98 protein-coding genes (1 of these 98 running past the window's edge) are annotated in these 115,343 nt (G+C 62.1%); 49 read left to right on the top strand and 49 right to left on the bottom strand.

All coding sequences use genetic code 11. The features are described from left to right. Both CH302_RS29350 and CH302_RS29345 read left to right on the top strand, forming a co-directional pair. Positions 1-215 carry the 3' portion of a lipocalin-like domain-containing protein gene (locus CH302_RS29350; RefSeq protein ID WP_037189064.1) on the top strand. The gene continues 244 nt to the left of window position 1, outside the view, so the window shows 215 of its 459 coding nt (coding positions 245-459); its start codon lies off the left edge, out of view; the stop codon is at positions 213-215. A gap of 206 nt (positions 216-421) precedes the next feature. Beyond that, a complete protein-coding gene (locus CH302_RS29345) occupies positions 422-778 on the top strand; it encodes a cyclophilin-like fold protein (RefSeq protein ID WP_230596189.1) in 357 nt (118 codons plus the stop codon). Positions 779-952: 174 nt separating this feature from the next. Here CH302_RS29345 and CH302_RS29340 read toward each other — a convergent pair whose 3' ends face one another. Continuing rightward, positions 953-1,828, bottom strand: a complete 876-nt coding sequence (locus CH302_RS29340) for a helix-turn-helix transcriptional regulator (RefSeq protein ID WP_037189065.1) — start codon at positions 1,826-1,828, stop codon at positions 953-955. Positions 1,829-2,116: 288 nt separating this feature from the next. Here CH302_RS29340 and CH302_RS29335 point away from each other — a divergent pair, with 288 nt between their 5' ends. From CH302_RS29335 to CH302_RS29325, 3 genes are all read left to right on the top strand, one after another. Beyond that, positions 2,117-2,773 carry a DedA family protein gene (locus CH302_RS29335; protein ID WP_037189066.1) on the top strand — a complete coding sequence of 219 codons (657 nt, stop codon included), beginning with the start codon at positions 2,117-2,119 and terminating at the stop codon, positions 2,771-2,773. Between the two features lie 358 nt (positions 2,774-3,131). Continuing rightward, positions 3,132-4,526, top strand: a complete 1,395-nt coding sequence (locus tag CH302_RS29330) for an MFS transporter (protein ID WP_037189067.1) — start codon at positions 3,132-3,134, stop codon at positions 4,524-4,526. Positions 4,527-4,539: 13 nt separating this feature from the next. Then, positions 4,540-5,943, top strand: a complete 1,404-nt coding sequence (locus CH302_RS29325) for an MFS transporter (protein WP_037189068.1) — start codon at positions 4,540-4,542, stop codon at positions 5,941-5,943. 4 nt (positions 5,944-5,947) lie between these two features. On the opposite strand, the gene CH302_RS29320 is transcribed toward CH302_RS29325, so the two are convergent. Beyond that, complete coding sequence (locus CH302_RS29320) at positions 5,948-7,375, bottom strand: aldehyde dehydrogenase family protein (protein ID WP_037189069.1); 1,428 nt, start codon at positions 7,373-7,375, stop codon at positions 5,948-5,950. 204 nt (positions 7,376-7,579) lie between these two features. Here CH302_RS29320 and CH302_RS29315 point away from each other — a divergent pair, with 204 nt between their 5' ends. Further along, entirely contained in the window at positions 7,580-8,323 is a 744-nt protein-coding gene (locus CH302_RS29315; RefSeq protein ID WP_037189070.1) for an SDR family oxidoreductase, read from the top strand. 55 nt (positions 8,324-8,378) lie between these two features. Then, on the top strand, positions 8,379-8,801 hold the full coding sequence (locus CH302_RS29310) for a universal stress protein (protein WP_037189071.1): 423 nt from the start codon (positions 8,379-8,381) through the stop codon (positions 8,799-8,801). Between the two features lie 115 nt (positions 8,802-8,916). Here CH302_RS29310 and CH302_RS29305 read toward each other — a convergent pair whose 3' ends face one another. Then, entirely contained in the window at positions 8,917-10,107 is a 1,191-nt protein-coding gene (locus CH302_RS29305) for an acyl-CoA dehydrogenase family protein (protein ID WP_037189072.1), read from the bottom strand. A gap of 62 nt (positions 10,108-10,169) precedes the next feature. Here CH302_RS29305 and CH302_RS29300 point away from each other — a divergent pair, with 62 nt between their 5' ends. The 8 genes from CH302_RS29300 to CH302_RS29265 all read left to right on the top strand — a co-directional run bounded on the left by CH302_RS29300 (position 10,170) and on the right by CH302_RS29265 (position 17,437). Continuing rightward, positions 10,170-10,913, top strand: coding sequence for an SDR family NAD(P)-dependent oxidoreductase (locus tag CH302_RS29300; protein WP_037189073.1), 744 nt, complete (start codon positions 10,170-10,172; stop codon positions 10,911-10,913). Positions 10,914-10,931: 18 nt separating this feature from the next. After that, on the top strand, positions 10,932-12,143 hold the full coding sequence (locus tag CH302_RS29295) for an acetyl-CoA C-acetyltransferase (protein WP_037189074.1): 1,212 nt from the start codon (positions 10,932-10,934) through the stop codon (positions 12,141-12,143). Position 12,144: 1 nt separating this feature from the next. Further along, positions 12,145-12,987: an aspartate/glutamate racemase family protein gene (locus tag CH302_RS29290; protein ID WP_230596190.1), complete on the top strand. Its 843-nt coding sequence runs from the start codon at positions 12,145-12,147 to the stop codon at positions 12,985-12,987. Between the two features lie 5 nt (positions 12,988-12,992). Beyond that, complete coding sequence (locus CH302_RS29285; RefSeq protein ID WP_037189158.1) at positions 12,993-13,334, top strand: carboxymuconolactone decarboxylase family protein; 342 nt, start codon at positions 12,993-12,995, stop codon at positions 13,332-13,334. Positions 13,335-13,432: 98 nt separating this feature from the next. Further along, entirely contained in the window at positions 13,433-14,200 is a 768-nt protein-coding gene (locus CH302_RS29280; RefSeq protein ID WP_037189075.1) for an SDR family NAD(P)-dependent oxidoreductase, read from the top strand. Between the two features lie 63 nt (positions 14,201-14,263). Next, positions 14,264-15,037, top strand: coding sequence for an SDR family oxidoreductase (locus tag CH302_RS29275; protein WP_037189076.1), 774 nt, complete (start codon positions 14,264-14,266; stop codon positions 15,035-15,037). Between the two features lie 2 nt (positions 15,038-15,039). After that, complete coding sequence (locus CH302_RS29270; RefSeq protein WP_230596191.1) at positions 15,040-16,650, top strand: class I adenylate-forming enzyme family protein; 1,611 nt, start codon at positions 15,040-15,042, stop codon at positions 16,648-16,650. A gap of 1 nt (position 16,651) precedes the next feature. Continuing rightward, complete coding sequence (locus tag CH302_RS29265) at positions 16,652-17,437, top strand: enoyl-CoA hydratase/isomerase family protein (protein ID WP_037189078.1); 786 nt, start codon at positions 16,652-16,654, stop codon at positions 17,435-17,437. On the opposite strand, the gene CH302_RS29260 is transcribed toward CH302_RS29265, so the two are convergent. The 4 genes from CH302_RS29260 to CH302_RS29245 all read right to left on the bottom strand — a co-directional run bounded on the left by CH302_RS29260 (position 17,425) and on the right by CH302_RS29245 (position 22,279). After that, positions 17,425-18,480, bottom strand: a complete 1,056-nt coding sequence (locus tag CH302_RS29260) for a hypothetical protein (protein ID WP_052047449.1) — start codon at positions 18,478-18,480, stop codon at positions 17,425-17,427. The two genes, CH302_RS29265 and CH302_RS29260, sit on opposite strands and share 13 nt — an antisense overlap. A 40-nt stretch (positions 18,481-18,520) precedes the next feature. Then, positions 18,521-19,711, bottom strand: coding sequence for a serine hydrolase domain-containing protein (locus CH302_RS29255; RefSeq protein WP_037189079.1), 1,191 nt, complete (start codon positions 19,709-19,711; stop codon positions 18,521-18,523). 34 nt (positions 19,712-19,745) lie between these two features. Next, a complete protein-coding gene (locus CH302_RS29250) occupies positions 19,746-20,726 on the bottom strand; it encodes an alpha/beta hydrolase (RefSeq protein ID WP_082323554.1) in 981 nt (326 codons plus the stop codon). A gap of 89 nt (positions 20,727-20,815) precedes the next feature. Continuing rightward, on the bottom strand, positions 20,816-22,279 hold the full coding sequence (locus CH302_RS29245; protein WP_037189081.1) for a 3-hydroxyacyl-CoA dehydrogenase NAD-binding domain-containing protein: 1,464 nt from the start codon (positions 22,277-22,279) through the stop codon (positions 20,816-20,818). Between the two features lie 150 nt (positions 22,280-22,429). On the opposite strand from CH302_RS29245, the gene CH302_RS29240 reads away from it, so the two are divergent. Genes CH302_RS29240 through CH302_RS29205 form a run of 8 tightly spaced genes read left to right on the top strand, consistent with a single transcriptional unit; the run spans position 22,430 to position 31,113 of the window. Then, complete coding sequence (locus CH302_RS29240) at positions 22,430-23,200, top strand: enoyl-CoA hydratase-related protein (RefSeq protein ID WP_037189083.1); 771 nt, start codon at positions 22,430-22,432, stop codon at positions 23,198-23,200. Next, entirely contained in the window at positions 23,197-24,123 is a 927-nt protein-coding gene (locus CH302_RS29235; RefSeq protein WP_037189084.1) for an acyl-CoA dehydrogenase family protein, read from the top strand. Before CH302_RS29240 ends, CH302_RS29235 begins: the two co-directional genes overlap by 4 nt. Positions 24,124-24,170: 47 nt before the next feature. Next, entirely contained in the window at positions 24,171-25,376 is a 1,206-nt protein-coding gene (locus tag CH302_RS29230) for a CaiB/BaiF CoA transferase family protein (protein ID WP_037189160.1), read from the top strand. Continuing rightward, entirely contained in the window at positions 25,364-26,143 is a 780-nt protein-coding gene (locus CH302_RS29225) for an enoyl-CoA hydratase/isomerase family protein (RefSeq protein ID WP_037189086.1), read from the top strand. Before CH302_RS29230 ends, CH302_RS29225 begins: the two co-directional genes overlap by 13 nt. Beyond that, complete coding sequence (locus tag CH302_RS29220; RefSeq protein ID WP_037189087.1) at positions 26,140-27,309, top strand: acyl-CoA dehydrogenase family protein; 1,170 nt, start codon at positions 26,140-26,142, stop codon at positions 27,307-27,309. The genes CH302_RS29225 and CH302_RS29220 overlap by 4 nt, the downstream gene beginning before the upstream one ends. A gap of 28 nt (positions 27,310-27,337) precedes the next feature. Next, a complete protein-coding gene (locus tag CH302_RS29215; RefSeq protein ID WP_037189162.1) occupies positions 27,338-28,828 on the top strand; it encodes an aldehyde dehydrogenase in 1,491 nt (496 codons plus the stop codon). 8 nt (positions 28,829-28,836) lie between these two features. Then, positions 28,837-30,036, top strand: coding sequence for a CoA transferase (locus tag CH302_RS29210; protein ID WP_230596192.1), 1,200 nt, complete (start codon positions 28,837-28,839; stop codon positions 30,034-30,036). A 54-nt stretch (positions 30,037-30,090) separates the two neighbouring features. Continuing rightward, the gene (locus tag CH302_RS29205) at positions 30,091-31,113 is read left to right on the top strand and encodes a zinc-dependent alcohol dehydrogenase family protein (protein ID WP_037189090.1); all 1,023 of its coding nucleotides are present in this window, start codon (positions 30,091-30,093) and stop codon (positions 31,111-31,113) included. An 82-nt stretch (positions 31,114-31,195) separates the two neighbouring features. Here the strand turns inward: CH302_RS29205 and CH302_RS29200 are convergent, their stop codons facing one another. Continuing rightward, on the bottom strand, positions 31,196-32,164 hold the full coding sequence (locus tag CH302_RS29200) for an NAD-dependent epimerase/dehydratase family protein (protein ID WP_037189091.1): 969 nt from the start codon (positions 32,162-32,164) through the stop codon (positions 31,196-31,198). Between the two features lie 107 nt (positions 32,165-32,271). Beyond that, positions 32,272-33,105, bottom strand: a complete 834-nt coding sequence (locus tag CH302_RS29195; RefSeq protein ID WP_230596193.1) for a FadR/GntR family transcriptional regulator — start codon at positions 33,103-33,105, stop codon at positions 32,272-32,274. Positions 33,106-33,213: 108 nt separating this feature from the next. Between CH302_RS29195 and CH302_RS29190 the strand changes: the two genes are divergently transcribed. The 10 genes from CH302_RS29190 to CH302_RS29145 all read left to right on the top strand — a co-directional run bounded on the left by CH302_RS29190 (position 33,214) and on the right by CH302_RS29145 (position 48,494). Beyond that, a complete protein-coding gene (locus tag CH302_RS29190; RefSeq protein ID WP_052047450.1) occupies positions 33,214-34,215 on the top strand; it encodes a MaoC family dehydratase in 1,002 nt (333 codons plus the stop codon). After that, positions 34,212-35,063: an HpcH/HpaI aldolase/citrate lyase family protein gene (locus tag CH302_RS29185; protein ID WP_037189165.1), complete on the top strand. Its 852-nt coding sequence runs from the start codon at positions 34,212-34,214 to the stop codon at positions 35,061-35,063. Before CH302_RS29190 ends, CH302_RS29185 begins: the two co-directional genes overlap by 4 nt. A 212-nt stretch (positions 35,064-35,275) precedes the next feature. Beyond that, a complete protein-coding gene (locus CH302_RS29180) occupies positions 35,276-36,328 on the top strand; it encodes an ABC transporter permease (RefSeq protein ID WP_094670038.1) in 1,053 nt (350 codons plus the stop codon). Between the two features lie 50 nt (positions 36,329-36,378). Continuing rightward, positions 36,379-37,629, top strand: coding sequence for a substrate-binding domain-containing protein (locus CH302_RS29175; protein WP_037189096.1), 1,251 nt, complete (start codon positions 36,379-36,381; stop codon positions 37,627-37,629). A 35-nt stretch (positions 37,630-37,664) separates the two neighbouring features. Then, on the top strand, positions 37,665-40,199 hold the full coding sequence (locus CH302_RS29170; protein WP_176460811.1) for an ATP-binding cassette domain-containing protein: 2,535 nt from the start codon (positions 37,665-37,667) through the stop codon (positions 40,197-40,199). Between the two features lie 68 nt (positions 40,200-40,267). Beyond that, on the top strand, positions 40,268-41,119 hold the full coding sequence (locus tag CH302_RS29165; protein ID WP_037189167.1) for an SMP-30/gluconolactonase/LRE family protein: 852 nt from the start codon (positions 40,268-40,270) through the stop codon (positions 41,117-41,119). Positions 41,120-41,124: 5 nt separating this feature from the next. Then, positions 41,125-42,774, top strand: coding sequence for an AMP-binding protein (locus CH302_RS29160; RefSeq protein WP_230596195.1), 1,650 nt, complete (start codon positions 41,125-41,127; stop codon positions 42,772-42,774). Positions 42,775-42,782: 8 nt separating this feature from the next. Continuing rightward, positions 42,783-44,102, top strand: coding sequence for an MFS transporter (locus CH302_RS29155; protein ID WP_052047453.1), 1,320 nt, complete (start codon positions 42,783-42,785; stop codon positions 44,100-44,102). A 59-nt stretch (positions 44,103-44,161) separates the two neighbouring features. Then, positions 44,162-45,031, top strand: a complete 870-nt coding sequence (locus CH302_RS29150) for an NAD(P)-dependent oxidoreductase (protein WP_037189099.1) — start codon at positions 44,162-44,164, stop codon at positions 45,029-45,031. A gap of 55 nt (positions 45,032-45,086) precedes the next feature. Next, complete coding sequence (locus tag CH302_RS29145) at positions 45,087-48,494, top strand: pyruvate carboxylase (RefSeq protein WP_037189102.1); 3,408 nt, start codon at positions 45,087-45,089, stop codon at positions 48,492-48,494. 76 nt (positions 48,495-48,570) lie between these two features. On the opposite strand, the gene CH302_RS29140 is transcribed toward CH302_RS29145, so the two are convergent. Genes CH302_RS29140 through CH302_RS29130 form a run of 3 tightly spaced genes read right to left on the bottom strand, consistent with a single transcriptional unit; the run spans position 48,571 to position 52,349 of the window. Continuing rightward, the gene (locus tag CH302_RS29140) at positions 48,571-50,736 is read right to left on the bottom strand and encodes a xanthine dehydrogenase family protein molybdopterin-binding subunit (RefSeq protein WP_037189103.1); all 2,166 of its coding nucleotides are present in this window, start codon (positions 50,734-50,736) and stop codon (positions 48,571-48,573) included. Beyond that, on the bottom strand, positions 50,733-51,710 hold the full coding sequence (locus CH302_RS29135; protein WP_037189104.1) for an FAD binding domain-containing protein: 978 nt from the start codon (positions 51,708-51,710) through the stop codon (positions 50,733-50,735). The genes CH302_RS29140 and CH302_RS29135 overlap by 4 nt, the downstream gene beginning before the upstream one ends. A 3-nt stretch (positions 51,711-51,713) precedes the next feature. Beyond that, positions 51,714-52,349 carry a (2Fe-2S)-binding protein gene (locus tag CH302_RS29130; RefSeq protein WP_230596196.1) on the bottom strand — a complete coding sequence of 212 codons (636 nt, stop codon included), beginning with the start codon at positions 52,347-52,349 and terminating at the stop codon, positions 51,714-51,716. A gap of 280 nt (positions 52,350-52,629) precedes the next feature. On the opposite strand from CH302_RS29130, the gene CH302_RS29125 reads away from it, so the two are divergent. Further along, complete coding sequence (locus tag CH302_RS29125; RefSeq protein WP_052047454.1) at positions 52,630-53,751, top strand: XdhC family protein; 1,122 nt, start codon at positions 52,630-52,632, stop codon at positions 53,749-53,751. A gap of 68 nt (positions 53,752-53,819) precedes the next feature. On the opposite strand, the gene CH302_RS29120 is transcribed toward CH302_RS29125, so the two are convergent. The 4 genes from CH302_RS29120 to CH302_RS29105 form a co-directional block, all read right to left on the bottom strand. Next, on the bottom strand, positions 53,820-54,089 hold the full coding sequence (locus tag CH302_RS29120) for a hypothetical protein (RefSeq protein WP_037189173.1): 270 nt from the start codon (positions 54,087-54,089) through the stop codon (positions 53,820-53,822). Between the two features lie 18 nt (positions 54,090-54,107). Next, positions 54,108-55,445, bottom strand: a complete 1,338-nt coding sequence (locus CH302_RS29115) for a TRAP transporter large permease subunit (protein ID WP_037189105.1) — start codon at positions 55,443-55,445, stop codon at positions 54,108-54,110. Beyond that, positions 55,442-56,905 carry an MmgE/PrpD family protein gene (locus tag CH302_RS29110; protein WP_052047455.1) on the bottom strand — a complete coding sequence of 488 codons (1,464 nt, stop codon included), beginning with the start codon at positions 56,903-56,905 and terminating at the stop codon, positions 55,442-55,444. Before CH302_RS29110 ends, CH302_RS29115 begins: the two co-directional genes overlap by 4 nt. Positions 56,906-57,087: 182 nt before the next feature. Beyond that, positions 57,088-57,981: a LysR family transcriptional regulator gene (locus tag CH302_RS29105; RefSeq protein ID WP_037189106.1), complete on the bottom strand. Its 894-nt coding sequence runs from the start codon at positions 57,979-57,981 to the stop codon at positions 57,088-57,090. A gap of 157 nt (positions 57,982-58,138) precedes the next feature. Here CH302_RS29105 and CH302_RS29100 point away from each other — a divergent pair, with 157 nt between their 5' ends. Together CH302_RS29100 and CH302_RS29095 are read left to right on the top strand one after the other, a co-directional pair. Then, on the top strand, positions 58,139-59,257 hold the full coding sequence (locus CH302_RS29100) for a tartrate dehydrogenase (protein WP_371828424.1): 1,119 nt from the start codon (positions 58,139-58,141) through the stop codon (positions 59,255-59,257). Between the two features lie 240 nt (positions 59,258-59,497). Beyond that, on the top strand, positions 59,498-60,997 hold the full coding sequence (locus CH302_RS29095; RefSeq protein WP_094650314.1) for an aldehyde dehydrogenase family protein: 1,500 nt from the start codon (positions 59,498-59,500) through the stop codon (positions 60,995-60,997). Positions 60,998-61,081: 84 nt separating this feature from the next. On the opposite strand, the gene CH302_RS29090 is transcribed toward CH302_RS29095, so the two are convergent. Continuing rightward, positions 61,082-62,476 carry an MFS transporter gene (locus CH302_RS29090; RefSeq protein ID WP_037189108.1) on the bottom strand — a complete coding sequence of 465 codons (1,395 nt, stop codon included), beginning with the start codon at positions 62,474-62,476 and terminating at the stop codon, positions 61,082-61,084. After that, entirely contained in the window at positions 62,473-62,931 is a 459-nt protein-coding gene (locus tag CH302_RS29085; RefSeq protein ID WP_052047456.1) for a MarR family winged helix-turn-helix transcriptional regulator, read from the bottom strand. Before CH302_RS29085 ends, CH302_RS29090 begins: the two co-directional genes overlap by 4 nt. 208 nt (positions 62,932-63,139) lie before the next feature. On the opposite strand from CH302_RS29085, the gene CH302_RS29080 reads away from it, so the two are divergent. Further along, entirely contained in the window at positions 63,140-63,991 is an 852-nt protein-coding gene (locus tag CH302_RS29080; protein WP_176460810.1) for an IclR family transcriptional regulator, read from the top strand. 89 nt (positions 63,992-64,080) lie between these two features. On the opposite strand, the gene CH302_RS29075 is transcribed toward CH302_RS29080, so the two are convergent. The 8 genes from CH302_RS29075 to CH302_RS29040 all read right to left on the bottom strand — a co-directional run bounded on the left by CH302_RS29075 (position 64,081) and on the right by CH302_RS29040 (position 71,943). Beyond that, the gene (locus CH302_RS29075; protein ID WP_037189109.1) at positions 64,081-64,848 is read right to left on the bottom strand and encodes a glucose 1-dehydrogenase; all 768 of its coding nucleotides are present in this window, start codon (positions 64,846-64,848) and stop codon (positions 64,081-64,083) included. Between the two features lie 54 nt (positions 64,849-64,902). Then, complete coding sequence (locus CH302_RS29070) at positions 64,903-66,339, bottom strand: sugar porter family MFS transporter (RefSeq protein WP_230596198.1); 1,437 nt, start codon at positions 66,337-66,339, stop codon at positions 64,903-64,905. Positions 66,340-66,795: 456 nt separating this feature from the next. After that, positions 66,796-67,128: a cupin domain-containing protein gene (locus CH302_RS29740; RefSeq protein WP_141216753.1), complete on the bottom strand. Its 333-nt coding sequence runs from the start codon at positions 67,126-67,128 to the stop codon at positions 66,796-66,798. 194 nt (positions 67,129-67,322) lie between these two features. Next, positions 67,323-67,745 carry a nuclear transport factor 2 family protein gene (locus tag CH302_RS29060; RefSeq protein ID WP_037189110.1) on the bottom strand — a complete coding sequence of 141 codons (423 nt, stop codon included), beginning with the start codon at positions 67,743-67,745 and terminating at the stop codon, positions 67,323-67,325. A 45-nt stretch (positions 67,746-67,790) separates the two neighbouring features. Continuing rightward, positions 67,791-68,780: a ketopantoate reductase family protein gene (locus CH302_RS29055; RefSeq protein ID WP_037189111.1), complete on the bottom strand. Its 990-nt coding sequence runs from the start codon at positions 68,778-68,780 to the stop codon at positions 67,791-67,793. A 23-nt stretch (positions 68,781-68,803) separates the two neighbouring features. Continuing rightward, the gene (locus CH302_RS29050) at positions 68,804-69,595 is read right to left on the bottom strand and encodes an HpcH/HpaI aldolase family protein (protein WP_037189112.1); all 792 of its coding nucleotides are present in this window, start codon (positions 69,593-69,595) and stop codon (positions 68,804-68,806) included. A gap of 32 nt (positions 69,596-69,627) precedes the next feature. Beyond that, positions 69,628-71,082 carry an aldehyde dehydrogenase family protein gene (locus CH302_RS29045; RefSeq protein ID WP_037189113.1) on the bottom strand — a complete coding sequence of 485 codons (1,455 nt, stop codon included), beginning with the start codon at positions 71,080-71,082 and terminating at the stop codon, positions 69,628-69,630. A 39-nt stretch (positions 71,083-71,121) separates the two neighbouring features. After that, positions 71,122-71,943 carry an SDR family NAD(P)-dependent oxidoreductase gene (locus tag CH302_RS29040; protein WP_037189114.1) on the bottom strand — a complete coding sequence of 274 codons (822 nt, stop codon included), beginning with the start codon at positions 71,941-71,943 and terminating at the stop codon, positions 71,122-71,124. A gap of 147 nt (positions 71,944-72,090) precedes the next feature. On the opposite strand from CH302_RS29040, the gene CH302_RS29035 reads away from it, so the two are divergent. Next, a complete protein-coding gene (locus tag CH302_RS29035) occupies positions 72,091-72,930 on the top strand; it encodes a hypothetical protein (RefSeq protein WP_037189180.1) in 840 nt (279 codons plus the stop codon). Positions 72,931-73,012: 82 nt separating this feature from the next. Then, entirely contained in the window at positions 73,013-74,503 is a 1,491-nt protein-coding gene (locus CH302_RS29030; protein WP_037189115.1) for an NAD-dependent succinate-semialdehyde dehydrogenase, read from the top strand. A gap of 126 nt (positions 74,504-74,629) precedes the next feature. Here CH302_RS29030 and CH302_RS29025 read toward each other — a convergent pair whose 3' ends face one another. Together CH302_RS29025 and CH302_RS29020 are read right to left on the bottom strand one after the other, a co-directional pair. Then, positions 74,630-75,676, bottom strand: coding sequence for an NAD(P)-dependent alcohol dehydrogenase (locus CH302_RS29025; RefSeq protein WP_037189181.1), 1,047 nt, complete (start codon positions 75,674-75,676; stop codon positions 74,630-74,632). A gap of 98 nt (positions 75,677-75,774) precedes the next feature. Next, positions 75,775-76,437, bottom strand: coding sequence for an SDR family NAD(P)-dependent oxidoreductase (locus tag CH302_RS29020; protein WP_037189116.1), 663 nt, complete (start codon positions 76,435-76,437; stop codon positions 75,775-75,777). A 497-nt stretch (positions 76,438-76,934) separates the two neighbouring features. On the opposite strand from CH302_RS29020, the gene CH302_RS29015 reads away from it, so the two are divergent. Beyond that, on the top strand, positions 76,935-77,639 hold the full coding sequence (locus CH302_RS29015) for a serine hydrolase (RefSeq protein ID WP_176460809.1): 705 nt from the start codon (positions 76,935-76,937) through the stop codon (positions 77,637-77,639). 592 nt (positions 77,640-78,231) lie between these two features. Here CH302_RS29015 and CH302_RS29010 read toward each other — a convergent pair. Further along, on the bottom strand, positions 78,232-79,467 hold the full coding sequence (locus CH302_RS29010) for an MFS transporter (protein WP_230596199.1): 1,236 nt from the start codon (positions 79,465-79,467) through the stop codon (positions 78,232-78,234). 766 nt (positions 79,468-80,233) lie between these two features. Beyond that, positions 80,234-81,319, bottom strand: a complete 1,086-nt coding sequence (locus tag CH302_RS29000; RefSeq protein ID WP_082323560.1) for a PQQ-dependent sugar dehydrogenase — start codon at positions 81,317-81,319, stop codon at positions 80,234-80,236. A 588-nt stretch (positions 81,320-81,907) separates the two neighbouring features. On the opposite strand from CH302_RS29000, the gene CH302_RS28995 reads away from it, so the two are divergent. The 3 genes from CH302_RS28995 to CH302_RS28985 all read left to right on the top strand — a co-directional run bounded on the left by CH302_RS28995 (position 81,908) and on the right by CH302_RS28985 (position 86,051). Beyond that, complete coding sequence (locus CH302_RS28995) at positions 81,908-82,111, top strand: hypothetical protein (protein WP_037189118.1); 204 nt, start codon at positions 81,908-81,910, stop codon at positions 82,109-82,111. Between the two features lie 213 nt (positions 82,112-82,324). Continuing rightward, complete coding sequence (locus CH302_RS28990) at positions 82,325-83,350, top strand: zinc-dependent alcohol dehydrogenase family protein (RefSeq protein ID WP_037189120.1); 1,026 nt, start codon at positions 82,325-82,327, stop codon at positions 83,348-83,350. A gap of 604 nt (positions 83,351-83,954) precedes the next feature. After that, a complete protein-coding gene (locus CH302_RS28985) occupies positions 83,955-86,051 on the top strand; it encodes a transglycosylase domain-containing protein (RefSeq protein WP_176460808.1) in 2,097 nt (698 codons plus the stop codon). A 738-nt stretch (positions 86,052-86,789) separates the two neighbouring features. Here the strand turns inward: CH302_RS28985 and CH302_RS28975 are convergent. After that, positions 86,790-87,731 (bottom strand): GlxA family transcriptional regulator, encoded by a 942-nt coding sequence (locus CH302_RS28975; protein WP_037189121.1) that lies wholly within the window; start codon positions 87,729-87,731, stop codon positions 86,790-86,792. Between the two features lie 108 nt (positions 87,732-87,839). On the opposite strand from CH302_RS28975, the gene CH302_RS28970 reads away from it, so the two are divergent. Then, a complete protein-coding gene (locus CH302_RS28970) occupies positions 87,840-88,151 on the top strand; it encodes a putative quinol monooxygenase (protein ID WP_037189122.1) in 312 nt (103 codons plus the stop codon). A gap of 989 nt (positions 88,152-89,140) precedes the next feature. Here CH302_RS28970 and CH302_RS28965 read toward each other — a convergent pair. The 8 genes from CH302_RS28965 to CH302_RS28930 all read right to left on the bottom strand — a co-directional run bounded on the left by CH302_RS28965 (position 89,141) and on the right by CH302_RS28930 (position 98,418). Continuing rightward, on the bottom strand, positions 89,141-90,250 hold the full coding sequence (locus tag CH302_RS28965; RefSeq protein ID WP_037189124.1) for a GGDEF domain-containing protein: 1,110 nt from the start codon (positions 90,248-90,250) through the stop codon (positions 89,141-89,143). Positions 90,251-90,869: 619 nt separating this feature from the next. Further along, positions 90,870-91,511, bottom strand: coding sequence for an NAD(P)H-binding protein (locus CH302_RS28960; protein WP_037189125.1), 642 nt, complete (start codon positions 91,509-91,511; stop codon positions 90,870-90,872). A gap of 93 nt (positions 91,512-91,604) precedes the next feature. Next, positions 91,605-92,375 (bottom strand): SDR family NAD(P)-dependent oxidoreductase, encoded by a 771-nt coding sequence (locus CH302_RS28955; RefSeq protein ID WP_037189126.1) that lies wholly within the window; start codon positions 92,373-92,375, stop codon positions 91,605-91,607. Between the two features lie 109 nt (positions 92,376-92,484). Then, positions 92,485-93,435 carry an aldo/keto reductase gene (locus tag CH302_RS28950; protein ID WP_037189127.1) on the bottom strand — a complete coding sequence of 317 codons (951 nt, stop codon included), beginning with the start codon at positions 93,433-93,435 and terminating at the stop codon, positions 92,485-92,487. Positions 93,436-93,826: 391 nt separating this feature from the next. Next, the gene (locus tag CH302_RS28945) at positions 93,827-94,621 is read right to left on the bottom strand and encodes an MBL fold metallo-hydrolase (RefSeq protein WP_037189128.1); all 795 of its coding nucleotides are present in this window, start codon (positions 94,619-94,621) and stop codon (positions 93,827-93,829) included. Between the two features lie 116 nt (positions 94,622-94,737). After that, entirely contained in the window at positions 94,738-95,766 is a 1,029-nt protein-coding gene (locus CH302_RS28940; protein WP_176460807.1) for an ABC transporter permease, read from the bottom strand. A 10-nt stretch (positions 95,767-95,776) separates the two neighbouring features. Further along, the gene (locus tag CH302_RS28935; RefSeq protein WP_141216751.1) at positions 95,777-97,288 is read right to left on the bottom strand and encodes an ATP-binding cassette domain-containing protein; all 1,512 of its coding nucleotides are present in this window, start codon (positions 97,286-97,288) and stop codon (positions 95,777-95,779) included. After that, complete coding sequence (locus tag CH302_RS28930) at positions 97,285-98,418, bottom strand: sugar ABC transporter substrate-binding protein (protein WP_037189132.1); 1,134 nt, start codon at positions 98,416-98,418, stop codon at positions 97,285-97,287. The genes CH302_RS28935 and CH302_RS28930 overlap by 4 nt, the downstream gene beginning before the upstream one ends. Before the next feature lie 659 nt (positions 98,419-99,077). On the opposite strand from CH302_RS28930, the gene CH302_RS28925 reads away from it, so the two are divergent. Next, positions 99,078-99,944, top strand: coding sequence for a crotonase/enoyl-CoA hydratase family protein (locus CH302_RS28925; protein WP_037189134.1), 867 nt, complete (start codon positions 99,078-99,080; stop codon positions 99,942-99,944). 27 nt (positions 99,945-99,971) lie between these two features. Here CH302_RS28925 and CH302_RS28920 read toward each other — a convergent pair whose 3' ends face one another. The 4 genes from CH302_RS28920 to CH302_RS28905 form a co-directional block, all read right to left on the bottom strand. Beyond that, complete coding sequence (locus tag CH302_RS28920) at positions 99,972-100,643, bottom strand: TetR/AcrR family transcriptional regulator (RefSeq protein ID WP_037189135.1); 672 nt, start codon at positions 100,641-100,643, stop codon at positions 99,972-99,974. Positions 100,644-100,771: 128 nt separating this feature from the next. Further along, positions 100,772-101,548, bottom strand: coding sequence for an enoyl-CoA hydratase-related protein (locus CH302_RS28915; RefSeq protein ID WP_037189137.1), 777 nt, complete (start codon positions 101,546-101,548; stop codon positions 100,772-100,774). Between the two features lie 2 nt (positions 101,549-101,550). Continuing rightward, positions 101,551-102,057 (bottom strand): nuclear transport factor 2 family protein, encoded by a 507-nt coding sequence (locus tag CH302_RS28910; RefSeq protein ID WP_037189139.1) that lies wholly within the window; start codon positions 102,055-102,057, stop codon positions 101,551-101,553. A 57-nt stretch (positions 102,058-102,114) separates the two neighbouring features. After that, on the bottom strand, positions 102,115-103,005 hold the full coding sequence (locus CH302_RS28905; protein WP_230596201.1) for an enoyl-CoA hydratase-related protein: 891 nt from the start codon (positions 103,003-103,005) through the stop codon (positions 102,115-102,117). A gap of 157 nt (positions 103,006-103,162) precedes the next feature. Between CH302_RS28905 and CH302_RS28900 the strand changes: the two genes are divergently transcribed. Beyond that, positions 103,163-103,810, top strand: coding sequence for a carboxymuconolactone decarboxylase family protein (locus CH302_RS28900; RefSeq protein WP_037189140.1), 648 nt, complete (start codon positions 103,163-103,165; stop codon positions 103,808-103,810). 23 nt (positions 103,811-103,833) lie between these two features. On the opposite strand, the gene CH302_RS28895 is transcribed toward CH302_RS28900, so the two are convergent. From CH302_RS28895 to CH302_RS28875, 5 genes are all read right to left on the bottom strand, one after another. Beyond that, positions 103,834-104,814, bottom strand: coding sequence for an NAD(P)H-dependent flavin oxidoreductase (locus CH302_RS28895; protein ID WP_037189142.1), 981 nt, complete (start codon positions 104,812-104,814; stop codon positions 103,834-103,836). Then, on the bottom strand, positions 104,811-105,701 hold the full coding sequence (locus CH302_RS28890) for an SDR family NAD(P)-dependent oxidoreductase (protein ID WP_141215362.1): 891 nt from the start codon (positions 105,699-105,701) through the stop codon (positions 104,811-104,813). Before CH302_RS28890 ends, CH302_RS28895 begins: the two co-directional genes overlap by 4 nt. A gap of 14 nt (positions 105,702-105,715) precedes the next feature. After that, positions 105,716-106,510, bottom strand: coding sequence for an SDR family NAD(P)-dependent oxidoreductase (locus CH302_RS28885; RefSeq protein WP_230596202.1), 795 nt, complete (start codon positions 106,508-106,510; stop codon positions 105,716-105,718). Continuing rightward, the gene (gene hisD, locus CH302_RS28880) at positions 106,474-107,802 is read right to left on the bottom strand and encodes a histidinol dehydrogenase (protein ID WP_037189144.1); all 1,329 of its coding nucleotides are present in this window, start codon (positions 107,800-107,802) and stop codon (positions 106,474-106,476) included. Before hisD ends, CH302_RS28885 begins: the two co-directional genes overlap by 37 nt. Before the next feature lie 61 nt (positions 107,803-107,863). After that, on the bottom strand, positions 107,864-109,840 hold the full coding sequence (locus CH302_RS28875) for a flavin-containing monooxygenase (protein WP_052047463.1): 1,977 nt from the start codon (positions 109,838-109,840) through the stop codon (positions 107,864-107,866). Between the two features lie 212 nt (positions 109,841-110,052). Between CH302_RS28875 and CH302_RS28870 the strand changes: the two genes are divergently transcribed. Together CH302_RS28870 and CH302_RS28865 are read left to right on the top strand one after the other, a co-directional pair. Continuing rightward, positions 110,053-111,699 carry a class I adenylate-forming enzyme family protein gene (locus CH302_RS28870; protein WP_037189146.1) on the top strand — a complete coding sequence of 549 codons (1,647 nt, stop codon included), beginning with the start codon at positions 110,053-110,055 and terminating at the stop codon, positions 111,697-111,699. 119 nt (positions 111,700-111,818) lie between these two features. Next, positions 111,819-113,213 carry an MFS transporter gene (locus CH302_RS28865; RefSeq protein WP_052047464.1) on the top strand — a complete coding sequence of 465 codons (1,395 nt, stop codon included), beginning with the start codon at positions 111,819-111,821 and terminating at the stop codon, positions 113,211-113,213. Between the two features lie 150 nt (positions 113,214-113,363). Here the strand turns inward: CH302_RS28865 and CH302_RS28860 are convergent, their stop codons facing one another. Next, entirely contained in the window at positions 113,364-114,155 is a 792-nt protein-coding gene (locus CH302_RS28860) for a carboxymuconolactone decarboxylase family protein (protein ID WP_037189148.1), read from the bottom strand. Between the two features lie 687 nt (positions 114,156-114,842). Here CH302_RS28860 and CH302_RS30405 point away from each other — a divergent pair. Beyond that, entirely contained in the window at positions 114,843-114,989 is a 147-nt protein-coding gene (locus CH302_RS30405; RefSeq protein ID WP_176460805.1) for a hypothetical protein, read from the top strand. Positions 114,990-115,343: the final 354 nt, after the last annotated feature.

Below are 115,343 nucleotides of genomic sequence, written 5' to 3'. Positions count from 1 at the left end.
TGACGGTGCAGGGATACGAGGCGTTCTACGGCGACCTGACCATAGATTCGGATGCCGGAACATTCACCATCACAGTCGAATCGGCGTTGGCGCGCGATTTGATCGGGCAGTCACTCGATCGAAACTTCGAGGTCGATGGCGACACGTTGGTCCTGACGCCGAGTGATCCGGCCGACGGGTTTCGTGTGACCTACGAACGTCACTCCAGCTCGTGAGGGAGGCGGGCACGACAACCGGGGACCGATCCAGAATGCGCGGGGTGTCGTCCGCGGTCGGACTGATGTGCGTCCTTGCACTTGCGTCCTGCTCCGGGGGAACCGATGCCACTGACGTTGCACCGTCGGGAGCTTCTGACCGGTCACGGACCGCGGATGCTGCGACGACCAGCGAGGAGAGCGTCACGACAGAGAATGGAGAATCCATGCGCGTCGAAATTCAGGTAGGCGACAGAACGGTGAGTGGAACGCTGAACGGCAGCGCGTCGAGCCGCGACCTGCTGGCTCAGCTTCCTTTGACAATCCCCATGGCCGATCACGGTTCTGTGGAAAAGACCGGGCCGCTGCCTGCCGAATTGACAACCGAGGGTTCACCTTCGGGGGCGGACCCGAATCCGGGTGACATCGGGTACTATGCCCCGGGGAACGATTTCGTGCTCTACTACGGTGACCAGAGCTACTTCCCAGGGATTGTCATCCTGGGGAGCATGGACGAGACCGGACCCGACATTGTCGGCGCGATCGATGGCAGCGTGACGGTGACCGTTACTCGATCGGACTGAATCGCCCACTGACGTTACGAGATCTGTCGGTGCACCCGTCCTACAGTCGCAGGGCGGGTGCACGACGCGGTTCTCTACGATAGGTCGCCGAGTGGCCAAGGGAACAACTGTACCGATCCGATTTCGTTGCGGCAAAGCTGGATACGAATTCAGGCAGCGTCTAGACAAGCTACCTCAGGACTGACCACTGCTCGGGCTGTGTTCGGCGGCCCAAGAGCCGAGGAGGTGCAGTCGTTCGGCGCTCGGAGAACCTGGTTCCGCTGTGTAGACCATCAGGATGGAACCGGGATCAGCGGTGATGACGAGTTCCTCGTAGGCGAGATGAACCTCGCCGACGATGGGGTGATTGAAGCGCTTCTTACCAGCGCCGTGCGAGCGAACGTTGTGTGCGCCCCATAATGTTCGGAACGTCTCGTCTCGTGTCGAGAGTTCTCCCACCAGATCTTGCAGCCCCTTATCGTGTGGATCGCGCCCGGCTTCGGCTCGCATGATCGACACGCACATCTGAGCAAATGCATCCCAATCGGGGTAGAACTCGCGGGATACCGGGTCCAAGAACTGGAAACGTGCAAGATTTGGAACTCGCCCACCGTCTCCGATGATCGGCGCGTAGAACGCTTTGCCCAGATTGTTCGTGGCGAGAAGATCCTGTCGCTGATTGCGTACGAAAGCAACGCCGTCGGTAATCGAATCCAGTGCCCACTGGAGGCTTATCCGAGGGGCAGCGGCGCGCACGGTCTTTCGGCGTGGGCGTCCGGACGTGGGGACGCCATCCGCAGCACGCGCAAGGTCGAGAAGGTGTGCGTGCTCGGTATCGTCGAGTCGCAATGCGCGCGATAGCGCGTCGAGTACGGAGGACGACGCGCCGCCGATCGCGCCGCGCTCGATGCGGGCATAGTACTCGACGGACAAACCGGCGAGAGCAGCAACTTCGCTACGTCGCAGACCGGCCACACGCCTGTTCCCACCGCCTGTTATGCCCGCATCGTCCGGCGAGACCTTTGCTCGGCGGGTCATCAAGAACTCGCGTACCTCCGCTTTGTTGTCCATGAGCTGAGCGTAGAGCCAGTTGCGGCAATGAACGATGCCCTATCTGTACACCTTTCGCGGGGGCGCCGTCGCAACGTCGCATATTTGGGGTTCGCGTGCAATGCTGGTCCTGTCACGAATTCGACGGGTTCAGCTCGCGCATCGTGGATTGATTGGTCTTCGAAATCCGCCGTCCATGCTGAGCGCTCCGACTGGCCAGTGCGGTGACGTCTATAACCGGCAGCACTGCGAGGTAGCGCTCGATGCCTCGTACTCCGCTACTCGTACGCAACTGGAAGGTTGGGGCCCGTGCCCGATATCGGACTTGTTCTCGCCTGCCTGGCCGGAGTCTGTGCGCCGTATCTTCTCGGTGCAGCCGGGGTTGTCCTGTTAGCGGAGTCTGCGCTGCTGGTGGGTCTCGTCCTTCCCGGAACCAGCACCGTGCTCATCGTCGGGTCGGTCGTCGGGCTCGGCCGCGTGGATCCGATCGTTGCGGCAGTAGTGATGGTAGTGGCGTCGTCCGGGGGTGCGCAGACAGCCTTCTTGCTACGCCGCCGTCGTGGTGGCGCGAGTTCGATGCCCCTTCCCCCGAACAGTATGTCTTCATCGAAGTTTGTCAGGCGGGCACAGAGTGGTTTCGATCGCCATGCCACTGTCGCCTCCATTGCGAGTCATCTGTTCGGTGGCACCAGAACCTTCGGTCCGCGGTTGGCGGCGGCCTCCCCGATGTCGTTCCGAACTTTCGCGCTGTGCAATTTTGCCGCCGCGGCGTTGTGGGTGACCATTTTGCTGGTGGTGGGTAGCACCGTCGGTGCCAATCCGAACGTCGCGCCGTATTTCATCGCTGCCGGTGTCGGCCTGATGTCCATCACGTACGGCGTGGGACTCGTACGGCGCCGGGCACGCACACCCTCTGCAGGGCCGATGGATTCGGCACCGACCTTCGATGTAGCGGCATCCCCGTAAAGGGTGTTCTCACGACTGCGATGCCGGCAGTTCAGTGGACGGAAGCCCAGTGCCGATCGTCGAATCGCAGCCGCGTCGAATTGCGGTCCGTGTCCGACCGGTTTCACCCCACCTGCTCGCCCAGTATTCGATCGAATATCGGGTGACCACGGGCTTTTCTGTACCCCGCCTGCTGTGCCTCATACCCTTGATGGCAAAACGTATGACAATTACCTAACGTCCTTATTGACATACAGATCCTTGTGATACAGCATGTATCTGGATGTGCCGTCCGTTGCATCACGCGAACCCATCTGTGCCGCAATCAAAGAGGCCCTGAGCCGGCAGGGGTTCTCGTCGCAGAACAAAAGGAGAGCGAATGACCGAGTCGCACAAAGACAGTGACCGTCGAAAGAAGCTCGGCGGGGCGATAGGTGAGATCGGTACGCAGTTCGATTACTCGGTGTACGCGCTGATGGCACCGACCATCGCGATTCACTTCTTCCCGGCAGGAAACCCAGCGGCTGCGATCCTGGGAACCTTTGCCGTGTATGCACTTTCATTCGTTGCGAGGCCGTTCGGCGGCGCACTCTTCGGGTACGTAGGTGACAAGTTCGGCCGCCTTGCCGTCTTGTCCTGGACCGTCGTGCTGATGGGTGTCGGAACGATGCTCATCGGAATGATTCCCACCTACGAGTCCATCGGCCTGGCCGCGACACTCATTCTGATCTTGTGTCGATTGCTGCAGGGACTGTCGATCGGAGGCGAGACGACAGGCGTCGAGAGCTACATCGTGGAGTCGGCTCCCGCGACGAAACGAGCGTCCTGGATGGGGACGGTGAAGTCGTTCTCGTATTGGCCTGTGGCCGCGGTGGCTGCGATCATCTTCGGCCTTCGGTCGGCGTTGGGAGAAGAAGCATTCGAAGCGTGGGGATGGCGAATCCCCTTCATCCTCGGTGGAGTCGTGGCCGTCGTAGGTTACGTGCTGCGCCGGACGTTGGAGGATCCCGACGAGTTCGTCGAGGCCGCAGCGGAGTACGAGAAGATGAACACTCCGGAGAACGCGGGGACGGTGTCCGGCGCGATGCGGGGAGCCTTCGGCACGCGCAAGTCCATGCTTCTGGTCATCTTGTTGCAGCCGCCGTACGCGATCGGCGCTTATCTGCTCAGCGGCTACATGTACACCTTCGTGGTCAGCCATGGAGGTATACCGGCCACGAGTGCGTTGCTCTCGAACATGGCGGCCATCATGGTTCTCGCGGCACTACTTCCCGTCATGGGAAAGCTGTGCGATCGGCTCGGACGCAAACCGATGTACTACGCCGGAGCGATCTGGCTCTTCGTCGCCGCGTATCCCGCGTTCGCACTTGCCGGGTCAGGAACGGTAGCCGGCGCATTCGTCGGACAGGCACTTCTCTCGATAGGCCTGTCGATGTACGGAGCGGCGATGTTCACCGGAATGGTCGAAATCTTTCCGACGGCGCTTCGGTGCCGTGGCCATGGAATCTCGTACAACCTCTCCGTGGCTCTCTTCGGTGGCACCACGCCGCTCATCGCAGCAGCACTGATCAGCGCTACCGGAAATCCGGTCGCTCCTGCCTTCTACGCGATGGCGGGAATCGGCCTCATCGGACTGGTTGGCGTGTGGCTTGTGCCGGAAACGAAGAACACCGATCTGCGGTTGTCAGTCTACGGTCTGCCCAGTTCCGCGGTGCCGGGGCGTACCGACGAGACCGACGCATCCGATTCGGCGAAGGTCGTACATCGAGCGTGAGTTGCTTCGCTCGATGAGTTCTACAGAGAGAGCCCTCGGGGCGGCGGTACCGGCGAAGGTCAGTATCTCCGCGTCCTCGGCGAGCGTGCTACAGCCGCTGAACTCGTCGATGATCGCGGTGGCGATGGTCGCTATCGTCACGCACTTCGGTTCGCCGGCGGGAGCATCCTGGTTGATCTCCGGGATGTATATCGCCACAGCGGTTTCCGCTCCGATCGGCGGAAAGCTCGGCACGATCTTCGGAGCGCGGAGGATCTATTTGATGGGTCTGGGGATCGTCGGCGTCGCGACGGTCGTAGGGTCCTTCGCGCCCGATATCAACTGGCTCATCGCCGCAAATGTACTGCTCGGAATCGGGATGGCCACCCACTTTCCGAACGCGATGACGATCATTCGCGACTACGCCGATCGTCACCGGAGCGATCCGAAATCGGCGTTGTTGACGCTCGTCCTGTGCAGTCAATCCGTTGCGGCCCTCGGTCCCACTGTGGGCGGACTGCTGGTCGGAACGTTCGGCTGGCAATCGATCCTATGGATCAACCTGCCGGTCATAGCCCTCAGCGGAGCTGCAGTACTTCGCTACGTCGCTCCGGATTCGACAGCACGACAGAGTGATTCGCGACGCAGCCTGGTTCGTTCGCTGGATCTGCTCGGAGTCGGCCTGTTCGTCGTGCTCACATCCACCACCATGATGTTCCTGCTTTCGGCCGGGGGATCGCCGCCGTGGTTCCTGCTCGCTGTTCCGGCGATCGCCCTGGTCCTTTTCGTCGTCCGAGAATGGCATACCGATGAGCCCTTCATCGATGTGCGGGCGCTGGCCCACAATCGTTCGTTGAGCGCCACGTTGGTCCGAACATTGCTCACCTACGTCGCGTTCTATTCGGTGTTCTTCTCGGTTCCCCAGTGGTTGCAATACCAACGTGGCATGAGCGCGACTCAGACCGGCCTCACGATGTTGCCGGTCGCCGCGGTGGGAATCTTGTCGACGTACGTCGCCTCGAAAGTGTTACGGCGGTGCGGTCCTCGAATCACGCTCACGGTCGGGTCAGTCGCGTTGACCGCAGGGGGACTGCTCCTGGCGATCGTGGAACGGACGACGGCACCCATCGTCGTGGTGCTGCTGGTCGCCGCAGTCCTCGGCGTTCCGAGCGGGTTCAACAACCTGAGCAACCAGAACATGGTCAACTCCGCGACTTCCCTCGAGGAAGTCGGAACCGCCATGGGTATGTATCGCACGGTGCAATTCCTGGGAGCGAACCTGGCCGCCGTGGTTCTGCAGTTCACCGCGGGCCCCAGCGTGGGGGACGACGGCATTCGTCACACCGGTTGGGTGGTCGTCGCGATCTCGCTCGTACTTCTCTTCGGTGTTGCGGTCACCAGGAGCCTCACTCGCGGGGAACGCATTCCCCGCGAGTGAGGTGTCATTCTCCGTCGAAGCCGTAGATGGACTTGACCTCGAGGTACTCCTCGAGACCGTACTCGCCCATCGACCTACCGATACCGGACTGCTTGTAGCCGCCCATGGGCGTCACCGAATTGGTGTTCGCGCCGTTGAACGACACCCGTCCCGCACGGATTCCACAGGCGAATTCGTAACCGCGGTCGCGGTTCTCGCTGAAGACGTAGCCGCCGAGGCCGAAGATCGAATCGTTCGCGATGTCGAGTGCCTCCGCTTCGGTTCGGTACGGCATGACGACGAGCACCGGGCCGAAGATTTCTTCCTTGGCAAGGGTCATCTCGCGATCCACGTCCGCGAGAACGGTTGGCTTGCAGAAAAATCCACGATCGAAGCCGTCTGCTCTGCCCAAGCCGCCGGCGACCAGACTTCCGCCCTCGTTCAGGCCTGTCTCGATGTGGTTCTGCACGCTGTTGTATTGCTGGGCGTGCACGAGCGGACCGTGGGTCGTGGCAGGGTCTCGGGGGTCGCCGAGGCGCATCCGACCGATCTCGTCCGTGATGAACGGGATGATGTCCTTCACCTGCGACTCGTGCACGAGAAGCCGGCTCGGTGCGTGGCATGACTGGCCGCTGTTGGAGAAGCCCCGCTGTACGTTCCACCGCGCAGCCTTCTCCAGGTCGCCGTCGGTTAGGACGATGTTCGCCGATTTGCCGCCGAGTTCGAGGCAGACGCGCTTGATGGTGCGAGCCGCCGACTCGCCGACCTTGACGCCGGCGCCGGTCGAACCGGTGAACGAGACCATGTCGACATCGGGGTGGCGCGAAAGGGCATCGCCCACGACGCTTCCTCGACCGACGATCAGGTTGAAAACACCGGGAGGCGTTTCGGCCTCGTGCATGATCTCGGCCAGCGCGACACCGGACGCGGGAGAGGCGTCCGACGGCTTCAGCACCATCGTGCAGCCGGCGGCGATTCCGTAGATCACTTTGATGACCGACGTCTGGATAGGCCAGTTCCACGGTGAGATCAGAGCGCAGACACCGATGGCCTCGCGCCTGACGAGGGTGTCGGCCAACTCGTGCTGGAACGAGTAGCCGCGGATGAGGTCGCGAGCAACCTTCATGTGCCCCGCGGGCCCGGTCACCTGCGCCTTGAAGGAGACCGGAACACCCACCTCCTGGGCGATCAGCTGAGCGAGTTGTGGCTCGCGGCGCTCGTACGCGGCGATGATTCGATCGATCAATGCGATGCGTTCGTCGACGGTGGTCTTGGAGAAGCTCGCGAACGCGCGTTTCGCTTCTGCCACGGCGTGATCGACATCGGCAACCCCACCTCCGGAGGCCACGGTGGCCCACGGTTCCTCGGACGTCGGATCGACCAGAGTGCGGGTGCCGTCACCGCTGGGTGCGATCCATTGACCACCGACGTAGAGCTGTCCGAAATGTTCCACTTCAAGCCTCCGTGCGTGTGCCAAAATCGAAACTGGACGTCAAATGTAAGACCGTAACCTATCCTGTATTTGAACGCCAAGATCGGCGGGCGGCGGCGCGCTTATTGACGTAGGTATAACTGTCTGACATTATACATCATGACCACCCGGACGCCGACCTCACTGATCGGCGGCTTCGGGCACAGAACGACGTAAGGAAGAATCGTGGGTTCACTGACAGGCAAGAACGTCTTGATCACGGGCGCTCTGGGCACCATCGGCCAGGCTCTTGTGGGCCGGTATGTCGAGGAGGGGGCCACCGTCATCGCGTTGGATCGTCCCGACGCACCCGATGCGCAGAAGACGCTCGACGGTATCGGCGAGGGCATCCGCTACTTCGGGTGCGATCTCGCTGACCTGGCCGGCATCGAGACCTCGGTCAAGGCCCTGGCCGACGAGATCGGCGGGGTCGACGTACTGGTCAACAACGCCGCGCTGGTGATCTTCAAGCCGCACGCCGAGTTCACCATCAAGGAGTACGAGGATCAGGTGAGGGTCAACTCCTCGGCTGTATTCGTGTTGTCGCGCGTGTGCTCTGAGCACATGAAGGCCAAGAATTACGGCAAGATCGTCAACATCACGTCCCTCACCCTCACGGGTCGGTGGACCGGCTACGTGCCGTATATCGCGTCCAAGGGTGCAATGTACGGACTCATCAAGGGCATGGCCCGCGAACTGGGTGATTACCTCATCAACGTGAACGGCATCTCGCCGGGTGCCGTCCTCTCGGATGCCGAATACCGCGACCGTGGCGACAAGCAGCAGGAATACCACGACTGGGTGATCGAGAACCAGAGCATGAAACGTCGGATCGCTGCGGTCGACATCGCCAACCTCGCCGTCTTCCTGTCCACACCGCAGGCCGACATGATCACCGGCCAGGACATCGCGGTCGACGGCGGAATGTAACCGCTGCAACACCTTTCATCAATCGACCTTTAGCTGGTCAGAATCAGGAGCGACCGTGGTAAGCATCATCGTTGTCGGAGTGGACGGTGGCGACGCCTCGATGCGAGCGGCCCGCCGAGCGGCCGAGATCGCACACAGCCTAGGAGCGAGACTTCATCTCGTGAACGCCGTCGACAGCGGCGCTGTGAAGGAATTCCCCGACAGGCCCGGATCGTCGCTCGTGACGTCGGGTGAATTCGCGGAGGCGATCGTCGGTGACGCAGCCGTCGCGCTTCGAGTCATTGCCCCGCGTGTGACGACGTCCGTGGTGCAGGGCCGTCCCGCGGTTGCACTGGTCGACGAGGCCACCCGGCTCGACGCCGAATTGATCGTCGTGGGAAATCGACGAACTCAGGGTCTGGCACGGGTCCTCGGCAGTGTCGCCAGTGCCGTTGCCGCGCATGCCCCCTGTGACGTGTACATCGCGAAGACCGTCTGACGCGGCACCGCATTCGAGCAGAACTGGACGTGACCCGCGAGGGCCACGTCCAGTTCTGCATGTGCTCACCCAGCCGCACGGCGGAACGATCACAATCGTTCCGCCGCGACCGGCGTCAGATCTTGTACTCGGCGAGCATCGCGCGCCCGATGATGATCTTCTGGATGTCCGTCGTGCCCTCACCGATTAACATGAAAGCCGCTTCGCGGTAGAGCCTTTCGATCTCGTACTCCTTCGAGTATCCGTAGCCACCGTGAATGCGGAACGAGGCCTGAACGACCTCATTGCAGTATTCGCTGGCCACCATCTTCGCCATTCCTGCTTCGACGTCCATCCGCTCTCCGGCATCTTTCAGTCGAGCCGCACGCACCACCATCGAGTGTGCGGTCTCGACCTTGGTGGCCATCTCGGCGATGCGGAACAAGATCGCCTGGTGTTGGGCGATCGGTTTGCCGAAGGTCTCGCGCTGCTGGGCGTATTTGACGCCCAACTCGAACGCGCGATTGGCGATTCCCACTGCGCGCGCGCCCACATTGACGCGTCCCACCTCGACGCCGTCCATCATCTGATAGAAGCCCTTCCCGGTGTCGCCGCCCAGCACCTGAGTTTCGTCCACCCGATGGTGATCGAGGATCATCTCGGTGGTGTCGATGCCCTTGTAGCCCATCTTGTCGATCTTGCCGGGGATGGTCACGCCCTGTGCGGTCTCGCCGAATCCGGGTTCCTTCTCCACCAGGAACGTCGTCATGTTCCTGTAGACCGAGTCGGAGCCGTCTTCCGTCTTGCACAGCACGGCAACGAGATTCGAAGAGCCGCCGTTGGTCAGCCACATCTTCTGCCCGGTGATCTCGTATCCCTCGGCCGTCCGCTTGGCCTTGGTGGAGATGGCCGCCACGTCCGAACCGAGCCCGGGCTCGGACATCGAGAACGCGCCGCGAACCTCGCCGGTGGCCATCCGCGGCAGGTAGCGCTGCTTCTGTTCCTCGGTGCCGTGCTGAGTCAACATGTACGCCACGATGAAGTGGGTGTTGATGACACCTGACACGCTCATCCAGCCACGGGCAATCTCTTCGACCACCAGTGCATAGGTCAGCAGTGACTCGCCGAGGCCGCCGTACTCCTCCGGGATCATGAGTCCGAAAATTCCCAAGTCCTTGAGTCCCTCGACGATTTCCGTCGGATACTCGTCTGCATGTTCCAACTCGGTTGCGACGGGAATGATCTTCTTCTCGACGAAGCGTCGAACGACATCGAGTATCTCGTCCTGCTCTGCAGTCAGTCCCGTTGTTCGCGCGAGTCGGCTCATGATCTGTATCTCCTCTGTGAATCCATTTGACTAAGGTACTAGATGTCAGACATATTACATGCATGTCTAATTCGGTAGTAGTCGTTACTGGTGCTGGGCGAGGGCTCGGTGAGGCGATAGCGCTGGAGGTTGCGCGTCAGGGCTCCCCGGTTGTCCTCGCCGGAAGATCGATCGAGCCGCTGGAAAGCGTGAAGTCCACCATCGAAGCGCAGGGCGGTCGCGCCCTGGTGCGCGTGACGGATGTGACCGATTCCGACTCCGTGGCGGGACTGTTCGAGGACGCAGAGAGAGTCTTCGGCCGGATCGACGTGCTGGTGAACAACGCGGGTATCGCCAACCGCGTCAATCTTGTCGATCTCGACGAGGCCGAATGGGACCGCATCTTCGACACCAACGTCCGCGGCATGTTCCTGTGCAGTCGTGAGGCCGGACGACGTTTCGCTCTGGCTGGCTCCGGTCGCGCGGTGAACGTAGCTTCGGTGTTCGGGTTGCTTGGCCGGCCTGGATATTCCGCGTACTGCGCGTCCAAAGGTGCCGTCATCAACTTCACCCGGTCCGTCGCTGCGGAATGGGCGCGGTTCGGTGCGCAGATGAATGCCGTTGCGCCTGGCTACTTCGCAACCGATATCAATGCCGAACTCCGCGCCGACGACGCAGCCATGGCCAAGGTCATGCGCCGCATTCCGGCCTACCGCATGGGCACGCCGGACGAACTCGCCAACGTCGTGGCGTACCTGGCGCTCACGGCACCGAATTTTCTGACCGGGCAGACCATCGCGGTTGACGGCGGAGAAGCGAGCGTCTGAACAGTGAAAGGAACAAGCATGACCGATGCAGTGATCTGCGAGCCGATCCGTACGCCGGTGGGCCGCTACGGAGGCATCTTCAAGGACGTCCCGGTGACGTCCCTCGCATCGACGGTGATGAAAGGTCTGGTCGATCGCACTGGTCTGACTGCCAAGGATATCGACGATGTCATCTTCGGCCAGGGCTACCCGAACGGCGAGGCAGCCGCCATCGGCAGGATTGCAGCACTCGACGCCGGTCTCGATGTGTCAGTGCCAGGTCTACAGATAGACCGGCGCTGCGGGTCCGGTCTCCAGGCTGTGCTGTACGCATGCATGCAGGTCGCTACCGGGGGCTCTGATCTGGTGCTGGCCGGCGGTGCCGAGAGTATGAGTCAAGCGGAGTACTACATGCCGAATGCCCGATGGAACTCAGGCGGTCTGCCCGATCTCCGTGATCGGCTCGCGAGCCCGCGTAGCAATTCTGGAGGGCGGCGGTACCCAGTTCGGGGCGGAATGATCGAGACCGCCGAGAACGTTGCAGCGAAGTACTTTGTCACGCGCGAACAGCAGGACGAGTGGGCGTTGCGGTCGCAGCAGCGCGCTGCTGCGGCCATCGACGCCGGGCTGTTCGAGGACGAGATGATCCCTGTAGTCGTTCCGGGTCGGAAAGGTGAGCCACTCACCGTCTCCCAAGACGAGCATCCGCGCCCGGACACCACAATCGAGTCACTCTCGCGGCTGAAACCGATAATGGGAGCGACCCTGCCCGGCGCGTCGGTCACGGCCGGCAACTCCAGCGGTCAGAACGACGCGGCCGCAATAGCGATCGTGACGACGCCAGGGAAGGCCGAGCAGCTCGGGTTGCGTCCGTTGGCGCGGCTCGTGAGCTGGTCCCTGGCCGGCGTTGAGCCCGAGCTGATGGGTATCGGCCCTGTTCCGGCGGCACGTCGGGCCCTCGAGCGGGCGTCGTTGTCCTGGAAAGACATCGATCTAATCGAATTGAACGAGGCTTTTGCTGCTCAAGTGATCGGTTGCTTCCGCGGATGGGAATTGAGCAACGCCGATTTGGACCGCGTCAATGTCAACGGCTCCGGCATCTCGCTCGGCCACCCAATCGGAGCGACGGGAGGTCGTATTCTCGCGAACCTGTTGCGGGAGATGGATCGACGTGAGTCGCGATACGGGATGGAGACCATGTGCATGGGCGGCGGTCAAGGACTGGCTGCGATCTTCGAGCGGGTGGTCTGACGTGGCAAAGATCCTGTATCTGAGCATGTCTCGGGAGAAATACTCACCCAACTACTTTCCGTATCTGCGGACCTATATCGACGGGGTGAAGTCACCGGACGTCGAGTTCGAGCTCCGAGGCACGCGGGTCGGTCGCATCGACAGCTTTCGGTTCTTCGAAGTACTCGACTGGGTGTCGATCCTCGACTCCGTCGTGGCTGCGGAACAGGACGGCTTCGACGCGGTGGCGATCGGCAACATCCTCGATCCGGCGCTTCGCGAGGCACGGTCGATGGTCGATATCCCGGTGCTGGGTCTCGGGGAGACCTCGATGTTGACGGCCTGCATGATGGGCAGTCAGTTCTCGCTCGTAGGAGTCAATCCCTACTTCGGCGGTCGCTTCGAGGAGAACGTCGCCAGATACGGATTGCGCGACCGGCTCGCGAGCATCGAATGCATGGGCCTGACTCCGCACGAACTCGATGCGTGCTTCTCCGATGACAGCAAGCGCCAGAAAGCGATCGACTCCTTCGTCGCGGCGGCGCGAGCGTCCCTCGACAAAGGGGCAGAGGTGGTCATCCCCGCGGGTGGTCGCCTGACCGCGTTCCTCAATGCAGTGGGGATCCGCGACGTCGACGGTGCACCGCTCCTCGACGGAACCGTCTCGCTCGTGACCGCAGTCGAGTCGGCTGTCCGAATACACCGGCAGGCAGGCACTTTCGTCAGTCGCCGCAGGCTGTACGCGCGGGCACCCCAAGCGTCGATCCAGGAATCTGCCGCCGAATACGCCGATGGCTACAACGTGCCTGCCCTGAAGCGATCGATCGACCGTTCCGACCCCGCCACACAACGAACAGAGGAGTGAATTCGATGGACGTGCGTTACCCGTTGAGCAAGCAGGATGTGTTCGTCTCCAATCTGGACCGTCTTCGCGAAACCGCGCCGGACGTTGCCGATGCCTTCCGTGGTCTGCGCGTGGCCGCCGACGCGTACGGCACTCTCGAACCGAAACAGCGGGAGTTCAGTCTGCTGGTGGGCTTTGCTGTCACGCGGAACGAGGGAGGCTTCCGCGTGCATTGCACGCGCGCGAAGGATGCAGGCGCGACGCTGGAGGAGATAGAACAGATCGTCATCCTCCAACTCGGCACGAGCCTCGGCCTCGTACCTGTGGTGGAGGCCCTGTCGTGGGCGCACGACGAACTCGCTGATTAACAGCAATAGTATTGTCAGACAATACGCATCATGATATTTTTGCGTGTGACCGCGACCACGACCGACCAGCGTATTCGAGTTCTACAGGAGAATCGTCGATGACAGAACGTAATGGCACCCGCACCGCGCTGGTGATGGGAGCGGGATCCGGAATCGGACGCGCGAGCGCCATCGAATTGGCGGGCGCGGGAGTTCGCGTCGTCGCGGCGGATCTCAATGCGCAGTCGGTGGCAGCACTCGCCGCCGAAGTGGACGGGATCATCGACCTGGGACAGTCGTGGAACGCGACCGACCCGGAGGCCTGCGACGCACTGGTCGCGGCCGCCGTCGAGGCCGTCGGGCATCTGGATACTGTCGTCTCCACCGTCGGGTGGACGGCGATCACGAAGTTCCTCGACGAGTCTCCGGACTACTGGCGTCGCATCATCGACGTGAACCTGATGTCGGCGATCTACCTGTCGGCGGCCGCGGGTCGCGTGATGAAGGACAGCGGCGGAAGCATCGTGCTGACCTCGTCCGAAGCAGGCACGGTCGGCACCTCCGGCGAAGCCGTCTACTCGGCGGCCAAAGCCGGCATCATCGCGTTGGTCAAGTCGCTCGCTCGTGAGTGGGCCCGCTTCGGGATCCGCGTCAACGCAGTGGCACCGGGTATCACCGCCACCCCCCTGCTCGAGGAGCAAGGTCTGGTATCCGGTGACGGCGCGGACGGTGGGGTGCTGGGCAGCATTCTGAGGGGCGTGCCGATGCGTCGAGCGGGTGAGCCGTCCGAAATCGCCGCTGCGATCGCATATCTCGCGGGCGACGGTGCCAGCTACGTCACCGGGCAGACCCTGTGCGTCGGCGGAGGATTGACGATGGGCTCATGACGCGCCGCCTTGCCATTCCGATCACGAGTTTCTCCAATCCGACACCGAGAGGTCGTTCACCCCATGCGTGACAAAACGGTCCTGATCACCGGCGGTTCCCGCGGAATGGGGCAGCAACTCGCGTTGCGTCTCGCCGGTGAAGGCGCAAACATCGTCGTCAACTACCGCCGCGACACCGAGGCCGCGAGCCAGACCGTCGATGCCATCGAAGCGGCGGGAGGAAAGGCACTCGCTGTGCAGGCGGACGTGTCCGACACTGCCGCCGTCGAGGCCATGATCGGACACGCGGTCGACCGCTTCGGCTCCCTCGACGTCGTCGTGGCCAACGCCGCAGCCAGCGCGTTCAAGCCGCTGATGGACATTCACGGACGTCACATCGAGAAGACCATGGGCATCACGGTGCAGGGCTTCCTCGACCTGGTTCGACTGGCTCTGCCACACATGAACCGTGGCGGTCGCGTCATGGCTGTCAGCGGTTGGGACAGCTTCCGCGTCCTCCCGGGACACGGCCTCCTCGGCGCGGCCAAGGCTGCGATGGAGACGATCGTGAAGTACCTTGCGGTCGAGTTGGCCGCCAACGGGGTGAGCACGATCGGAGTCTGCCCAGGACCGATCGACACCGACTCCTTCCGTTACTACGCAGGCGACGCGTGGGACGATTACGCGAAGCAGTGGCTCGCGCAGACCCCGTCGGGTGCGTACCCGACACCGGCCGAGGTCGCCGAGGTCATGGCGTTCCTGTGCTCTCCCCAGAGCGCTGTCATCAACGGCCAGACCATCGTGGTCGACGGCGGGCTGTCACTGGCGACCATGCCAATCGGCTTCGGCCAAGGTTGATGATGAGTGCGCAGTCACCGGCGGTCGCCCAGACCGTCGTCCAGTTGATGAGTCAGATCCAACGTCGCCCCGGGCACGAGGTGGCTGCGGAAGACATTGCCGGACAGCATCGGTTGACCATCGCCGAACTAGTGCTCTCGTCGAACCGCTTGGCCAACGCCTTTATAGGCCTCGGCCTGACGCCGGGCAGTCGCGTCGCATACGTGGCGCAGAACCACGTCGAGTACGTGGTGCTCGAATTCGCTTTGCTCAAAGCAGGACTCGTCAAAGTTCCCCTCAATCATCGGTTCGCTCCGAACGAGCTCCGTCGGTGCATCGAATTGGCGGACGTTCGTCTTGTCGTGGCCGACGACGCATCGTCTGCCGTACTCGACGAGGTTCTCGACGGCGCCGACATCCTGCGAGTGCACATCGGGCCACGGGACGGATGGCTGATGTTCGCCGGGATCGTCGCAGGCGGCGCACCGACATCCGTACAGGCCGCGACCGGTCCCGACGACCTTTATCACATTCGCTTCAGCTCCGGCTCCACCGGAAAACCCAAGGGGATAGCCATCTCTCATCGAGGTGCTCGTGCGGCGATCCTCGGGAACACCTGGGTGATGAGCAGCAGTGGACCGGTCGACAGGCCGCGAACGCTGCAAGTTGCGCCGCTGGTGTACGCCGGTGGCTGGAGCGTTCTGCCCACCCTGCTCTGCGGCGGCACCAACGTGTTCATGGACCGCTTCGATGCGGAGCAGATGCTCGATGTGATCGTCGGGCGAGGGATCACCTGGATGTTCGCGGTCCCGACGATGCTGCGACGCATGAGCACGCTCGCAGGACTGGCCGCACTGCGAGGGTCGTCGCTCAGTTGCCTCATGCTCGCTGGTGAGCCGGCGGCTCTGCCCGCGCTCGAGGTGGTGGGGGAACACACCGACGCGTTGATTCAGTGCTGGGGCCAGACGGAAGCGCCCGCATCGACGACGCTGCTGTCGCGGACCGACATGAAGCAGCGCGAACTCTGGGCGTCGATCGGGCGGCCGGTTCCCGGTGTGGAGTTCTCCGTCTACACCGACGGCGTGGTCCTCGACAGTCCTGAACCGGGTGTCGACGGCGAACTGGTGATCAGGACACCGAGCGTCGCGAGCACACTGCTCGGCTCCGAGGACGAGCACGCCGAACGGTTGCTTCCCGACGGGTGGTGGCGCACTTCCGATCTCGGTCACCTCGACGAGTCGGGGCGCATCTACATCGTCGGTCGCGCGAGCGAAACGATCATCACCGGTGGTACGAACATTCAACCGGTGGAGATCGAGCGGGCTTTCGAGAAGCACGCAGCCGTCCGCGAAGCCGTGGTGGTCGGTGTTCCCGACGCGAAGTGGGGGGAGACTCCGGCGGCATACGTGCACCTGTCCGAGCCCTGGGAGTCCGTCGGCGCCGACCTCGACGCGTGGCTGAAGAACAACCTCGCCGGATTCAAGCGGCCTGGTCACATATTCGTGTCACCGGATCCCATTCCACGCGCCTCGGGAGAGTCGAAGATCGCGCGAGGCGACATCAAGAAGATCGTGCAGTCGTGGGTTGCGGACCCGAGCGGTGTGCCGGCCAACGTGACCAGAGTGGAGAAATGACGTGACGGACATCGTCGTATCGGTGGCAGAAGAAATCGGAACTGTCCGACTGAACCGGCCGGACAGAGGAAATTCGGTGACCCCGGACGTCGTGCGACGCATGGGCGAAGCGGTGGCAGAACTCGCGGAGTCCGACTCGGTGTCTGCGGTGGTGCTCACTGGTACCGGCAAGGTCTTCTGCGCTGGCGCTGACGTTCGAGAGATGTACGACGTCTACAACGCCGACGGTCCGGATGGGTTGATGGAGTACCTCGCCGCAACCTGGATGCCTGCCGTGCAGCACACCGTTCGATTGCTTTGGGGTGCAGCGGTTCCGGTAGTCGCTGCATACAACGGGGCCGCAACTGCAGGAGGTCTGGACTTCGGGCTCGCCTGTGACGTGCGGCTTGCGTCGTCGAGGGCGCGATTTGCCGAGAGCTACGTCAATCTCGGTATGGTTCCGGTAGCGGGCGGTGCGTACCTCCTACCGTCTCTCATCGGTCCGGCCGCCGCGCTGCGCATGCTTGCGACGGGCGAGTTCATCACTGCCGACCGGGCTCTCGCACTGGGCATGGTCAGTGAGGTATGCGAACCCGACGCTCTGTCCGACCGAGCCATCGAGGTGGCCCGAGAGATGACGAAAGGGCCGTCGGCTACGTACGCGAGTGTCAAGAAGATCGTTCGTACGAGGTCCACGGTCGAGCTCGACACGGCCCTTCGCGCAAGCCTGGCGGCAAATATCTCGCTGATCGCCCGCCCCGATGTCCGGGCCGGAATTCTGGCGGTCATGGAGCGTTACACGGCCTGATCATCCGCCCGAGTGATGTATCGGTGGCGGCAGCTCGAGGACATGTGATGTGGCCAGTCGGTACTGCAAATACCCAAGTCCAAGACGAATTCCGCCGTAACCGGACATCGGATCGAAGGACATGATGTCCTGCACGCAATCGACCCGAGACTGCATGGTGCTGTGATGGACCCCGGCAAGGCGGGCAGCCTGACGGATCGACGGCGCGTCGAGGAGAGCGTCGACCGCGCCCACGGGTGGTTCATCACGTCCGCGATCGCGCGCACGTCGGGTCCCGCTCGGCGTTCGGAGGAATCGGCGAGCAACTCCACGATCCCGGTGTATCGATCCGCGTCGACGAACGGTTCTTTGTCCCCGTCACACAGTTGGAGAGCGACCATCGCCGTGCGTAGCGAGAAGTCCAGATCGTCGATCCCCACCGCGATTCCAGCACCCGAAGGGCGAACGTCGAGGCGGTCGGCGTGCGCGTCGACGACCACGATGTGGATCGCGCCGTACGCGGTGTTGACCACGTCGCCGGCCCCGGACGGATGGGATTGCCACACCGCGAACAGCGGCGCAGCCACGATGCGGTAGGACTGTCCTGTTCTCAGGCCAAGTCGTTCTGCTGCTGCTCGACGCTCCATTGGGTCTCGCGGCGCGTCCAGGGCGGTCCCCAGGTCTCGACGGGGTTCGAGGTCGCGGCGCTCCATGCCCAGCCTGACACCGATGGACAGAGCCAAACGCTCGACGATGATGGCGTCGTTCGGGTGGGGCGCGCCCTGCCGTTCCAGCCACACCTCGGCGTTACCGGGAAGCTCGTAGGAAAGCACCGTGCCGGGTCCCGGACCGTCGAGCTCTTCACCGCCGGGTGTCATGCGCATCGTTCGTGCAGGGTCGTCCACCTGCAGCCCTGCGGGGCATCCTGCGAGCGACGCTGCGGTGCTGAGCAGCGCACGACTGTTGACGTTTCCTCTGATGAGCTCGTCGAAACAGGCGATCACACGAATTCCGAGGCTCGCGTCGGGGTCGAGTGCCGAGATCTTGCCGAGTAGCTCCTGCATTCGGCCCCTTCCGCCGCTCTCTATCGTGTTCTACCCATTGTCAGCCATGGAGAGCGCTGTAGGTGGCCTTCTCGAAATCGAGATACCCGCCGACGGATCCCGCATCGGCGAACGGGAAGATTTGGGTGGCCCAGTACCCGCCGATTCCGTTGCGCCGATCGATCCAGTAGTACAGGTTCGCAAGTCCCGCCCAGGCGTTGCTTCCGGCTGGTCGGCCCGTGGGTGCGTCTTCGTCGTTGATCATGAACGTGTAGCTCCAGGACTTGGGCATGCCGGGGAAGAATTCGGCATTGTTGCTGAGCGACGGGATAACCCCGGGAAGCATCTTGACTTTCAGATCACCGAGGTGATTCTGCAGTGCGAAATCAACCGTCTCGGGCCGCAGGATCTGCTCGCCCGAGGCGGACGCCCCGTCGTTCAGCCACATCCTGATGAACGAAAGATAGTCACCGACAGTCGAATACAGGCCATGTCCACCCATATCCACCTCGGGGTCGGGGAGCGCAAAGTCCGTGGGGGTCAGTGCACCGTCGGCTTCCCGCTGGTGCATGGTCGCCACGCGATCGCGGGTGCGGTCCGACAGGGTGAACGCGGTGTCGTTCATGCCGAGCGGCGCCAGGATGCGTTCCTGCATCACCTGGCCGAGCCTCTTGCCGGTGATCCCCTCGATCACTTGCCCCGCCCAGTCGATGTTGCTGCCGTACTCCCACTGCTCGCCGGGATCGAACAGCAACGGAGTCTGCAGGGCCTTACGGCTCGAGGTGACGATGCTGGGCTGGCCGTGCTCGACCGCGAGGCGGTTGTATTTCTCGTTGAAGAAGTCGTACCCGAACCCGGCGGTGTGCAGGAGCAGATGCTTCGTCGTGATGTCACGCTTGGGTGCACGGAGTACGGGTCGGCCCTCGTCGTCGAACCCGTCCAACACTTGCACCTCGCCCAGTGCCGGCGCATATTCCTTTGCGGGCGCGTCGAAGTCGAGCAGTCCCTGCTCTCGCAGCTGCAACGCGGCAACTCCGGTCAACGCCTTCGTGGTCGAGAAGATCGCGAAGACACTGTCGGTGGTCATCTCGCTCTTCGCACCGACGTCTCGGTACCCGGAAGCCTTCAGATACAACGTCTCGTTCCTGTCGGTGACGCCGGCGACGACGCCCGGTACCGATGCGGGAGCGTTGTTCAGAACAGGGTCGATTGCGGATTCGAAGGTCGAGCGGTCGACCTGTGATGCGGTCATGCTGATTCTCCTTTTCTCGGGGATGAGCGAAAAATCAATCGGCGAGGCGGTTCTCGACCCACGCGTTGCGGGTGCGGATCATGCCCTGGGCGAGAGTCGTGTGCGGAGCGAAGATGTCGAAGGCGTGGAACCCGCCGTTCCACACATGCAGCTCTGCGTCGGTTCCTGCGTGCCAAAGGGAGGTCGCATAGTCGACGGCCTCGTCCCGGAAGATCTCGGCCGATCCGACGTCGATGTACGCAGGTGGAAGGCCGGCGAGGTCCGTTGCGCGGGCCGGGGCGATGTAGGGCGAGACGTCGTCTGTCCGGTACTGCTCGCCGAGCACCGCGCGCCATCCGGTCTCGTTGCTCACTCGGTCCCAGACGCCCACGGCATCGAATTGCTTTGTCGATACGGCAGTTCCGCGGTCGTCGAGCATGGGGTAGATCAGCAACTGACCGCACAGGCGTGGTCCGCCGCGGTCGCGCGCAGCAAGAGCGAGTCCAGCCGCGAGGCCGCCGCCGGCGCTGGCTCCGGCAACCATGATGCGCGAGGTGTCCACCCCAAGGGGCGATGCGTTGTCTACGATCCACCGCAGTGTCGAGAACAGGTCTTCGCGTGCGTACGGGTCCGGAAACTCCGGTGCCAACCGGTATTCCGGCGACACGAGGACTGCACCGAGGCGTTCGACCCAGTCGAGGTTCAGTGCCAGCGCGTTGAATCTGTCGCCGAACATGAGCCCTCCCGAATGGGCGTATAGGATCACCGGCCGCGGGCCGCCGTGGCGGGGGGAGCGAAATACCGATACGACGATCTCGTCGCCGAGGTGGCCGCGGACCACGTGCTCGAGGTGGTCCACGAGGTGCCCCTGCAGGATGTCGGGGAGGGGCGGCGACGCGTACGACCGCCGCATGAAGGCGATGAGGTCAGGAGTGATCGTCGGCGGGAAGACTCCACCCACGATGGCGAGCCCAGCCCGGAGTTCGGCGTCGATCTCGGGTCGGGGAAGCCGCGACGCTCCGCTCGACTGTGTCATGGATCATAGTATCGTCTGGAAATCGCCTCCCGTGAACCGCCGGGGCGACGCAAACCTCGCAATCGAGACCGCCGAATGTCGGGTTCCCGTCAATCGCGTAGTAGGCGGTTGGCTCGGTACCGGGTGTCGTGGTAGCTCGACCACAGCGCGTCGAGCAGTTCCAGTACTGCGGCCCGCGACCAGTCGCGCGTCCATTCGAACGGGCCGGCAGGGTAGTTCGTGCCGAGCATCATGGCGACATCGATGTCGTCGGGGGTAGCCACTCCGTGCATGGTGGTCTCCCACGCTTCGTTCGCCACGACTGCCAAAGTTCGAGCCAGCACGAGTCCCGGCACATCGGACACGGGGTGGGCGGCGATGCCTGCACGTTCGAGCATCGCCGCAACGGTCGAGAGCACCTCGGGGTGCGAGGATGCGATCGCGATACCGGTGGCGGACGCCACCGAGATGCAGCGGTCGAGCACGACGACGGGTACGCCGCCTCGCTCGGCCGACTCGGAACGCGCGGTTCGGCCACGCGTGATCACGACTACGGTTCCGTCGAGTACCAGTTCGCCCCGCGCGCTCAGTGCCGTTTCCTCGCGTGTGACCGCGACGCGCGCTCGCTCCACCAGAGTGTCGAGTTCGGGGCTGTCGCCTCGTCGAATCGACTCACCGGGCAGTGCCCCGGCCACCACCTGCGCGGGGGCGTCCGCGGTGGCACCGTCGGCATAGGAGTAGAAGCCGTGGCCACGCTTGCGTCCGTAGCGGCCCGCCGCAACGAGCTCGTCCTGGATGCGCGACGGTTCGAAGCGGGGGTCGAAATTGAAGGCCGTCCACACGGTCCTCGTCACGGCGGCATTGACGTCGTTGCCGATGAGATCCATGAGCTCGAACGGGCCCATCCTGAATTGGCCAGCGCCGCGGATGATCGCGTCGAGTGTGGCGGGAGAGGCCACGGATTCCTGCAGAAGCCGAAGAGGTTCGCCGTAGAAGCCGCGCGCGACCCGGTTGACGATGAAGCCAGGTGCGTTGGTGACCCGCGCGACCGTCTTGCCCCACGCAACCGCCAGCGTGTCGATGTCGTCCGCAACCTGCTGGTCGGTCTGCAGCCCGGTGACGACCTCGACCAGCTTCATCACCGGCACCGGATTGAAGAAGTGCATGCCGACGACTCGGCTGGGGAGTGGGGAGCGGGCGGCGATTTCGGAGACGGACAGCGACGAGGTGTTCGTCGCGAGGATGCACTGAGGGCCGAAGTGGTCGGCAGCCGCGGTGAAGACCGCGGCCTTGACGTCGAGCGACTCGAGGACGGCCTCGATGACCACCGTGTTCGGATGCTGGGGAGCGAGGTCCATCGACGTGCAGGTGTTCAGCAGACTGTCCAGGGAAGCCGCGATGGCAGGCTGCCGCTTCGCCAACCGGGTCCCGATGTCGTCGGTCGCGGCCTTCAGCTGTGCTTCCTGCGGATCCACAAGTGTTACCGAGTGGCCCGCGGAGAGCGCGGTCTGCGCGATCCCACGCCCCATCGTTCCTGCGCCCACAACGCAGATCGGGGTGGATGCTGTGGTCATGTGTGTCTCCCGGAAGTTGTTGGCGGGGCCGCGCGCCGGACAAATCTTGTTGCTTCTATCTGTATGACAATGTACGTTGCTGTAAAGAAAGTATCAGACTAAATGTCTTACAAAGCGATATTCTGGACCGGAACAGAAAGTGGTACCGCTATGACCTACGAAGACATTGTCGTCTCCGTCGACGAGGGGGTGGCAACCATTGCGATCAACCGCCCCGAGAACGCGAACAAGCTGCGTTTCACCACCGCACGCGAGTTGCTCGACGCGTTCCGCATGGTGCGAGAGACGCCCACCATCGATGCGGCAGTGCTGACCGGGACCGGCGACAAGTTCTTCTGCATCGGCGGTGAGCACGAAGAGCTCAGCTCACTCGACTACTCGAGCGTGATGCCGGTGATCGACCTGTACGAGTTCATCGACACGATGCCCAAGCCCGTGATAGCGGCTGTCAACGGCTTCGCCGTCGGTGGCGGCAACGTCCTTCAGGTCGTCTGCGATCTGACCGTCGCTGCGCCGCATTCGATCTTTCGTCAGGTCGGGCCGATGGTCGGAAGCTTCGACGCCGGATACGGCACGTGGTACCTGGAACAAACGATCGGGCGTCGGCGCGCAAAGGAAATGTGGTACCTGAACCGCAAGTACTCCGCTGAGCAGGCGCTGGACATGGGTTTGATCAACGACATCGCCGACGATCCGGTCGCACATGCACACGAGCTGGCGCAGACGCTTCGCCGTCGTGGCCCCTTCGCGTTGAGCGCACTCAAGGCTGCATTCTCCGGACGGCACACCGGTGTGGTCGGGCAGGCACGCATGGCTCACGACCTCCTGCTCACTGCATATCGCAGCACTCAGGAGGCCACCGAGATGTCGGAGTCCTTCGAAGAGCGCCGTGAGCCCGACCGATCGAAGTTCAACCGATGACCGCCCTGAGCCCCGAGTTGGAGGCGTTCATGACGACCGCGACGAAGGTTGCGTCGTCCGTGGCTGACTCGTCCGACTCGGTGAGCGCCTCACGCGGAGCGTTGGACAGCACCGGACTCCTCGATCTCGCGCGCGATGTCGCGGACGAGGCGGACGGCGTGCACTGGCTTGCTCATACCGTCCGCGTGGTCGCGCAGACATCTCCGTCACTCGCCTTCGTGCTCGCCGGCCGATACGCCGCCGACCACGTCGGCCGCGACGCAGGACCGGACGGCTCGTCGTTCGGACTGGCCTTTGCCGGCTCCGCGACCGTCGTGTCGGCAGCACTCGAACCGCAGCGAGCAGTGGTGTGGGACGCAGAGTCCGGATCGGTGTTCGCAGCGCCTTTCGATTCGGTCGGAACAATTGGCAGCGAGCGATCCGGTCTGGCGCAGGCAGATTTGGTCTCGGTGACCTTTCCCTCCGGCTCTGTCGTCGCCGACGCCGACGCCTCCGAGCTCGTCTCGCGGTGGGACCTGTTCACCGGGGCCGCGCTGGTCGGAACGGCACGCCGAGCCGTGCTCGAGTCGCAGGCCTATGTCATGGGTCGTCACCAGTTCGGCGTCCCCATCGGGTCTTTCGTCGGCCTGCGTGCCCTGGTCGCCGACATGGATCTTCGAGTCAGGGAGACCGAAGCACTGCTGGTGCTGGCCCTCGACGGCGCCGCTTCGTCACCTGTGTCGGCCGTCGCCGGCCGCGCCGCTGTCGCAGTATGCATCGATGCCGTTCAGGCGCACGGTGGGTACGGGTACATCGACGAGTACCCCATCGCCGGATTGTTGCGCGATGCCATCGGTATCGCGTCGAGGGCAGGTGGGCGACGCTTCCACATCGCACGAGTCGCCCAACTCGGCTTGGGCCCTCGAGCAGCCGTGCTGCCATGACTGCTGCCTCCTGTGACAGCGACACAGACACAGAACCGGAGAAGAACATGAACGCAGCGAGTGGACCGTTGGCCGGTGTTCGGGTAGTCGACATCTCGTCGTCCTACGCTGCACCGACGACCTCGATGTACCTCGCCGACATGGGTGCGGACGTCATCAAGATCGAACCGACACGCGGAGACGACGCGCGTGGATGGGGCCCTCCCTTCCTCAACGGTGAGGCCGCCTGGTTCCTGTCGGTGAACCGAAACAAGCGAAGCATGTGCCTCGACATCCGTGGACAGGCCGGCCGCGACGTCCTGTTCAAGCTGCTCGAGACCGCCGACGTCTTCATCGAGAATATCAATCCTGTCAAACTCGAGAAGCACGGCTTGAGTCCAGACACTCTGCGAAAGGCTTTCCCGCAGTTGATTATCTGTGCATTCTCCGGTTTCGGTCTCACCGGACCCGATTCCGCATTGCCGGGCTACGACCTGATAGCACAGGCCCGATCGGGAATCATGAGCGTGACGGGCGCGGACGGCGTACCGCAACGCGTCAGCACAGCCCTGTCCGACGTCGCGGCGGGAACGGTCGCTGCGTTCGCTGTGTCGTCGGCCCTGGTAAAGCAGCAACGCACCGGGGAGGGCGAGATCGTCGACATCGCTTTGCTCGAAGCCGATTTGGCATTCATGTCACCGCGTATCGCGAGCTACCTCGCCGGCGAGCCGGAGCCGTCACCGTGCTCTGGGCGCGACTCGGTCGTGGCCATCTACCAGTCCATGAAGACAGCCGACCGTCCCATCGTGGTCGCCATCGGCAACGACGGTCACTGGCGTCGTGCGTGCGCGGCGCTCGGGTTGGACGAATTGGGACGACGAGAAGATCTGCGTACCAACGCCGATCGACGCGCCAAGAGGGACGAGGTGGTAGGACATTTTCAAGCTCGACTCGAGACCATGCCGTCCGAGGCCGCGCTGAAGACACTGCAGGCCGTCGGTGTTCCGTGCTCGCAGATCAACTCATTGTCGGAGGTGGTCTCCGACCCACAGGTCGAAGCGCGCAGGGCCATCGTCTCCTACGAGCACCCGGTGGCCGGTACGTTTCGCGGCGTGGGTACGCCATGGCGGCTTGCGTCCGACCCGGAGGATCGGCAGTCTCGTATTCCGGCACCTCTGCGCGGGGAACACGGCCGGGCTGTGCTGAGCGAGATCGGACTCGACGATGCGGCGATCGCACAGTTGGCGAACGAGGAGGTCGTATGGGTTCCGTGATCGACACCATGCGTTCCGGACGCGTGCTGACCATCGAGATCACCCGTCCGGGCCAACTGAACGCACTCAACTCCACCGTCCTAGGGGAGATTCTCGGCGTAGTCACCGACGCACAACACGATAATTCCCTCGGTGCCATCATCATTCGTGGCAGTGGGGACAGAGCCTTCAGCGCCGGTGCCGATCTCGACGAGATCCGCGGGCTCGATGTCGAAGCTGCGCACGCGTTCATTCGAGCCGGTCAACGAACCATGAAAGCCATTGCCGACTCGGTGATCCCGGTCATAGCCGACGTCGACGGATTCGCGCTCGGTGGCGGTTTCGAGTTGATGTTGTCCTGCCACCTGGTAGTGGCGTCCGATCGGAGTCGATTCGGCCTCCCCGAGGCGCGCATCGGGTGCATCCCGGGTTTCGGCGGCACCCAGCGGCTCGCCATGTCCGTGAGCAAACCGGCGGCGCTTCTCATGATGCTCGGGGGGGAGCGTGTCGACGCGGATCGTGCCTGGCAGATCGGTCTGCTCTCGGTACCTCCGTCGCCGCCGGAGCATTCGACCGCTGAGGCCCGACGCCTGGCCGAGCTGATCGCGTCGGGAAGCAGAACCGGGGTCGCGAACATTCTCGATGCGGCGCGGTCGGCGTTCAGTGCTGCAGCGCTCGATCATGAGGCGGCCCTCGCTGCCATCTCCATTGCTGCGCGCGACGGGCAGGAAGGGATCACATCCTTCGCAGAGCGTCGCGCACCCGTCTTCCACCAGGAGAACACATGAGTACACCGTGGGCCAGCATCGACTACGACATCATCGACATCGTCGATTCGGTCATCGCGCGCACCATCGCTCCCGAAGCACAGACGATCGACGCGACGGGGACATTCCCCGCCGCCGCGATCTCCGAGTTGGCAGAAGCGGGCCTGGGCATTCTGCAGATGCAGAAGTCGCTTGGTGGCGCGGGAGCGAGCACCTCCACCTACGCCGAAGCGCTGCTGCGTATTTCGGCAGCGTGCGGAGCGACATCAACCGTCTACATGACGCAGATGCACGCCGCTCACCCGATTCATCTGCAGGGCACACGGGAGCAGAGTGAGCGCTGGGTCCCGGCACTGTGCGCAGCGACTGCGATTGGATCCATCGCACTCACAGAACCCGGCGCGGGATCCGATGTCAGTTCGATGCGTACGGTTGCGCGTCGAGACGGGGACAGCTACGTAGTCAACGGCGAGAAGACGTTCATTTCCAACGGTGACCGCGCCGACGTGATCGTTCTGTTCGCCACGGTGAACACAGCCCTCGGAAAGTCGGGTATCACAGCGTTTCTGCTCGACACGGCGACTCTCGACGGCTTCGTGCCGGGTCCGCCCATGAAGAAGCTCGGTCAGAAGGGCGCGTCGACGGTGACGTTGTCGTTCCAGGACTGCCGAATCCCGGTCTCGGCTCGAATGGGCGAGGAAGGCGACGGCTATCCGCTGTTGCTGCGCTCCGTCGTTCGATCGCGGATCAGCGCAGCGGCGCAGGGCGTGGGGTTCGCGCAGGGAGCGTTCGACGCAGTGGTGTCCTGGGCTGCGGATCGAGATCTGCTGTCGTCGAAGACGTTGCATGCGCAGGACCTGCAGTTCGAGCTCGCCCGGTTGCGCGGCGACATCACGGCGGCGCGGGCGATGCTGCTGTCCGTGTGCGCTCAGGTGGACTCGAGCGTCGACGAGCCCGTCGCCGAAGTGTCGTTGGTCAAGATGCACTGCACGACATTGGGAACGACGGTCGCCGCGCGATGCGTCGAGCTTCTGGGGCCGGACGGCGACCTGGTCTCGCTCGGTGTCGAGCGGCTACTGCGCGATGCGAAGATCGCCGAGATCTACGACGGCACCAATCAGGTTCAGAGCATGCTTGTCGCGCGGGACATCCGTCTCACCGCGACACGTGCAACCGCGGACGCGTGAGGCATTCGATATGCAGAAGTTGAAGGACATGCAGAAGTCAACGTACGAAACGATTTTCGTCGACGGAGAGTGGATCGCCCCTGCGTCGTCCGAAATGACCGAACTCATCTCGCCGACAACCGGCGAGGTCTACGGGACAGTACCCGCAGGATCCGTCGACGACATGGATACCGCTGTTCGTGCTGCGCGCCGTGCTTTCGACGACGGTAAGTGGCGCGGCACCACGCTGCAGGACCGCCTCGAGATTCTGCAGCGGCTGAGGCAGCTGTTCCTGGACAACGCAGAGGACCTCGCCACGACGATCACTACCGAGATGGGTTGTCCCATCACCCAATCTCGGTCCATTCAGGCGGCCAACCCGGTCAAGGTCATCGACGCGTCCCTCGACATCGCAGCGGAGTTCCCGTGGCGTTCGCTGCGACGTTCCGAGCTGGCGAACGCTCTCGTCACTCGCAGCCCTGTCGGCGTCGTTGCTGCCGTGTCTCCGTGGAACATGCCGCTCTCGATCAACGTGCAGAAACTCGTGCCCGCGCTCATCGCCGGCTGCACGATGGTGCTCAAGCCGTCGCCGGAAACGCCGTTGGATGCGTATCTGTTGGCCGAGTTGGCAACCGAAGCCGGTCTGCCACCCGGAGTGCTGAACGTCGTGCCGGCAGGCCGAGAGGCGAGTGCGTATCTCGTCGGGCATCCGCTGGTGGACAAGGTGACGTTCACCGGATCCCCGGCAGCGGGGCGAAGCATCGCTGCGCGCTGCGGCGAGGACCTGCGCCGCGTCACTCTCGAACTCGGTGGCAAGTCGGCCGCAGTGGTGCTTCCCGACGCGGACCTGGACCAGGCTGTCGAAGCGCTCCGCATGGGATCGTTCCGCAACAGCGGCCAGGTGTGCTCGCTCAAGACTCGCATTCTCGTGCACGAGTCGCAGCAGGAGGAGTTCACCGACCGTCTCGTAGCGATGGTGTCGGCGATGCCCGTCGGTGACCCGATGGACCCCGAGACCCAGATCGGACCCCTGGTCTCCGAGCGTCAGCGCGCGGTCGTGGAGGGCTACATCGCCGCCGGGCGGGCCGAGGGTGCGCGTTGCGTGCTCGGCGGTGGTCGGCCGAAGGACCTCGATCGCGGGTGGTTCGTCGAGCCGACCATCTTCGTCGATGCCACTCCCGACATGAAGATCGTGCGGGAAGAGATCTTCGGGCCCGTGGTGTCGGTGCTGTCGTACCGCGACGAGGCGCACGCCATCGAGTTGGCCAACGACTCGGACTACGGACTCAACGGTGCGGTGTTCACCGGGGACGTTCAGCGCGGCCTGCGTGTCGCCGGGCGCATGCATACCGGCACGGTCGAGGTGAACGGCAGTCCGGCCGGTTTCTCCGCACCGATGGGCGGGATCAAGCTCAGTGGATTGGGTCGGGAGAACGGGCCGGAGGGACTCGAAGCATATGTCGAGCTCAAGGCTGTAGGTGTGTCGGCGGCGGTTGCCGACACACTCGTCGCGGCTGACCCGGCACTGGCGAGAACGTGATCGGTGAGGTGACGGGGCCGCTTGCAGGCGTTCGCGTCATCGAAGCGTCCTCGTTCGTGGCCGGTCCGTCCGCCGGGCTTGCACTCTCCCAGCTCGGGGCGGATGTCATCAGAGTGGATCCGCCGGCCGGCGGTAGTGACGCCGGGCGGTGGCCGCTCTCTCGTACCGGATCGAGCTTGTTCTGGGCGAACCTCAACCGTGGCAAGCGATCCGTGACCATCGACCATCGGACTCCCGAGGGTCGCGAACTCCTCGTCGGACTGGTGACCGCGCCCGGTCCCGGAAGCGGAATTCTGGTCGACAACATGGTGGGCCGCAGCAGGATTCGTTACGAGCAGCTTGCCGAGCACCGTGCCGACGCTATCCATGTCCACATCGAAGGACGCAGGGGCGGATTGCCTGCGGTCGATTATTCGATCAATGCCGAGATCGGTGTGCCGATGATGACGGGTCCGAGCCACTCTGTGGGACCTGTCAATCACGTGCTTCCCGCATGGGATCTCGTGACGGGGATGATCGCCGCGACATCTGTGTCAGCGGCGCTGGTCCATCGCGATCGGACGGGGAACGGGTCCAAGGTGGACGTGGCGTTGTCCGACGTGGCTCTCGCCGGTGTGGCGGACATGGGGTGGTTGGCGGAGGCGCACGAATCCGGTAGTGCCAGAGCACGACTGGGCAATCACATGTTCGGGACCTTCGGTGTCGATTTCGAGACCTCGGACGGTCGTCGCGTCATGGTCGTCGCGCTGACGACGGGTCAGTGGCATGCCGTGCAGCGGGCCACGGGCACCGAGACAGTGTTCTCGGCGTTGGCGGAGACGTTCGGTGCGGACCTCGACGACGAAGGCGAGCGGTTCCGCTTTCGAGAAACGATCGAATCCGTTCTCCGACCCTGGTTCATGGCGCGCGATTTCTCCGAAATAGAGCAGGCACTCGACGCGGCAAGAGCGCTGTGGAGTCCGTACCGCGATATGAGCGAGGTAGTGCAGCTCGCGCTCGCGGATTCGGTCGGCATCGTGCACGAGATCGATCAACCGGGCGTCGGCACCATGCTCAGCGCTGCGGCACCGTGGCGGTGGGGTGACGTGCATGCGACATCTGCTGCAGCACCAGGCTTGTCGGCGAACACGGACGAAGTCCTTGCCGACACACTTGGCCTGTCGGGTGCCGAGTTGGCCGGCCTGCACCAGCGCGGTGTCATCGGATAGCCCGCTCGGATCGATGAACGAAGTTGAGACAATGGCGAACGACAGGAGTACGTGATGCAAGGAGCGGTATACCTCGGCGACAGGAAGGTCGAACTGCGTGACTTTCCGGAACCCACACCGGGTGAGGGCGAAGTCGTCGTGGCCACCAAGGCGTCGGGACTGTGCGGTAGCGACCTCAACTACTACCGGGCCGAGCCCACCGATGGCGAAGGACGCTGCATCGCCGGACACGAGCCCGCGGGTGTGGTGCACGCGGTGGGCGAGGGTGTCTCGGACACCGTCGCGAAGGTCGGCGACCGGGTGATGATCCATCACTACATCGGCTGTGGGGCCTGCTCGGACTGCCGGTCAGGGTGGTCTCAGATGTGTATCGTCGCACCGATCGTCGTGCTCGGTAGCGACGACCATGGCGGTCACGCGCCGTACATCAAGGTGCCTGCGTCTACCCTGGTTCCACTCGATGACACGTTGAGTTTCGAGGCAGGCGCGGCGATTTCGTGTGGAACGGGTACCGCGTGGGGTGCTCTCGACCGGGTGGGTGACGTCGGCGGACGAACGGTGGTCGTCTTCGGGCAGGGGCCGGTCGGGTTGTCCGCAACGATGCTCGCGACGGCCATGGGTGCGCGCGTCATCGCGGTCGACCTCAGTGCCGCCAGGCGGGAGCAGGCACTGAGCTTCGGCGCTGTGGCTGCGATCGATCCGGCGGCCGGGCCGGTACCGGAGGCGGTCCGGAAGGTGGCAGGTGCCGACGGAGTGCCACTGGGGATCGAGACGTCCGGGTCGTCCATCGCCGCTGCCGACCTCGTCGACAGCTTGGCGCGATGGGGCCGTGCATGTTTCGTGGGTGTCGGCGCCGAGATCCGGATCGGCGTGCTGCCGTATCTGCGACGTCAGTTGACGGTCATGACCTCGTGGTCGATGTCCTGGGTGGGGCAGAAGGAGTGCGCGGACTTCATTGTCGCGCAAAACCTTCCGGTCGACGCGCTGTTCACTCATAGGTGGAAGCTCGACGAGGTGTCCGAGGCGTATACCGAGTTCGACAAGCAACGCGCGGGCAAGGGCGTAATCCTGTTCTGACGGCAGCCGAGCGAACGACGTATGACGTACGACGTACGACGTACGACGTACGACCGTCACACGGTCGGCGTCGCATCTCGTTTCACACGAGTGTCGTGTCGAACCACTCGATCACGCTGCGCAGGCCGTCCTTCAGTTCGACCTCCGGCGTGAAGCCCAGCACATCCTTCATCCGACGTTGGCTCACCAGCTGGTGCCGAGTCCGGTTCTCGTCGAAAACTATTGCGGTGGGATCACTTCCAGCCATTTCGGCCAGGGCTCCGTAGATCTCCGCGGACGTGCGCGGGATGCCGGAGACATTGACCGCCATGCCCGTCGCGTCGGAAAAAATTGCGCGGCGGACGGCTTCTGCGACATCCGCAACATGAATCAACCCGTGCTGAGCGGTCGAGGCCCACGGAATGGTCGGTGTCCGGCCGTCGCGAACGGCCGCGAGGAGATCGGTCATCAGCGACCCGTTCGAGCCCGGACTGGTGCGCGGGCCGTAGATCGTGCCCAGCCGTAGCGCCAGATAGTCGGGCCCACCCGCCGATGCGAACGCCTCGCAATAGGCCTCGCCCGCGAGTTTGGTGGCCGCGTACATGTTGACCCCGGAACAGGGCCACGGCTCGTCTTCTGCGAACGGGGCACGGTGGGCATCGGGAAACGAGCCGTAGACGGTGTGCGAAGACCCGAAAACGAACCTTCGCGCGCTGGAGTCGCTCGCCGCGGTCAGCAGGTCGTAGGTGGATCCGACGTTGACCTCGTGCGCGTCACGGGTGTTCGAGGACGATGCCTTCGTCCGGACAGCTGCGAGATGGACGATCACGTCGACGTCGCGGACCATCGAGGTGATCGAGGACGGATCTCGAAGATCTGCCGAATACGCAGTCACACCGTCCAGTCTGTCCAATTCCTTCAGCATGGCCTCGCCGCCCGCGTCGGTAGCGATCACGGTTGTGTCCGAATCGGCAGCCAGAAGCTCCACTACATGAGACCCGACGAAGCCCGCTGCTCCGGTGACCAGAATTCTCAGTGGCTCGCCGTCCGGCTGTAATGCAGTGTTCGTCATGGGTGATCTCCAGCCGCAGGATGTAGTCCAGAAAGGAAGTGTCCACCAAAACTAGCAGTCAGTTTAATGTCTGACAATAAGGATGGGCATGCGGCTCGGCTTGTTCGTCAGCAGGGGAGCGAGTACTGCAGCACGAAGTCCAGGTGTTCTCTCATGGCCGCTCCGGCCTTCTCCGGGTCGCGAGCCTCGATCGCTGCCTCGATGGCGATGTGCTGACGAACCGTCTTTTTCGCGACCTCGGGCGTCACGTCCAGGAACTGGGCGGGGTGGGTGGCGTCGTGCACCGACGAAATGAAGGCCGCGAGCAGCCGATTTCCCGATGCATAGCCGATCGCGGTGTGGAAGCGAAGGTCGTACTCCGGGATCTCCGGATCGTCGATCGTGATGTTCTTCTGCAGGTCGATGACACTTCGAATCTTCACTATGTCTTCGTCTGTTCGGTTGCGCGCGGCCCACTCTGCGGCGGGGATCTCGAGGAGCCGCCGCACCTCGGTGATCTCGGCGATGTCCAGCGCGCCGATGCGGACAATGGTGTCCATGGATTCGCTGAGCATCTGACTCAGCGAATGTGGTGTCACCGTATTCACGAAGCTGCCGCCGGCAACTCCGGGGATCTTCCGGATGAGCCCTGAACTGACGAGTGCGCCGAGTGCTTCTCGGACGGTCGGGCGGCTGACTCCGAACAGCTGGGCGAGCTCTGTCTCGGGTGGGAGCTTGGCACCCTGTTTGAAGCGCCCGTCGAGGATTGCCTCGCGTAACTGCTCTTCCACCTGATCGCGGGGGCGAGTTACCTGACGCGCTTTGAAAGAACTGGTTGGGGTGGAAGGCATGTGATCTCCAGTCGGCGTTGAATAAGTGCTCGCGTTGACGGCTGACACATCAATGGTCTTACAGTCTCCCACGCTGTCGACCGAATGAGTTTCTGGGCGCTCGACGCTCACTTGTGCGACTGCGCACTTTCGGTCCAGTGATCAAGGATGTTCAACGCGATAAATATCTGACAGTATTCTAGCTGTTCACGTTGTCGATATGTGAAGGTTGAGTAACCGATGTCAGTGGTAGGTGAGCGTCTCACGACCGAGCGCAGTCCATTTTTCGATGAATTGACGGTCGGGCAAGTGTTCGACACGGCGCCGGCCGTCACCCTCACCGAGGGCATGGCAGCCGTCCATCAGTCCATCGTCGGCAATCGATTCGCGCTTTCGCTCGATCGACAACGAGCGCGGACTGTGACCGGTGGCCCTCTGGCGAGCCCTGCACTCGTGTGGGATGTCTCGATCGGCCAGTCCACGCCGGCGACCCAGCACGTGCGGGCGAACTTGTTCTACCGTGGATTGTTCTTCTACCGACTTCCCGCCATCGGCGACACTCTGCGGACCAAGGCTGTGGTGGAAGCCCTGAGAGAAAATGCACGAAAGGCTCCGCGGACCCCTACCGGACTGGCAGTTCTGCGCATCACGACGGTCGACCAACGCGGACGCACAGTCCTGGACTATCGACGGTGCGCCATGTTGCTCCTGTCGCCCGGAGCCCCGCCGACGGACAAGGCCGACGACATCGCGACGGTGAACGACCTCCCTGTGGAGACCGATATGTTCGCCTCGATCACCGACTGGGACATAGCCGGCATTCCCCGGTCGACCGGTATGCCGTCGAAGATCGGAACAGAACTGCGCGTTCTCGGTGGCGACGTCGTCTCCAGCGCACCCGAACTCGCTCGTCTGACAGGAAACGTCGCGCGCGTGCATCACGACAGTGCGGCCGGCGGTGGTTCACGACTCGTATACGGCGGACACACCATCGGGCTCGCATTCCATCATGTGTGTCAGGCCCTACCGGGGATCGTCGCCGTCGCGGGATGGCACGGGTGCGACCACCTCGCTGCGGTTCACGAGGGCGACGTTCTGGCGTCGACGGTGGCCATCGAAAGTGTGACCTCGCACGCTTCCGGAGTCGATGCACTCGGACTGAAGGTGACCACCTCCCGCAGGCATGTTGATGGCAAACTCGACGAAGTTCTCGCGTGGCGTCCGATCGTGCTCGTGCGATGAGGGCCGCAGATGCAGTCGGTGCGGCGCGAACGTTCCTGTTCGTCCCCGCCTCTCGGCCGGAACTGTTCCGCAAAGCTCACGCGGCCGGCGCTGATGTAGTGATTCTCGATCTCGAGGACGCGGTGGCACCTTCCGACAAGGGCGAGGCTCTACGTGCGGTAGAAGAATGGTTGACCAGAGCCGACGCAGGTGTCGACGGTGCGCTGACGATGGTTCGCATCAACGCCCACGGAACACGGTGGCACGGCACCGAGGTCCGCGCGATGCGCGGTGGCGGTGCAGCGATCATGGTGCCCAAAGCGGACTCTGCGTCCAGGCTTGCGTCGCTTCACCGTGAGTTGTCCGCACCTTTGGTACCGCTAATCGAGACGCCGAGGGGTGTGGTGAACTCCGAGTCCATCGCCGCAGCGGACGGAGTATCTCGTCTCGCTCTCGGCCATATGGATCTTGCTGTGGCGCTCGGCGTCGATCCGGACTGCCGAGACGCTTTCCGGCACACGCGTTCGCAGTTGGTGCTTGCCAGCGCGGCTTCGGGACTCGCGTCACCCGTGGATGGCGTCACCGCGAGTATCGACGACACCGCGCAGCTCGCGGACGATGTCGCTCATGCTCTCGCTCTGGGCCTCGGTGCGAAGCTGTGCATACATCCGCGCCAGATCGGTGCCGTACACGACGCTCTTCGGCCGTCACCCGACGAATCAGCATGGGCGACAAAGGTACTCGAGATGATCGAGGCGCAAGGCGTTGATGACGACGGAGGAGCTGTGGCCTTGGACGGTAAGATGATCGACCCGCCAGTCATTGCTCGTGCCCGCGCAATCGTTGCCCGGGTGTACGGGACTGTCTGATCGTTCGACCGCCGGCTGATGTCCTGACCTGAACACTGATCGACCCGACCGCTGATCGTGCGGTCGGGTCTTCGGCGTGCATCCGCCTCGGCGTGACACGACCAGATTTCGGCGAGCTTCGATCAATCGTTGACGAAGAGCCAGACATGAGTAATAGTATGACTTCGATCACTCGGTCACACTTTTGACCGACTGTAAAGAAAGTGTGGCAGATGTCAACGATCATTCAGGGTGGTAGGCCTGCGGAGGCGTCCCGCAGTAGCAGGCAGCGCGTGCTCACCGATCTCAAGTACCGGTACCCGGGCCGCTACCTCGCAGCATGGGGCGCGCTGGGGCTTCTTATCGTCGTCGCCCTCTTCGCCACCCCGCGGGCACTGTCGGGCGACTCCATCTGGGTGGTCACAGCACTCACCGGGGTGTTGGCACTAGCTGCTCTCGGCCAGATGTTGATTATCATGTTGGGCGCGATCGACCTGTCCGTACCCGCGATCATCGCGGCAGTCGCCGGCATCGTGGTCCATTTCGGTGGTGAAGGAGCGAACGTCACGCTCGTCATTTTCGCGGCGATCCTGACGGCCATCGCCATCAGTGTCGTCAACGGCATCCTGATCTCCGCTCTCGGGCTGAACTCGCTGATCGTCACCCTGGCCACGTTCGGCATCGTGAGCGGTCTGATCAGTTACCTGACCGGCGTCTCGTTCTCGCTGTCCGGTCTTGCGCCGCAGGTCTTGCAGGACTTCACTCAGACGTCGATCCTCCGAGTGAACGCATGCTTCCTCGTCGCAGTCGTGGTGGCCCTGCTCGTCGCGGGAACTCTGCACCTCACGCGCGCCGGTCGCCGAGTCGCCGAGGTGGGGTCCAACCCACGGGCAGCGCGGGCGCTGGGAGTGCGGGTCACCACCGTTCGCGTGTCAGCCTTCGCCGCTGCAGGACTGCTCTACGGCATCGCCGGTGTACTCGTGTCCGGCTTCGTCGGTACCCCCGACGTGAGCATCGGAATGCCCTATCAGCTGGCAACGGTCACCGCAGTCGGCATTGCGGGCGGGATCTTCGCAGGCGGACCGGCAAGTGTCCTCAGCGTCGTCGTGGCCAGCCTGTTCCTTCAGCTGCTGGATCAAGTACTCGCGATCCTCGGCCTGTCGGCGGGTGCCCGAACGATGGTGCAGGGCATTGCATTGGTCACTGCGGTGGCAGCGATCACGCTCGCGACGTTCGGTGCCAGCGGCTTGCGCCGCATCACCGGGGCCGTGCGGGTGAAGAAATGACCGATCAGGCTGGACGTTCCCACCCGCATTCACGAAATCCGGAGAGTTCGATGATCACTGCGCGACTGCGTAGACCCCGTTGGCTGTACCTGGCGGCCCTCGTACCGTTACTGGTGTTCGGTGCCGGTTGTTCCAGCACGACCTCCGCCGTGGTCGAACGCGGTGTGGTCGAGCCCGTTTCGGCCGATGTGGCCGATCCGGCTGCTCTGCAGGCCACCATCGACAAGGCGTTCCTACAGAACATCCCCGCCGATTCCCTGAACCCGGTCATCCGCAACACGATGGCCGTCGCCTCGGTTCCGTTCACCCCCGAACTGGACGCCGTCTACGCCGACTGCCTCGACAACAACACCTGCGAGACGGGTCGAGGATCGATGACCGTCGCGTTCGCCAACGACAACGTCAACCCGTGGCGAAGCATCTTCCGCGCCGAGATCACCGCTCAGGCCATCGCGTCACCGCAGGTCAGCAGATTCATCTACAACACCTCGACCGACGTAGCCGGATTCCTCGCGAACTTCCGCAGCCTGGTCGTTCAGCAGGTCGACGTCATCGTGATCAACTCGATCTACGGCGGCGCGATCGGGCCGGTGCTCGAGCAGGCCAAGAATGCCGGGATCCTGGTGGTGGAGGCGCAGACTCCGCTCCCCGCCGACCTTGCCGCCACGGTGTCGGCCCAGGTCGTTCCTGATCTGTGCCAGACCTACGCCGAGGCCGGCGACATGATCGCTGCCGCCGGGTCATCATCCGAAACCTACGCGCTCTACACGGGAATCCCGGGCAATGGCAACGCAGCGGTCTGGCAGCCGTGCCTCGATCAGTCGATGGCCGACAACGGCTGGGAGAAATCCGTGGAGGGATTCACCCAGTGGACTCCGCAGGGCACATCGCAAGCGGCCAATGCGCTTCTCGCCTCCGGTGAGAACCCGGGCGCTGTCGTCTACGACTACACCCCCGAGGATCTCGTGCGTCCGTTCATCGACCGAGGTGTGACTCCGCCGGTCACGATGTCCGACGTGGTCAACCAGTCCTGGTTGACAGCGTTCTCGGAGGCGCGAGACGCGGGGCTCGAGCCCGTCGGGTTCGTCACCAACAGTCAAGTCTGGTCAGGCCGCATCGCGGTGACGGCCGGAATCATGCTCAGGGCCGGGCAGGACGTCGACCAACAAATGATCTCACCGAATCCTGTTGTTCCGGTGGGCGACATTCTCGATCAGATGGACAGCTCGATCCCCGCGAGCACACCGGTGCCGAGCCTGCTGACCCCCGAACAAATTCGACTCGCATTGTCGGCGTCATGATGCCCGCGGCCATCAATCCGGAAGAAGAAACTGGCATGAACAACAACAATCGTGACACCTCGGTTCGCACCCGCGAGAAGCTGACGCAGGACTCGGACCGGACCCCCGCGCTGGTGATGCGCAACGTCACGAAGACGTATCCGGGAGTTCGCGCGTTGGACGCTGTGTCGTTCGATGTGCTCCCCGGTGAAGTACACGCCCTGGTGGGCGAAAACGGTTCGGGGAAGTCGACACTCATCAAGTCGGCGTCAGGAGTGGTCGTGCCCGATCAGGGCACCGTGATCATCGGCGGCGAGGAGCTGGGTGGCCGCGGGGTGCGCCAGGCGCGCATGTTGGGACTGATGGTCGCGTACCAGGACACCTCTCTGATCGCGAACATGACGGTCGAGCAGAACATCGCACTGTCCTTCCACTCGATCGGCGAGGCACCGCCGGAGAATCTGACCGGGCTGCTGGCGAAGTACGATCTTCCGTTCAAGCCGTCCGATTCGGTGGTCGCACTGGGTCCCGGTGCACGCCAGCTTCTGGAAGTCGCGAAAGCGATGTGCCACAACCCATTGGTGCTGATGCTCGACGAACCGACGGCAGCACTCGACATGCGCTACGCAGAGCACCTCGAGGGACTGGTTCGTCAGTCACGTGAGGACGGCACGGCCATCGTGTACGTCAGCCATCGCCTCCACGAAGTGCGACGCCTCGCCGATCGGATCACGGTCATCCGCGACGGCATCGGGCAGGGCACCTTCGATTCGGGGGAGTGGGAGGTCGACGACATCGTCGAACTCATGGTCGGTGCGCCGACCGCCCTCGAGTTCCCGGAACGCAAGCGCGTGGATTCCGCTGCTGCCGAACGGCTTCGGGTCACCGGGCTGTCGGGTCCCGGGTACGGACCCATCGACTTCAGTGTGCGCGCGGGCGAGATCGTCGGCGTCGCAGGCGCAGAAGGTAACGGCCAGCGGGCTGCTCTGCGCGGAATGATCGGTATCGGTCAGACCGGCGGCTCGGTGTCGATCGACGGCAAGAACATCTCGCGGTTGTCGCCTCCATCCGCGCTCGACGCGGGAATCAGCTTCCAAAGCGGTGACAGGGCCGCAGAATCGGTGTTCCTTCCGCTGTCGGTGATGTCCAACGCCACCACCCAGCTCGGATCGGACGCCGGACCCTTCGGCTTGGCTCTGCCCGGGCGACTACGCTCGAGCTTCGAGGACGTCAAAGCCAGTCTGGGAATCGTGACGGTGTCCCCTTACCAGCCCATTGGCGGGCTCTCGGGCGGCAATGCGCAAAAGTCCGTCCTGGCGCGCGCGGCCATGAAGCAGGTCAAAGTCCTCATGGTCGACGAGCCGACACAGGGCGTCGATGCCAAGGCGCGCTTGGACATCTATCGGCTCTTGGCGAATGCGGCCGAGTCCGGTGTAGCCGTCGTGGTGAATTCCTCGGACTCGTCGGAACTCGCAGGCCTGTGCGATCGGGTGGTAGTCATGTCCAAGGGTGCGGTGATAGAGGAAATCAGTTGCCCCACAACCGAATCCGCGATCGTCAGCTCGTTCGTGGGCGCAGTGGACGTCGACGAGGAGGTGTCCTCGCTTCCGATCGGTCCCAGTTGGCTCGGCCGATTACTGGCCAAGGCCCCGGCGTACGTGCCCGTCACCATGCTGCTCGTCCTTCTGGCGTTGGTCTCGATCTACACGGGAACGCAGTCGGATGTCTTCTGGACACCGCAGAACTGGGCCAACTTGATGTTGCTGACGTTGCCACTCGCATTCGTCGCCCTGGGACAGCAGTACACGATGATCTCGGGCAGTCTCGACATCTCGGTCGGATCGACCATGAGCCTGACGGTGGTGATCGCCTCCCTTGTGCTACCGGATCTGTCCGTGGGCACCCTGATCGTGGCGATACCGCTACTCCTGCTCACCGCGCTGGCGGTCGGTGGTCTCAATGCGCTGCTGATCGAAAAGCTGAAGATCAACCCGATCGTGGCGACCGTGGCGACCATGGCGATCATCGCCGGATTGGCGATCGTTCTGCGACCCACCCCCGAAGGTGTCATCGCGCCACAGTTGTACGACTTGTTCGCTCTCGGTGTCGGATTCGTCCCCACCGCCTTCATCGTTCTCGTTCTCGTCGCACTGGCAGGCGAATGGTGGCTGTACCGCCGCGCGGCCGGTCTCGCACTTCGCGCGACGGGCTTCGACATCGAGTCCAGCCGACGTGTCGGCCAGCCGGTCGCTCGTGTGCGAACCATCGGATTGCTCGTCTGCGCATTCGGTGCTGTCGTCGCCGGCGTGTTCCTGGCGTCGCAGACCGGTATCGGATCGAACTCGGTCGGCTCGGGATACACGTTGACCTGTTTCGCGGCGGTGTTCCTCGGTGGCGCGGTACTCACCGGCGGCCGCGGCTCGTTCATCGGCGCGATGTTGGGAGCCTTGTTCCTCTCGCTTCTGAACAACGTCACGCCGTTGCTGAACATCCCGGATTCGTCGCGGCAGGCAATCTACGGATTCATTCTGCTGATCGCAGTTGGCACCTACGCCTACGCACAACGCGGACGGAGGCGCGCCGAAGCATGAGCATTCGGACAGAAACCACCACTGAGGAGTCCACTGTGTCCGAAAAATTCGAGACCATTGTTCCCGGAATGACGTTCACAGAAGGGCCGCGCTGGCACGACGGCCGTATCTGGTTCTCCGATTTGTACACCCACAAGGTTCAGTCGGCACGCGAGGACGGCTCGGACCTGAGAGAGGAAGCGACGGTGCCCAATCAACCGTCGGGTCTCGGGTGGCTGCCCGACGGTCGTTTGCTGATCGTGTCGATGATGGACAAGACGCTGCTCCGGCGGGAACCGGACGGGACCGTCGTCGTGCACGCGGATCTGTCCGATCATGTCGGCGGATTCCTCGGTGACATCATCGTCGACACTCAGGGGCGAGCGTACCTGGGCGACTTCGGGTTCGACCTCTATGCAGGCGAGGACATGCGATGCGGCTGCATTCACCGAGTCGATCCGGACGGGACAATCACTCGCGTCGCCGACGACCTGTGGTTCCCGAACGGCTGTGTGATCACCGACGACAACGTCATGCTCGTCAACGAGACGTTCGGCAATCGCATCACGGCGTTCGACTTGACCGACTCGGGAATGCTCGTCAACCGACGGGTGTGGGCGACCTTCGGTCCGCTGCCCACGTCGCGGTCCGCGGATGACGCGATGAAGGAGTTGACGGTCTCCCCTGATGGGTCGTGCATAGATTCCGAGGGCGGTGTGTGGCTTGCCGACATCCGACAGGATCGGCTGCTTCGCCTGGTCGACGGTGAAATCGTCGAGAACGTCGACCCGGGCTCCTGTGTCTTCGCGTGCGCACTCGGTGGCGAGGACGGTCGCACGCTGTTCTTCTGTGCGACACCGGATTTCGATGTCGAGGCCCGAAAGTCGGCACGCGACAGCAGCATCGTCACGATGCGAGTCGGCGTCCCGGCAGCACGATGAACACTATGACCAGAGGGTTGCCCGACGGTTCGGTCGTCACGTACGAGGAAGCGCTCCGCCGGTTGGACGAGGGGGAGTGGCGGCCGGAGTCGTTGTGGGCTTTCCTCGACGACGCGGTCGCCCGCCATCCCGACAGGGTAGCGGCGGTCAGCGTCGACCACACCGGGCGAATCGTCGGCGAGTCGACATATGCCGAGCTGGACACGATGAGCCGACGGGTCGCAGCCGGTCTGCAGGCCAACGGTGTGAAACCACGCGACGTGGTGACCGTGATGATGACGAATTCGGCGGAGTTCCTTGGCGTCGTCTACGGCGTGCTGAGGGCGGGAGCGACATATTCGGGCATTCCGATCACATATGGCTCGCACGAAGTGGAGTCGATGACCGCTGCGACCGGAACGAAGATGCTCGTCGTCTCTCGTTTCCACGGGACCACCGACGTCGTGACCACTGCCCTGTCGGAGAAGATCCGTCTGAACGACGATCTGACGATCGTGGTCGTCGGGGAGCCAGTCGAGGGGACCGTGTCGCTCGACGCGCTCCTTGGGGAAGCGGAGGCATTCGTCGAGGTGCCGGCCGATCCCCTCGGCGTTGCTCAGCTCGCCTTCACTTCGGGGACGACGAGCGAACCCAAGGCCGTGATGAACCTGCACGCCACCCTCGATGTCGTGGTTCGTGGGTGGGCTGTTCACGTTGGTCCCGAGTCGCTCGGTCGACCGTTCAGAAATCTCGTCATGTCACCGGTAGGGCACTCGACTGGGTTCTTCTGGGGAGCGCTGTTCACTGTTCACCTCGCCGGAACCGCTGTCTTCATGGAGAAGTGGAGTTCAGACGTCGGCGCTCGCGTCATCGAATCGCAGCGCATCACAACGATGGTGGGCTCTCCGACGTTCTTGATCGACCTGCTGCGTACGTCCGAGCTTTGTCGCGAGAACGCTCCTGATCTCGCCCTGATCGCAGTGGCGGGCGCACCCATCCCGCGCCCGCTGATGCGCGAGGCGGAAGAGGCGCTCGGATGTTCCGTGATCCCTGCGTGGGGAATGACCGAGTTCGGTATCGCTGTGTCCGGCAAGCCGGGTCTCGACGACATCAATCGCACCACCGACGGTCTACCGCTCGCGAGTGCTGAGGTCGTCGTTCGTACCGCCGAAGGCGACGACGCGGTCGACGGTGAGGTGGGCGATCTCTGGCTGCGCGGTACGGGCATGTTCGTCGGCTATCACAATCGTCCCGAGGCAACTGAGGAAGCGTTCGACGACAACGGTTGGTTCGCCACCGGTGACACGGCGGTCCACGACCCGGACGGTTCGGTGACGATCACGGGCCGGACCAAGGACATCATCATTCGCGGCGGCGAGAACATTCCCGTCGGATCCGTGGAGAGTCAGATCTTCCGCCATCCGGCCGTGACCGATGTGGCTGTGGTCGGGTACGCCGACGACAGGCTGGGCGAGCGAGCGTGCGCCTTCGTGCGGTGCCGACCTGGCTCCGCGGTGACAGTGGAATCGTTGCGGGACTTCTTGATCGAGTCCGGCTTGGCCAAGCGTTACTGCCCCGAACGCGTGATCGTGGTCGACGACTTGCCGAAGACCATGAGCGGAAAGATTCGCAAGGTCGAGTTGCGCGAGCGCCTCGCAAGCGACCATCGGAATTGAGGTACACCGTGTCCAGGACACCTTCCAAGAATGACGTCAGACGGGTGGGCATCGCCAGCTTGATGGGCACCACCATCGAGTACTACGACTTCTTCATCTACGGAACCGCTGCCGCGCTGGTGTTCGGCACGGTGTTCTTCCCCAATTCCGATCCGGTGACAGGCACGCTGTTGTCGCTCGCGACCTTCGGCGTCGCATTCGTGGCTCGGCCACTGGGTGGAGTCGTCTTCGGTCATTTCGGGGATCGGGTGGGTCGCAAGGTGACTCTGGTGACGACTCTGGTGATGATGGGCGCCGCGACTGTCGCCACCGGGCTGATTCCGTCATACGGCACCATCGGGATCGCCGCCCCCATCCTGCTGGTTGTTCTCCGCTTCATCCAAGGTATTGCGCTGGGCGGCGAATACGGCGGTGCCGTGCTGATGACTGTCGAACACAGCCCCAAGGGCAAGCGGGGTTTCTACAGTTCGTGGGTTCAGACGGGTGCCCAGTGCGGCCTGATCGTGGCGAACATCGTGTTCCTGGTGGTCGGCGCGGCGATGGGCGACGACGCCTTCCTCAGCTGGGGGTGGCGCGTTCCGTTCTGGATCAGCAGTCTGCTCGTCATCCTCGGGTTGATCATTCGGTTGCGTCTGGAGGAGAGCCCCGAGTTCGAGGCCCTGCGCAAGTCTCATGTCGTCTCGCCGGCCCCCGCGCTGGTCGTTCTTCGTCGACACAAGATGGCTGTTCTTTTGATAGCCGGTGCAGCCGTGGGCAACTCGGTGACCTTCTACTCTGCGACCGTCTTCGGTCTGTCGTACGGCTCCAATCACGGTTTCACCCGAATCCAGATGCTCGTGATCATCATCGCGGCGGCCGTGTGGGTGATCGCGGCCAGTATTTTCTTCGGTGCGCTGAGCGACCGCGTCGGTCGGAAGCAGATCTTCATCACGGGCAATCTGGCTATCGCGGTGACCGCGTACGGATGGATGCGGGCCTTCGACACGGAGAACCAGGCCGTCGTTCTCGTTGCGTACCTGGTCATGTTGACCGGCTACTCGATGACGTGGGGAACCATCGGCGTGTTCTTCGCCGAGGCGTTCGACGGCGCGGTCCGGTACACGGGTCTGTCGATCGGGTTCACCCTGGGAGTCGTTCTGGGCGGTGCGGTTACGCCGTTGGTGCTGACGAAGTTGGTGGCGGACATGGACTCCGGGCTGCCGGTCGTGCTCTGGATCGCGGCATCGACCGTCACCTCGGCCCTGTGTGCCCTGTCTGTACGGCAGATCGATGCTCCATCTCGGCGGTCCGGTGCCGATCACGTCGCCAGGAACGCTTCTCTGCATTGACAATTGGGCCACTGGATAGCAGCATGTGAATTGTCAGACTGATTGAGGAGAGCGGACTTTTGTCGCAGAGTATTGGATTCGTCGGCATCGGAGCGATGGGGTCGGCCATCGCGTCTCGACTCGTCGACACGAACACGTTGTTGGTCAACGACTTGAACCCCGCCCTCGCACTTCCCTTGGAGGAACGGGGAGCGAGGTTCGCACCACTCGACGAGATCGCGACATGCGACGTCGTGTTCCTGTCTCTTCCCGGCCCCGACAACGTCCTGAAGCTTCTGCTCGGCGACGGCGGCCTGGCCGAGAAGATGGGTCCGGGTTCACTCGTCATCGACACCACGAGCAGCACGCCCATCGTCGACGAGGGACTCGTCCGCGACCTCGCCGTGAAATCGATCTCCTACATCGACGCACCGATCGCCGGCGGGGTTCGACGCGCCTACGACGGTCTGGCCACCCTCATGGTCGGCGCAACCGACGAGGATTTCGCCCGCGCCGAGCCGCTGCTGAACACGATCACCTCCAACGTGTTTCACCTGGGGCCGGTCGGTGCCGGACATGCCGCCAAACTGGTCAACAACCTCCTGAACCACTGCAACCGGTTCGCGACGGTCGAAATGATCACGCTCGCCGAGCGGTACGGAATCCCGCCCGATGTCATGATCGACGTCCTCAACGTATCGTCCGGGCGCAGTTACGTCACCGACTACACGTATCCCGAGATCGTCTTCCCCAACTTGAAGCAGGGCTTCACGCTCGAATTGATGCGTAAGGACGCGCATCTCGCCGGGGCATTGGCAGACCACGTCGGGCAGAAACTGCGAGTCGGATCGTTGGTCGCCGAGATGATGGACGAGGCGGTCGAACGACTCGGGGGCTCCGCCGATCAGACCGACCTCATGCAGAAATGGTACCCACCTGTGACCGACTGAAGTTCTGCACGACTCAACAGTCCGATTCCAGCTCGTCGAGGGGTTTGCTGTCCATATGTTTTCCAAGGTATTGGTCGCCAACCGTGGCGAGATCGCAATTCGAGCATTCCGTGCTGCCTACGAGCTCGGAGCGGGCACCGTTGCGGTGTTCCCGTTCGAGGACCGAAATTCGGTGCACCGCACCAAAGCCGATGAGGCGTACGAGATCGGCGAGCCCGGACATCCGGTGCGCAATTATCTGTCGGTGACGAAGATCGTCGATGCTGCGGTCCGCGCCGGCGCAGATGCGATCTATCCGGGGTACGGGTTCTTGTCGGAGAACCCGGATCTGGCGGCGGCGTGCGTGGAGGCTGGAATCACCTTCGTCGGCCCGTCTGCCGATGTGTTGGAGCTGACGGGGAACAAGGCTCGTGCCATAGCAGCGGCGAAGGCCGCGGGTCTGCCCGTGCTCTCGTCCTCTGAACCGTCTTCGGACGTCGACGAGTTGATGGCGGCAGCCGAGACCATGACCTTTCCGGTGTTCGTCAAAGCGGTCGCGGGCGGTGGCGGCCGCGGCATGCGTCGGGTGGTAGAGATCGCAGGTCTGCGCGACGCGATCGAAGCTGCTGCGCGAGAGGCTGAGTCGGCGTTCGGCGATGCGACGGTATTCCTCGAGCAAGCAGTGATCGAGCCCCGGCACATCGAAGTACAGATCCTTGCAGACACCTACGGCAACGTCATCCATCTCTTCGAGCGAGACTGCTCGGTGCAGCGTCGCCACCAGAAGGTGGTCGAGATTGCACCGGCCCCCAACATCACCGAGGCGTTGCGGTCTCGGTTGTGCGAAGACGCGGTCGCCTTCGCGAAGAAGATCGGTTATTCGTGCGCTGGGACCGTGGAGTTCTTGGTCGATCGCGACGGACACCATGTGTTCATCGAGATGAATCCGCGTATTCAGGTCGAGCACACTGTCACCGAGGAGATCACCGATATCGATCTGGTGCAGTCGCAGTTGCGGATCGCGTCGGGTGAGTCGTTGGCGGATCTGGGGCTTCGACAGGAGGACATCACGATTCGTGGGGCGGCGTTGCAGTGTCGTATCACCACGGAGGATCCGGCGAACGGGTTCCGCCCCGATACCGGGCGGATCACCGCGTACCGGACGCCTGGTGGGGCCGGTGTGCGTCTGGACGGTGGCACCACCACCGGTGCGGAGGTCTCCGCCTATTTCGATTCGATGCTGGTCAAACTCACCTGCCGTGGCCGCACCTTCGATGACGCGGTCGCCCGCGCGCGGCGGGGAATCGCAGAGTTCCGCATTCGTGGCGTGGCCACGAACATCCCGTTCCTGCAGAGCGTTCTGGCAGATCCCGACTTCCGAGCCGGACACATCACGACCTCGTTCATCGAGGAGCGGCCCGGTCTGCTGACGTCGTTCGCCTCCGGTGACAGAGGTACAAAGATTCTCAGCTACCTCGCGGACATCACGGTGAACATGCCGCACGGCCGTCGCCCGACAGTGGTCTACGCGAGAGACAAACTGCCGGGACTGGACATGACGGTTCCCCCGCAGGACGGTAGTCGTCAACGTCTCCAGAAGCTGGGTCCCGAAGGCTTCGCTCGCGCACTGCGTGAGCAGAAAGCGCTTGCGGTCACCGACACGACGTTCCGAGACGCGCATCAGTCGTTGTTGGCGACGCGTGTACGGACGACTGGTTTGATGGCGGTAGCTCCCTACGTGGCGAGAGCGACACCGGAGCTGCTCTCGATCGAAGCATGGGGCGGCGCGACATACGATGTGGCGCTGCGGTTCCTGCACGAAGATCCGTGGGAGCGGCTGGCTTCCCTTCGCGTGGGCGTGCCCAACATCTGTCTCCAGATGTTGCTGCGAGGTCGCAACACTGTGGGGTACACCCCGTATCCGCAGAAGGTGACGTCCGCGTTCGTGGCGGAGGCCGCGCAGACCGGCGTCGACATCTTCCGTATCTTCGACGCGCTCAACAACGTCGACCAGATGCGACCGGCCATCGACGCCGTGCACGAAACTGGTTCTGCCGTAGCGGAAGTGGCGCTGAGTTACACCGGTGACCTGTCGAACCCTGGAGAGGACCTCTACACCCTCGACTACTATCTGAGGCTTGCCGAGCAGATCGTCGACGCCGGCGCGCACGTGTTGGCGATCAAGGACATGGCGGGTCTGTTGCGGGCACCGGCGGCGACCACTTTGGTGAGCGCGCTGCGCAAGAACTTCGACCTTCCGGTGCACTTGCACACTCACGACACACCCGGTGGGCAGCTGGCGACGTACCTCGCTGCATGGACGGCCGGGGCGGACGCCGTCGACGGTGCGTCCTCTCCGATGGCGGGCACGACGTCTCAGCCGGCGTTGTCGGCCATCGTGGCGGCTGCGGCGAACACCGAACGCGATACCGGTTTGAGCCTGCAGAGCGTGTGCGATCTAGAGCCGTACTGGGAGGCTCTGCGAAAGGTGTACGCGCCGTTCGAGTCCGGGCTGCCCTCGCCGACCGGGCGGGTGTACCGGCACGAAATTCCTGGCGGCCAGCTGTCGAACCTGCGCCAGCAAGCCATCGCGCTCGGACTCGGAGATCGATTCGAGCTGGTGGAGCGGGCCTACGCCGACGCGGATCGGCTGCTGGGTCGACTGATCAAGGTGACACCGAGTTCGAAGGTGGTCGGTGATCTCGCACTGCACCTGGTGGGTGCGCAGGTGAGCGTGGACGACTTCGCAGCGGACCCAGGAAAGTACGACATCCCCGATTCGGTGATCGGCTTTCTGCGCGGCGACCTCGGGACACCGGCCGGTGGATGGCCGGAGCCGTTCCGAGAACGGGCGCTCGCCGGACGAACCGGGGCACGCCCTGACGCACCCCTGACACCCGACGACGAGACAGCCCTCGACACAGCCGGACCGGTCCGTCGAGAAGCGTTGAACCGGTTGCTGTTCCCCGGCCCCGCCAAGGAACTGGCCGAACACCGCGAGAAGTACGGCGACACCTCGTCGTTGTCGGCAAACCAGTTCTTCTACGGTCTACGACAGGGTGACGAGCACCGGGTGAAGCTCGAAAAGGGTGTGGAGCTGCTGATCGGGCTCGAGGCCATTTCGGAGCCCGACGACGCCGGAATGCGGACGGTGATGTGCATCCTCAACGGGCAGTTGCGCCCGGTGTCGGTGCGCGACCGGTCGATTGCGGCGGATGCCCCGGCGTCGGAGAAAGCGGACCGAAACGATCCGTCTCACGTGGCGGTACCGTTCGCTGGAGTCGTGACGATGGTTGCGGCGGAGGGGGATTCGGTCTCGGTCGGGGACACGTTGGCCACCATCGAGGCCATGAAGATGGAAGCCACAATAAGCGCACCACGCGGCGGACGGATCACCCGCCTCGCGATCACCGGTGTCGCGCAGGTCGAAGGTGGAGACCTCATCGCCGTCATCAGTGTCGGGGATCCGACCGATCCGTCGTAAGTGGGACAGTCCGAGACCGCGAAGCAGGTGCGGCCGGTAGCGCGCGCTACCGGCCGCACCTGCTTCGTGCCGTGGTCTAGAGCATGCTCTCGATTGTGATGGGAAGATCGTTCACCCTGCGCCCCGTCGCGTTGTACACAGCGTTGGCAATTGCTGCGGGAACTCCCACCATGACAACTTCACCCAGGCCTTTGACACCGATCGGATCTGCAATGTCGTCGCGGGCGTCGAGATACGCAGCGTCCAGAACGGGGACGTCGGCGTTGACCGGCACGAGGTAGTCGGAAAGGTTCGCGTTGACCAGACGTCCGTCGCGGTAGTCGACTTCTGCGGACTCGAGCAGAGCCATGCCGATGCCTTGTGTCATTCCGCCGAGGGCTTGGCTGTGCGCCATCCTTGGGTTGATGATTCGGCCGGCGTCGTACACGGCGTACATTCGCCGCACCCGCACGGTTCCTAGCAGCTCGTCCACGGCCACCTCGGCGAACACGGCTCCATATGCATGCATGGAGAACCGGGCACTTACGTCCTCGGGAGTGTAGGTCTCGGACGCTTCGATGCTCGGTTCGCCGCGGCGGCGCAACATGTCCCGATAGGTCTCTGCTCGGCCCGAGTCGCCACGTACCTGCATCTGCCCGTCGACGATGTCGATCTCGTCCGGCCGAGCCCCGTTCAGGGGGGATGCGGGATCGAGTACGGCGGTTCTGATGATGCGATCACGCAACATGTTCGCGGTGATCTCGATGCTCGAACCGATGCTGGCCATTCCCTGTGACCCGTATTGAGTTGCGGCCTGCGGATAGTTGCTGTCGCCGAGGGAGAATGTGACCCTGTCGAGTGGCAAACCCAGCGCGTCGGCAGCCAGCTGAGTCATCGCAGTGTAGGTACCTGGCCCGATATCACTTGCGGCGGCGAAGATCTCGGCTCTGCCATCGGAGTTGATCCGAGCCATCGCCGAGGACGGTGAGCGAAGTGTGTGGTAGAGCGCCGAAGCGGTACCCATGCCGATGAGCTGGTCGCCGTCACGTACGGCGCCGGGGGTCGCGTTGCGTCGAGACCACCCGAACGCATCGGCACCTCGGCGGAAGCACTCGGTAAGTCTGCGCGTGGAGAACGGGGTGCCATTGGTCTGGTCGACGGTAGGCTCGTTCCTGAACCGAATCTCCATCGGATCGAGCCGAAGCTGCTCTGCGACCTCGTCGATGGCGCACTCGAGGGCGAACGCGCCGGTGACGGCTCCCGGTCCTCGCATGTATGTCGACTCGCTGGTATCGAGGGGAACGACGGTGGCGGCCGACCGGTATGCCGGCGACGTGTACATCAGTCTCGTCCCCTCCGTGGGGGAGTCCTCGTAGCCTCCGTAACGGGACACCTCGACTTCGCTCTCGTGCACGGTGGCGAGAAATCTCCCGTCACGATCGGCACCGAGGGCCAGACGCTGACGGCTCGCGGGGCGATACCCGATTGCGGCGTACATCTGGGGTCGCGTCAGTGACAGCTTCACAGGACGACGCAGCTGGCGCGAGATCTCTGCTGCGAGGAACTGATGCGGCCAGGTTTCGCCGGCGCTTCCGAACGCGCCACCTACGAAGGGGGATATGACGCGAATGTTCTCGGCAGGAATCCCGAGAGCGCCGCTGTATGCGGCCCTGCTGTAGTGAATTCCTTGCACCTTGTCCCACACCGTCAGACGGTCGCCGTCCCACGACGCGATAGTCGCGGGGATCTCCATCGGGTTGTGATAATTGCGTGCAATGGAGTACTCGCGGTCGACGACGACAGGTGCGGTGCGGAGTGCTGTGTCGGCGTCTCCGCGGGCGTACGGGGCACCCATTCTGCTGGGTTCGCGGCCCATTTCTGCTGCGTCGTCGAGATTGGTGCTCTGCGGTTCCTCGTTGTACCGAATGGACACCAGAGCCGCACCGTGCGTCGCGGCCTCGAAAGTATTCGCGACGACAACCGCAAGCGGTTGGCCGAAGAAGTTGACCCGCGAGATGTCGTAGGGGAGTTCGATACCAGGGAAGTGTGTGATCACATTGACCACGTCGGGATGATCTCTGGCGGCGTCGGTATCGATCGATGCGACGGTTGCCCGAGAAACCCTGCTGCACACAAGGACTGCGTGCAGGTGGTCCGGTACTGGGTTGTCGGCAGCGTAAAGCGCAGCTCCGGTGACCTTGAGGCGTCCGTCGACGCGGGTGAGGGGTTGACCGGTCAGTACGCCGCTCAGTGGGGTGGTCACGACAGGGCCGCCATTCTGGAGAGCTGACGTCGGACGGTGCGTTGGAGCAATATCACCTTGAATCCGTTCTCGGACAGGGGTTGCGCGCCTTCCGCCGCAGCGTCTGCTGCGGTGGTCCACAACTCGGGGCTCGGCCTCTGGCCGACGAGTCGTTCCTCGACGCCGGTCAGGCGCCACGGGACCGTGCCGACTCCGCCGGCAGCGACCCTCGCCGACCGGACGGTACCGCCGCTGATGTCGAGCGCGACGGCAGCCGAACACAGCGCGAACTCGTAGGACGAGCGGTCACGGACCTTGAGGTACCCGGATCTTCTTGTGTCAGGGCGGACCGGGATCTCGACGGCGGTGATGAGTGCTCCGGGTGCGAGGTTGTTCTCGCGGTCAGGTGTGTCTGCGGGCAACCTGAAGAAGTCTGCGATCGGGATTGTCCGCTCTCCGTCTCGGTCTCGGGTGACTATCGTGGCGTCCAGTGCGGTCAGCGCGACGGCAAGATCGGATGGGTGTGTTGCCACGCACTCCGTGCTGGTTCCTAAGATCGCCAATGTGCGGTTGCGGCCATCGATTGCTGCGCAACCGGATCCAGGCTCGCGACGATTGCAGTTGGCATTGACGTCGCGAAAGTACAGGCAACGTGGCCGCTGCAGCAGATTTCCGCCGATGGAAGCCATATTGCGTAGCTGCGCCGAGGCGCTGAGATCTAGTGCCTGGGTGAGCATCGGAAACTGCTCCTGGACTTGTTCATCGGCCGAAACCTCGGACATGCGAGCGAGGGCACCGATGCGCAGGCGGTTCGAGTCGAGTTCTATGTCGCGGTAGGGCAGCGCGTTGATATCGACGACTCGGGTGGGCCGTTCGACGGTCTGACGCATCAGGTCGACGAGGGTGGTCCCTCCGGCAAGATAACGGGCACCGCCGTCGGCTGCGTCCAGCGCTGCTGCCTCATCGGCAGCCGTGTCATATTGAAAAGGAAACATGGTTCACGCACCTCCCTGTTCGGCCACGCGGGAGATGGCGGTGACGATGTTGGTGTATGCACCACATCGACAGATGTTGCCGCTCATGGATTCTCGAATCTCTTCGGGAGAGCCGGCGTGACCTTCACGGATACAGCCGATTCCCGAGAGAATCTGGCCGGAGGTGCAGAATCCGCACTGGAAGCCGTCTTCGTCGATGAATGCTTGCTGTAGCGGATGCAATTGGCCATCGGTCTCGAGACCTTCGATGGTTGTGATGTCGGATCCGTTCGCTTGAACGGCAAGCGTCAGGCAGGACAACACCCGCTGACCGTCCGACAGGACGGTGCAGGCACCACACGCGCCCTGGTCGCAGCCCTTCTTCGTTCCGGTCAGCTCCGTGTGTTCCCGCAACATGTCGAGCAGAGACGTGCGATTGTCAACGGCGAGTTCGCGTTCGGCACCGTTCACCGTCAATCGCACCGGCGACGTTTCGGATGGGGTGACCGGGGCGGCGGGGTCGCTGGAGCAGCCGTTCAACAAGGAAGCGGCCGCGATCGCTCCACCGGCGGCAACCGAGGTGCCGACGAAGGTGCGGCGCGTTATGGTGCGTCGAACATGGGTTGTTGCGGGCGAATCGACGTCGTGCTGTGGGGCCACTGCAGTCTCCTTGGCACTCTTCGAATGTGAGAACACGAATGTGAGCACCATGATTACCAGCGTCTCGCAGAATCGGACAGGCACTGGTTGGGCACGTACTGACAGGGAACCCCTATCCGGGTAAGTCTCATGGCAGGGGCCGTCATCGAGGCGTACCGTCGAACCATCGCCTGGTCGTTCGTGCTCGACACAGCGGCATCAGCGAGTTCGCCATTTTACGTCGCACGCGGTCTCGAATGCCGAGAGCCCAATCGCGCCGCGATCCGGGAAGGGCCCTTGAATGTACGAATTGCTCGACGACATCAGTAGTCTCCTGGAAACCTCTCCCGTCGCGTTGGCACGGGTGGTGGCCACGTCCGGGGCGGGACCGCGCGCAGTCGGAGCCAGCATGGTCGTGACCGCAGACGGGGAACCGTTGGGTTCGTTGTCGGCAGGCTGCGTCGAATCAGTTGTGATTCATACAGCGCTCGAGGTCATCAGAACCGGGACATCCGCGTGCGAGCTGTTCGGCTATTCCGATCCCGACGCAATCGAGGTCGGACTCCCGTGCGGTGGCGAGATCGAAGTGTTCATCGAGCGAATCGACCCCTCGCACAAACAATTGATCGATCGGTTGATTGCGGCTCGTGACCAGGATCGCCGGTTCGCTCTGGTCACGGTGCTCGACGATGAGCCGCGGCGTTTCGTGACGGGCGACCCGGAGGTGCCAGGAGGCAACCGGTCGGCGTGCGCACTCCATACCGGTGCGCTCACCCTGCACGAGTCGGGATCGACCGGCATCGTCGAAGTATCGGGTGACGGTGCCCGCGCGTTCGTCCATACTTTCCTCCCTCCGCCGCGGATGGTCTTGGCCGGCGCGAACGATTTCGTCCGAGCATTGGGTGCATCTGCCACGCTGCTCGGGTACCGGGTGACCGTCGTCGACGCCAGGCCTGTCTTCGCGACCACCGAACGTTTCCCGAACGTGCACGAGGTAGTGGTCGACTGGCCGCACCGATATTTGAAAGCCGAACACGCTGCCGGCAGACTCGACGCTCGCACGGTCGTATGCGTAATGACACACGACAGCAAGTTCGATGTCCCGATGTTGGTGGCGGCATTGGAGCTGGACGAGCTCGCCTTCGTGGGTGCGCTCGGTTCACGGCGGACGCATTTCGAGCGACTAGGACGATTACGGGCTACAGGGCTTTCCGAGCATGTGCTTGCGCGTGTGAACTCACCCCTCGGACTCGACCTCGATGCGCGGTCCCCTGAGGAAACGGCAATCTCGATTCTGGCCCAACTAATAGCTGACCGAAGTGGCGCTTCGGGACAGCGGTTGCGCCAGTTGGACGGACCTATACATCGACAGCACGAGATGGTCAGCGTCGACGCGCGCGTGTCGATGAATGCGGTTGTCTAAGAGGACAATTGCGACCTAACCGGTGGGTGCCGCCTCTTGTCGGCAGGCCACATTCGTTGCCGTGTGGTCTATGCACCATCCGGTGCCGCGTGACGAACGCTGGGGTCGATCACGGCGTCTTCCTCGGGATCTTCGAGATATGACATCACGAACGCAAGCAGCCCCGCTACCCCCGCGCTGCCGAATACGTAAGGGCTCATCAAGGCGAAAGTCTGGGTAACGAATTCCCCGCTGCCGAGGATCAGTCCGGCCGCCTGGCAGAGGACGATGACCAGCCCTCCGACCAAAAAGACAACGGTGCTGAGGCGGAAAAGTGTCGACACGGCCGTGCGGAACATGAAAGATGTCCTATCCATTCAGACGGGGAGAATGCCGAGCGCGATCAGCACACCGATGGCGAGAATTGGAATGCAGTAGTACTTGAGCAGCGGCACAAAGATTTTCGACGGATCGATTCTTGCTATTCCTGCGGCGATGTAGATCGGCGCGCCGGACGGTGGTGACGCTCCCTCGGTTGACGCGAAGACCAGCACCGCGGCGGCCGCAATCGGTACAGGGACGCCGGCACCGGCCAATGCTGCGACAGCCACCGGTCCGACGGTTGCAACGGTGGCCGATGCCGTCAGGGGGATCGCGATGACGACGATGATGATCCCGACAAGGATTGCCATCAGCCACGTCGGAGCGGCCAATGACTCGAGCATCGAGGTCAGCTGCTCGGGCAGCCTCAGCTGGCCGAGAACGGCGGACGCGGAGAACGCCGCGACGAGCGTCGTGCCGATGATTCCGAACTGAGGTGCCGATTCGCCGAGTATTTTCCACCAGCCTTTGCCGTCCCTGGGCAGGTGTCGACGTCCAAGGAAGAGAACGAGCAGAATCATCAGCACGGGGATCCAGGTGATGATGCTGATCGCTCTCGACATCACCAAGTCGGTGTATCGACCGAGTGCGTTCGCGATCGGCCCCTGGGTGAGGAACAAGGGGACGAGAAGCGGAATGAGTAGAAGGCCCGAGGTCCACCCAGCACGAAGACTGCGTCGGGCAGGGATTCGGTCCTCGACAGCGATCGGCTGCAGGCCGTTCTTGCGAATCAGATAGAAATTGAGCACAAGTCGGTAGACGAGACACCACACGCCGGCGATGGCGAGGGGGACGATGATTTCGTCCGCATCCATCATGCCACTGACAGTGGACGATCCGACCAAGATGAACATCGTGGCACTGAATGGAAACGTCAAACCCATACCTGCTGAACCGGCTACGACGGTGGCAGATAACTCTCCGCTGACGCCGGAACGTTTCATCCATGGAACCGTCACCGACCCCACGACTGCGGCCATGGATGCGCCGACGTGGGCGACCGCACCGAAAATCGCTCCGGCCAGCGTCGTGGTATAGATCGGTCCTCCCTTCATTCGCCCGAGGAATGAGTTGAGAATATCGATGAGCCGATCGAGCACCGGTGTCTTCGCCAGAATGAAACTCATGAAGATGAACGCCAGAGCAGCAAAAGTAATTTCGGCCTGAATCGCCTGGACGAAGCCGTTCGCCATATATCTCGGCGCATCTCGGCCGGCGAATGCGCCGACTACGACGAAGCCGACGAGCATTGCCTCGCCGATGTTGCGTTTGAGTAGCGCATTCCACACCACGATCGTGCCGATGAATGCCACGAGCGCCCAGATGGCGATCACAATCGTGCCTCGGTTCTCGTCGAAGTCGACTGCGAAGATGTTTCGTACTTCAGTGAACAACTATTGCTTGCAGCAGGACTGAGGGTTTCCAGTACCACCGTGACGTCCTCGACTGATTCCAAGTTCTTGATCAAGTCCACGACCTCGTCCAGACTGTCGTCCGAATACCTGGTAACGGCGACCGCCGCACAATCGATGAATTTGTCGACCAAATCGACCCAGGAGAGCGGCGCATCGTCGTTTCCTGGTACCCCGGTACCGATCTTCTCGTATCGCCGACCGTCCCGGGTGACGATCTCGACTCGTCCCGGAGGTAACTCGAGAGTCCAGTCCAGGGACGCATCGCTTATCGGGACTATTCTCTGGGCAACGGCCAGGACGGATGTGTCCTTCAACGACTTGCTGGTGAAATGCGAGATCTTGATGGTTCCGTGAACAGCGCCGACCGCGACGAGAAACGGGAGGCTGAACTTTGCGTCGACCAGCGTCGTCGGAGTTCGGCGTGCTTCGAGTGGACGGCACATGAGATCGTGGTAGTCGCCGACGAATACGCGAATCTCGCTGAGGTCATCGGCAATCAGGCGATTTTCTTTCAGTAGTTCGATGGTCGCGTGAATGTGACTGTGGGCGGTACCGACAGCCGGCCACTTCTTGTAGAGAGTTCCGCTGCCGAGGTAATCGGTTCCCAGACCCTCGAGGATCTTTTCGCGGTTGTATACGCCTCTGAAGTATGTTTTCAGGAAACCGTGTTCGCCCTCGAATAGGGTGTCGACGCCCGTGGTGCCTTTCTCCGCCAAAAGAACGGCCGTTACCGCGCCTCTGGCAGAAAAGCCCGCGTACATACCACGCAGGTCGCTTCCGGTTCCAGCCACAACTTCCATGACACCACTCGATTGCATGCTTGCGATGCCCAGTGCATGGGCGATCTGACTGGCGGTAAGGCCGATTACACGGCCCGCTGCTGCGGTGGCGGCGAACACCCCTACCACCGTCGACAGGTTCCAGTCCTTACGCCAACCGACGTTGCACCGAAGTCGGGCGAACAGGTCCTGACCCGCCGCGACCGCCGCGATGAGGTCCTGGCCGGTCACTCCGCCCTTGCGCTCCGCGACTGCGAAAACGGCGGGAACGATGGAACTGGAAGCATGTTGACCCCAAGGGGTCTGATCGTCGTAGTCGAGGCAGTGGGCCAAGGCACCGTTGGCGAACGCTGCCGCGATGGCCGGGACTTTGCCTCCGAAAGCCACGAGGGACGCCTCGGGGGTACCACCACCCTCTTGGACCAGGTCGATAGCTGCGCGTACTGCGGGTTCGACGCCACTGGCGGCGAGGACTACCCCGAGAGTGTCCAAGACGCTTTTCTTGGCGGCGTCGATCGCCTCCGGCGACAGTGTCTCGAACGTCGTATTGGCCGCTGCGTAGGCCAGGTGATGTACCAGATCGTCGGTTTCGGTCGGCATATAAAACCCCTATCGCGATTACCTCGAATGACATCGTCCGCTTCTGGACACGCGTTGTCGCTTGGGTCACAGTTCGAGTCGATCTATTAAGGGGTTACGCAGCCTCAAATGTCCAATACGTTTTACCAAACGCGGTTATCGATTACGCCGATGCTCGGATTTGCAAAGAATCTCGGTGATGCTCAGTTCGGCACTTCTCCGGCATACTTCTGGGCTTCGTCCATCAGCACTCGTGCCGGGGGAGTCATGTGTGTCAGTCGGCACACGGCGGCGATGTGCAGGTACGACTCCGGGACGATGCGGCGAACTTTGGCACCTGCCTGCTCCGCCGACGCCGCCCAGGCAGAGGGAGTGACTGCGTGGCCGAAGCCGCTGAGCACCATGGGGAGGATGGACGTGCGATGCGCGACCTCAGCGGCGATTGTGGCAGGGATCCCGCTGGCGAGAATGTCGTCCACCAGCGATCGCATCAATGACCCCTGCTGAGAAGCGATCAACCTCAGCCCGGCCAGCTCCGACCGCTGGATCTCAGGCCGGTCGGGTAGATCCGCGTCGGGGCTCGACAGCAGTAAAAGAGGCTGGCTCTTGAACGTCACCACCCGCAGGTCCGGTGCCTGAACGGCCTTGGGTGAGCCGAGAATACCGATCTCGCTGACGCCGGTGCGAACCGCTCGGAGGACCTCTTCAGGGGTGAATGCGGCTTGGGCATTCACGGTTACGGCCGGAAACATACGACCGAACGCGGTGAGGATAGTGGTGAGGGGCTCAATTCCGGGTGATGGCATCGTGATCAGGTCGAGGCGTCCGCCCCGAAGTCCTTTCAAGCCATGCACAGCTGCTTCCGCGTCGTCCAGATCGCGCAACACCACTCGAGCCGGCCCTACCAAGGTTTCGCCGGCGTCGCTCAGTACGAGTCGCCGACCGATGCGATGGAACAACGGCACTCCCAGTTCGCGCTCCAGTCCGGCGATGGCCTGAGAGAGAGTGGGTTGGGCGATGAGCAACACTTCGGACGCGCGATTGATGCTTCCTTCATCGACGATGGCCAGGAAATACTTCAGCTTTCGTGCATCCACTCGAACCTGCCTCCTTGTTGTGCGGGTCGTGAGTTCGATGCAGTCTAGCTGCGGTCGAACCCTTCCCATTGGTCGAGCCTATGAGCGGCATCGAAACTTGGTATTGGACGGGGGGTAGCTTGCGCCGTCTTAATTAGTGGGATTAAGCGTGATCTGTCTGACATCGGAGGTAGTAGTGGGCTCGCAGTCGACCACGTATCGGATCGCGTCGATCCCCGCCGACGGTGTCGGCTCAGAAGTGGTGGACGCGGGCAGAACCGTGCTGGACGCCGTGGCTGGGCAATCCGGCGGTGCGTTCGCCTTCGACTGGGACGAGTTTCCCTGGGGTAGCGAATATTACGCGAGGACAGGCAAAATGATGGCCGACGACGGGCTCGAGATATTGAGAACCTACGACGCCATTTATTTCGGTGCCGTGGGGTGGGGGAACGTCCCGGACCACATCAGTTTGTGGGGTCTGCGCCTGAACATCACACAGAACTTCGATCAGTGGGCGAATGTGCGACCGGTGAAGTTTCTGCCCGGAGTGCAATCCCCGTTACGCAAGGCTGACGACACAGAACTCGACTGGGTCGTTGTCAGGGAGAACAGTGAGGGCGAATACGCGGGCCTCGGTGGACGCAACCTTGGCGGGCGCGGTCCTGGTAACGAGGTGGCACTGCAGACGTCACTGTTCACCGACAAGGGCTGCGAGCGGATCATACGTTTCGCATTCGATCTGGCGCGGACTCGCACTGTCGCAAAAGTCTCGTCTGTCACCAAGTCCAACGCCCAGCAGTACGGCATGGTGCTGTGGGACGAGGTCTTCCGTCGAGTTGCAGTGGACTATCCCGATGTTGCCACGGAGAGCGTTCTGGTCGACGCGATGAGCGCGAAGTTCATCCTCCACCCTGAGGAACTGTCCGTCGTCGTCGCGTCGAACCTCAACGCCGACATTCTCTCCGACCTTGGATCCGCACTCGCCGGCAGCCTCGGCATCGCAGCGAGCGCCAACCTCAACCCCGAGCGCCGCTACCCCAGCATGTTCGAACCCGTCCACGGATCGGCACCCGACATTGCAGGCAAAGGCATCAGCAACCCTATCGGCGCGATTGCCAGTGCAGCCCTCATGCTCGATCACTTCGGACGTCACGCCGAGGCCAGACAGGTCGAAGCCGCCATCGAAGCCACCACCGCTGGGGGAGTTCTCACTCGCGACATCGGCGGCACAGCAGACACCAAGGCCGTCACCGATGCCATCGTGAGCGCGCTACGGACCGCACTCACCCCATTGTGACCCGGTGCATCAGACCCCGGTCGGCTCGATATGACCCTTGTCGAGCCGACCGGTTCCAACGAAGTTCCACCCGAGCGTCCGCGTAGTTTGGGCCGAGCGGCACACCAGATGTGAAATCCTTGTACGCGAATCATTTTCGGCTCGTGGACGCACAGCCCGCGTCCGAATTCAAGAACCGTCAAGTCGGTTGACGCTCCACCGACCGATGCGGTGTCGTCGATAATTTTCGAGAGGATGCAAGTGAGTACGGATCTGCAGAATTTGGTACTTTTGGACAGTGCGCAGAGTTTCCTGGCGAGGGAGGTGCACCACCCCTTCGTCGACGGGCGCGGTGTTCCGGTTGATTCCGGTGAGACTCTGACGACCGTCAATCCGTCTACGGGTGAGGTTCTCGCCCGGATCGGTGCAGGCGGCGAGTCCGACATCGACCGGGCGGTGGTCGCGGCCCGCCGCGCCTTCCACGGTCAGTGGAGCACCTGGTCTCCCTACGAACGTCAAGCTCTATTGACACGTATCGCGCACATCATGGACGACCGTTTCGACGAACTGATCCAGATCGAAGCACTGGACATGGGTGCCCCGGTCACGAGGTTGCGCAACTCCAAGGCGGCCTTGATGAAGATGTTGTCGTTCTTCTCGACGCAAGCGGCGAACATCTCGGGTGAGACATTGATGAATGGCATCCCTGGCGACATCGCCACGATGACGTTGAAAGCTCCGGTGGGTGTCATCGGGGGGATCATCCCGTGGAACGGCCCGTTGGGCGGCCAGTTCTGGATCATCGGTGCGGTCTTGGCCAGTGGCTGTACCACCGTACTCAAGCCCTCCGAGGACGCGTCGCTGTCCGTTCTGAGAACGGCAGAGATACTGCACGAGGCCGGCGTTCCCGCCGGCGTCGTCAACGTGGTCACTGGCTTGGGCAAAGATGCGGGCAACGCGCTGGCCAGTCATCCGGACGTCGACCGGATTGCTTTCACCGGATCGACGCAGACCGGCCGCAGCATCATCAAGGCCTCGACTGTCAACATCAAGGGCTTACAGCTCGAGCTCGGTGGCAAATCCGCCGACATCGTTTGCGCCGATGCAGATTTGGACAAGGCGGTACCAGGAGCAGCCATGGGTGTGTTTGCCAACTCCGGTCAGATCTGCTTCGCCGGAACGCGTGTGTTGGTTCAGCGGTCCATCGTCGATCAATTCACCGAGCGACTCCTGAAGTACATGGACGAGATCCGGGTCGGACACAGCCTCGACGACGCGGCCACCCTGGGTCCGATCATCTCGCAGCCCCAGTTGGACAAGGTCATGGCCTACACCGACATCGGCCGTGAGGAAGGAGCCGAACTGCTCCGTGGCGGCGAGCGGTTGGGCGGCGATCTCGGCAGCGGCTATTTCATGGCACCGACCGTGTTCGGCGGTGTGTCGAACGATATGCGTATCGCCCGCGAGGAGATCTTCGGACCGGTGCTCTCGATTCTTCCCTTCGACGACGTGGACGAGGCTATTCACATTGCCAACGACAGCGACTACGGACTCGGCGGTGCAGTGTGGTCGCAAGGTCTGTCGACCGCCATGAGGGTGGTCCGTGGAGTGCACACGGGCACGATGTGGGTGAACTGCTATGGATACATCGATCCCATGGTCGGCTTCGGAGGCACCAAGTTGAGCGGATACGGAGCCAAGGGCAACGCTGCCCACATGGACAACTACCTCTACACCAAATGCGTGTACATGGAGCTGTGACGACTCGCTGACCCCGAAAAGTGGGCCCTTCTTCGATTGTGTTGCCTTACTGGGCAATCAACGGAAGGGGCCCACTTTCTTGTCTCAACCTCGCGACGTCGCCGCTCGACGGTAAGCGAGCAACCCCGCGAGAACGACTGCGGCGCACACCATGATGAACATGCCCGTCCGGTGCAGGCCGTCGTCGTCGACGACCGGACCTGCGGTGATCTGCAAGACGACCACCGCAAGATTTGCTCCGACGAAGGCGATCGTCCGGTACATCCCGATAGCGGTGCCGACATCGTCGACCGAGGTCGTCGCATTGATGAGGCTTTGATTGCCGATGTTGTGGAAGCCGTTGGGGATTCCGAGTACGGCAGCGACCAGAAGCAGAACGTAGATCGGGGCGGTGCTGGACTCGACGGTGGCAATCAGGGTGCCGCCGACGAGCATCATGACCGTGCCGGCGAGAAGGGTGCGTCGCGCGCCGAACCGGCCGTACACGCGGGCTCCGATGACCGTCGACAGGACGGTGACGCCGGCGACCGGCAGCATGGTCAGACCGGTCTCGATGGGTGTCATTCCCCGAGAAGCCTGCAGCCACTGTGGAATGCCGAAGAACACGCAGTAGAAGCACGTGTAGGTGATGAGTGCACCGCACAGAGTCGCAGCCAGCGCACGGTTCTGGACGAGAGCGCGAACGTCGAAGAACGGTTGGTCCGTGCGACGTTCCCACACCACGAACAGCACGAACGCGACCGAAGAGACGGGGAGTATCCACCATCGGACGGTGTCTCCGATCGACACCAGAAAGACCATCAAGGATGCCACTGCGGTGACGAAGAACGCGATACCGATTCCGTCCATGGCTCCGAGAGCTTCTCGCACGGACACCGTGGACCGACCTTCGTTTCCAACGTCGACCGACAACACTGCGATTGCGCTGATGGCCACGACGGGAAGGTTCACCCACAGGATCGACTGCCAGCCGAACGTTCCGACCAGAAGACCGCCGACGGTAGGTCCGAGCGCAGCAACGGACTGGCCGCACATCACGATGGTGGTGAGCGCAGTGCGAGTTTGCTGCCCGTGGAGTTCTCCGTATGCGCGCACCATGGTCATGGCGTTGGGCATATGCGCCGAGATCCCGATTCCGAGAACAACGTACGACGCGATCAACGTCCCGATGTTCGGTGCGAAGGCCCCGCAGACGGAACCCAGTGCCACGAAAGCCAGACCTGCCAGAAACACTCGACGCGCGCCGAGCATCGATCCCAAGCGACCCGCCATGGGCGCGCAGACGGCGGTTGTGATGTACATGGCCGAGATGACCCACGAGACGTTGGCGCTCGGGCCGAACTGAGCTGCGATTCCGACAATGGCCACAGCGATCATGGACGAGTTGAGCGGTTGAAGCACGGTTCCGGTGGCAGCGGCTCCTCGGACGCTGAATGGAATTGATGTTCGCGTCGGCTCCGTGTCGGTACTCCGCGTCATTCGCGCACCGCTCGATCGTCGACGCTGTCGCCGACGACGGGTGCGCTCGACAGGCGACGCAGCAGGGCACCGGCAGCGAAGAGCACGTCACGTTCCACCGCACTGCAATGCGTGTCCAGTGCGTTCGCCAGCCACTCGTCGCGCTTGCGGCGGTCGGCTCCGAGCTTGGCCTTTCCCTCCTGCGTGATCGAAATAATCTGCGCGCGACCGTCATCGGGGTCTTGGATGCGTGTAACCAGTCCGCGCTCTTCCAGGAGTGTTACCGTCCGAGCCACGGTCTGCGGTGTCACCCGCTCCACATTTGCCAGTTCACGGGCGCTCATTGCGCCGATGCGGTCGAGATTCCCAAGGGTCTGAAGCTGGGTGGGCGTCAGTAGGTGGCCAGCAACGTTCGCTCGAATAGCGCGGTTGAACAGCACGATGTCTTCTCGGAGTCCATCGACCCGATCGTCCACGTGACCCTCCTTATTGATAGCCAGCATTGCTTATCAATATACGCCCATAAACGTGTTTCCGGGGGTAAGATGGCGGATAAGTAGCCAGCATCACTGGCTAATATCCGGTCGGTCGGGCGTGAGTGCGGCGTGACGCATCATGGTGGGCCGGAGCATTAGGATGAGTGGTACGCGGCGAACGACGGAAGAAATGGGTCGGACTCGAACGATGGCACGGTCTCATGCATCGAATGGCCTCGATGAGGTGGTGGAAAGCCCGGACGCGGCCGGCAGCCTGGAGAAGATGCTCCACATTCTGGAACTGTTCAGCGAAGCCCAGCCGATGTGGTCCACTGCCGCGATCCTCGAATACCTCGATACGTCTCGATCGACGGGGTATCGGTACATCAAGACGTTGAACGATGCCGGGTTGATCGCCGCGGTGCGTAACGGGCAATACACTCTCGGTCCCCGCATCATCGAGATGGATCGTCAGATTCGCGAGACCGATCCACTTCTACTGGCCAGCCGCGGTGTGCTGGAGGATCTTGTCGACAACATCGGTCACTCCGCGTTGTTGTGTCGACCATTCGGCGACTCGGTCCTCTGTGTCGGTGAGTACCGCGCTCCGCTCAGTCCGGCCAACCGTTTTTCTCGCGGTGAACGGCGTCCGTTGTTTCATGGAGCGGTGTCCAAAATAATCCTGGCGTACCTTCCACATCACCGGCTGAAGGCGTTGTACCCGCGTCAACGTGAGCAGATCCAGCAGGCGGGTCTGGGAGATTCGTGGAGCGCTTTCCGTACGACTTTGGGAGCATTCAAGAAAGACGGTTTCGTCGTCACGGTGGGGGAGTTCAACCCTGGCGTCTGCGGAGTCGCGGCACCTGTTCTCACCGGACAGAAGACGGCACTGGGAAGTGTTGGGGTGGCGTGGGATGTGAACGAGCGGCGCGATGTCGACGTGCAGCGGGCAGTGACGGCCGTGAAGCTCGCAGCGTCGAAGATTTCGGACGGAGTGGCCGACATCCAACGTCGCGCCGACGCTGCCGACGTTGCGGGACCGGTCTCGAGTTCCTTGTGATCGAATCTCCCAAGCAGACAAGGCAAATCGCCGCCAGACGAGTTGCTCTCACACTGTCTGACGGCGATTTGCCGGTACCGGAAGGTCGGTCAGAGACCGACGGTCTGACCTCCGTCGATCACCATTGCATGACCTGTCGCGAAACTTCCGAGGTCTGACGAGAGCCACAGAACCGCAGACGCGATCTCGGCGGCGGTTCCCATGCGTCCGACGGGTTCCTGGCCGATCACACGAGCCCTGCCTTCCGGAGTGCCGCCCGAAAACCTGTCCATCATGGGCGTCTCGATGATTCCGGGACAGACCGCATTGACTCGAATGCCCTGGTCGGCGTAGTCGAGCGCGGCAGACTTGGTCAGTCCGATCAATCCGTGCTTCGCAGCGACGTATGCCGCCTGCCCTCGAATCCCGATGACACCTGCTCCCGACGACGTGTTGACGATGGATCCGCCACCGTTTTTGAGCATCGCGGGAATCTGGTACTTCATGCAGAGGAAAGCGCTTCGCAGATCGATGTCGATCAGCCGTGTCCACTCGTCTTCCTCGATGTCGACCAGTGGTGCGGCCGGCTGTTCGATGCCGGCATTGTTGAACGCGATGTCGAGCCGACCGAATTCCTCGACGGTCCGCTCGATTGCGTTACGAATGTCGCTGGAGGACGAAACGTCGCAGCGTATCGCTACCGCTCGACCGCCGTGTTCGGCTGCGAGCCTGGCGCTTTCGTCGTTTCCGACGGCATCTATGTCAGCCAGAACCACGTCCGCACCTTCGCTCGCGAAGGCCAAGGCGGTTGCGCGGCCGATTCCGCTGCCAGCTCCGGTCACGAATACAGCTTTTCCGGCGAATCTGCGTTCAGTCATTTTCGGGTAATCGCATTCTGCTAGGTGAGTGAGAGAGGTCTGCTCTGCGTCCGGTTACGAACCGGCTGCCGACGCGGTGCCGCGAGCTCGCATCTCGATTTCCACTTCTTCGAGGGTTCGGCCTTTGGTCTCGGGGATGAACCGAAACGCGAACAGTGCGGCAAGAACGTTCAACACCATGAATCCGCCGAACACCACCACGGACCCGAACCGCTCCGCGAGGATCGGGAAAAGGAACGAAATGAGTGAGTTCGCAATCCAGAGCCCACCGAGCGAGGCACCCATAGCAAACCCACGGATAGGCAGGGGGAATAGTTCCGACAGCACCAGGAAGCCCGTCGTTCCGAGGAAGGTCACCATGAAGCCCGTGACCGAGAGCATGAACAGCAGGATCAGGTACGAACGGACGGTGGACTCGGGCATCATGTACGTGACCAGGAGCCCGAAGTGTGACACAGCGACACCGATGAAGCCGAACATCATCATCTTGCGTCGTCCCATGAGGCCGAGGATCCACATTCCGATGATCGTGAAGATGATCATCGCAATACCTACCGTGACGGATGCGAGCAGAGCGGCGGATCTGGTCAGGCCGGACGTTTCCAGGACTGTCGGTGCGTAATACATGACCACATTGATTCCTGTGGTCTGCTGAGCAACCGCCAGAATGATGCCGACCATGATCAAGCGCTTCATCCACGGTTCGTTGCGAAGCACGGCGAGGACGGATACTTTTCCCTTGATCTGATCGTCTTCGACGATCGAAGAAATCTGCTCGTACTCGGCTTCGACCCGTTCCGCCACATGGGCACGTCGGAGCACGTTTTTCGCTTCGTCCCACCTCTGCTTGCTCGCGTACCAACGCGGGGTGTCGGGTAACGCGAGCATGCCGAAGAACAGGGCGACGGCAGGGATCGCAGCGATGCCGATCATGTAGCGCCACACCACCGAGCTGTCGACAAGGTTTGCCAGCAGCGCGTTGAGTACGAAGGCAAGGAACAGTCCGACGGTGATCATCAACTGATTCATCGTGACGATGCGGCCCCGCTGCGACGCCGGTGCCATCTCGGCGAGATAAAGCGGCACGACGACGGATGCGACTCCGACCGCGTAACCCAAGGCAATTCGTCCTGCGACCAGAATTGCGACTGTCGGAGCGAGAGCACAGACGATGGTGCTGACAATGAATATGAAGCCAGCGATGACCAATGACTTTCTGCGTCCCAAGCGATCCGCGATCGGGCCACCCAGGAGTGCACCTGCTGTCGCGCCGGGGAACAGTAGCGAGGTGACCACCAACCCTTCGCTGACGGCGGTGAGATTGAAGTCGTCGCGCAGATACACGAGTGCACCCGCGATCACGCCGGTGTCGAGCCCGAAGAGCAACCCGCCGATACTGGCGATCAGCGTCAGACGGAACAGAAACGTTCTGGGGTCTTCGCGACTACCTTGGTCGGTCGAGACCCGCGTGGAGTCCAACTTGTCGGACACAGAAATTCTCCTTCTTGATGAACGGGCTGTGCCGCGGAAGTTCGCATGTCTCGGTCGATGTCCGGTCTTGCGGTCGGTCTTCGGCAACAGTGTGGGTGCATCCGTGGTTGGCACGGCAGCGGCAGGTTCTATGGTGTGGAAGGCGCGGCGTGGGCCACGGGGCGGGCGGTAGTGTCCGCGCTGCCTGGTGGTCTACGCATCGATGGAGTGCCGCATCGTGCAGTTGCTGCCCGAAGTGACGGCACTCACATAATTGAAGATATCCTGCCATATGGGAAATAGTCAACAGTTTGGTAAGAACTGTCGCGCGCTGTCGCCGTGCGATTCTTGAAGGAGCAGGATCCAGGGTGTAGGACATCGGCCCAGGATGCGACTGCTTCGGTAATGTTGACGGACAACAGATTCCGGTTCAGCGGCCGATGCGGCGAGGGAACCGGAATCTTCGGTCGGCGGGAGTCAGCGAGTCGCGCTGATGTGCACGGCGGAGACCACGCAGAATTCGTTGGTCCGGTTTCGCCACGCGTGCTTGGTTCCACGCTGAATGATGGTGTCGCCCGGCCGCATGATCGTCTCGCCGGTGTCGAGTAAGACACATGCCTCACCCGAGATGACGGTGACGATGTCGATGGTGTCCGTCGTGTGCATACCCGGGGGATCTGTCGAGTCGATCGCATCTCCTGCGCCCGATTCCGCCAGGATTCGCGCGTAGCCGCCTTCGTAGTCCCACTCGTTGTCTGGGGCGAAAGCGGTGATGACGTAGTTGTATCCGGCCGGCGGGGGCGGAATCACGGCGGCACTTGGAGGGCCGTTCGGAGCCGTGACCGGAGTCGGAACCTCGGTTCCCTGCCATAGGTGGTTCCGGGTGTAGCCGTCGGCTACCAGTCGGTCGGTCGTAGGACCATCACTCGTGATAGTTGACAGGCCTTCGTCGTCAAGGCCTGTGACGATCAGGCGAGACTGAAACTCGCGGTGCTCTCCGGTCATCAGTGACCCTTCCTTGCGTTGTCGAATGTCGCCGACTCGCGCAGCAGTGCTTCGTCTACAGGTGCATTGTCCACATAGATTCTCTGGTCCACGAACTTCCCGTCGACAATGGTGATCCTCGAGGCGGCCTTGATCTCGACGACCTCGCCGCCGCGCAGGGTCCAACGACCGAGAGACTCGAAGAAGACGACACCGCCGTCCTCTTCCCAAGCGTTGACGAGATCGTGTGCGAGTGATTCGACCCTGTCCAGCGCGGCGCTGAAGGCCAAGACGACGTTCTCCCGCCCGACAATCTCTGGGCTGTTCCCGAACGTCAGAGTCATGTTCTCTGCGTAGTACTTTGCGAATTGTCGAGGATCGTTTTTCTGCATGGCCGTGTAGTACTCGGTGAGCAGAACGATCGTGTCGGATGTTGCGCGCATGGGTGCGATCTCCGTAATTGACAGTGGTAGGTGACGTCCAACGGTTCAAGCCGGGTCGCGGTAGAGGCCAGAAGCACGAGCTCGTTGAGTGACCAGTTCGATCACGAAAGACAACGTCGGTGTCGGTACGTGAGCCAGTGCGGCCAGCTCGAGAGGGACTCGAAACAGGGCGTCGATCTCCATGGGTCGGCCGGCCTGCAGATCCTGGACAACGCTCTGAAGATGAGTCGACGCCGATTGCTTACGTAGAACTTCCTCCGCATCGGCCGGTTCGCATCCCAGCGCTCGGGCGATGGCGCTGTTTTCCGTCGCCATCGTCAACGCGGTCGCGGCGATAGAGGGTTTGTCGAGGACATCCTTCATCACGGAGCTACTCAGTACGCCTAGCGCGCCACCGACCAGATTCATCGACAGTTTGGCCCAGACGGCGTCGCGGATCGTCGATGTAGTGGTCGCTTCGAGCCCGCTCGAGTCGAAGAGCGACGCAATGGCATTCACGCGACTGTCGACTCGACCATCGGGCCTGCCGAGTATCAGCCTGTTGCGTGGATTGACCGCAGCGATTTCGCCTGGTGCAACGACGGTTCCCGCCGTGTACGCCACGGCACCCACTGTGCGATCGGGACCGATGAGCGAGAACAGGGAGCCATCGGGATCCAGTCGTCGTAGGTCGGTGCCGTCCAGAGGTCCACCGTGGGAGTGGAAGTACCACCAGGGAATTCCGTTGGAGACGAACACGACGAGGCTGTCGTCGTGCAGCAGCGACGCGATGTCTGCGGCGATGGACGGAAGCGTAGGGGCCTTGACCGTGACGAACACGATGTCCTGCGGCTCGAGATCGCCCGGGCGCTCGGTCGCGAACGGATGCGAGTGCAGTTCACTGTCGTGGGTCTGCACCCGAAGGCCGTGTTCGCGCACAGCTGCGAGATGGGGGCCTCGCGCGATAACCGAGACCTCGGGTCCGCCCTTGCCTGCGGCAAGACGGCCCGCGAGGTGTCCCCCGACGGCTCCGGCTCCGTAAATGCATACTTTCATGGGCATGTAGCTGCTTTCTCGCGTCAGGAGAACTGCTGACGCTTCTGTGCGGCGGCACCGGCGAGGAACGAAATGTCGTTGCCGGTCGAGACATATCCGGCACCCATCTCCAAGTACTGACGAATCAGGTCCGGACGACCGCCCATACCACCGATTCCCACAGTCTTTCCGCCGGCCTTGCATGCAGCGATGACGCGCAGGTACGCCTGGTGAATCTTCGGATGATCCACCTGCCCAGCGACACCCAGTTCGACGCTCAGATCGTTGGCGCCAACGAGCACCACATCGACTCCCTCGACGGCCGCGATGTCCTCGGCCGCGTCGAGACCCGCCTGAGATTCGATCATGACGATGACCATCGACGCCTGGTCCAACTCGCGCACGACTTGTTCAGCGGGAAATGTTCGATAATGCAGTTGGGGGGCTGCCCCGGCAAGCGAGCGCTCACCGAGCGGCGCGTGCTTGACGGCTCGAACAGCGGCCCGCGCTTCGTCGGCAGACGCAACACCCGGAACGACGATTCCCATTGCGCCGGAGTCCATCACGCGTGCGATGAGCGCCGGATCGAGGTCAGGAACGCGGACCAGAGGGGTGACACCGAGATGATTGCACGCCATACATATCTGGCCTGCATCCTGAAGTGAGAAACTGCTGTGTTCGAGGTCGATGTAGACGGTGTCGAAACCCGCGGTATATGCGATCGACGCGATATCGATTGTCCGGACGAGGCGTACGGTCATCGAGTAGACGGGTTCGCCTCTGGAGAGCTTCTCTTTGGCGAAATTGTGCAGTAGAACTGGGTTTTCGTCGCTCATGTACTGTGGTCTCCTGTTTGATCTGTGTGTGTTCAGCCGAACAAGGCGGGCAAGTCGCTCGCTTCGTCGTCGAACCCGTAGACAGACTTGACTTCCAAATATTCCTCGAGGCCGAGCCTGCCCATCGAGCGACCGATTCCGGATTGCTTGTAGCCACCCATCGGTGTGTGGGAGTCCGTTGCTGCGCCGTTGACACTGATGCGTCCGGCGCGAATGCGGTTCGCCACCTTCTTGGCGTTCACGAGGTCGCCCCCGAACACGTAGCCACCGAGGCCGTAGGGGGAGTCGTTGGCAATGTTCACTGCTTCGTCCTGGTCGCGGTAGGGAAGCACGACCAGAACGGGTCCGAATACCTCCTCGCGGGCGATCGTCATCTTCGGTGTGACTCCGGTGAACACCGTCGGTTGCACGAAGTAGCCGCGGTCGATGCCCTTCGGTCGGTCGACGCCGCCCGTTTCCAGCACGGCGCCCTCGTCGATGGCGGTCCGGATCAGATCCTGGATGGATGCGAACTGGGCAGCGCTGACGACCGGTCCCATGGTGGTCGAACTGTCCAGTGGGTCACCGATGCGGAAGCGTTCCGCCTCGTCGAGGAGGAACGGGATGACTTTCTCGATCTGGCTCTCGTGCACCAGCATTCGGCTGGGGGCGTGGCACGACTGGCCGGTGTTGACGAAGCATCGCTGGATGTTCCATCGTGCGGCCTTCTCGAGGTCGGCGTCCGGAAGGACGATGTTCGCAGACTTGCCGCCCAGTTCGAGGCATACCCGCTTCACAGTGCTTGTCGCCGCTGCAGCTCCCACGAGCTTGCCGGCACCGGTGGATCCGGTGAACGAGATCATGTCGACGTCGGGGTGATGGGACAGCCGGTCACCTACTTCGCGACCGGTACCACTCACCAGGTTGAACACGCCGGCGGGGACACCGGCTTCGTGGAGCACCTCGGCCAAAAGTACGCCGCTGGCAGCGGATTCGACGCTCGGTTTGGCGACGACGGTACACCCGGCCGCCAAGGCGTAGATGATTTTGATGACGCCCGTCTGAACCGGCCAGTTCCACGGCGAGACCAACGCGCACACGCCGATCGGTTCGCGACGAACGATCGCTGTGCCGACCCTCGACTCGAACGGATAGCCGCGCAGGATGTCGCGGGCAACCTTCATATGATCGGCCGGTCCTGCGACCTGTGCACGGTTCGAGACCGGAATGCCGACCTCCTGTGCGATGAGCTCCGAGAATTCGTCGAGGCGCGACTCGTACACCTCGATTATGCGGTCGATCAACGCGATTCGACTCTCGACAGAGGTCTCGGAGAAGGTAACGAATGCGCGCCTCGCGGCCTCGACCGCGAGGTCAGCGTCTGCAACGCCACCGAGTGCGACGGTGGCGAACGGTTCCTCGCGCGTGGGGTCGATCAGTTCGAGCTGTCTGGGTGCGATGGGCTCGACCCATCGACCGTCGATGTACAGGTGCGGGTACTGCCTCATGGTCGAGCCTTCCTCGGGGTAGATGTCACGTCGGGTGGCCTAGCTGCTGTGTGTGTAGCCCCCATCGCACGCAATCGTCTGCCCTGTCACGAATGCGGACGCAGGTGTAGCCAGGAAGAACATGATTCCGACGAGATCGGTCGGCACCATTCCGCGTGGAATGCACTGAAGCGACTGGGCGCGCTGGCGCACCTCGGCCGTGGGGTTGATGACTCGCTCGACCTCGGTGGCGACCGACCCGGGACGAATACAGTTGACGGTGATTCCGTGGGGACCGAGCTCGCGCGCCAACGAGTTGGTCATACCGATCAGTGCGGACTTCGAAGTCACGTAGTGCAGGTAGTTCACCGTGCCGCGGGTCACCGCATCGGAGGAGATGTTGACGATGCGACCGAAGCCCGCCTTGCGCATGTGAGCCGCCACTGCCCGGACGCAGAGGTAGGTCCCGGTGATATTGACCCGCAATACTTGTTCCCACTGTGCGACGGGAATTTCGTCGAAGGGTCCCTTTTCGATGGTCGCGAACACGGATGCGTTGTTGATGAGTACGTCGACACGGCCCCACTTCGCGACGACGGTATCCACCATGGCACCGACGGCCTGCTCGTCGGCGACATCGACCCGCACGGCCAACGCGACTCCGCCTGCGTTCTCGATCTCGCCGACGACAGACTTCGCCCTGGCTTCGTCGAGATCTGCAACGACGGCCAGAGCCCCGGCTGCAGCGAACTGTCGTGCGATCTCACGTCCGATGCCTTGTCCCGCACCGGTCACGATGACCACCCGATCTTCCACGCTGAAGTCGCGCGCCGAAGCGGGAACTCCCGAATCCTGTGGGGCGTGTGTGAGCGCTGTCGTCATGTCGTTCCTTGTCGAAGTCGCGGTGTGTTGTGTCTCGGTGACTGCGGGATTGTGACCCGCATCTATCTATTATTGGACAATATCCCGAACTGTGGGATATTGTCAACGGAGTTCGGATCGAACATCCACGTGGTGAAGGAGCAGAACATGCGAGTGAGTAGGGCATCGGAGACCGGTGAGGAAGCCGTCGGCACAATGCGTGAGGGAAAGCTCGAACAGAAGCATCTACTGTTCGGTGTGGACGGCTCGCCCAACAACTACGACCTGAACACCGGCTACACCGGTAGCGGTGGGTGGAGAACCCCGCGTCACCGGCACGACTTCGATCAGGTCCGTTACGTCGTCGAGGGTCGGCTGCCGTACTCGGAGACCGACTACCTGGAACAGGGTTGGGTCGGCTACTTCCCGGAGAGTGTCCATTACGGACCGCAGGAACGTGAAGAAGGTTTGCGCACACTGGTTCTGCAGGCAGGTGGAGCCAGCGGCAACGGCTATCTCTCTGTGGCGCAGCGTGAGGCGACCAACGCCGAGCTGAACGAAAAGGGTGTTTTCAAGAAGGGGCTCTACCACTACACCGATGAGAATGGCGTGGAGCAGACCTCGGACGGTTCGCAGGCGATCTTCGAACACGCCACCGGCCGCAAGCTCGAGTTTGCTCCTCCGCGATACACCGACGTAATCGCCATGAACCCAGAGGCGTACGACTGGATCCAGCAGGGTGACTCGGGCGTGTGGGACAAGTGGCTCGGTAACTTCACCGAACGCAACCTCCGCCTCGGGTTCGTCCGCCTGGACGCAGGGGCGACCTACGGGGCCGGACAATTCTCGTCGATCGAGATTCTCTTCCAGCTCGACGGCAACGTGCTTGTCGGCGGCGAAAAGTACGGTGCCGAAACAGGTTACGAGTTCCTGGCCAACGAGGGGCCCGTGACCATCGAAGCTGTCGAGCCCACAGAATTCTTCCGCGCGGTACTGCATACCTTCTGAGCCTGCTTGCGCCGCATGCTCGCGAGTTGGACGGCCGGCGACGGGACGACATTCCATCACCGGAAAGTAGGCTGAGAACACCATGACTACCCAACTCGGCGACTCTCGTTCGTCCCAACGAGCAAGGGCGGCTATCGCCGCAGTCCCCACCGGTGTATTCATCGGTGGGGAATGGGGAGAAGCGGCATCCGGTGACCGTTTCGAGGTCATCAATCCGGCAAATGAGCACGTCATAGCGACGGTAGCGGACGGAGGGCCGGGGGACGCGCGTCGTGCCATCGAGGCCGCGGGCCGCGTCCAGAAGGAGTGGACCAGGACCTCTCCCCGCGAGCGGAGCGAGCTCCTGCGCCGGGCGTACGAACTGATGCTGCTCGAGCAGGAGGACCTCGCACACATCATCACCAGCGAGATGGGCAAGCCCATCGAGCAGGCGAGAGACGAGGTCGCCTACGCAGCCGAGTTCTTCCGGTGGTTCTCGGAGGAAGCCGTTCGCATCGGCGGCGACGTCACAACGACGGGTGACGGAAAGAATCGCATCATCGTCTCTCGTGAACCTGTCGGACCATGCGTTCTCATCACGCCGTGGAACTTCCCCCTTGCGATGGCTACGCGCAAGATCGGGCCGGCCATCGCGGCAGGATGCACCGTGGTGTTCAAACCCGCGAATCTTGCACCGCTCGCGTCCCTCGCACTAGTGGACATTCTTGTTCGGGTCGGCCTGCCCAAGGGCGTCGTCAACGTCGTGTGCACGACCGATGCTTCGGCTGTCGTGTCGCCGTGGATGGCCAGTGGAATTGCCCGCAAGATCAGCTTCACAGGCTCGACGGCGGTCGGTGTCAGGCTTCTCGAGCAGGCGTCCCAGCACGTCATGCGGTCGTCGATGGAGCTCGGCGGCAACGCTCCGCTGATCGTGTTCGAGGATGCGAACCTGGATCGAGCCGTGGAAGGCGCGTTCGCGGCCAAGATGCGGAACATGGGCGAGGCGTGCACGGCGGCCAATCGCATTCTCGTGCAACGATCGGTCGCAGATGAGTTCGCCAGGCGGCTGGCAGCGCGGTTGGGCGCGCTCACGCTCGGGGACGGCGTCGACGCGGGTACGGAAGTCGGCCCTCTCATCGATGCGAAAGCCCTGGCGAAAGTCGAGGATCTCGTCGGCGATGCCGTCCGCGGAGGAGCCGAGGTGATCTGTGGCGGTACGAGGCCGGACCGTCCTGGCTACTTCTACTTGCCGACTGTTCTCGCCGACGTGCCTGCCGACGCGGACCTCATGTCCGAAGAAATCTTCGGGCCCGTGGCTGCCATAGTTCCGTTCGACTCGGAGGACGAAGCCGTGCGTCTCGCCAACGACACCCCGTGGGGTCTCGCTGCGTACCTGTTCACCCAGGATGTCGATCGAAGCTTCCGGGTCGGGGATGCCCTCGAGGTCGGCATGGTAGGTCTGAACACGGGCATCGTGTCCAATCCTGCTGCGCCGTTCGGCGGCGTCAAGGCGTCCGGTTTGGGGCGCGAGGGTGGACGGGTAGGGATCGACGAGTTCCTCGAGTACAAATACATGGCGATACCGCGCGCCTGAACGGCACCGGAATCCGTCCGGCACGCAGAACCTGCAGTGCCGACTTCACGGAGACGACGGCACCGACCGTCGGCGCAAGCACCTTTCGGGCTTGCACCGACGGCCGGCACATAGTCGGATTGGGACTCAGACGAATGTCGCGGTATCGATGACGAATCGGTAGCGAACGTCGGAGGCGAGCACTCGTTCCCACGCGTCGTTGATCTTGTCCGCGGAGATGACTTCGATGTCGGCTCCGAGATGATGCTCGGCGCAGAAGTCGAGCATTTCCTGAGTTTCGGCGATCGATCCGATGGCCGATCCTGCAAACGTTCTGCGGTGGGGGATGAGCGAGAAGACCTGCAACGGAAGGGGTTCTGCAGGAGCACCCACATTGACCATCGCGCCGTCGACGGCGAGCAGGGACAGGTGTGCGTTCAGATCGATCGAGGCGCTGACGGTGTTGATGATCAGATCGAACGTGGACGCGAGCTTGTCGAATGTGTCCGGGTCGCTGGTTGCGTAGTAGTGGTCGGCTCCCAGTCGAAGTCCGTCCTCCTGCTTCTTCAGCGACTGCGACAGAACCGTCACCTCGGCACCCATCGCGTGGGCAATCTTGACGGCCATGTGGCCCAACCCGCCCATGCCGACCACCGCGACCTTCTTGCCGGGACCTGCTCCCCAGTGGCGGAGCGGCGAATAGGTGGTGATCCCGGCGCACAGCAGAGGCGCGGCGGCGTCGAGGGCGATGCCCGCGGGAATCTTGACGACGAAATGTTCGGTGACGACAACCTGCTGGGAGTAGCCACCCTGGGTCGTCGTGCCGTCGCGGTCGGTGCCGCCGTAGGTCTGAATATTGCCGACGAGGCAGTACTGTTCCAACCCTTTGACGCATTGGGCGCATTCGCCACACGAGTTGACCATGCACCCGACTCCAACGCGATCGCCGACGGCGTGCGTGGTGACCTCGGATCCGACTTCGGCCACCGTTCCTGCGATCTCGTGACCGACGACCAGCGGGTACGGCACCGGGCCCCATTCGCCTCGCGCGGTGTGAATATCGGAGTGGCAGATGCCGGCGAACTCGATGTCGATAAGGACGTCGTGCGGTCCGAGATCGCGGCGCTCGATCGTGATGGGGGACAGGGGCTGGTCGGTTGCGGTGGCGGCGTAGGCCTTCACGGAAGTAGTCATGTGATCAGCGAACACCGTGGACGGCGATCGAGGGAGTCTCTGAGAAAGGGTGTACCGGCAAGGTGCCCTTCGTCGACGCTCGACCGCCGGCTCCGGGCTCAGTCGAGAGGCGCGACGAAGATCCGGAATTCCTTACGCTCGGTGTGGATCTCCCACAGAGACTGTGCGAGGGCATCCGGCTCGTGCGAGGGCTCACCTGCACCAATTCCCCGCGGGATGATCAGCTGACCGACGTGCAGACCCTCGGGTGCGAGGGCATCGTGCAACAGTTGCGCGTAGGCGCTTTCCCCGGCGAACGCGATCGAGGTGCCCGCGACGGAGGCTCCGGGGCGAACAGCGCTCGACCCGTTCACGAACAGCACCGTGCCGCGCCCGAGGGTGCGCATTCCGGGCAGCACGTGTGTCACGGCCGTGACAGGACCGTAGATCGAGAACTCCACCGGACCGGCCAGATCCTCGGCGCTGGTTTCCAAGACGGGCTTCATGAACTCCTTGGCCGGCACGGGGCTGTATTGCAGTACCTCGATCGGGCCCAAATGCTCGACTGCTGAATCCAGTGCTGCCGTAAGCGATTCAGCATCCCGTACATCGGCGGCGAAGCCACGGGCGGTGATCCCTTCGTCGACAAGTCGGGCGGCGATGCGGTCGACGTTGTCCTGGTTCCTGGAAATCAGCGCTACTGCGAGTCCTTCGCGTCCGAAGCGGCGAGCCACGGCGGAGCCGAGACCTTCACCCGCACCGATGATTGCGATCGTGGTCATTTGTCTTAACTCCTCGTGTTGGGTTGTGAGTACCGATTCCTGTCCTTCCCACACTGTCGTGTCGACGGCCGAGTGGCAAGTTCGATGCCGGCGGTGACCTGGTCTTTCGTCCACTGAGTGGTTCCCTGTCAGTACACCCCACAGCAGGGACTCCCGCCGTCACCGTTCCCGCTGTTTACTCGACCCCGTGCCCCTACGACAAACGCCTTCCATGAGGACTTCTCGTGCAGAGCGCTGAGGTGCCGCGCCAGCGGTTCGCTCGGGCCGGGTCTCGAATTGCAGTCGGCCGTGCTGCTGTGACTGCAGTCGTCGTCCTCTCATTGTCTGTATCGGCGCCGATGCACTGCACTGCAACCGACCTGGTTACTGCTCCGAGCGCTGTCGAGAGTGCGGGACCATCTGCCGCGACGGCCACCGAAGTGTCAGGATTCGACGCGGCTCGCCTCGAAGTGCGAATGCGCACGGCTACCGAGGTCGGGGCGCTGAACGGTGCGCGAGTGTCTATCGCTTTCATGGACCGTGTCAGCAGGAGCCGGGCCACCAACGGCAACGAGGAGCCCATCGAAACCGCATCGGTGTCGAAGCTCTTCATCGCGGACGATCTGCTGTTCCGTGACGATCGAGGTGAGGTCGATCTGAGCGGAAGTGACATGGCGCAAATCGACGCCATGTTGCGCTCCTCGGACGACTCCGCGGCCGAGCAACTCTGGAACCGGTTCGGGCGCAACGACATCGTCGAGCGCGTGGCTGCTCGTTATGGGTTGCCCTTCACATCGGTGCGGCCGGGCGACGAATGGTGGCGGACTCGAACCACGATGAACGATGTGGTCACCTTCTACTCCGCACTGATCGACGGTGCTGGTGGTCTTTCGCCCTCTCGGTCGGTTGCGATTCTCTCGAACTTGGAGAACTTTACGCGTTTGGGTGCGGACGGCTACTACCAGCGTTTCGGACTTCCCGACGCGTTGCCAGATGAGAGCGAGCTCGGGGTCAAGCAGGGGTGGATGTGCTGCGTGGGCAGTGACTGGATCCATCTGTCGACCGGGTTCGTCGGTCCAGACCATCGCTACGTCGTCGCAATCGCCTCTCGTGAGTCCGCGAACACGTTCGGCGGAGGTTCGGTCGGTGCGGACCATGCTCGCCGGACCATGACCGCGACGGCGTCCGCGCTGTTTCCCTCGGGCCGAATCGATCTGCGCTGAAACCCCCAAGGTCACACCCTGAGTTCAACTCCGCGTGGTCTCGTCGTTTTCGAGTAGTTCTCGGCTTTGGGAGCGGACGATCACTGCGTTCAGGACTTCTCCGCAGCGAGGGCAAGAGGACCGGCAGTCCCGGACATCGGGCGAGTTCAAACATTGGCCCCACGATTCGAGGACCAGCAACTCGAACGCCGGGTCCATTCCTTTGGTGATCCGAGCCGATCCGCCCGGGTAGGTACACCGACCTACGTCTTCTCGTCGGTGAGCCTGCGCAAGCGACGGGCCTGCACGTCTTTCGGTGCTTCTGTGTCGGCGACCATCGGTGAACCGTGGATTGGAATCGAGGGGTACGTCGGCTCCTGCCGATGTCGCATTTCGCTGCCGATAGGCGCGCTGAAGATCGGGGTGAAGTGAACAGTGCAATGGTCGCGCCTCGGCCGTGGGCGGCGGGCATGCAACGCTCTCGAGCGCTCTGGACACGACGTCGGGTGTGGTTCGACACCACGCCCGACGTCGCTGAACAATTGGGATCGTCGACGGTGTGCTCACCGTTCCAAACGACCGTGGCACCGCGATGCGTTGACGACGGGATCGGTCAGCACACCGACACCTCGTCACGGGTCACCGACTGCTTCGATGCAGACGCACCATGGATACCCCGACGTGCCCGGTCCATGATCACGAGTGTCGCCAGCGGAGCGAGGAGTAGCACCGCGAACAGTGCACCTACGACAGGAATCGCGGCGGGTCCGTATCCGCTGATCGCCTGTGCGGTTACCCATGTGCCGACCGCGGTTCCGAGGTTGAACATCGATGTGCACAGTGAGGTGGCCAGAGTCGGCGCGCCCTCTGCGAATCGGACCGCCATCGACATGAGCACGGGGTTCGTGCCCAGACCGGCCATCCCGGCTAGTGCGAGAAGGGCGATCGATGGCGCAGCGAACGACGAGAAGACGCTCAGCAACCCGAGTGCGATCACGACTATGACGCCACCGGTTAGCGCGGTTGCATAGGGCGCGCGGTCTGCGAACCGACCGCTGTAGAGCGTGCCGGTGACGGCACCCACGCCGAAGACGGCGAGACCCACGGGAAGAAGTCCGGCGGACAGGCCGGAGCGTTCTGTGAGTAGGGGCGCGATGAACGAGTAGGTGGACATGACGGCAGTCGAGATCAGCACGCATGCTGTCATGACCACCCAGAGTCGCGCGGTGGCGATCGATGCGAGTTGTGACCGCAGAGGGATGACCGTCGACGACGAACGACCACCGGGAACGAAGCGGGCAATCGGCACTGATGCGAGGACGGCAAGTACCGCGAGGATCCAGAACGGACCGCGCCAACCCACCAGCTGGCCGGCGACAGAGCCAAGGGGCACGCCGATCACCGTCGCGAGAATGCCGCCACTGAGGACCAGGCCGATGGCGCGCGCACTGGCGTCCGGACCCGCAACGCGGGACGCGACAGATGCAGCGATCGACCAGAATGCGCCCGTTGCGAGCGCGGTCACGAAGCGGGCCACGAGGACGATGGAGAGGTCGTCTGTGAGTGCAACCACGATGTGTCCGGCGGAGTAGACGGCGAGCGCGAGCAGAAGAGTCGTCCGTTCGGGCATCTTGAGTACCGCCACCGCGATCAACGGGGTGGCGATCATGCCAATCGCGAACGCAGTGACCAGCAGTCCGGCTTCGGAGATGCCGATTGCGAGGTCGGAGGCGATATCGGGCAGGAGTCCGGCAACGACGAATTCCGACGTGCCCATGAGGAACGTACCCATTGCGAGGACGTAGACGAGGAACGGCAAGGACTTTCGTTTATTGGTGGAAATAGACACAGCTGAATTCTCTCGGATGGGGTCGTATAGGTGTCGAGTTCGGACCAGGCGCGGGCGAGATCTGCGTCGGGTCCTGGGGTGGCGATACCGACTTGCCCCCTAGGACAGGAATGCCTTGACCTGGTCCGTCTTCGACACTATTTGCTACGAAGCATCCGTGGAAGGCACGGACAGGGAACCCCATCAGGATCGATCGGGAAATGGAGTATGGCACGGTTGTGGCAGAAATGCCCGAAATTCGAGTACGCCTCATGCGTTCGCGATCGTGGGCGTGCCAAAGCTATTCGCACTAAAGGGTTTTGACCGAACGAGGGTGGTATTCTCGACGATCTATCGCTCATTGGCGGGAGTAGGGTCTGCCAAAATCGTTGTGCGGCTGCTCGCTCGAATGAAGCTTAAGTGACGCAGATCTCGATGTCAGGATTCAGTGACATCGATTGCATTCGGGAACAACTTAGGTGAGCCGCGACTGATAGCGGCCGGGACGGGAGTGGTTGGCACTACACCACATTCCAACGGTCGCCGTCATCCGAACTATCGAGCTACACGGTCATTTCAACTACCGCACGCGTCCAGGTAAGTCAGCACCCCCAGCAGAACTATCAGCACGACAAAGAGCACAACGGTGGGCATCTGAGGGTCGGGTCCGGGTATTTGACCGCGCCGGGTTTCGTTGTCCATGTTTTGTCCTTTGTCGACGTTTGCGGACCGACGAACTTCCTCTTCCCAACCGCTGCGAAGCTGCGGCATCGGCGCGCATTTCACGTCATCGGATGCTGAAGCGGAGAAGCCTGTCGTCGCCGGCGTTTGGGTTACCGCGCCCATCGGTGTTGTTGGTCAGTATCAACAGTGAGCCGTCCGGGGCGACGGTGACGTCTCGCAGCCGCCCGTATGTTCCAACGAGTCGATCGACTACCGAGGCGGGGTCGTCGAGATCCACCTCGATCATGCGTTCGCCCCTGAGATTCGCCATGAACAGGGTGGAACCATCGATAGCGATGCCACTCGGACTGGCCTCACTCGTGGCCCATTGGTGGATCGGATCGACGAAGCCCTCGGTATCCCCGATGCCTTCGATCTGTGGCCAGCCGTAGTTGCTTCCGGGCTCGATGCGGTTCAGTTCGTCCCACGTGTTGGCACCGAACTCGCTTGCGTACAGCACGCCATTTGCGTCCCATGCGATGCCTTGAGGGTTGCGGTGACCGTAGCTGTACACGAATGAGTCCGGGTAGGGATTGTCCGGTGGTACAGCCCCTTCGGGGGTGATTCTCAGGATCTTGCCGGCAAGCGACGAGAGATCTTGGGCCCGGTCACGTTGTCCGGCGTCCCCGGTTGTGGCATACAACATCCCGTCCGGCCCGAAAGCCAACCGGCCGCCGTCGTGATAGCTAGCGGCCGGGATGCCGTCGAGCACAGTGGTTCGTTCACCCAGGGCGAGGGAGCCGGGTGCGCCGAGGACGTCAAATCGGTCGATGCGATTTCCATCTGCGGCCGTCGAATATGTGTAAAGGTCACGTTCGCGGACTGCGAGCCCCAAGAGCCCGGCTTCGCCCGCAGGGGCCACATCAACTGTTCCCGCAGTGCTGCGGTTGCCGTCTGCGCCGAGCTCGATGATCTGTCCGGTGTCGCGCTCGCTGATCAGCATGCTGTTCTCGAAAAATGCTATCGCCCAGGGTGCATCCAAGCCATCGGTCACGACTGAGGCACTGGAGGTCGACGGCAGGTGTAACTCGACGGGCCCCGCGGGCCCCTGAGGTGTCGACTCGTCGTCGGACGACGATGCACATGACGAAAGTGTGACGGTGATGATGGACGCGGCGACGCAGGCTGCGGCGCGGTACGTGGTTCTCATCGGATGCTTGTGGTTGCGGTCGAGCCAGACGTCGGCGTTGTTTGTTGCACAGTTCGGAGTGGGTCGGTCAGGGGAGCCGAAATGGAGTGTCCGGCACCCTCGTGCATTGCTCTGGGAGACGTATCAAGATTCGAACCAACTGTTGCGCTGAATAATTCGCCTTGCACCATTGTGTTGCTCCTGTGGGTAGATCGCGTTGGAGGCGAGCACTGCGAACGAAAGCCGCTGTCGACCGAACTGTCGGGCGGTGCCAGAACCAGGTCCGGCTTCTGTCGCCCACTGGTCTCGTACCGAACCCGTTCTTGCCTGCATCGTCTACGGCCCGTGAGCAGATCTCGTGAGGCATGGCTCGACAGTAAGTGACAATTGGGGCAATTAGGATGCCCTGCTGGTACACCCATATCGGGGGGGGATTCCACCCGCGGGCGTAGGACAGCTGATCATCTTGTTGCGTGACTCTGCCGCTGCAACCGGAAAGTCATCCTCCTTGCCGCGCCTTCTTGCCACAAAGTGTGCGGTCGAACGAGGACGTGAAGCTTTTCTCAGAATTTCGTTCAACCTATCGTGCTTTGCTTCTCGATCTGTCGGATGTCGCAACATCAGGCAGATTGCGGGCGCAGGCTTCGCGACCATCCGATTGCCGGCAACAGTGGCATTGCCGAGCAACCGGACCCTGCGTCGTCCAACGTGTCGTCGACGACCTGGTTGTCCACCATTCACGATGGGACCGGCGATCGCGTCGAGAATCAGCAGTTCGCTTTCCGTGACCAATTCGAGATGGAAGTCGAGTGAACGTTGCTCGTTCCACACGACTTTGACCACAAAGGCGACACCCCGCCATTGTGGTCGGACACACGAAGAGCCGGTTGCCCAAGAGGTGCCCTGCCAGGGCCTCCCGCATTCCTTCGCGACCGGGTTTGATCAGACGAAGAACACGGCTCAGACTCAGCTCTCTTAGCAGGGCCTCGCCGTGACCAGCTACAAACGAACTGAGGAGTAATCATCATGCGTAGTGTGACAATGTACGCAGCCGGCGATGTTCGCGTCGAAGACCGCGAGAAGCCGACGATTGTCGAGCCCACCGACGCGGTTATCCGTGTCACAGCTACTTGCATCTGTGGTTCGGATCTTTGGCCCTACCGTGGCTCGGAGCCGTTGTACGTGACTCCTCAACCGATGGGCCACGAATACGTCGGTGTTGTCGAGGAGATCGGCGCATCCGTCGAACATGTGAAGGTCGGCGACTACGTCGTCGGATCCTTCGTCGCCTCGGACAACACCTGCGAGATATGTCAGGCCGGCTATCAGTCACGCTGTGTGCACAACGTCATGATGGGTGCGATCGGCACGCAGGCGGAGTACGCACGCATTCCGTTGGCTGACGGAACTCTTGTCGCGACTCCGTCTCATCCGGACGCAGACCTCGTACCGTCCCTATTGGCTGCTTCGGACGTTTTGGGCACGGGGTGGTACGCGGCTGTGGCGGCGGAAGCTGGCCCGGGGAAGACCGTAGCTGTTGTCGGCGACGGCGCAGTCGGTCTGTCCGCGATTTTGGCAGCCAAGCAACTAGGGTCCGAGCGAATCATCGCATTCAGTCGTCACGCAGATCGCCAGAGACTGGCCGTAGAGTTCGGTGCAACCGATATTATCGAAGAACGCGGAAAAGACGGCGCGGCCAAAGTAAAAGAACTTACCGGCGGTTACGGTGCGCATGGAACTGTCGAAGCAGTCGGCACACAGGAGTCCATGTGGCAGGCGATCGACGCCACACGGCCGGGCGGGTTCGTCGGCTATGTCGGTGTTTCGCATGGAGTCACACTCGAAGGGCTCGGTCTTTTCTTGTCGAGTGTCCATCTTCATGGTGGGCCGGCACCTGTTCGACGGTTCCTTCCCGAGTTGATCGACTTGATTTGGAGTCGAAAGATCAACCCGGGCAAAGTTTTCGATTTGACGCTTACCCTAGAGCAGGCGGCTGAGGGATACGGGGCCATGGATGAGCGTCGCGCTACGAAAGTTTTGCTTACCCTATAGACGGGGAGGCTGATATCCATCCGAAAGCGGAGTTGTGTTGAACTTCTGGCACGGCTGTCGCATCGATGAGGATACAGTGAAGTTCTTCCGGGAAGCATTCCCTTCCGTCTGCCACAATCGACGTGCAAGCCCCCGGTCCGATTTCTCTTTAATCAGTTGGTTTCGACCCGGACTATCGGCAAAGACAGTCGCTTCGCAATGTTATTCCGACCGCCATGGACGCACGGGCTTTACATGGTCAATAAGGGGGACGCCCTCCGGCAACACAGACGGCCCGCGTAGCGTTCCAAAATTCAGATTTATGAAGCGCTGTCCGCTCAAATCCAAACTCCGTTCCGCTTTCTTGCGCCGCCGGTGTCACTCTGATAGCTGTCACACTTGGTGTCGAGTTCGTCCGGTGACTCGGTGCGCCCCGGAACCTCTCGGCCAGACGTAGCTTCGTCCGGCTTCGTTCCAACCCAGAACCCGATCGACATGCCCGCACAACCACTGTGCGGCAACAACTGCGTGTCACACGCTTTTTGACAATGACATCCGGTCCACTCGAGGCAAGAGCGCCCTCGAACAACCTTCGTGCATTTGATTGACAGGAACGAAGAACGACATGAGCAGACGAAAGACCTTGGTGAAGCTCGGCGGCTGCTGTGTCGTCGCTGGGCTGGCTGTGGCAGGACTGATGTTTCCGCTTGTGGGCGGTGCTGGATACGTGTCCTCGCGCGCACTCGACTCGTCTGATACGACTGCCGAGATGGTCGTGAACGGATCGGTGCCGGCAGTGTCGACGATGACCGATGCAGATGGCAACCCCATCGCGTGGTTGTACGATCAGCGTCGGTTCGAGGTGACAAGTAACCAGATCTCCAACGAGATGAAGCTCGCCATCGTGTCGGTGGAGGATCGCAGGTTTGGCGAGCACCGGGGTGTCGACTGGCAGGGCACGCTTCGCGCGGCGGTGACGAACACGACCAGTGGCGAAGTGCAGCAGGGTGCGTCGACGCTCGTTCAGCAATACGTCAAGAACTATCAGCTTCATGTGCTCGCCCGAACCGACGCCGAACGACGCGCGGCAATCGAGACGACGCCGTCCCGCAAGATCAGAGAGATTCGGACTGCGCTGGATCTGGACCGACGGCTGAGTAAGGACGAGATTCTGACTCGCTATCTGAACTTGGTTCCGTTCGGCAATTCGTCGTTCGGCATTCAGGACGCTGCACGGACCTATTTCGGTGTCGAGGCGAGCGCACTCGATATCACGCAGTCGGCCATGCTTGCGGGAATGGTGCAATCCAGCTCGGCACTCAATCCGTATACGAACGAGGCCGGAGTCATTGCGCGTCGAAATGTGGTTCTCGACACGATGATCGAAACAATCCCCGACCGCATGAATGAATTCCGGGCAGCGCAGCTCGAGCCACTCGGAGTACTCCCTGAGCCTCGGACACTCGAACGCGGATGCATAGCTGCGGGTGACCGAGGTTTCTTCTGCGACTACGCGTTGGACTACCTCGAGGATGCCGGGATCAGTCGGACGGATATAGCCAACGGCGGGTATCTTATTCGCACAACACTCGATCCTGAGGTCCAGGACTCGGTAAAGGCCGGGGTAGTGGCAAATACCAGTCCGAGCGCGAATGGGGCGGCGTCGGTGATGAACGTGATCGAACCGGGTCGGGACGATCGGCGGGTTCTCGCCATGGCCAGTAGTCGTACTTACGGACTGGACAGCGCATCGGATGAAACTGTGCAGCCACAACCCTATTCCTTGGTGGGTCACGGCGGGGGATCGATGTTCAAAATTTTCACAGCGGCCGCCGGGCTGGAAGAGGGGCTCGGGATCCGGTCGTTGCTGAACAATCCTCCACGAGTCGAGATGGAAGGCCTCGGAAACGGAGGTGCCCGGGGGTGCCCGCCCTCGACATATTGTGTGGAGAACGCGGCACCCACTTCGCCGCGTCTCAGTCTGACAGATGCTTTGGCACAGTCGCCGAACACTGCTTTCGTAGACCTCATTTCACGGGTCGGTGTCACCCCAACCGTCGACATAGCGGTTCGTCTCGGTCTCCGGTCGTACGACGAGCCGGGGTCGTCCGGAGGTGAGCAAAGCATGGCGGATTTCCAGAAGGACCAGAATCTCGGATCCTTCACCCTCGGACCGGCGTGGATCAATCCGCTCGAAATGGCAAATGTCGGTGCGACTTTGGCCTCCGGTGGAGCGTGGTGCGCACCGAATCCGATCGATGCTCTGTACGACCGCGACGGGGTGCCTGTTCCTATCCCTCGAGATGCGTGTGAGCAGGTCGTCGATCCAGGCTTGGCGGACACGCTGGCCGTGGCGATGAGCAGGGACGATCAACCGGGAGGTACGGCGGCGGCCGCCGCGGATGCGGTGGGATGGACACTGCCGATGTCAGGTAAGACGGGAACGACGGAGTCGAACATGTCTTCCGGATTCCTCGGATTTACGAACCGTTTCGCTGGGGCCGTTTACACCTACGGTGATTCCCCGAATCCAGGGCAGCTCTGTTCGTATCCGGTTCGGACGTGCCAATCCGGAAATCTGTTCGGCGGCAACGAACCTGCTCGGACCTGGTTTCAGGCCATGGACCGAGTTGTTCCCGAGTTCGCGTCGGTGTCTTTGCCTACTTCCGACGTTAGATACGTCGACGGCACGGCGCGGTGGCAGAACCGTCTGGCCGAATAGTTGTCGTCGGTCTCTGCCGCCAAGTGTTGTGCCGTTCCCTCGTTGTGGCGGACAGTTTGGTTCCGTTGATTCCGTTTCGCATGGACTGACGAATCGGGAACAATGGGGGACTTCCCCGACCTCGTTGTGGTTACCACCTCCGATCAAATCGATCATCGTAGCGATGTCCTCGGAGGCCGACGCTCGGTCGAAGTGGCCCCTGCGGCATCGGGTTAAGTTCTGCTGACAGTTCGTAAATCCAGGTCCTAGGCCAGGAGCTCAGCGCTGATGCCGGGGTGCCCTGACAGGGTCTTCCACCTCTGCAGCTGGTGGGCTTTCGGTCAAATTGTGAAGCGGGCATTGACGGCTCTTCCCAGATGAGGGTGTAGGTCGGCCGGGCGCGTCGGTCCGCAGGTAGACGTCGAGGTCTCCCGACGATGGAGGTTCCTACGCCATCCATCCGAAAGGCCTCGACGTGACCGACGCTACCCCGCCGGCCGGCTTCGGCCGCCCTGACCTGACCGCCTTCGCGTCTCATCCCAATCGACCCTGATCGAGTCTGCTGACCCCCTCGACGAGAACGCAGCGACATCACAGCCACCCAACCCCGACCGTCCGGGAAGCCGGGACACGTCACATGGCCTGTGCTGCGGGCGTGTCGAGTGGGTCGTCCAGGGGCGACGCAGGAGCGTCGACGCGACGTGCTGAGAGGTGGTTCCAGTCGAGCACTAGGACACCGGCTACAGGCATGGCGATAGGTCAGGAACGGCGTCGCTCCCTACGCAGGAGGGAGCGCAGAGTCTCGGCGTTCGCGTAGCCGACCCGTAGCGCGATCTCGGCGGAGGTGAGGTCCGTGGTTGCTGAGAGGTGCCGAGCTCGTTCGATGCGAAGCCGTTGGACGAAGCCGAGCGGAGTGAGGTTGAGCGCCGCACGGACTCGTCGTTCGAGGGTGCGCCGGCTGGTGCCGAGCGACTGCGCGACGGAGGCGACGTTGAACGGTTCGTCCAGGCGGGCGCGCACGAAGCGTTCGAACTCGACGACGATCGGGTCCTCGTGCCGGAGATGTTCGTAGGCGACGAAGGCCGCCTGCGACGGACGCTCGTCGATGATGAGGAGCTTGGCGACATGTTGGGCCAGGTCGGGGCTGATCGATCGCACGAGTGAGAGCGCGAGGTCGATGTGGGCGAACGCGGCGCCGGCGGTGACGAGGTTCCCGTCGACCACGACCATGGTGTCGAGATCGAGGGTGACGGTCGGATAGCGCTTCAGGAACTCCGGCCCCAGGAACCAGCTGGTCGTCGCCCGCCGATGATGCATCCGTCCGGTCTCGGCGACAGCGAACACGCCGGTGCACGCCGCGGCGATCCGGGTGGTCGCGTCGTCGAGGCGCCCGAGCGAGGCGATGACCGAACGAGCATCTCGGCTCTGGAGGGCGTCGTTGGTAGCGGCGGCCGTGAGGGTTCCAAGCGCAGGGACGACGACCACGTCGAACTCTGCGGACTCCGACAGCGGGTGGTCCACCGACAGGGTCATCGATGCCGTCGTGGTCACTCTCCGTTTCGGTCCGAGTATGGCGAGTTCGATCGGGTCGATCCGCGGGTCGACATCGCCGCGGGCTCCGTCGGCCACCCGCACGATGTCGATGACCGACGCGACAGCCGAACCGAAGCAGCCGTCGATCGCGATCAGTCCGATACGCATGGCGCGAACAATAGCAATACTGCCGTATACGCCACTTCTCACATGCCCTTGCTCGTCATACGCTGAACTCGCTTCACCAAGAAACCTCGACACCTAGGAGAACCCCTCATGTCCACACCCGCATCACTTCCGTATGCCTTCGTCGCCAAGATCGTCGCGGCCGATGGACAGCAGGACGCGCTCGCCGATCTGCTCGCCGGCGCTGTCGCGCTCGCCAACGAAGAAGTAGGAACGATTGTCTGGTTCGCGGTCAGGACCCACGCCGACACCTTCTGGATCTTCGATGCATTCCCCGACGAGGCCGCTCGCGACGCCCACGCCAACGGCGCCATCGTCGCAGCCCTGATGGCCAACCAGCACCTCCTCGGCGCAGCACCCGAGATCCTGGCGGCCGACGTCCTCGCGTCCAAGCTCCCGTAGTCCGCCAACGCACGAGACGATCGCGCCCCGCCGAGCCGTCGCCAGGTCGCGACGCAACGCCACGCTGCGTTGCCGAGCGGTGCGAGGCCTATCGGCACACGGACAGGATGCCGGCCGCGAGCGCTCAGCCGGCGAGGGTTCCGTCGCAGAGGAGAGCGACGTCGGTGTCGGGCAGAGCCGTGAGGCCAGCGCATCGCGCGACCACCAGAACCGAACCGCCCCTGCCCTGCGTTTCCGCAGGTCAGGGGCTGTTCGCCGGAGCCGCCTGTCGGAATCGAACCGACGACCTAATCACGTCGGCTTTGCGTCTATCGCTTGATGCGCCCACTGGGCGAACGAGCCGCTGACCTGCGCAAACGCCGAGCGTGGGGGACGCCGCCATCCGGTGGTGACCGACGACGACCGACCAGTACCGACCGTTTCACCGGCGCTTGCGGCGGCGTCGAAGCCGAGCAAGCTCCATTCCTTTAGCTCACCGCGCCCTCCTCCTCGCCGGTCCCGTCGTCGTCGAAGACGTTTCATTGACGAGGTCACCGCGCAAACTGCGGAACTGGTGAGCTTGATTGCGCTTGTCCGGCGGGCAGATCGGCCGAGAGTTCGCAACCACCACTTCTCTGCGATAGGGGGTTGGACTTTGTCAACGCACCTCAGCGGAACACACTGGTGTGCACTGTCGAAGATCGGGTCTGGCAACTTTCACCGAGCGCGATCACAGCGAAGCTCGCAATAACCAGGCTGGAGTCGGGTGGCGGACCCTGGCCATCGGATCGAACCGTCATACTCGGCAGACGTAGAAGAGCTCGTCGACGGCCTGCGGTTAGGTCATTTTGGTTCAAGAACCCCGCGCCATTTGCCGAGCAAGCCAGCGTTGCGACGTACAGATGCGGCCTGGCATCCCTCTTCCCAAAAGGTAGACGGGTTGGGTGGATCGACCGAATCGCATTGCGCTTCGTCACTCGGCAAGTAATCGTTCAGGCGGGCACCGTTGGCTAGTCAGCCGGGTCGCATTTAGGGTGGAGCAGCGCGTTTTTCCTGGCCTTTTTCGCACGGTACATCTCGGCGTCGGCAGTTCTGAGCAGAAGCAGTATTTCCTGTTCAGAGCTATCGGTGCGTACCTCGCTGATCGCCGACCCCACGCTGACAGTTACACCAGAAATTATCTGAGCGCTGGTCAGCGCTGTCACCAGGTCTGCGACTCGACGTTCGGCTTTGCCCAGATCTGCGATCGTCACGCACGCGAACTCGTCACCGCCGAGGCGGGCGACCACCCATTCCTTCACCATCGATGCGCGTAGATGTTCGGCCAGATCCAGTAATACCGCGTCGCCGGTGTGGTGACCGAAATTATCGTTTACGCCCTTCATGCCGTCGACGTCTATGACCACTGCACAGATCGCCATCTGTCGGTTTGTCGACGTTGTGATGATGATCGCTTCGATCGCAGCGAACAGCCCTCGACGATTCCTCAGGCCAGTCAAGGGGTCCACCAAGGAATCGCGCGCTCGGGACCGAAGTTCGCCGACGTACACTATGAGAACCAACGGTGCTGAGAACATCAGCAGCATGGTCAGCGTATGCGCCACAACCACCCACCAGCTAGCTGCATCGTTCAGTGCAGCCCTAACCGCGATGATGCCCAGAACGACTACCGAAGACGCTATGTGAGTCCAGCAAGCCATTGGCGAAACAGCAATGACTGCGAACGTGGTGACTACTGCGAACAGAACCGTCCCACCAATTGCCGTCAATAAGTCCTGTTTCAGGAGTAGGCAGACTGTAATAGTTATGTCGGCGTAGATGACGAATGCAACTAATGTTTTGGGGCTGGGCCAAGAACCGACGAACCACCGCGCGGCAATTGGGAGTGTCGTGAGGCTGATCAGGACCACCACGGGGACGCCGAGGCCTGTGTACTCCTCCGATGGTGCGCTGACGAACCCGATAATTCCGATGATGAGCGTCGCGACACCTGCAAGGTACTGTGTCAGCTTCGCCCGCCCCGCGGGGAGTTCGTCGAGGCCTAGCCGACCGACAGGTCGATCTGAAGTTAGTGCCCACGACCGTAGTGATGCCGTGAAGCGGGCAAGTACGGCGATCATGAGAACCTCTGGTCGAGAATGCGAGCCCCCGCAAGCTGTGCAACGACAACCTAGCAGAATCGCACCTTTCGCATCTGTAAACACATATGTTGACAGATTGCGCCGTTAAAAACAGCTCGAATGGCAGGCGTCGATCCTTTTGGTGCTCGGTGCTATGTCCGGATGCATTGGAGCGGTACAACGTCGCATGCTCGTTCCGCTACCTCTGCCACCACCCGCGCCTATACTGCCGGACACGAGTGCACCTGTGTCGCTGGTGGAGACCAAGCCGCCGTGAATCTGAGCACCGTCAACCTGGTCGGTCTCGCACACCGCCGCTGCAATTGCGAAGCGTTGAACGAAGTCCTCGATTTCGGCACCGGTCAGCTCGTGCGGCGGTAGTCGCTCCGGGAAATTCCGACGACACCAAGCTGAGTGCGCCCGGTGTGTGTGCCGACGTCGATTGGATTAAACTGGCGTCCAGGGTGATTCAGCTATACCCAGGTCGATACCCCGCCGTCCTGGGTAGTCTTCGACCACTGCGTCATTGCCTCGAGGTCGCCGAGCGCCATAGATCACCACATTGCCGGGCTCGGCGAGCTGTGTGCGACACGAAATGATCGAAGCCGAGCAAGAGGAGTCAGCGGTACGCCGCCGGCCTGTCCCCGTCGGTGTCCGGCTGCGTAATTCCCAGATTCTCGCCGACGTGGGAATCGGGGTCGGCGACGATGCCCGCGATGAAGTTCCCGAGGCTCGCGCGAGAGGTCTCGGTGCCCTTGTAGGGTTCGCCTTTCCGTGTGAGTTCGACATCCGTCACCGTCTCGTCCGTCAGCCAGACCGGGCGGAGGATGGTGTGGGCCAGCGATGACTGCTCGACGACATCCGCGGACTTCCGGTTCCTGGGGCGGGTCGCCCCGGCGCGCTGGTAGTCCCAGGTGTTGAAGGGCTCCGGCAGCTCGTCGTAGATGCCTCCCGCGTTGATAGTGACGATTCGTCGAACGCCGGCCTCCTCCGCAGCGTCGACCACTGCGGCCGTGGTGGTATCAAGGTCTTCGCCGCCGAGGGCGACGATCACGATGTCCTGGTCGATCATCGCCGCACGGAGCGCGTCCCGGTCGTGTGCGTCACCTTCCACCAGCGTCATGGTGTCCGTCGCGATGCCGTCGAGGCGATGCGGCCGGCGCAGGAACAGCGTGAGGGCAACGTCTTTCTGCTGGGCCAGGCGAGAGATGATCTCTCGTGCAGACCGGCCGTTCGCTCCGATGATGACGACGTTCTTCATGGGTTACTCCTTCTGAACGGGCGAAGTCGATGCGTGACTGGCAAGCCACACCACGGGCCAGGTCACACTCGGGACGGCCGGCGGATACGGGTGCTAGCTGATGCCGATGGTCTGGCCACCGTCCACGACCAGGGAATGGCCGATCGTGAAACCCCCGAGATCTGAGCAGAGCCACAGGACGGCTGAGGCGATCTCTTCAGGGGTGCCCATGCGCCCGATTGGCTCCTGAGCGATGACCCGCGCTCGCCCCTCCGGTGTGTCACCAGAGAACCGGCCCATCATTGGAGTCTCGATGATGCCGGGGCAGATCGCGTTGATCTGGATGCCCTGCGCCGCGTAATCGAGGGCCGCCGACTTTGTCATACCGAGGATGCCGTGCTTCGCAGCCGCGTAGGCGGACTGGCCTTTGATGCCGATAACCCCGGCACCTGAAGAAATGTTGACGATCGAGCCGCCTCGTTCTGTCATGGCGAGGATTTCATGCTTCATGGAGACGAACACCCCACGCAGGTCGACCGCGATGAGACGGTCCCATTCCTCATCGCCGATCTCGGCAAGGGGCTTCGGCGGTTGCTCGATGCCGGCATTGTTCACCCCGATGTCGATCGGACCGAGAGCGTCGACAGAGGACTTCACCGCGTCCTCGACACTCTTGCTGTCGGTGACGTCGCAGATGGCGATGTGCACGCGTCGGCCGTGCGCTTCGACGAGCTCAGCGGTCTCATGTAGAGGCTTTTTTGTGGTGTCGGTGACGGCGACGTCGGCACCCGCGGCTGCGAAGGCTTCCGCCGTGGCTCGACCGATGCCGCTTCCGGCCCCGGTGATGAATACGTTCTTGTTCGTGAAGTCGAAAGTGACTGGCATGATTGACCTTTCGTGTTTCCGGGGTAGATCTTCGGACCCGCTGTAGGTGAGTGAGAGGCCCCCGGGGTAGCCGTGGCTGCTCGGCCGCCTCAGGGGTCGCGCGGGGTGGTCAGGGCACGTTGTGGCCGGCAGCCTGAATCAGTCCGTACCACTCTCCGCGAGTCAGTGCTATGTCCGACCCCGCCGCGGCGTCGGACACCCGTTGCGGCGTGGTCGTTCCAAGGACGACCTGGATCCCGGCGGGGTGGCGGGTGATCCAGGCTGTCGCGATCGCAATCGGGGTGACACCGTACTTCTTTGCGAGCCGGTCGAGTTCGGCGTTCAGCTCGGGATAGTCCTCGGAGCCGAGAAACACACCATCCTGAAAGCCCTTTTGAAAGGGTGACCACGCCTGAAGGGTGATTTTTTTGATCCGGCAGTAGTCGACGATGCCGCCGCCGTCGCGGGTCACGGAGTCCGCTTGCCCGGCCATGTTCGCAGACAGGCCCTGAGCAATGATTGTGGAGTGCGTCAAAGACAGCTGCACCTGGTTTGCGACGAGTCGCTGCGTTACCGCAGTCTCGAGGAGGTCGATCTGCCGCGGTGTGTGGTTGGAAACTCCGAACGCGCGAACCTTCCCGGTGGATTCCAGGTGATCGAACGCACGGGCAACCTCCTCCGGCTCGACCAGCGCGTCGGGACGGTGCAACAGCAACACATCTAGGTAGTCGGTGCCTAAGGCTTGCAGGGATTTCTCTGCCGAGGTCACGATGTGCTCGTAGGACTGGTCGTATCCCCACGGATCGGCGACGATACTGGTCTTTGATTGCAAAGTGATCTGCTCGCGCTCCGACGGACTCAGCTGTAGAGCCTCGGCGAACCGGCGCTCGCATAGGTGCGGACCACCGCCGGGGTGGTTGAACCCATAAAGATCGGCGTGGTCGAAGAAGTCGATCCCCGCCTCGCGAGCCGTCCTGTACAGCTGCCGGATCTCCTCATCGGTACTGCCCGCAATCCGCATCATGCCGGCGACGATGTTGGACACCTGGATATCGGTCGATCCGAACCGGACGGTACGCATAAATCCTCCGTAGGTCTCGTCAAGGGTGATCCGCCGCGTCGCCTCGTTGGGGAAGGATCTGCGGACGGTTGAGCCTGCCGACATGCCATCTCGTGTTCGCAAACGCCACCGCGACGAGAAGCACGTTCGCTTACGCCGGCTTCGCTTTCCACCGTAGGACGATCGGCAGGCAGGGTGGAATACCCTGACAGGGCACCCCGGGCCACCGGCGGCGGTCAGCTGCCGGCGGAGAGCCATAAATGTGGGGGTCCGGATTCAGCTCGACGTCCCGCGACCTCCGATGAACCGGGTGGATTGCGGCCAAGCCGTAATCATGGCCTCACGCCTCACCGTCGCACGAGTTCTTGGATGGGTCGGCGATCAGTTCTGATACTCGAAAATCTGATGCTGCTCACTGCGCCCAGGTGAATCGACGGAGTCCGTCGAGGGTGGCCAGGCGGCCGAAGGCGAGTTCGGGAAAATGTGCGGGAGCGAATGGATCGCCGGTGGAGGCGAGCTCGTCGGCGATGCGGTTGCGCATTATTCCCGCTGCGATGGGGTCGACATCCCACATGCCGATCCATTCGGGCTCGGTGAGTTCGCCGACAGTGTGGAGGGTGTCGCCGAGGAGAAGGGCACGTTCTTTGCCGTCGTGAACGATGTAAATGGTGCTGCCCGGTGTATGCCCCGGTGCCGGCCTGGCGATCAGGCCTGGAATGATCTCGTGTTCGACGGAGAACGGTTCGACGTGGTCCTCGATGGGTGCGATGATTTCGCGTATCCGGGGGTCCGAAGTGGTACCGGTCATGAAGTACGTCCAATCGTCCTGGTGCAGGCGAAAGGTCGCATTCGGGAACGTGATTCGGCCGTCGACGGTAGACCAGCCGATGTGATCCCAGTGCATGTGCGTGAAACAGACGTCCGTCACGTCGGACGGCTCGACTCCAGCGTCTCGAAGATTGTCGAGCATGCTTCCAGTTGTGGTGTCCGCGCCGGAATGAACTCCACCTCCAGCGTCGATCAGGACGACACGGTCTCTGATTCGAATCAGGAACGAGCCGATGTCCAGACGGATGCGACCGGTCTCGTCGGTGGGATGCTCGACGCAATCCCAGATTTTGCCGTCGGGATGGGTGACCGCGTTACCGATCGGTTCGTGTGCGGTGCCATCGATGATGGGCACTATGTCGTGGGTGCCGACTTTCATAGCGGTCTCTTTCGGTCGGGCCTGACGCTGGACTACGTATGCGCGACAGGTCTCCCGGACGCGAACACGGCCGGTGGCCGCGCGCGGTGGGAGACCCGTTCCGTGTCGGTCTGGACCTATGCAGGCTTTTTGGCTCGAGACTTGCGTCCGGACTTCGAAATCGACTGTGACAGAACAACACCGATTACCAATGCTGCGCCTTGAAAAACCGGTTGGAACCAGAAGGGTGCCCCGAGCAGGCTCAGTCCGGAAAATCCGACGGCCAGAAGAACGACGGCCAGCATCGTTCCAGCGACATTGAAGAATCCGGGACGAACGGTGGTGGCACCCAAAAAGGTTGCCGCGAAGGCAGGTAGGAGCAGGTTCGCTCCGAAGCTGGGGTTCGCCGCGCCTGCCAATCCGAGCTGCATTATTCCGGCGAGGGCTGCCAGTGCACCTGCTGCACTGAACATCACGCACTTGATGAGTCGAACGCGTATACCGACCATCCGAGCAACCTGCTCGGAACCGCCAACCGCGTAAACCTTGCTGCCAAATGGTGTCTTCGTCAGAACTATGTACATGACCAGTGCGATCAGCGCGACAATCCACACTGCAGAACCAACTCCGAGGATCTCGGTCTGAACGAAGGTTCGGAAAACCGAGGGAATGTTTTGCGAAAGTGTCATTCCCCCACTGACTCCCACGGTGACACCGCTGACAGCCAAGCCGACTCCCAGTGTCGCAATGAGCGAGACGACCCGCAAGCGAGCCACCAGCAATCCGGAAGCCAATCCGACGAATGCACCGGCGAGCAAGGCAATCGTGACGGTCAACGGCACCGGAAGCCCGGACTCACCGGCGAGCTTCGCCGTGAGTACCGCCGACAGCCCCAAGGTATATCCGACCGACAGATCGAATTCGCCGACGACGAGGACCAGCAGAACCGACAGTGCCAGAAGCGCACTCACGGCCTGGCCCAACGCGAGCCCCTGCAGATTGGCAGTAGTGGGGAAGGTCCTGGGAAGCAGGATCGAGAACAACGCTGTGAGTCCGATGATCAGGGCCAAGATGCTGTGGTTCTGAAACAGCGTCGAGACTTTCCAGGTTCGCGGCGACGACGAGCCGGGTGTACGAACGGCCGCGTCCTCGGATTTCTCCGCCACGGCGTTGTCACTATGCGTAGGTTGCACGGCTGATGTCCTCCAGATTGAGATCAGTTAGTTCTTCGACGATGCGCCCACCGTTGACGACGATGACGCGGTCGCATAGACGAACGAGATGTTCCGGCTCACTCGAGCGGATGATGACGGTGGTCCCGCGGGCGGCCAGTTCGCGCAAGGTGTCGAAAATGATCTCGCGAGTATTTGGGTCGACGCCCACCGCGGGATCGTCGAGAAGCAATATCCGCGGCTCCAAAAGCAGCCACCTGGCGAGGAGCACCTTTTGCTGGTTGCCGCCGCTCAGGCTTGCGTACGGAACGGTCGGGTCGGCCGGACGGATGTCGAGTTCGCGAATCATCCGGTCGACGTCGGACGCGGCTCGGCGCCGATTGGCACCGTAACGTTCCACTCGGGGGAGTACGACGTTGTCGTGCACCGTCATCAGCGCGATGCCGCCTTCGTTGAGTCGGTCGAGGGAAAGGTAGAAAATCCCGGCCCTGATGGCGTCCCGTGCACCGGTGATCGGTGCGTCGTTGCCGTCTATCTTTGTTGTTCCTACATGTGTGGACTCGACCCCGCCTATGAGACGAAGCAGCTCGGAGGCTCCTTCGCCCGATCGCCCCGTCACACCAAGAATTTCCCCGGTGCCGACTGCCAAGGACAGCTCACGGCTGACGTTTCCGGCCAGATTCTCGACGACGAGTGCAGGACGATCGGTGCGACCGCGACCGCGACCGCGGCTGCGCTCGTGGTCGTGCGAGGAAGCGCTGTGGCCCGCGCCGCCGACCATTGCGTGGATCACGTCGGCCTCCGAGAAATCGTCGGCACCGATGTTGCTGACGAGATTGCCGTCTCGGAGCACGATCGTTCTGTCGCTGTATTCGCGTACCTCGGGCAGGCGATGGGTGACCATCAATACTGACAATCCCCGATCTGCGACACCTCTGACTCGATCGAGTAGTCGCGCGGCCTCGCGAGTGGACAACGGAGCAGTCGTTTCGTCCAGTACCAACAGTGCGCGTTCGGGAGAGATGCCGGCCATCGAAATCACCAGTGAAACCAACGCCCGTTCGCCCGCCGTCAAGTCCGCACAGAGCGTGTTCGGGTGGACCGCGACGTCGAACTCGCGGAGTATGCCCTCGGTCTTTCGCGCCAATGCCCTCCTCTGGACAAAGGTGGCGCCCACGAGGGGAAACCCCGTGTGCAGCGCGGTCATCTCGGCAACCGTCATGTTTGCGATCAGTGGTGACTCTTGGTGAACAACCCGGATTCCGATTTTCCGGGCGGCTACGGGGGTGAGGTCTTTGGCGCGAATTGGGTTGTCGTTGAACGTGACCTGCGACTTCGCATGCAGCGGATTGACTCCGGTCAATGCTTTGACCGTGGTGGATTTACCCGACCCGTTTGCGCCCAGCAGAGACACGATCGAACCGCGCTCTACAGCGAAGTCGATGCCGTGTACTACCTCGTGTTGACCATAGGAGACAGTGAGGTTCCGTACGGCCAATCGCACTGGGGTGGTCACGGCGTGACACCCCACAGTTCGAGGTAACGGTCGACGTAACCGTTCTCGGCGACCCAGTATTGGTCGGTGACCTCGTCGACATTGTCGATCGTCAAAAGGCGCGATGGCGCGCCCTGGCTGTATCGCAAACGATCATCGGTGACACCGGGTGTCTCCCAGAGGGGCTGACCCGACAGGACCCGGATCATCTGATCCACAGCACCGTAACCGAGGAAGACGTCGTCCTGAACGACATCGGCGGCCTGGATGTTGCCGTCGCGAATGAACCCAAGGTTCTGCGGTGCGCCGACGCAAGACACGAGCGTGACACGATCGGAGAGGCCCGTGTTGCCCATTGCGGGCACCATGTCGGCTGCTGCCGAATCGAACGCTCCGCTGACGTAGTCGATGCTCGGCTCTGCCTGCAGTGCGCTGGCAATTCGCTGGCCGAGGCCGTTCCCGATGTCGGTCACGACAAACTGCTGCGTGTCTTGGACTACGCACTCGTCACAGCGGTCTACTGCTGCGACCATCGCATCGGCGATCGCCGGGGAACTCGGAAACTCTCGGTCGACGGTCGGCAAGAAGTTCGCCGTACCACCGGAGTCCGTGACAATCCACGATCCGAGCTGGTCACCCCACAACGTGTAGTCCGGAGCGACGTCGAACAACACGCCATCGGTTGCGGCAATGCCGAGACCTGCGGCTCCAACCGGAATTCCCCGAGAGGCAGCGAGTTCGATTGCGCCACTGAGCGGAACGGGATCTGTCGCGGCGAGGATGATGGCGTCGACGCCACTATTGATTGCTTGGGTCATCGCTTGGTTTTGTCCGACCGGATCGCCCTTGCCGTCGAACCGGGTAACTGTCCACCCCAGGGCTTCACCGGCTTGTGTCACCCCGTCTGCCTGCCGCACACACCCCGACACGGACCCGGAACAGACCACGACTGCTATCGAGATGTCGGTCGGTGGTGTCGGTGTTTCGGTCGGGCCTGTCCAGTCGGTCACCGGTGCCAGCGCGTCGTCGACGACCGCTTGAAAGGACGATAAGTCCTGCGTCGAGGTCCGGTCCTGGGACGCTGCCTGTGAGTCGCACGCGGTGGTCAGTAGTAGTAGGCCGACGACCGGCACGATCCATTTGATCTTCACAGAGGCTTCTTTCGTGAAATGGGTCCGGAGAGCTACCGGACAGGTGAGGGTCCTTTGAGGAATGCAGCCAGCGTGGATCGCAAATTGTTCAGATGCACATGAACCAGTCAGCGACACGTGTTCGTGAAGATTCATTGGGCAGCACGTCGATCGCTGCCCAATCGACGGCCCGGTGGGACAAGTGGTGTTCTGTGTCACATTCGTGCAGGACTATTAACGCGCCCGGATGTCTCTGTGTCCAATACCGATCTTGAATCATGCATATAGCCGTCGGCTATGCACAATGGTTGCAACGGTTGGGGGCAATTCGACGTTGAGCATCGTCTCGGCAGGAATTCGGGCTGTCGCGCGCTTCGCGAGTAAATTCCGCCGTTCCCTGTAAGTCGTCGACTGCGACACGTTCTGATGTTCGGCCATTGACTTCGGCCGAGTATTCAAGGGTCGTGCTTGCGCCGAAGCGAGGTCGGCAACGCGACTGTTGACAGGCTGTGGTGGGAGTGTGACGATAATGGTCGATTCTGAGGAAAGAGTTTCCCAGCACCCGCCTCGCGGGACGCACTCAGCGTGCACTTCGTCGCCAACGACTGGACGGATGGCACGGACAGTCTGAGGTCCAGGTCGAGCCTGTTCACCAGGGTGATAAGTAGTCAAGGAGGCAAATGAACTACGAGACACTCGACTGGTCCGTCGATGAAGTCGGCATTCTTGTTCTGACACTGTCGAGGCCTGAATATCTGAATGCATTCTCGGTGACGATGGCAGAAGAATTGGAGAGCGCATTCCGGCGTGTGCGCATCGACCCGGCGATACGCGCGGTCGTGGTGACCGGTGCTGGTCGAGCGTTCTGTGCCGGCATGGACCTGGCTGTCGAGGGAAATGTCTTCGGGTTGGACGAGTCGCTGAGTCCGACGGTGTCGGACATGCGCGAGCGGCTGGCCGAGGAGCCGTTCCAATCCGGTGTTCGGGACACCGGCGGGAAAGTCACGCTTGCCATCCATTCCTGCGACAAGCCCGTCATTGCTGCGATCAACGGTGCGGCGGTCGGTATCGGCGCGACGATGACTCTTGCGATGGACATTCGCATGGCCTCCACCGATGCAAAGATCGGCTTCGTGTTCGGTCGACTCGGCATCGTTCCCGAAGCCACGTCTTCCTACTTCCTGCCGAGGATTGTCGGCCTGCAAACAGCGCTCGAGTGGATTTACTCGGCGGATATTCTCGATGCCGACCAGGCGCTGGCGGGTCGGCTCCTCAGATCGGTGCATCCACCCGAGGAATTGCTTTCTGCGGCAATCGAGCTGGCCCGAAAATTCGTCGCCGGGCGTTCGTCGTCAGCCATCGCACTGTCTCGTCGACTGGTGTATTCCGGTTCGGGGTCGGCGCATCCCGTGGAGGCGCATCGACGGGAAAGTTTGGCCATGTGGCACGCCTCGATGGGTGACGGAAAGGAAGGCGTTGCCGCATTCCTGGAAAAACGGAAGCCGAGGTTCTCGGGTACGGCCGCAGACGTACCCGACCTCGGGTGAACGGACTCTCGCGCACTGGCTGCTTTGTCAGTCCTCGGCTGCGCCCTCCGCCATGATTCCGTCGAAGAATATTGCAGAGAACACGCGTGAGAGATCCTCTGCCGAATACCGGCTCTTGCCGGGCACGAACCACCGATGCGTCCACTGGGTCATGCCGAAAATACTGTTTGCTATCAACGTGTTCGACAGATCGGGTCGGAACGTACCGTCGGCAACCCCGAGTGCAATGGCGTCCAGGAAATACTTCTCGATCTTGTGGGTGTTGTCCACCATCTCCTGGGCCCACTTCGAGTCGAGCGATGACACCCGGCCCCAGTCTTCCTGCATATAGACGTACATGTAGGGGTAGTGCTCCACCTGAGATGCAAGCAGCATCGCAATGAGAGCTTCGAGCGTCTCCCGCGGTCGTAGCTTCTTGGCCACGATCTCGTCGGCTCGTGACAAGTTGGTCACCACGGTGCTCGTGATGCACTCCTGGAACAGTTCTTCTTTGCTGCCGACATAGTAGTAGAGCGAAGCTCGGTCGGTGCCGTATGCCGCCGCAACGTCATTCAATGATGCGGCGGCATAACCTTTTTCGCGAAACACTTCTGCGGCGACCCTGAGGAGCCCAGCTCGCTTTGCAGAATAGTCGGCCGAATTTTCGGTCAGCGCGCTCTTACGCCGTTTTGCAATTCCGCTGACTGGTGACTTCGCCACAGCCCTGCCTCGCCTTCGTGACCGTCGCTTCTCGAATGGTTCAGCCAGTATAGGTTCGACAAATTCCGCTACGAGAGGCCACTGTTGACCGGCCTCGCTCGCGCCGTTCTTGCGAGGGGCTCACGGCGTCACTTCCCCGCCCACTGTGGCTTGCGCTTCTCCTCGAACGCTTTCCGGCCCTCGAGGACGTCGGACGATGCGGCGTAGGCCTCGATCATTTCGAACTTGGTCGACAGTGCCACTTCCAACGGGTACGAGGCGCGGGAAAGGACGGCGTGTTTGGCCGCCTGTTGAGCCAACGGCGACGCGGTGGTGAGCTTCTTCGCCCATCTCAACCCGGCCGCATCCAGATCCTCGAACGGGACCACTTCGTTGACCAGGCCGTGAGTCAAGGCGTCCTGCGCCCCCATACGGTCACCGGTCAAGATCAGTGCCATGGCGATGCGATGCGGGAGATGGCGAATTGCCCGATGAACAACGCCGGATTCGCCGATAATTCCGGCTTTGACCTCCGGAAGGCCGAATTGGGTGTTGTCTGCGGCGACGATGATGTCGGCGCACATGGCAAGCTCGAACCCGCCGCCGAGGACGTAGCCTTGGACAGCCGCAATCAGGGGCTTGTTCAGTACTCGAAGCGGTCCTCCCACGCCGGTCAGGCCGCCTCCGAGTGCACGCCGGGATGGGCTCGCAGCCGTACCGCCGCTGATGTCGGCACCTGCGCAAAATGCTCGTTCGCCGGTTGCTCCGAGCACGGCAGCCCAGATATCTGGGTTGTCCTCGATCTCGTCCCATCTATTTGCCAACTGCTCGTCGACTTCGGCCGAGATTGCGTTGAGGACCTTCGGACGGTTCAAGGTGAGGTAGGCGACGTGGTCCCGGACCTCGTAGAGAAGTTCGTCGGACACGGTCAGCTCGTCTTCTGTGTGCGTGGCGTCGGGACGAGCGCGTGGGCCTTCGCGTGGTAATTCTCGGTTCCGGCCGTCTTCTGTTCGCGACGTGAGATCTTCCAGCCCTCGTCGGTCCGGGTGAACTCGTCGTGGTACTGGGCGTACACGATCCCGTCCGGACGATCTCGGTAGTACTTGTGCCACGCGTAGAGAACCGACCGCACTTTCGCAGTGTCCTTGTTCACGAAGTCGATCACGATGTTGCTGACGTGATGACTCGTGCCTGCGAAGAATGCGGCGATTCCAGTCTTATCGTTCGAAAGCACATCGAGGTAGCTTTCTGCGCCGGTGGCACCGTGGGAGGGGCCGTAAGCAACGTACAGGTCCTCGACGAAGAGGGGGAGCATCGACTGGGGGTCGGCTGCGTCGAGATGAAACGCATACTGGAAAAGGACTCGTTCGATATCCCTTTCGTCTACAAGACGCTGTACGACTTCCATAATGTTGTCTTCGTTGACCGAAGTCATGACGCTCCATTCATTCTCAGATGTCGATCCGGTTCCATGGTTCATGTCAGTCTACGGTCATGTTGACAGCTCGTCAACGGTACCGTTGCCTGTGAAGGGAATAGCCTGGGTCGGTGCTGAGAGATCGGAAGTCGGTGCGACGCGGAACGATTCGATCACCGACTTCAGGCCTTCTTCGGCGATGCGGGCACGTAAGGCTGCTACCTCTGGGGTCATGTGGGCCAATGCGTCCGCATCCGCTATACCTCCCAGCGCATTACGAGTTCCCATCGCCTCCATCGCGCGATTGATCGAAACCTTCTTGATGGTCAGCAGGCTGGGCGGCACCTGAGCGATTCTTCGTGCGAGCGAGGCCACGCGCGCTATCAGTTCGCTTTCCGGGACGGCGTGATTCGCCCAGCCCCACTCGACTGCGGTTCGTCCGTCGATGCTGTTGCCCGGAACGAACGCAAATTCCTTGGCCCGTTTCGGTCCGACGAGAGTTGCCCAGACGGGCGAGACGTAACCGGCCCCGATCGGAATGGTGACTTCGGCGATTTTCGCGTTCTCGGTAACGATGGTGATATCGGTGAAGGTGGCCAGCTGCGTTGCTCCGGCGACGCAGTATCCGTGAATTGCTGCGATAACCGGCTTGGGGTGGTCCCAGATGGCGAGATACCGATCGATATTCCTCTGCAATCGGGTACGGTCGGCCACGGGGTCCGCGGCCGTGGTCGGCGCGACTTGTCCAAGGTCGTATCCGGCGCTGAAGCCTTTACCCTCTCCCCGGATGGCGATCACCGGTTCGCCCGAATGTTTCAGCCGCGCAAGTGCGTCGGAGAACTCGTCGAGCAGTTCGTTGGACAGTGCATTGGCCTTGTCCGGTCGATTCAGCACGATCCAGGACACGGGTGAATCGTGCTCGACCCGGATGTTGACGTAGTCGGGCATTGCCGGATGTTCGGGCATGTGGCTCCTTGATTCGAGACGTGTCCGGTTCGAGACGCCGCTTCTGTACTCGTCACACTAGGCAGCCGGTACCACGCCGTCAACACTTGTGTTGCCAACACTTCAGTGAGGTCGATAAGCTCGGCTCGACAACGTTTTTCGATCGACGAGGAGAGTCGTGACAGTCAGCCAGCAACAGGTCGACACGCAAGCGGCACGGCTGTTGAAAGGGGTTCCCGACGGGGACGGTCTGACCGAAATCCAAGTTGCGTTGATCCAATTCGCACTCCGCGCCACCTCCTCGTCCCTCGACACCCTCGGAAGCAGGAGATGGGCGGAACGTGCAGTTGCGGCGGGAGCGACGTTCGACCAGCTGCACGAGATCGTTACGCTGCAATCCAGCGTCGGAGTCCATGCATTCTTCGAGAGTTCTCGTGCCCTGGCATCGGCGGCCTGCCCGGAGGGTGGTTGGCCACCCCTGGACGAGCAGCGGCAACATTTGTGGGACAAACATATCGGTGGCACGAAGTACTGGACTACCATGCAGGAGGAGATTCCAGGCTTCTTGGAGTCCCTGCTCCGGATGTCTCCCGAAGCGTTCGAGGGATTCATTACCTATTGCGGACTACCGTTCCGGGCACAGTTGGTTCCGAACATCACGAAAGAACTCATCAGCATGGCGTCGGATGCAGCGACAGCGCATAGATACCTACCAGGGATGCGGATGCATCTACGAAATGCTGTCAGGATGGGTGCAGGACGTGCAGCTATTGATCACGCGCTGAGGCTCGGTGCCGAATCTCCGAGTTTCATCGGCGTCGAGTAGGGCGTGCATCGGCCTACTCGACGCTAGTAAGCGACGAGGCCCGTCAATCGGCGGTCGATCAATTCTTCGGCGTCGTTGATGATCTGCTTCACGACATCCGCGCAGCTCAGAATGTCGGTGACCAACGCCTGGCTTTGTCCGACCCACCACAGTCCGTCATCCATCCGGCCTTCAGCGAGAACGTTCTGACGCCCCCGAGCACCCGACGCCAGCGATGCGATGTCCTCGAATGTCGTTCCTTCTCGCTTCTCGACGTCGAGGATCTCGTCAGATACCGCGTTCTTGGCAACTCGCGCGGTATTACGGAATTTACGAAAGATCAGATTGGTATCGCGTTCGGTATTGGCCACAATCCGATCTTTGACGTTGCGATGCACAGGAGCTTCCGCAGTCGCGACGAAGCGGGTTCCCATATTGATTGCGTCCGCGCCGAGCGCGAGAGCCGCGACGAGGCCTGCGCCGGTGGCGAATCCGCCCGAAGCGATGATCGGTAGGTCTGTGCGTGCCGCGACGGCCGGAATGAGTACAAGACTGGATACGTCGTCCTCGCCGGGGTGACCTGCACACTCGAACCCGTCCACGGATAACGCGTCGACGCCGAGTTTCTGCGCGGAGATCGAGTGCCGCACGGCGACGGTCTTGTGAATTACCTTGATACCGGCGGACTTGAGTGACGGTAGGTGGTCCTTCGGGCTCGAGCCGGCTGTTTCGACAATCGAGATTCCGTTGTCGATGATGACCTGGCGATACTCGTCGTAAGGAACGGGCGCGATCGTGGGGAGTATTGTCAGATTTACGCCGAACGGCCTATCAGTCAAGGCCTTCGTTCTTCGAATTTCTTCGTCCAGGGCAGCGGGCGTCGGCTGCGTCAGGGCCGAAAGAAATCCCAGCGCACCGGCATTGGCGACGGCGGCGATCAAGACAGCTCGCCCGGCTCCGGTCATCCCGCCGCACACTATCGGATGTTCGATATCGAACTCTTGCGTGAATCGGGTGGAGATCATCGGGGTTCTTCCTTGCTGAGGTGGCGAGTGAGTTGCTGAAGCGTCCGGTCCGACGCTCCGTCTCGGAGGTCTTTCAAGCGCGCCTCGATCTCGGCATCGGGGTAGCCGTGGGTGAGCACTGCGTTCTGGCCTGACAACACGGCCTCGACGGCGAGTTCGCCGAGTGTCTCTGCTGCTACGGGAAGGTTGTACGTGAGCGTCGCGGCTCGTTCGGGCTCATAGGCCACAATATTGCGAACCGCTGATCTATCGGAGCCGGGCCGGAGGCGTTCACTGGTCGCGATCGAAGTAGGGACGAGGCCTGGGTACAACACGGTGACGCCGAAGTCGTCGCCATGGTCCTCGAGTTCGTATCGCAATGCGTCGGACAGTGCGGTGACTGCGGCTTTGGAGGCCGCGTAGGGCGCGTGTCCAGGAGCGATGTCGAGCGCCGTCACAGACGATGTGTTGACCAGGTGTTTGTGGCCGGGCTGCTCGCGCATTCTGGGCACGAAGCTCACGATCCCGTGCACCACGCCGAAATAGTTCACCTCCATCGCCCACGCAAAGTCTCTGATCGACGCGTTCCAGGATGCGCGGTGGGGCCGCATCGACACTCCGGCGTTGTTGCACAGAACATCGACACGACCGTGCCGAGAGAAGACCGAATCGGCGAGAAGGTCGACCGAATCTGCATTGCTGACGTCGACTCTTGCGGCGAAGGCTGTTCCGCCGAGCTCGGACACCTCGGTGACGAGTCCGTCGGCAGCCGCTTCGTCGATGTCGGCGACGATTACTCGAGCTCCACGAGCGACGAACGATAGCGTCATCGCTCGCCCGATCCCGGTCGCGGCACCGGTGATGACGACGACGGATTCGCTGTTCAACGATGCCCCGGTCATGTTCATGCGTTCCTCACCTTTCACCACGCGGTGTAACCGCCGTCGACCAGCAGAGTGTGGCCGGTTATCAGACCGGCTGCGTCGCCGGCCAGAAAGGCGACGGCACCGACGATATCCTCGGGTTCCCCGAAGCGGCCCAACGGGATCCGAGCGCGCAGAGTTTCGCCCCACCCGGGTCGCGACAGGGTGTCAGCGGTGAACTCGGTCCGTACGAAAGTGGGGGCAACAGTGTTGACTCGGATGCTGTGTGGGGCCCACTCGAGTGCGAGAACTTTGGTGAGTTGGTCGAGGCCACCCTTGGTCGCGCAGTACACCGCGCGTTCCTCGATCCCCACCGCGCCTGCTTGAGACCCGATATTGACGATAGCACCAGAGGTACCGGCCGATACCCATTGCTGTGCAACGGCTCGGGTGAGGAAGAACGTACCTCGCAGATTGGTGTCGACAATGGAATTCCACTGCTCGATCGTCACATCAAGTGCCCGTGCGGGGTGATTGACCCCCGCGTTGTTGACCAGAATGTCGAGGGAGGTGCCGCGCAGACGTGCACTGAAACGCTCGACGAAGGGCGCAATCGAGCTCACGTCCTCCAGGTCGAGAACGAAACCCGTTGTGCCGAGCTCGGATTCGATGTGCCGAACACCGGCATCGGTTCTCGATGTCCCGTAGACTGTTGCACCGAGTTCGGTGAGCGCTCCTGCGATGGCCTTTCCCAGACCCCTGTTCGCTCCGGTGACCAGAGCAGTCTTTCCTGAAAGCGAGAACGTGAGCACAGTGTCTACCGCGGCCGGACCGAGAGCGTGGCTGGAGCCCATGGCAGCGGTGCGCCGCCGTACTTCGCTGCACGCACATCACCCGAGCGGGCGTGGCCCTCGAAGTACTCCACCCGCGCAGCTCTTCCACAGAGGGTTCCGAGTTCGGCGCTCGCTGACTCCGAGGTGATCTCCTGATAGGTCACGGTCTTCAGGTACTTTCCTACCCACAGCCCTCCCGTGTAACGCGCTGCACCGCGCGTGGGCAAGGTGTGATTGGTGCCGATCACTTTGTCTCCGTACGAAACACATGTCTTCTCGCCGAGGAAGAGTGCACCGTAATTGCTCATAGCTTCTAGTGCTCGACGCGGCGTGTCGGTCAAGATCTGCACATGCTCGGACGCAAATGTGTCGGCGAGGGCGTAAGCGGCTTCGATGTCGGCGGTGACGATCACCTGTCCGTGGTCTCGCCATGCGACACCTGCGAAGTCGCGGGTAGGCATGTCGGGCAGGATCGCGTCGATGTGCTCGATAACGCTGCGAGCGAGGGCTTCGGAATCTGTGATCAAAACGGCAGGCGAATCCGGGCCGTGCTCGGCCTGGCTGAGAAGGTCCACTGCGACAATGAACGGGTCCGCATTCGAGTCGGCGACGATCAAGACCTCGGTTGGCCCGGCGAACAAGTCGATTCCCACCTGGCCGAACAGTTGGCGTTTGGCCTCGGCAACGAAGGCGTTGCCGGGGCCGGCGAGCATGTCGACTTTCCGAATGCTTTCGGTGCCGAGTGCCATTGCAGCAACCGCCTGCACACCACCGAGTAGGTAGATGTCATCCGCACCTGCGAGATGGAACGCGGCAACGGTTGCTGCAGGGACTTCGCCTCGGATCGGTGGGGTGCACGCCGTGACGTGTGGAACGCCTGCGACCTTCGCCGTCACGGTAGTCATGTGCGCAGAAGCGACCAACGGGTATCTACCGCCCGGTGCATATGCTCCGGCCGCGGACACCGGCAGATTGCGTTGTCCCAGATGGACACCCGGCGAGGTCTCGACCTCGAAGTCGTGCAAGGAATCGCGCTGATGCTGAGCGAAAACTCGGACGTTACGCTGAACGGTCTCGATGTCGGCGATGACCTCGGCAGGAACTGTCGAGATGATCTCGTCGATTCTCTCTGCGCTCAGTCTGAAGCTTTCCGGGCTCCACCTGTCGAATTTCTCGGAATATGCGCGGACCGCAGCGTCACCGCGGTCGCGGATGTCGGCGATGACCGTGGATACGGTGTCCGCGACCGAGGGGTCACCGGTGGTCGCGGTGTCGACCTTTGCGGGTGTCTTCAGATGAAGTGTGTCGGGCATGATTGCCGCCTTTCTGTGGTGCTGGTGGGGTCGGGAAATATCCGATGCGACGGTGACCGCACTACCGTGCCTGCTGAACCGCTGCGTCTTCGAGGATGTCGAAGTCCGCGAGGTCGGGGAGTCTGACCATCTCCCAGTATTCGACGTTCAGGAAGGGCATGACGAAAATGACTCGGCCCTTGGAATTGCGGTAGTAAGTCGCGAATCCTGGATGGGTCCACACCGTCTTGGAGTGCATCGTATCGACGAGTTCGTTGTATCGGTTCGTAGAGTCTTCGGTTGCGCTGATAGCAATGAAGTTCTTGCGGAACATTTCGGCCAGAAGGTCACGGAGGTACCGAGCTTGAAGCTCCATGAAGTACATGAAGCTTCCGCTACCCGGTAGCGAATGCGGTCCACCGAGCATGAAGAAATTGGGGAAATGCGGAATGGAAACGCCGAGGTAGGCGCGGGGGTCGTCGTCGTCCCAGGCCTTGCTGAGGTCGAGCCCTCCCTCGCCGCGTACCTCGAGTGAACTCAAGAACCGTGCAGCCTCGAATCCTGTTGCCCAGATGATGACATCGACGTCGAGTTGTTCACCCGTGGACAATGTGAGTCCGGTTCGCGTCACATCCGAGACACCGCTCGTGAACAGATCGACGTTCTCGCGCTTGAGAGTTCGATACCACCCGTTGTCGAGGAGCATTCGCTTGCCGAAGGGCGGATAATCGGGGACGGCTTTTTCGATCAGATCGGGTCGTCCTTCCAAGGCGGACTCGATGTATCCCGTCAGGAATTCGCGCTGTCGGTCGTTTCTCCGGTTCACCGACCGTGCGGGGTGCGGCCACGACGGATCCACCCTGAGTGCGTCGATGATCTTGTCACCGTGCTGATAGAAGAGCCCGATCCAGTTCCACGCCCTGTAGAGCGGAAGATGTTGCAGGAGTGTGCGTTCGGCAGCAGGCACTTCCTCGCGGAACTGGTCGAAGGGTGCAACCCACTGCGGTGACCGTTGCACGATGGCCAGGTGTTCGACGATCGGAGCGATCGATGGTGAGATCTGTTGGCTGCTCGCGCCTGCCCCGACGATCGCTACACGTTTGCCGGTGAGATCAAGGCCATCCGGCCATCTGTTCGAGTGGAATTGAAGTCCCCCGAACTTCTCGCGCCCCGCGATCGACGGTAGTTTCGGCTGGTTCAGCGAACCCACCCCACTGATGACCATGTTCGCGACATGGGTGTCCAGATCACCGTCCCGGCTTCGGGTGGTGACGGTCCATAGTGCGGTGTTGTCGTCGTATACGGCGCTCACGACCTCGGTCTCGAACGAGACCTCGGTACGGGCATCCAACGAGTCGAGCACGCCGTTGAAGTATTCGTAGAGCTCGTCCCGGAGCTCGAAATGTCTATCCCAGTCTCGGTAATCGAACGAGAACGAGTAGAGGTGGCTCGGTGTGTCGACACCCGCGCCGGGGTAGCGGTTTTGATGCCACACGCCGCCGGCATCGGTACCCCGCTCAAACACGGTGAACTCGATACCGAGTTGCTGCAGTAGGTGGATGGCGGCAAGCCCGGAGATCCCCATTCCGATGACGATGGCGCGCGTCCCCGCAGGAGGGGTGACGTCCGGTAATTCGTCCAGGTCGCCGCTGTCGGCGGAGCGTCGACGGAGTTCCTCGGTCAGAATCGCTGCGTATCGCCGGTCGATCGGTTCACCGAGGAAAAAGCTCGCGGCCTTCTCCATGTCGCGAACGTCGTGCAGATCCAGCACCGGGCGCCGGTGCGCTAGCAAAGACGCGATCGCGTCGACGGCTGCGTCGCGGACGACGCGTTGATCGGCCTCGGCAATATCGCCGGTCGGGCGAGGTGAGACTCCGCGGAAATGACTGGGAGCGAATCGCGGTCCGATCCAGGACTCGTCTCCGGTCACCTGGTAGAGGACCATCAGCAGCACCGGTACCGAGGCTCCTTCGACCGCCTCGCGAACCTCGTCTTCTGTCAAGGCAGGTGCGCCGTGCGACTCGGTCTTGTGATGCACCTTGGTCGTCGTGTTGGTCATCGTTCCTCCGTATCGAGATTTCTCACTCAGTCAACATGATCGTTAACGACTCGTCAACATATGCGTTGAAACAAATTTCGTTAAAGCGGATGACCGTTAACGGGAGCGTTGACGACCGTGCGGGACCGGCCTAGTATTCGGATTCGGCCCGTAAAGCCCCGTCTCCAAAAAGAATCGACTTGGGACGATCTACGAATGCAAGGATCAGGTCCATGTACAACCAGTCCGTGTTCAGCGAATGCATGCCCCTCGGCGATGTGCTCATCCGTTCCGGCGAACGATTTCCCGATCATCCCGCGTTCGTATTGCCGAACGAGACTCTGTCGTACCGGGAGATGACGGCCGGCGCGGTCCGTATCGGCCGCCTGCTCATCGCCCTCGGGCTGCGGGCCGGTGACAAGGTCGGCGTGCTTGCGCCCAACTCACGCGAATTCGTCGAGGCCGCGTTCGGTACGGCGCTCGCAGGCGCAGTACTCGTGCCGCTCAACCCACGTCTTCGCAGTCGCGAACTGAGTTACATCATTGCCCATTCCGAGATTTCGGTCGTGCTCACCACGGACGCACTCGCACCCCGCACGGACTTCCGAACGGAACTGACTGCAGCTTTTCCAGGAGTGGCGACGAGCGACTCGTTGGGCCTGGCGCTCCACGAAGCACCACACCTTCGAGAAATCGTCATGTTGAAGGGTGAAGGGGGACCCGGGATCGTCGGTGCATCAGCGGTGGACGAACTTGCTCACTCGGTGACGAAGGCCGACATCGAGGTGCGAAGACAACGGGTGCGACTGCGCGACGACGCCGTAATCATTTACACCTCGGGAACCACTGCTTCACCCAAGGGTTGCGTGTTGTCGCATGAGGCCGTGACACGAGGGCCCATCGGACGCACGGCGCAGGCCGTCCCATTCCCTGAGCCGCGTGAGAACAGGGTGTTCTGGTCACCGGCACCGCTGTTCCACATCGCGGCACTGCAGGGCCTGATTGCCTGTGTAGCAATGGGATCGACGTATCTGACCGACGTGTATCTCGACGGTGGGCGGGCGCTGGACATGGTGCGCAAGTGGCGTCCGACCTCGCTGTGGCCGATGTTCCAGTCGGCCTTCGATACTTTGATGGACGCACAGGGCTTCCGGGAGGTTGACTTGGAGGATGCGACGTCGTTGATCACGGTCGGCAGTGCCGACGAGATGCGCTTCGTCCAATCACGATTCCCGAAAGCATTGCTCATCAACGGATCTGGAATGTCCGAGATGTCAGGTCACTTTTCCCTGTCCAAGCCTACAGACGACGTCGAATTGAGGGCGGTCACCTCCGGGATGCCTGTACATGGGGTAGAGGTCAAGATCGTAGACCCGGTGACGTTGGGTATTGTGCCGCTCGGCGAGCTGGGTGAGCTTTACGTGAAGGGCTACGCAATGATGACCCGCTACTACCGAGACCCGGAGCAGACCGCCGCCGCAATCGACGAGGAAGGTTGGCTGCACACCGGAGATCTGTTTCGCACGTTGAGTAGTGGGCATCTTCGCTACGAGGGCCGGCTGAAGGACATGATCAAGGTGGGTGGTGAGAACGTCCCCGCCATCGAGGTCGAGTCATATCTGTGTACGCACCCCGATGTCGTACTTGCGCAGGTCGTCGCGAAGCGCGACCGCCGACTCGATGAGGTGCCCGTCGCGTTCGTCGAATTGCGCGAAGGTGCCACTGTAAGTGCCGACGACATCATTGCGTTCTGTAGGGGACAGATTGCGAGCTTCAAAGTCCCACGTCAGGTGTTCTTTCTGAGCGCGGAAGAGTGGCCGAGGTCGGCCACGAAGATGAACAAGAGGGCCCTCCGCGAGGTGGCCGCAACCAGTTCGTGATCAACGAATGTGTTGCCTGTCACGGTCGGCAACGCTAGTGTTGATCGCATAGAAGGTCCCACGAATCAATTCCCCCGCTGCGGCAGTTGCCCGGCGCTTCTCTGAACCGAGGAATTTGCATGATTCAGGAATCTACGCCCGCAGTCGCTTTGATCGAAGAACCCACGGCCCGACGTCGTCTCTTCGGCGGAGCAGTCGGAACTTTCGTGGAATGGTTCGACTTCGTGACCTACGCAGTGACAGCACCGACGCTCGCACTGCTGTTCTTTCCGAAGTCCAATCCCTCTGCGGCAGTGCTGGGGACGCTCGCGATCTTCGCGGTCGGCTTCATTGCCCGCCCATTGGGAGGAGTCGTGTTCGGGTATCTCGGCGATAAATACGGTCGTATTCGCGTCATGGCATCAGTTATCTTGTTGATGGGATTGGCAACCGGAGCAATTGGATTGTTGCCGACATATGCCAGTATCGGAATTGCCGCCCCAGTCCTTCTTTTGATCTTCCGGTTGATCCAGGGATTTTCCACTGGCGGAGAGCATTCCGGGGCACTGAGTTTCGTACTGGAATCGGCACCGTCGGACAAGCGAGCATCATGGATTGGCATTATCTACGCCGTGACCATTCTGCCGAGCCTGGTGCTCGGCTTCGGGATCATCGGCTTGCGTGGAGCGATCGGTGACGACGCGTACACCGACTGGGGTTGGCGTCTACCGTTCTTCCTCGGTGCACTTCTGGCTTGTGGTGGTCTCTGGATCCGCTTGCAACTCAGTGATCCTCAGGAGTTCGTCAAGGCTAAGAAGGAACGCGTAGCTGCGAGCAAGAACCCGCTCAAGACTGCAGTTGTCGAGGAATGGCCCGCCCTGCTGCGGGTGTTCCTGCTCCTTGCGCCCACGCTGATCGCGTACTACCTCGGGATCACGTACCTCTACACCCATATGGTCTCGAACCTTGGCATGAATCCGAACACGGCCTTGCTGGCCAACACGCTCGCAGGGGCCTCCATTGCGATTCTGGTTCCAGTCTTGGGGCGGGTGGCAGATCGTGTCGGCCGAAAGCCGTTGATGTGGGCAGGCGCGGCTTACATGACGGTTATTGCGTTCCCTGCGATGTTCTTGGTCAATACCGCCACGTTCTGGGGTGCGTTCGGCGGCAGCTTGCTGCTCGCCTCTGCTACGTCCCTGTTCGTTTCCGGGTCGATCGTGACGATGCTCGAACTCTTCCGGACGTCGAGCAGGTACTCAGGGCATGGGTTGTCCTACGGAATGGGTACAGTAGTGTTCGGAGGCTTCACACCGATAATTGCTGGCAGCCTGATAGACGCGGTAAGTCCGTCTGCTCCTGCTGCAATGGTGGTCGTCGCGGGAGTCGTCGGCATGATTGTCCTGCGGTACACGCCGGAGACCAAAGACGTTGCTCTCGCCACCGCCACCTCCCGATCTGTCGTCGATTCTGTGTCCGACGGTGCAGGGAACACGAAGCCCAACTTCACTGCTGCATCTAATCAGTATCGACGTTAAGTCGGTTCACGTACCAGTCTCATTGATGCGACGCCTGGCCCTTTCGGATCGTTCCACTGCTTGGCCGAGCATTCGACAGGAGACCCTATCCGCCCACGGCGGTGAATTGTATAGAGCTGTGCCGTTGACGAATGGGGTCCCGCGTCGTCTTTAGCGGGCAGCCAGTACATCTCGAAAGATGGGCATCGCAGAGAACACATTCGGCCACCCGGCGTAGAACGCTAGGTGGGTGAGTGTTTCCGACGCTTGAGCTGGTGTGAGACCGTTGTCCAAGGCGCGGCCTAGGTGAAACGGAATCTGAGCTGTCTGGCCGGCCGCCACGAGTGACGCGACAGTCACCACGCTACGGTCTCGTGGCGTGAGATCCGGTCGGAGCCATAAGTCCCCGAAGAGAGTGTCCGTCGTGAATTCGACCACGCCGGGGGCTGTTTGACCATAATCACGCTGGACGCCCGCGGCTCGTTGCGCTTCTGCCACTTGATCCTGCTCGAGTAAGGTCACATCGCCGCCAGGCAGATCTGCGGCTTCGACTCCGCGTTGCTCGAACACGGGTCCGGCCACGCGAGCTGCTGCAAGACCATTCGGCCAGGAGCTGTAGAACGCAAGATGGGTAATTGTCTCTGATATCGAAGCCGGTTCCAAGCCGTTGTCCATCGCTCTCGCGATCTCGTCAGGCAACTCACCACTTTGATTTTTCGTGACCATCGCCGCTACCGTTATCAGACTACGGTCGCGCGCCGCGAGCTCCGTGCGTTGCCAGAGGTTATTCTCAATTATGTCCGTGTTGTAGTCGGCAAGGGCAGGCGCAGCTGTATCGATTGTCCCCTCGGAGGAGGTTCCCTCGGAACCGTTTTGTGATTCGCCGCCTGTCTGGCTGCATGCAGTCAAAAGTGACATTGTGGTGATTATTGCGGCGAGGACCGACAGTTTGAACCTGTTCATGGTGATCAACTTCTTCCGTACTACTCGAGCTGGTGGTTGTTTCCAGCGACGAAGTTTCCAGGGTGTTGGAAGGCTCGAATTTGTCGGGCTCGTCCTTCACGAAACCAGACAATTCGCCCGGCTGGGAGTCACTGGCGAGGGGTGTACTGCCGGGACACCTGAACTGCTGGAATCCTGGCGACCAGGTTTGAGGCTTGGCAGATCCCGGATAGTCGGACCACCGCGTTCTTGAACCCCGGGCTGGTTGATTTCAGTCCATCTCCCAACCCCTCGATCGGTTGGTGGCGGTGGGTGCATTGGGCAGCGTATTCCGCCGTCGCGAGTATCTGAGCGACCGTGTCGATGGTGGCGGTCGTCTCCGAGGTCCTCGATCACCACCCTCGCGTTGAGCAGATTCGTCAAGTGATTGCGATTCAGGCACTCTTCGGTAGTTGGTTGTTGATCCCTCAGAGGCAGGTGCCTCCAGACTCGGTGGGTAGTTTTTTCGACGCATCCAGGGAAGGATGTAGGAGATGTCGACATTGTCTCGGCAGAACTGTTGCAGCACATGCGAAATAGACTCCGTACCGTTGTCCGCTCCACGCATCAGCGGCGGACCGCCCCACAGCGCGGATGGCTTGTCGAGCTCGCCGGTCAGTCGTTTCGCGTCGACCGCCCCACAATGGTCAACACGGATTGCGGAAGTGCGTGGCGATCATCGACGCGATCTTGATCGCCTTACCATCAACAGTCGAATCGAACTGGAAGTTCATAGCGCACGCCGGTTTCGGTCTATCGGCTTCGATCTGCGGGCAGGAGTTGATGCCGGTGCGTCTGCGTGGATGGCAGATCTGAACCTGCGGATTCTCCTCGTTCCAGAGCGGGTGAACCTTCTTCTTGTTCACCGACAAGCCCGCAGTGTGCCTCAGGTGCGACGGAAGTCGTACAACGGATTGGAGATGTGTATTTCTGTGACGAGGCGCTCAGGCTGTCATCAGAACAGCAACTGGTCCGACTCTGCGATTCCATGTCGGTGGGACTGGGATCGGTCAGCGTCCGTCTCAAGTTTGTCGCGAATGGGCTGCCGCGATGGAGGGGGCCACCCTAGTACGGCGCGCCTGAAGTAGTTGGGCGGTTTTGTTTGGTTGAATTACTCATGCGCGCCGCACCGTTGTTGATCGCCGATTCCGACCGTGCCCAGCTCGAGAA

Origin of the sequence: Rhodococcus sp. 15-2388-1-1a (assembly GCF_002259145.1) — a bacterium.
Taxonomy (GTDB): Bacteria; Actinomycetota; Actinomycetes; order Mycobacteriales; family Mycobacteriaceae; genus Rhodococcoides.
Note: the sequence above shows the minus strand (reverse complement) of the source record. Positions and strands in the feature narration are given on the sequence as shown.

Coding starts and splice junctions, on each gene's coding strand:
- CH302_RS29345 (WP_230596189.1), top strand. CDS start 422: ATGCGCGTCGAAATTCAGGTAGGCGACAGAACGGTGAGTGGAACGCTG.
- CH302_RS29340 (WP_037189065.1), bottom strand. CDS start 1,828: ATGGACAACAAAGCGGAGGTACGCGAGTTCTTGATGACCCGCCGAGCA.
- CH302_RS29330 (WP_037189067.1), top strand. CDS start 3,132: ATGACCGAGTCGCACAAAGACAGTGACCGTCGAAAGAAGCTCGGCGGG.
- CH302_RS29325 (WP_037189068.1), top strand. CDS start 4,540: ATGAGTTCTACAGAGAGAGCCCTCGGGGCGGCGGTACCGGCGAAGGTC.
- CH302_RS29305 (WP_037189072.1), bottom strand. CDS start 10,107: ATGAGCCGACTCGCGCGAACAACGGGACTGACTGCAGAGCAGGACGAG.
- CH302_RS29300 (WP_037189073.1), top strand. CDS start 10,170: ATGTCTAATTCGGTAGTAGTCGTTACTGGTGCTGGGCGAGGGCTCGGT.
- CH302_RS29295 (WP_037189074.1), top strand. CDS start 10,932: ATGACCGATGCAGTGATCTGCGAGCCGATCCGTACGCCGGTGGGCCGC.
- CH302_RS29285 (WP_037189158.1), top strand. CDS start 12,993: ATGGACGTGCGTTACCCGTTGAGCAAGCAGGATGTGTTCGTCTCCAAT.
- CH302_RS29280 (WP_037189075.1), top strand. CDS start 13,433: ATGACAGAACGTAATGGCACCCGCACCGCGCTGGTGATGGGAGCGGGA.
- CH302_RS29275 (WP_037189076.1), top strand. CDS start 14,264: ATGCGTGACAAAACGGTCCTGATCACCGGCGGTTCCCGCGGAATGGGG.
- CH302_RS29270 (WP_230596191.1), top strand. CDS start 15,040: ATGAGTGCGCAGTCACCGGCGGTCGCCCAGACCGTCGTCCAGTTGATG.
- CH302_RS29260 (WP_052047449.1), bottom strand. CDS start 18,480: ATGCAGGAGCTACTCGGCAAGATCTCGGCACTCGACCCCGACGCGAGC.
- CH302_RS29255 (WP_037189079.1), bottom strand. CDS start 19,711: ATGACCGCATCACAGGTCGACCGCTCGACCTTCGAATCCGCAATCGAC.
- CH302_RS29250 (WP_082323554.1), bottom strand. CDS start 20,726: ATGACACAGTCGAGCGGAGCGTCGCGGCTTCCCCGACCCGAGATCGAC.
- CH302_RS29245 (WP_037189081.1), bottom strand. CDS start 22,279: ATGACCACAGCATCCACCCCGATCTGCGTTGTGGGCGCAGGAACGATG.
- CH302_RS29240 (WP_037189083.1), top strand. CDS start 22,430: ATGACCTACGAAGACATTGTCGTCTCCGTCGACGAGGGGGTGGCAACC.
- CH302_RS29235 (WP_037189084.1), top strand. CDS start 23,197: ATGACCGCCCTGAGCCCCGAGTTGGAGGCGTTCATGACGACCGCGACG.
- CH302_RS29230 (WP_037189160.1), top strand. CDS start 24,171: ATGAACGCAGCGAGTGGACCGTTGGCCGGTGTTCGGGTAGTCGACATC.
- CH302_RS29225 (WP_037189086.1), top strand. CDS start 25,364: ATGGGTTCCGTGATCGACACCATGCGTTCCGGACGCGTGCTGACCATC.
- CH302_RS29220 (WP_037189087.1), top strand. CDS start 26,140: ATGAGTACACCGTGGGCCAGCATCGACTACGACATCATCGACATCGTC.
- CH302_RS29215 (WP_037189162.1), top strand. CDS start 27,338: ATGCAGAAGTCAACGTACGAAACGATTTTCGTCGACGGAGAGTGGATC.
- CH302_RS29205 (WP_037189090.1), top strand. CDS start 30,091: ATGCAAGGAGCGGTATACCTCGGCGACAGGAAGGTCGAACTGCGTGAC.
- CH302_RS29200 (WP_037189091.1), bottom strand. CDS start 32,164: ATGACGAACACTGCATTACAGCCGGACGGCGAGCCACTGAGAATTCTG.
- CH302_RS29190 (WP_052047450.1), top strand. CDS start 33,214: ATGTCAGTGGTAGGTGAGCGTCTCACGACCGAGCGCAGTCCATTTTTC.
- CH302_RS29185 (WP_037189165.1), top strand. CDS start 34,212: ATGAGGGCCGCAGATGCAGTCGGTGCGGCGCGAACGTTCCTGTTCGTC.
- CH302_RS29180 (WP_094670038.1), top strand. CDS start 35,276: ATGTCAACGATCATTCAGGGTGGTAGGCCTGCGGAGGCGTCCCGCAGT.
- CH302_RS29175 (WP_037189096.1), top strand. CDS start 36,379: ATGATCACTGCGCGACTGCGTAGACCCCGTTGGCTGTACCTGGCGGCC.
- CH302_RS29170 (WP_176460811.1), top strand. CDS start 37,665: ATGAACAACAACAATCGTGACACCTCGGTTCGCACCCGCGAGAAGCTG.
- CH302_RS29165 (WP_037189167.1), top strand. CDS start 40,268: ATGACGTTCACAGAAGGGCCGCGCTGGCACGACGGCCGTATCTGGTTC.
- CH302_RS29160 (WP_230596195.1), top strand. CDS start 41,125: ATGACCAGAGGGTTGCCCGACGGTTCGGTCGTCACGTACGAGGAAGCG.
- CH302_RS29145 (WP_037189102.1), top strand. CDS start 45,087: ATGTTTTCCAAGGTATTGGTCGCCAACCGTGGCGAGATCGCAATTCGA.
- CH302_RS29135 (WP_037189104.1), bottom strand. CDS start 51,710: ATGTTTCCTTTTCAATATGACACGGCTGCCGATGAGGCAGCAGCGCTG.
- CH302_RS29125 (WP_052047454.1), top strand. CDS start 52,630: ATGTACGAATTGCTCGACGACATCAGTAGTCTCCTGGAAACCTCTCCC.
- CH302_RS29120 (WP_037189173.1), bottom strand. CDS start 54,089: ATGTTCCGCACGGCCGTGTCGACACTTTTCCGCCTCAGCACCGTTGTC.
- CH302_RS29110 (WP_052047455.1), bottom strand. CDS start 56,905: ATGCCGACCGAAACCGACGATCTGGTACATCACCTGGCCTACGCAGCG.
- CH302_RS29090 (WP_037189108.1), bottom strand. CDS start 62,476: ATGACGCGGAGTACCGACACGGAGCCGACGCGAACATCAATTCCATTC.
- CH302_RS29080 (WP_176460810.1), top strand. CDS start 63,140: ATGGCACGGTCTCATGCATCGAATGGCCTCGATGAGGTGGTGGAAAGC.
- CH302_RS29075 (WP_037189109.1), bottom strand. CDS start 64,848: ATGACTGAACGCAGATTCGCCGGAAAAGCTGTATTCGTGACCGGAGCT.
- CH302_RS29060 (WP_037189110.1), bottom strand. CDS start 67,745: ATGCGCGCAACATCCGACACGATCGTTCTGCTCACCGAGTACTACACG.
- CH302_RS29055 (WP_037189111.1), bottom strand. CDS start 68,780: ATGAAAGTATGCATTTACGGAGCCGGAGCCGTCGGGGGACACCTCGCG.
- CH302_RS29050 (WP_037189112.1), bottom strand. CDS start 69,595: ATGAGCGACGAAAACCCAGTTCTACTGCACAATTTCGCCAAAGAGAAG.
- CH302_RS29045 (WP_037189113.1), bottom strand. CDS start 71,082: ATGAGGCAGTACCCGCACCTGTACATCGACGGTCGATGGGTCGAGCCC.
- CH302_RS29040 (WP_037189114.1), bottom strand. CDS start 71,943: ATGACGACAGCGCTCACACACGCCCCACAGGATTCGGGAGTTCCCGCT.
- CH302_RS29035 (WP_037189180.1), top strand. CDS start 72,091: ATGCGAGTGAGTAGGGCATCGGAGACCGGTGAGGAAGCCGTCGGCACA.
- CH302_RS29030 (WP_037189115.1), top strand. CDS start 73,013: ATGACTACCCAACTCGGCGACTCTCGTTCGTCCCAACGAGCAAGGGCG.
- CH302_RS29025 (WP_037189181.1), bottom strand. CDS start 75,676: ATGACTACTTCCGTGAAGGCCTACGCCGCCACCGCAACCGACCAGCCC.
- CH302_RS29020 (WP_037189116.1), bottom strand. CDS start 76,437: ATGACCACGATCGCAATCATCGGTGCGGGTGAAGGTCTCGGCTCCGCC.
- CH302_RS29000 (WP_082323560.1), bottom strand. CDS start 81,319: ATGAGAACCACGTACCGCGCCGCAGCCTGCGTCGCCGCGTCCATCATC.
- CH302_RS28995 (WP_037189118.1), top strand. CDS start 81,908: ATGTCGCAACATCAGGCAGATTGCGGGCGCAGGCTTCGCGACCATCCG.
- CH302_RS28990 (WP_037189120.1), top strand. CDS start 82,325: ATGCGTAGTGTGACAATGTACGCAGCCGGCGATGTTCGCGTCGAAGAC.
- CH302_RS28985 (WP_176460808.1), top strand. CDS start 83,955: ATGAGCAGACGAAAGACCTTGGTGAAGCTCGGCGGCTGCTGTGTCGTC.
- CH302_RS28975 (WP_037189121.1), bottom strand. CDS start 87,731: ATGCGTATCGGACTGATCGCGATCGACGGCTGCTTCGGTTCGGCTGTC.
- CH302_RS28970 (WP_037189122.1), top strand. CDS start 87,840: ATGTCCACACCCGCATCACTTCCGTATGCCTTCGTCGCCAAGATCGTC.
- CH302_RS28965 (WP_037189124.1), bottom strand. CDS start 90,250: ATGATCGCCGTACTTGCCCGCTTCACGGCATCACTACGGTCGTGGGCA.
- CH302_RS28960 (WP_037189125.1), bottom strand. CDS start 91,511: ATGAAGAACGTCGTCATCATCGGAGCGAACGGCCGGTCTGCACGAGAG.
- CH302_RS28955 (WP_037189126.1), bottom strand. CDS start 92,375: ATGCCAGTCACTTTCGACTTCACGAACAAGAACGTATTCATCACCGGG.
- CH302_RS28950 (WP_037189127.1), bottom strand. CDS start 93,435: ATGCGTACCGTCCGGTTCGGATCGACCGATATCCAGGTGTCCAACATC.
- CH302_RS28945 (WP_037189128.1), bottom strand. CDS start 94,621: ATGAAAGTCGGCACCCACGACATAGTGCCCATCATCGATGGCACCGCA.
- CH302_RS28925 (WP_037189134.1), top strand. CDS start 99,078: ATGAACTACGAGACACTCGACTGGTCCGTCGATGAAGTCGGCATTCTT.
- CH302_RS28910 (WP_037189139.1), bottom strand. CDS start 102,057: ATGACTTCGGTCAACGAAGACAACATTATGGAAGTCGTACAGCGTCTT.
- CH302_RS28905 (WP_230596201.1), bottom strand. CDS start 103,005: ATGCCCGAACATCCGGCAATGCCCGACTACGTCAACATCCGGGTCGAG.
- CH302_RS28895 (WP_037189142.1), bottom strand. CDS start 104,814: ATGATCTCCACCCGATTCACGCAAGAGTTCGATATCGAACATCCGATA.
- CH302_RS28890 (WP_141215362.1), bottom strand. CDS start 105,701: ATGAACATGACCGGGGCATCGTTGAACAGCGAATCCGTCGTCGTCATC.
- CH302_RS28885 (WP_230596202.1), bottom strand. CDS start 106,510: ATGGGCTCCAGCCACGCTCTCGGTCCGGCCGCGGTAGACACTGTGCTC.
- hisD (WP_037189144.1), bottom strand. CDS start 107,802: ATGCCCGACACACTTCATCTGAAGACACCCGCAAAGGTCGACACCGCG.
- CH302_RS28875 (WP_052047463.1), bottom strand. CDS start 109,840: ATGACCAACACGACGACCAAGGTGCATCACAAGACCGAGTCGCACGGC.
- CH302_RS28870 (WP_037189146.1), top strand. CDS start 110,053: ATGTACAACCAGTCCGTGTTCAGCGAATGCATGCCCCTCGGCGATGTG.
- CH302_RS28865 (WP_052047464.1), top strand. CDS start 111,819: ATGATTCAGGAATCTACGCCCGCAGTCGCTTTGATCGAAGAACCCACG.
- CH302_RS28860 (WP_037189148.1), bottom strand. CDS start 114,155: ATGAACAGGTTCAAACTGTCGGTCCTCGCCGCAATAATCACCACAATG.